This is a genomic window from Haloimpatiens massiliensis (assembly GCF_900184255.1).
Classification (GTDB): Bacteria; Bacillota; Clostridia; order Clostridiales; family Clostridiaceae; genus Haloimpatiens; species Haloimpatiens massiliensis.
Genome location: NZ_LT854640.1, coordinates 633,849 through 749,191 on the forward strand (window position 1 = coordinate 633,849; position 115,343 = coordinate 749,191).

Genomic DNA, 115,343 nt, shown 5'->3' on the forward strand with positions numbered 1-115,343 from the left:
AGATATATTAGAATTTAATGTAGATTATGGCTGTTTACTTCAAGCTATGACCTCTCCTTATATTAAAAAATATTATATAGAATAATAAAAAAAGATTTAAGAGAGAAAGAGAAAAGGTAAGAATTAATAGGTAAAAAGTAAGAGTTTCTTAAAAAAAATTCAGTCTTGCTGAATTTTCACCATAACTCTTACTTTTTACTTATTTACAAATTAATTATAAAAAACTCCTTGAGTTTTATCCTTAAATAATACTTATTACCTCTTACTTATTTATTGCCTATCTGCAAATTTAAAATATTAGTATATAGTTGTATATGACGAATGTATAATATTAATATGTTCAAATCAAGATTAATATCATATAATTAAATGTGTATTTTATTTAAAAAGGATGGTGCGCAGTGGCAAATTTAGGGGTCATAAATCAAGTATTAATTTTATTTTTAATCATTGGAGTAGGATATATTGCTAGAAAAATAGGAATATTAAATAAGGAACTAAATAAAGGATTTTCAGATTTACTACTTAAAATAACACTTCCTTTTATGATAATAGGTTCTTTCAATCATAAGTTTTCACCAGAAATGATGAAAAATATAAAGAGTATTTTTATATATTCTTCCCTTATACATATCTTATTGATTCCTTTAAGCAAAGCTTTTTATATTAAATTTCCAAAAGATAGGGATAAAAAAGATATTTTAAGGTTTGTAACTGTTTTTTCAAATTGTGGATTTATGGGATATCCAGTACTTCAAAGTATATACGGTAACATTGGAATACTATATGCATCGGTTTTTAATATTCCTTTTACCATATTTAGCTGGACTTTTGGAGTTATGTTGTTTACAAAAGATAAAGAGTCTAGAAGTTTAAAAAAAGTAATGACAAATCCAGGTATAATAGCAGTTATTATAGGTGTAGTAATATTTTTGTTTTCTATAAAGTTGCCTTATGCATTAATGAATACTCTGAATTTAGTTGGGTCTATTACAACTCCGGTATCTATGATACTTATAGGTAGTATGTTGGCAGAGGTAAAGTTTTCAGATATATTTAAGGAAACATCCATATACTATGCGTCTATAATAAGACTCTTAGTTATACCAATAATTATTTATTATTTTATGAATTTTTGTGGAATTGATAAATTTTTGATAAACATAGCTGTAATAGTTGAAGCTATGCCTGCAGCAGCTATATGTTCAATATTTGCTGAAAGTTATGGTAAAAATCCTAAATATGCATCACAAAGTGTATTTATTACTACTATGCTTTCTATAATTACCATACCACTTATACTTATGATTATTAAATAATTAAAATTTTATATTGGAATAATATACTAACTATGAATTCTAGGCTTTATATTAAATTTTAAAGGAAGCTTAGAATTTTGTTTTATTGATATTTTAATTTAAAATAAGAATTTCGTTTAGATGAGTATTTAGTGTGAATGGCAAATAATTTGAGAGGTTTTGTATATTTGAGAAGTGCATGTAAAATATGTTAGAATGTAATATAGATGATTAAACCACAAAAAGGTACAATGTGGTGGAATTATGAAATTTCTCTTTCATGACTTGCATAAGAGCTTGGAATAATAAATTTAAGAAATTTCATAATTCAAGCAATTTAATACTTTTTGGGAGTAATAGTATAGAGAACATAAAAATATTAATGTAGAGGTTAAAGATAAATTAAACGCTATATATTAAAGGAGGAGTATTATGGATATTAATTATACTTTAAATTTGGAAGAAGCTTTAAAAAATTTACAACACAGAGGAGCATTTCTAACTGTTACAGATAGGGAAGGAAATACAAATACCATGACCATAGGTTGGGGTAATATAGGATACGAATGGGGAAGACCCGTGTTTATAGCATTGGTAAGGGAGTCAAGATATACTCATAAATTATTAGAAAATGCTGAAGACTTTACTGTATCAATACCTATGGACGATAGTATGAAAGATGCTATAGGTTTTTGTGGAAGTAAATCAGGAAGAGAGTATGATAAATTTAAAGAATGTCATTTAGGTGTGCAAAAAAGTGAAAATGTTAAATCACCTTCCATAGAAAATTGTGGAATGATTTATGAATGTAAAATAGTTTATAAGCACAACATGGATATTAATTTATTAGATGAAGATATTAAGAAAAAATGGTATAAGGAAGAAGAGAGCAAGTGGTATGCACCTGGAGATGCCCACACTATATATTATGGAGAAATATTAGAGTGTTATAATAATAAATAATGTTTTAATGTTCTAAAAGCATATTTGCATCTATAAAATAATAGGGGAATAATGCTAAGGAGAGGTATGGTGGCTGATAAAATTGCAATACCATTTTACTTAAACGAAAATGCTATAAATGATATATATACTATGATAATTATAAAAAAAAATGTAAATATAAAAAGCATTACGAGAAAGAAACAGTGTATATTAAAGTTAAATACTCCTTTAAGCAATGTTATGGAAGGTAAATATGTAGAGGGGGATTTATCCATACAAATATTAAATGAATATTCACGGGAGCTAATAGATGAACAGGTATCTATACTATTAGAAGCCTTTATTAGTGTTCTGGATACATTAGAAGACAATGGAATGATTAAGCATATAAATAATAAGAAAGATTTAGAAAATGTACAAAATAATGATTATATATTGATTAATTCTAAAATTCATGAAGCATCTGTAGTTCATAATATAAAAGAAATGATAAATATTATGGAGGCGGAAAAAATAATAAGAATGGAAGAAGATCCCTATAAGGATAAGATTTTAAAATCCCTTAAAGAACAATTAAATAGTTTTAAAGATAATAAATCCATTAAGTATTTATCAGAAGACTTTCTTGGGGCTAATGTTAAATTTATATTACCATTAAAAACTGAGTACCTACGAGGCGATATGGAGCATTTGATGAATAGTGAATTATTTATATTTGCAAAGGTAATAAATTTTTGTAAAAGTTCAGGGGATAAAGAAAGAGCTTTAAAAATTGGTGGAAGTTTTGATTATTTAGAAGATATGCTTGCTAATACAAACTATAAAAGTTTTATGAAAGATACTAAAAAAAATCAGTTAAGAGATATGGAAGAATACAGTTTTATAGAAACAATACCAATAGCTATATATATATAACTGAAATTCGTAATTTGAAACTTATTCGAAAAATTTTTAACGAAACAATGTGTTTTTAAGGAGTTATTACAATCAATATTTATCCAAAAACCTATGTATATTTAGTGTCTAAATTGTATATTACAAATTGTAGATATATATATAATTAGTATTGAATAAGCTATTACCATATGGTATAATAAGTAAAAAAAATAGCGATTTAACCTTTTTAAGAAAATTTACTCCTAGATTTGGAGAAGCAGGTTCTTAAATCGTTAAATCCAAGTTTAGGAGGTTTTTTATGGCAGATAAGAATTTAGTTTGTAAAGATTGCGGCAAGGAATTTGTTTTTACAGAAGGGGAGCAAGAATTCTACAAGGAAAAAGGATTTGAAAATGAACCAAAGAGATGCCCAGAGTGTAGAAGACAAAGAAAACAGCAAAACAGAGCAAGAGATTAAATTGTAAATTATAAATTTTTATTAATGTTTATTTAAATATAGTATTATGGATATAGAGCAGATAGTTTAATATAACTATCCATTCTATATCTTTTTTTATTTTATTAAATATTCAACTTTCGCACATAAAGTTCAAGCTCTACATTAGATTAATAAGGGTTTTTAATTTAAAATTTAGAATGTAAAATAGGAATTTGTAGAGTAGGTAAGAGGTAAAAAGTAAGAGTGAAAAGGTAAGAACTAATAGGTAAAAGGTAAGAGTTTCTTTAAAAAATTCAGCAAAGCTGAATTTTCACCACAATTATTACTTATTACCTGTTACTTACAAATTAATTATAAAAAACTCTTTGAGTTTTATCCTTAACTCTTACTTCTTAGCTCTTACCTATTACTTACTTGCAAATTTTAAATTGTAGTTAGTTTCTAAAAGAACTTTATTCTTCATTTTAAATTTTATATTTTTATTTTTTAACTACGAAAGTTGAATTAAATATTATAAGATTAATGTTATAATATACTAGAAATAAAGTTAAAATATCAGTAAGATGTTATGTATTTTGAAACTCTCTTAAGCTAACTAATTCCATGTATATGAATTTTACATTTTACAGATTATGCAATCTAAACATGGATAGTAGGAGTTTTCATAATTTTTTTAGCTTTAGATAGTTGTACTAAAGTTAAGGATTAGTTAATTTTAATGTAGGAGATATCTTTAGTTATTTAAAATATAGATAAAAGTAATTAAATATAGTAAAATATACTTATGAAAAGGAAGTGAGTACATTTGAAAAATAATAACTATAAACCAAATGAATTTGCAGAATTAATTAATGTATCAGTTAGAACATTGCAAAGATGGGATAACGAAGGAATATTAAAAGCATTTAGAACACCAACAAATAGAAGATATTATACTTACGAACAATATAAAGAGTTTAAAGGAATAACATCTTCTGAAAAAAGAACAATTATATATACAAGGGTTTCAACTTCTAATCAAAAAGATGATCTAAAAAATCAAGTTGAGTTTCTTAAACAATATGCTAATGCAAAAGGAATTATTGTAGATGAAATTATAGAGGATTATGGAAGTGGATTGAACTATAATCGTAAGAAATGGAATAAACTAATAGACCAGTGTATGACTTCTGAAATAAGCACTATAATAGTAACTCATAAAGATAGATTTGTACGTTTTGGATTTGAATGGTTTGAAAGATTTTTAGAGAAATTTAATGTAAAAATAATAGTAGTAAATAATGAAAGTCTATCACCATCAGAAGAATTAGTTCAAGATATAATTTCCATACTTCATATTTTTAGTTGCAGAATTTATGGCTTAAGAAAATATAAGAAAAAGATAAAGGAAGATGAAGAAGTTGAAAAAAGCATACAAAATAGAGATTAAACCAACAGAAGAACAGACAACTAAAATTCATCAAACTATTGGTGTAAGTAGGTTCATATACAATTTTTATATTGCTCATAATAAAGAAGTTTACGAAAAAGAGAAAAAATTTATTAGTGGTATGGATTTTTCTAAATGGCTTAATAATGAGTATATTCCTAATAATACCGATAAAATTTGGATTAAAGAAGTATCCTCTAAAGCTACTAAACAAGCCATTATGAATGGAGAAAAAGCTTTTAAAAAGTTTTTTGATGGTAAAGCAAGTTTTCCTAAATTTAAGAAAAAGAAAAATCAAGATGTTAAAGCTTACTTTCCAAAGAACAATAAAACAGATTGGACTATTGAAAGACATAGAGTTAAAGTACCAACTTTAGGCTGGATTAGATTAAAAGAATTTGGATACATTCCAGTTAACTCTATGGTTAAAAGTGGTACAGTAAATCAAAAAGCAGATAGATATTTTGTTTCAATTTTAGTTGAAGAAGCTATTAAAGTAGATAATAAACCTTACTCAGAAGGAATAGGCGTAGACCTTGGACTAAAGAATTTTGCAATTTGTAATAATGGCTTAACTAAAAAGAATATTAACAAAACTAAAACAGTTAAAAAAGCAGAAAAGAAACTAAAACGTGAGCAAAGAAAGCTTTCAAGAAAATATGAAAGTTTAAAATTAAGAAATAAAAAAGAGAAAGGAGAAGCTACTCGTCAAAATATCCAAAAACAAATAGTCAAGGTACAAAAACTTCATCAAAGACTTACAAGTATAAGAAATGATTATATAAATAAAACAGTGAATGAGTTAATAAAACAAAAACCAAGTTTTATAACTATTGAAGATTTAAATGTAAGTGGAATGATGAAGAATAGACATTTAGCTAAAGCGGTTGCTGGGCAAAAGTTTTATGAATTTAGAACTAAGCTTATTTCAAAAGCTAAACAAAATGGCATTGAGATAAGAATAGTTAATAGATTCTATCCAAGTAGTAAAGTGTGTAGCTGTTGTGGAGCATATAAGAAAGATTTAAAACTATCTGATAGAGTTTACAAATGCAGTTGTGGGCTTTCTATTGATAGAGATTTAAATGCTTCAATAAATTTAGCTAATGTTAAAGAATATAAGATAGCTTAATTAAACAAGCACTTATATGTGTACCCAAGGCTATTTGGGGAATTAACGACTGCGGAGTACTATACAAACTGTAGTAGCTTAGGCAAGACAGAGTACGTTGAAGCAGTAAGAATCTCAATATGGATACATTTGACCATGTTTTGAGTAGCAGGATAATAGTTTGAAAAGATGCATTGTATGTGGAGAGGCAGGAGAAAGACATCATATTGTATTTAAAAATGCAGGTGGATTTGATTTTCCGTTAAACTTTATATATCTATGCTCAGAGCATCATAGAGGAAAAAATGGACCTCATAAAAACAGAATTGTAGATTTAAAATATAAGATTAATATGCAAAATGCATTGTTTAGTAAATTAAATGAAAAATACTATAGTATAAATGACATTATAAAGATTCTAAGTATAAATCCAAGGCAGGCTAAAGTGCTAATAAGTAATTTATCAAAATATAGTGAAGGATATAAAGCTGAGGATATTATAAAAAAGTTAATGGGTGGTAAATTTTATTATGAATTCATGATAGATGAGGATTATCATGATTGGTGGAATGTACCAGAGAAAGAGATATTCTTAAAGAAATGAGGATAAAGGAGTTTGAATATGAAGATTGTATGTATTGGTGATAGTTTAACTTATGGCTTTGGTGTTATGAAAAGACATACTTGGATTGAAATATTAAAAGAAAAATTAGAGATACGCTTTGTAAATAAGGGAATAAACGGAGATACTACAGCAGGAATGTTAAGTAGATCTTATGAGGATATTATTTTGAATTATCCAGATAAAGTTATAATCATGGGAGGTACTAACGATTTTATTTTAGGTTATGATTTGAAAAGAGTTCAAGAAAATGTAATTTTTTTGGCTAAGGAAGCAAATGAACATGGCATAGAGCCAATAATAGGGATACAAATACCTACGGAACCTAAATTGGCAAGGGAGAAATGGACTAAAGAAGTAGACTATGAAAATGTCAATAAAAAAATAGTAGATTATAGGAATAGAATAATAGAGGCTTGTAAATTTAATGGATATAAATATATAGATTTTTACAAGGAATTTGTTCATGAACTAAAGGACAATGGAGATTGTAGATATTATACCGATGGTATACATCCTAATTATGAAGGACATAAGATAATGGCTAGAAGTGCTGAGAAGCTTATAGTCTCCAAGACAGAAAAATAACACTTATAACGGACTAAATTTAAAGAGTACTTAAAAATCATAATTATTTAAAATAATATATAAATATGTATGACTTTGGAGGGATTTTTTTGAAACCTTTAGCGGATAGTATACGCCCAAGTTCTATAGAAGAGGTGGTGGGACAAGAACATCTTTTAGGAAAGGGTAAAATATTAAATAAAATGTTATCTTCAGGAAAAATAACTAATAGTATATTTTATGGGCCACCGGGAGTTGGAAAGACTACTGTAGCTAATTTAATGGCAAAAGTGTCTAATAAAAGTTTTTATAAATTAAATGCTACTAATGCTTCTTTAAGTGATATTAAGGATATTGTAGAAGAGTTGGATAGTTTAATGAATTTAAATGGAATCATACTTTATTTGGATGAGATACAGAACTTTAATAAAAAACAGCAGCAATCTTTATTAGAATTCATGGAAAATGGCAAGATAACTTTAATAGCCAGTACTACAGAAAATCCATTTCATTATGTGTATAAGGCTATTTTAAGTAGAGCAGCAGTTTTTGAATTTAAGCCTATAGAAGAAAGGCATATAGAAGCTGCATTAAATAGGGCTTTAAGTATAGCTCAAAAGGAATTTAAAAACATAGATATAAATGCAGAAGAAAAGGTGCTTTCTTACATAGCTAAATTAAGTGATGGAGATGTGAGAAGAGCTATTAATATTTTGGAAATATGTATAAATACAACAGATATAGACGAAAATGGTATTTTGAATATAAATGAAGGAATAGTTAAAAATTGTTGCCCTGCAAAAATACTAAATTATGACGTAAATGGTGAAAGTCATTATGATATTTTAAGTGCTTTTCAAAAGTCTATAAGAGGAAGTCATGTGGATGCATCTTTGCATTATTTAGCTAGATTAATAAAAGTAGGAGACTTAATATCTATATGCAGAAGATTATTAGTTATAGCATCAGAAGATATTGGACTTGCATATCCTAATGCTATAAATATAGTAAAAGCCTGTACAGATTCAGCTATGCAGTTAGGTTTTCCAGAGGCTAAGATACCTCTTTCCGAGGCTGTAATACTTTTAGCCACAGCACCAAAATCCAACTCGGCATTGTTGGCTATAGATAGAGCATTAGAGGATTTGGATAAAAAATATATTAGCGAAATACCAGCTAATATAAGGGATGGTCACTATAAAGGTGCTGAGAGTTTAGGCAGAATGCAAAACTATAAATATCCTCATGATTATCCCAATAATTATATAGAGCAGAATTATATGCCAAGTAGTATTGAAGGTAATATATATTATGAGGCAGGCAACAATAAGATGGAAATAAATGCTAAAAAATATTGGGATAAGATAAAAAAACTATAAGATTTAAATCTTATAGTTTTTTTTATTTTAATGTTGACAAGAATGGTCGGGTTTGATAATATTTATTTATAAAGTTGAGTGAAAAGCTCGGCATTAAGAGGTGATTAAATGAAATTATCTACTAAAGGTAGATATGGGGTAAAAGCTATGGTGGATTTAGCCATAAATTATGGGAAAAATCCTGTATCTATAAAGTCTATTTCAGAAAGGCAGGATATATCTGAATACTATTTAGAACAGTTATTTTCACCTTTAAGAAAGGCAAAACTTATAAAGAGTATTAGAGGTGCACAAGGTGGATATGTTTTAAATAGAGAACCAAAAGACATAACTATCTTTGATATAATGGAAATTCTAGAAGGACCAGTAGAAATATCTGGTTGTCTAGAAGGAAATAAATGTAACAATATTGAGTGTTGTGCTACTAGGCTTTTATGGAAAAAAATAAAGGAAAGCATAGATAGCGTAACCACGTCAGTAACTTTACAAGATATTGTAGATGATTATAAAAGAATGAATGAAAAGTAGGGAGTGATATAAATGGAAAACAATAAAAGAGTTTATATGGATTATGCGGCTACTACATATACAAAGCCAGAAGTTTTAGAGGCGATGATTCCTTATTTCACACAGGAATTTGGAAATCCATCATCCATATATTCATTATCAAGAGAAACAAAAAAGGCTATAGATTTAGCAAGAGAAAGAGTTTCTAAAGTTATAAATTGTGAGCCAGCAGAAGTGTTCTTTACAGGTGGAGGTTCTGAGGCAGATAACTGGGCTTTAAAGGGAATAGCTTTTGCAAATAAACATAGAGGAAATCACATAATAACTACTAAAATAGAGCATCATGCTATACTTCATACATGTGAATTTTTAGCCAGAAATGGTTTTGAAATAACCTACCTTCCAGTAGACGAAGAAGGTAAAATTAGAATAGAAGATTTAAAGAATGCTATAACAGATAAGACGATATTGGTTTCAATAATGTATGCAAATAATGAGATAGGAACTATACAACCGATAAAAGAAATAGGTGAAATTTGCAGAGAAAAGAGAATATTCTTCCATACAGATGCAGTTCAAGCTATAGGTCATGAAAAAATAGACGTTAAAGATATGAAAATAGACTTATTATCTATGGCAGCTCATAAATTTTATGGACCTAAGGGTGTGGGAGTTTTATATATAAGAAAGGGCGTAAGAATAGACAACTTAGTTCATGGTGGTGGACAGGAAAGAGGCAGAAGGGCAGGAACTGAAAATATAGCTGGTATAGTTGGACTTGGAAAAGCTATAGAATTGGCAGATGAAAACTTAGAAAAAGAGCAAGAAAGACTTTCTAAGTTAAGAGATAAATTAATAAACGGACTTTTAAAGGTTCCATATACTAGATTAAATGGACCAATAGGGAAAGACAGACTTGCAGGAAATGTGAATATTTGTTTTAGATTTATAGAAGGTGAATCAATACTTCTTCTTTTAGATGCTAAGGGCATATGTGCTTCTAGTGGAAGTGCTTGTACATCTGGATCTTTAGATCCATCACATGTACTACTTGCTATAGGGCTTCCTCATGAAATAGCTCATGGTTCTTTAAGATTGACTTTGGGAGAGAAAACCACAGAAGAAGATGTAGATTATGTACTAGAAGTGGTACCTAATATAGTTCAAAGATTAAGAGATATGTCACCATTATGGGATGACTTTTTAAAGAAAGGGGATAAATAATTATGATATATAGTGAAAAAGTAATGGAGCATTTTACAAATCCAAGAAATGTAGGAGAAATACAAGATGCCAATGGAGTGGGAGAAGTTGGCAATCCTAAATGTGGCGATATAATGAAAATTTATTTGAAAGTTGAAGATGATATTATTAAAGACGTTAAATTTAAAACCTTTGGATGTGGATCCGCTATAGCATCATCTAGTATGGCTACGGAACTTATAAAAGGGAAAAGGGTAGAAGAAGCTTGGGAACTAACTAACAAGGCTGTAGCTGAAGCTCTAGACGGGCTTCCACCTGTAAAAATGCACTGTTCAGTTTTAGCAGAGCAAGCTATACACAAAGCTATAAATGATTATAGAAAAGGTAAGGGATTAGAGCTTTGGGATTACGAAGAAAAAGATGCCCATGATCACGAGCATGGAGAAGAGTAAAATAAAGGTGATAAAATTATGAAAAAAAAAGTTGTCATAGGTATGAGTGGAGGAGTGGATAGCTCTGTAGCTGCATATTTGTTAAAAGAGCAAGGTTATGATGTAATAGGTATAATGATGAGGTTAGCTCCAGATATTAAGGAGTATGAGGAATGCGAAACCAGTTGCTGTAGTTTATCTGCAGTGGATGATGCGAGAAAAGTTGCAGATAAATTAGAAATTCCATTTTATGTTATGAATTTTAAGAGTGAATTTGAAGAACAGGTTATTAAGCCTTTTGTAAGTGAATATAAAGAAGGCAGAACTCCAAATCCCTGCATAGCATGTAATAAGCATGTTAAGTTTCAAGCATTTTTAAGAAAAGCTAGGGCTATAGGAGCTGAATATATTGCTACAGGTCATTATGCTAGAATAGAAAAAGAAGGAGAAAGACATCTTCTCAAAAAGGCATGTGACCCAAAAAAAGATCAAAGCTATGTATTATATAATTTAACACAGGAACAGTTAGCGCATACATTGATGCCTTGTTCTAAATATACAAAAGAGGAAATAAGGGCTATAGCGGAGAAAATAGGCCTTAAGGTTCATAACAAAAGGGATAGTCAAGAAATATGTTTTATACCAGATAATAATCACGGAAAGTTTATAGAAAACTATACTAATAGTAATAGTAAACAAGGTAATTTTGTAGATAAAGAAGGAAATATTTTAGGAAAGCATAAAGGAATAGTACACTATACCATAGGACAAAGAAAAGGATTAGGAATTGCTTTAGGTAGACCTGTATTTGTATCAGATATAAATCCTGTTACTAATGAAGTTACTTTAGGAGATGAACAGGATATATTTAAAACAGAACTTTTAGCTACAGATATGAATTTTATTCCTTTTGATTCTTTAGAAAAACCTATGGAAGTAGAAGCTAAGATAAGATATTCTTCAAAACCTGCAAGGGCCATAATAATTCCAGAAAAAGAAGGAAAAGTTAGAGTGGTCTTTGACCAAAAGCAAAGAGCAATTACTAAAGGACAATCAGTAGTGTTTTATCAAGATGATTTAGTAGTTGGCGGTGGGATAATCGAAAAAATAATATAGAATTTCATATTATGATTATTTCATAGATTATATAAATTCTCTCCTATGCTGGTTGTGGGGGAGAATTTATTAATACTTAGCTATAAATGAGAAAAAATCGTAGCATAAATTTACACTATTACCTAGAACTTAAAAATTCTTTAAAGTACCTAACGAAAATAAGTCATAATAATTAAGATATTTTGCGGGGTGGGCACTAGTGATTAGGGATTAATAAATAGAGTTTTTTTATAAAAGCAATGGTTAATATATGAAACGAATTTTTTCATGTATAATTATAGTATATAAGTGTATACATAAATAAAAGGCAATTTTTACGAAAAGTAACTTTTTATAGTTGAGGAGATGTGTAATATGATGTATAGTGACAAAGTCTTAGAACATTTTTATGCTCCTAGAAATGTTGGGGTACTGCCTAATGCAGATGCTGTAGGAGAATATGGAGACCCAAAGTGTGGGGATGTTATGAAATTTTATTTTATTATAGAGGATAATATAATAAAAGATGTTAAATTTAAAGCTTTTGGATGTGGTTCTGCTATAGCATCAGCTAGCATAGCTACAGAAATTATAAAGGGTAAAACACTAGAAGATGCTTGGAATATAACTAATAAATCTGTTATTGAAGCATTAGAGGGGTTACCACCTTCAAAGGTGCATTGCTCAGTGTTGGCAGAACAAACTATACACAAAGCAATAAATAATTATAGGCAATTTAAGGGATTAGAGCTTTGGCAGGATAAATATAATCATGAAGAAATTCAATAATAATGTTGACATATATTATATTTTTTTTTATAATTTAATTTAACATAATTGTGCGAAATTCTCCCATCCTGTATAGGTGAGAGATAGATAGCACTTGCCCATAGACAACATATGTGATAACATATAACAAATTATAGGTTTGCAAAAGTAACTTGTGAAGTTACAGTACCGTAGATACTACGGGAAGGTTTTTCCTCATAAAAAAGCCATAGCCTTGGAAACTGACAGCCTGTAAAAGAGATTTCCACTTGTGGTTAGGAAGGATTAAAGGAAGCTCACACCTCTTAGGTGGTGAGTAGTTCACGGCAACTAAAAGAATATATGGCAATGATAAGAATGAGTAAGCATTAATTAGGCATTTAGAGAGAAAGTGGTTGGTGAAAACTTTTTGCAAGTTATGTTGAAGCTGTCTTTGAGCTGTAACTTTATGAGAGACACAGTATAGTGTACTGTGTAATTAGGGTGGTAACGCGGAATGATTTTCGTCCCTTTAGGGTATGAAAGTCATTTTATTTTTTTGTATACATTTTTAATAGGTGTATTAAAGAGAGACTATAAGGAGGGAATAATATGAATAAAACAGGATTAAATGAAATAAGAGAAGCATATTTGAGCTTTTTTGAAAGTAAAAAGCATTTAAGATTAAAGAGCTTTCCATTGGTGCCTCAAAATGATAAAGGGTTATTATTAATAAATGCTGGTATGGCGCCATTGAAACCATATTTTACGGGACTTAAGACTCCTCCAAGTAAAAGGGTAACTACTTGTCAAAAATGCATAAGAACTGGTGATATTGAGAATGTAGGAAAAACATCAAGACACGCAACTTTCTTTGAGATGCTTGGAAACTTTTCTTTTGGTGATTATTTTAAAGAGGAGATCATCCCTTGGGCATGGGAATTTGTTACAGAGGTTTTAAAAATATCAAAAGACAAATTATATGTAACCATATATTTGGATGATGATGAGGCATATGAAATTTGGAGTACAAAAACGGACATAGATCCTAAAAGGATATTCAGACTAGGAAAAGAAGATAACTTTTGGGAAATAGGACAAGGACCTTGTGGACCATCATCAGAAATACATTTTGACAGAGGAACTGGAAAAATAGATAATGTTGATGAGTTTGTAAAGGCTTCAGAAGAAGATAGAGTTGTAGAGTTCTGGAATCTAGTATTTACACAATTTGACAAAGATGAAGAGGGAAATTATAATAGATTAGCCCACCCCAATATTGATACAGGTATGGGACTTGAAAGAATTGCAACTATAATGCAGGGGGTTGATAATATATTTGAAATAGATACTATGAAGAATATATTAGATAATGTATGTACAGTAGCTAAAGTTGAATATGGAAAAGAGCCTCAAAAGGATACTTCTTTAAGAATAATAACTGATCACGTGAGAAGTGTTACGTTTATGATAAGTGATGGTGTTCTTCCATCAAATGAAGGAAGAGGATATGTATTAAGAAGACTTTTGAGAAGAGCAGCAAGACATGGAAGACTTCTTGGCATAAAGGATATATTCTTATATAAACTTTGTGATATAGTAATAAAAAATTCATCAGGTGCATACGCTGAGTTAAAAGAAAAAGAAGAATATATAAAGAAAGTAATTAAATTAGAAGAAGAAAGATTTTCTGAAACAATAGATTCAGGAATGGATATATTAAAATCTTATATAGAAGAAACAAAAGGAAAAGGTGAAAAAATATTAAGTGGGGATAAAGGATTTAAATTATATGATACCTATGGATTCCCAGTAGAACTTACAGAGGAAATACTACAGGACGAAGGCATGAAACTGGATTTGGAAGGCTTTACAAAAGAGATGACAGAACAAAGAGAAAGAGCTAGAAATGCTAGGGAAAAGTCTAATTATATGGGAACAGATGATGGCATAATTAATAAAATTCCATCAGAAATAGAAACAATATTTAATGGTTATAATAATATAGAATTAAATTCAAAAGTTAAATTAATAATAAATGGAGAAGAATTTTCAAATAACTTAACTGGAGATGGAATAATAATTACAGAGGAAACTCCTTTCTATGCAGAAATGGGAGGACAAATAGGAGATAAGGGTGTAATATTTAATTCTAAATTCAATGGTGAAGTAGTGGATTGTAAGAAAAATATATCTGGCAAGGTAATGCATTTTGTAAAAACTATTTCAGGAGAATTAAATGTTGGCGATGAAGTTACCCTTAAAGTAAATGAGGAATTAAGAAAAAATGTATGCAGAAATCATACTGCGACTCATATGCTTCATGAAGCATTAAGAGAGGTATTAGGAGAACATGTTCACCAATCAGGTTCTTATGTAGATGAGGGAAGATTAAGATTTGACTTTACTCATTTCTCAGCATTGAATGAAGAAGAAATAAATAAAGTAGAAGTTTTAGTTAATAGAAAAATAATGGATGCAGTGACTGTAACTACAGATGTAATGACCATTGATGAAGCTAAAGCAAAAGGCGCTACAGCATTATTTGATGATAAATATACTGACGAAGTAAGAGTTGTATCTGTAGGAGATTTTAGCAAAGAACTTTGTGGTGGAACTCATGTATATAATACTGGAGAAATTGGATTATTTAAAATACTATCTGAGACTGGAGTAGCTTCAGGAATAAGAAGAATAGAAGCACTTACGTCATTTAAAGCTATAGAATTTGTAGAAGAAAAAAATAATTTGATTAAAGAAATTTCTTCAATATTTAAATGTGCAGAGAAAGACATTTTAAGTAGAATAGAAAATCAAATGACAGAACTTAAGGAAAAAGAAAAAGAATTAAATGCTTTAAAAAGTAAATTAGCAGGTAGTGCCAAAGATGATATAGTAAATGAAGCCGTAAATATAAATGGAGTAAAAGTAGCAGTAGGAGTTTTGAAGGATGTAGAGGCTAATGCTTTAAGAGACTTAGCAGAAGAGGTAAAAGCAGCTCTTGTAGATGGAGTAGTAGTTTTAGGTTCTATAGTAGGTGGAAAGGTACAATTTGTAGCTATGGCATCAAAAAGTGTATTGAATAAAGGTGTACATTGTGGTAACATAATTAAACAAGTAGCCAAAATAGCTGGAGGCGGTGGTGGAGGAAGACCAGATATGGCACAAGCTGGTGGAAGTCTTCCAAATAAAGCAAAAGAAGCTATAGATAAAGTAAAAGATATAATAGAAGAATCTGTTAAATAGTATACTTTTTGATGGATTTGTTTTATAATAATATTAAATATAAGAATATGAACTAGTCCTAATGAACCATGAAAATGAGGTGATTATATGGGAATTAATGAAAAAACTTTACAATTTGATTTCCCTAAAGATAATAAGGAACTGACTAAAAATATATTGACAGAAGTATATAAATCATTACTAGAAAAAGGATATAATCCGGTAAATCAATTGGTTGGTTATCTAATATCTGGTGACCCTACTTATATAACCAATTATAATGGGGCTAGAGCTCTTATTAGAAAGTTAGAAAGAGATGAGATACTAGAAGAAGTATTAAAAGTTTATCTGGATATAAAATAAAAATGCCTTTTAAGGCATTTTTATTTTAACATTACATATACTAGAGGGAGAATAAAATGCGAATACTAGGTTTAGATATAGGAGATAGAACAATAGGTGTAGCTGTAAGTGATCCTTTAGGATGGATAGCTGGGGGAGTGACTACCATAAGAAGAAAAAACGAAGAATATGATTTACAAGAATTGGATAAACTATGTAAAGAATATGAAGTTGAACTTATAGTAGCAGGATTACCTAAAAATATGAATGGAACACTAGGTCCCCAAAGTGAAAAAGTACTTGAATTTTGTGAAAAAATTAAAGAGAAAATTAATTTGCCTATAAAAATGTGGGATGAAAGACTAACTACTGTAGCAGCACACAAGGCTATGATAGAAGGAGATTTATCTCGTGCTAAAAGGAAAAAAATAGTCGATAAAATAGCTGCTATTTATATTTTACAAGGATATTTGGACAGTATAAGATAAATAAGTGAAGAAAGGATGATTAAATATGGATAATAACGTAGAAAACATAGTATTAAAAGATGAAGAAGGAAAAGATGTAGAATTTAATGTTATAACTAAATTAGATATTGAAAGTGATGAATATGTAATAGTTTCACCGGTAGATGACGAGGAAGATGAAGCTATAGCATTAAAAATACAAAAGGATGATCATGGAGAAGAAGTATTAGTTACTATAGATGATGAAGAAGAGTTTAATAGGGTTGCAGAAGCTTACGAATTGATATTTAGTGAAGATGAAATGTAGTATAAAGTCTTATATAAATGATAAATAATATTAATTAATAATATTATCAATTGACAATACCTATTTTACATATTAAACTTATTATAAATAACATTTAATTAAGAGAGGTATTAAGATGGGTGAAATATTTCCTAATTTTATGGAGAAATTAAAAAATGATTTGAAAGATAAAGGTTATAAGTTAACTCCTCAAAGAAGGGCTATAGTTTCCACCATTATTGAAAATGAAGGAAAGCATTTAACTGCAGAGGAAATTTATGATTTAGTAAAGGAAGGTTGTCCTGAAATTGGTCTTGCCACAGTATATAGAACATTACAATTATTGGAACAATTATCTGTTGTAAGTAAGTTAGAATTAGATGATGGTTGTAGTAGATATGAGCTTGTTCATGAAAATGAAAACCATAAACATCATCATTTAATATGTACCAAATGCGGTAAAGTAATAGAGGTTAAGGATGATTTACTGGAGGATTTAGAAAGTAAAATAGAGGAAACATATAAGTTTAAAATATATGACCATAGTTTAAAGTTTTATGGTCTGTGTAGGAACTGCATTAATGATGATAAATAAATATTAAAATATAAAATTATGAAAAGGAGGGTAGTACTTTGCGAAGAGAAAGTGATAAGATAAAAGTTATCCCCTTAGGGGGAATGAATGAAATTGGAAAAAATTTAACAGCAATTGAATACAAAAATGAAATAATTGTAATAGATTGCGGTTTGCAGTTTCCAGATGATGAGATGTTTGGTATTGATTTAGTTATACCAGATGTTACTTATTTAATAAAAAATAAAGACAAAGTAAAGGGTATATTTTTAACCCACGGTCATGAAGACCACATAGGAGCTCTTCCATATGTACTTAAACAATTAAATGTGCCGGTATACGGAACTAAGCTTACCATAGCTATAGTAGAAACTAAGTTAAAAGAACATGGATTACTAAGTTCGGTAGAACTTAGAAGGGTTCAACCTAAGGATGTAGTAAAGCTGGATTTATTATCTATAGAATTTATTAGAACAAGTCATAGTATTCCAGATGCTATAGCTATCGCTATTCACACGCCAATTGGAATAGTGCTTCATACGGGAGATTTTAAAATAGATTATACTCCTATTGATGGAAGTGTGGCAGATTTAAGTAGATTTGCAGAATTAGGTAGAAAAGGTGTAATTGCCATGCTAGCAGATAGCACTAATGTGGAAAGACCAGGATATACTATGTCAGAAAGTACTGTAGGTGAAACTTTTACAAATATTTTTTCCACAGCAAGGGGAAGAATAATTGTAGCCACATTTGCGTCTAATGTCCATAGAATTCAACAGATAATTTCAGCTTCCTATAAGTATGGAAGAAAGGTTGCAGTTTCAGGCAGAAGTATGGAGAATATAGTTAATGTAGCTAGCGAATTAGGATATCTAGATTATATAGATGAAACTTTAATAAATATAGATGATATAAGGCGATATCCTAATGAAAAGATAACCATAATAACCACTGGCAGTCAGGGAGAACCAATGTCTGCTCTTTCTAGGATGGCTTCTTCTGAGCATAGAAAAGTAGAGATTATGAAAGGTGACATGGTAATAATATCAGCAACTCCTATACCAGGAAATGAAAAGTTGGTTTCGAAGGTTATAAATCAATTGTTTAAAAAAGGTGCGGAAGTAATATATGAAAAATTAGCTGATGTTCATGTATCTGGACACGCATGTCAAGAGGAATTAAAATTGATGCATACTTTAGTAAAACCTAAGCATTTTATACCAGCTCATGGTGAATATAGACATTTAAAGCAGCACGCTGAGTTAGCTACTAAACTGGGATTATCAGAGGAAAATATAGTAATAGCACAAAATGGTGATGTAGTTGAAGTAACAAAATCAGGAATAAGAAAGAATGGAACAGTAGTGTCAGGACAGGTGTTTGTAGATGGATTAGGTGTAGGGGATGTTGGAAATATAGTTTTAAGAGATAGAAAACATCTTTCACAAGATGGTATTTTAACAGTTGTAGTTACTATAGAGAAGGAAACTGGAACTGTAATAGCTGGTCCAGATATAATATCTCGTGGATTTGTATATGTAAGGGAATCAGAGGATCTAATGGAAGAAGCTAAAAAGATTGTAAGAAATCAATTAAATGAATGCGAAAAAAATCGCATAACAGAATGGGCTACGATTAAATCTAAAATAAAGGATTCTTTAAGATTATTCTTATATGAAAAGACAAAGAGAAAGCCTATGATACTGCCTATAATTATGGAAATATAAAATAAAATTATTTGGGGTGAAATATGAACATATATGATAAAGCGCATGAATTTGCAAGTTATCTTAAAGATTGTGAAGAAGTAGTTAAATTTAGAGAAGTTTCAAAAAAAGTTAATGAAAACGAACAAAATAAAAAAATGTTAAACGATTTAAGAAGTATTCAATTCAAAGCATACTCAGAACAGATAGAAAAAGGAGAAATTTCAAGCGATACAAAGGAGAAATTAGAAGGCTTAGGGGCTGTTATATCTATGAATCCTGCTATAAGTGAATATGTTCAAGCTGAATACAAATTTGGACTTTTATGGGAAGATATAATGAAAATATTACATGATGCGGTAGGTATAGATATGGATTTTTCTCAAAATAAATAGAGATGTTAGTTGACTTTTTAAGTTGAAAATATTAGAATATAATTTGATGCGTTATACTATGTAAAATTGGATACTAAATTGTATCCAATTTTTTAATGTTAAAAATGGAAAAAAGTTGTAATATATTGGAGGAATTGCTAATGAACATATTTACTAGAAATGATATAAGGAATATAGCTATAATCGCCCATGTTGACCATGGTAAAACTACAATAGTAGATGCTCTATTAAAACAAAGTAATGTATTTAGAGTTAATGAAAAAGTAGAAGAAAGAGTAATGGATTCAAATGAACTTGAAAAAGAAAGAGGAATAACTATATTAGCTAAAAATACCGCGGTAATACACAACGGCATTAAGATTAATATAATTGACACTCCAGGTCATGCTGACTTTGGTGGAGAAGTTGAGCGTGTTTTAAAAATGGTGGATAGTGTGCTTCTAGTTGTTGATGCTTATGAAGGACCAATGCCACAAACTAAGTTTGTTTTAAAGAAAGCCTTAGAATTGAATTTAAAGCCAATTGTAGTAATAAACAAAATAGATAAAAAGGATGCTAGAGCTGAGGAAGTAATTGATGAGGTTTTCGATCTTTTTGTTGAGTTAGGTGCAGATGATGAACAATTGGATTTTCCTATAGTTTATTGTTCTGCAAAACAAGGTATAGCAAAAAGAGAAATTGATGATGAAAGTAATACTATGGAACCTTTATTTGATACTATAGTAAAGAATGTAAAATCACCAGAAGGTTACTTAGACAAGCCGCTTCAAATGTTGGTAACTACTATAGATTATAATGAATATGTAGGAAAAATAGCTATTGGAAAAATTGAAAGAGGAAAGATTAGAAAAAATCAACAAGTGGCTTTAGTAAGAAAAGAGGGCAAGATAGAAAATGTAAAAGTAGCTAATTTATATGTTTATAATGGATTAAACAGACAAGAAGTAGAAGAAGCTTTATTAGGAGATATAGTTGCGGTATCTGGAATACCTGATATAAATATAGGGGAAACTATAGCAGATAGCAGTGAGCCAGAGGCTATTCCATTTGTAGATATTGATGAACCTACTTTAACAATGAACTTTATGGTAAACAATTCTCCATTTGCAGGAAAAGAAGGAGATTATGTAACTTCTAGACATTTGAGAGATAGACTTATTAAAGAATTGGAAACTAACGTAAGTTTGAAAGTAGAGGAAACAGATTCACCAGATTGCTTTAAAGTTAGTGGAAGAGGAGAACTTCACTTATCCATATTAATTGAAACTATGAGAAGAGAAGGATATGAATTTCAAGTATCAAAGCCTAGTGTAATATTTAAAGAAAAAGAAGGAAAAAAACAAGAACCTATTGAATATTTAACTATTGATGTGCCAGAAGAATTTATGGGCGTTGTTATGGAAAAGCTAGGACCAAGAAAAGCTGAACTTGTTAATATGACCTCAGCTGTAAATGGATATACAAGATTAGAATTTAAAATACCAGCAAGAGGATTAATAGGATTCAGAAATGAATTTATGACAGATACAAAAGGTAATGGTATAATGAATCATGTTTTCTATGTATATGATGACTTTAAAGGAGAAATACCAGGAAGAAGTAGAGGATCTTTAGTAGCTTTTGAACAAGGCGAAGCAGTGACTTATGGATTATTTAATGCACAAGAAAGAGGAATTTTATTTGTACCTGCAGGAACAGGTGTTTATGAAGGTATGATAGTTGGTGAATGTTCAAGAGCAGAAGATATAGACGTAAATGTATGTAAAAAGAAACACCTTTCAAATACAAGATCTTCAGGTGCGGATGATGCACTAAAATTAACAACACCTAGACCAATGAGTCTTGAAGAATGTCTTGAATTTATAGCAGCTGATGAATTAGTTGAAATAACACCTAAAACTATTAGAATGAGGAAAAGGGTGTTATCTAGCTCAGAAAGAAAAAAAATAATATCTAGAAATAGAAATTAAAGTTTAAAATGGGGTGTGATTAAGTGAAAAAGAGGGTATTGATTTTATTATTTACTATAATTGTTTTACTTACGGCTTCAATTTCTATTATAAATAAAAAAGTTAAATCACCTTTTAAAATTAAAGGGGACTATTCGTTAAAAGTAGAAAACGGTGATACTTTCTATAAGGTTCTAAACAGGCTAAGTGATGAAAATGTTATTTTTAACTCTAAATTCATAAAAGTATATCTAAAAGGAAAAAAGTTAAATTTAACTACAAAACCAGGTATTTATGTAGTGAATAAAAATACATCATTAGAAGAGTTTATATCTATGTTGAACAAAGGAAATAAAGAGGTAGAAGTACAGGTTACTATTCCAGAAGGATATACTGTAGAGCAAATAGCGGAATTACTGGAAGATAAAAAATTGGTGAAAAAAGTAGAATTTATAAAAAAGTGTAATGAGTATCAATTGCCTGAATATATAAAGGGGAAAGGAAATACAAAATATCCTTTAGAGGGATATTTATTTCCTGACACCTATCAATTTAAGAAGGATGCTAGTGCAGAAAAAATTATAGATACTATGCTAAAAAGAACGGAAAAGGTTTTAAATGGTATAGAAGCTGAGACTGGATTAAAAGTAAAAGATGTAGAAAATCAAGTGATAATAGCATCTTTAATAGAGAAAGAGGCTAGAGTAGATGGTGATAGAGGAAAGATTGCTTCAGTTATCCATAATAGGCTTAAAAAGGATATGAAGCTTCAAATTGACGCTACAGTACTATATGCTCTTGGTAAACATAAAGAAACAGTAACTATAAAAGATACTAAGACTGAATCACCATATAATACATATTACACAAAGGGACTTCCATTAGGACCTATATGTAGTCCAGGAAAAGAATCTTTAGTGGCAGCGGTAAAACCTGAGAACACGGATTATTTATTTTATCTATATAAAAAAGATGCTTCAAAAGAACATTATTTTACAAATAACTATGAAGATTTTAAAAAAGCAATGAAAAAATATGGGTACTAGTGTAATAAAACAGTGTATTTTTGGAGGAATTTACATGAGTGGTATTACTTATGATTATATTGAGAATTATTTAAGGAAAATTATTCCAGATACAAAGGGAATACTTCAGGAACTAGAGTTATTTGCAAAAGAGCACTCTGTTCCTATTGTTCAAAAGGAAACTGCTCAATTTTTAGAACTTATGATTAAAATTAAAAAGCCTAAGCGAATTTTAGAATTAGGAAGTGCAATAGGTTATTCTTCAATTTTGATGTGTTTAAGTTCTAATAAGAATGTACATATAGATACAATTGAGCGAGATGAAAACATGATTAAGTTAGCTAAAAGTAATATTTTAAAAGCTGGACTTGAAGATAATATTAAATTAATACAAGGAGATTGTCTTCAAGTGCTAGAAAATTTAAATGATAGATATGATTTAATATTCATGGATGCAGGCAAAGGACATTATAATCATTTTTTACCTGAATGTTTAAGATTATTAGAAAAAGATGGTTTGATAATAGCAGATAATGTACTTTTTAGAGGTATGGTAGCTACAGATGAATTAGTGAAACGTAGAAAGATAACTATAGTTAAGAGAATGAGGGAATATTTACAAATGATAAATGGGGAAGAACTTTTGACTTCTGTAATACCTATGGGAGATGGAATAGCAGTTACAGTAAGGAGGGAGATAGATGAATAAACCTGAGCTTTTAGCTCCAGCAGGTAATCTAGAAAAACTTAAAGCTGCCATAGATTTTGGAGCAGATGCAGTGTATTTAGGAGGAAGTAAGTTAAATTTAAGGGCTTTTGCGGATAATTTTTCTAACGAGCAGTTGAGAGATGGTATAAAGTATGCGCATGATAGAGGAAAAAAAGTTTATGTTACCTTAAATGTATTTCCTCATAATGAAGATTTAAATGGATTAGAAGAGTATCTAAAAGAGCTTTATGATATAAATGTGGATGCAATAATTGTTTCTGATCCTGGAGTGATAATGACAGCAAGAGAAGTGGTGCCAGAATTAGAGTTACATTTAAGTACTCAAGCTAATAATGTAAATTGGAAATCTGCAATGTTTTGGTATAAGCAAGGAGTTAAAAGAATAGTTTTAGCTAGAGAACTTTCATTAGAAGAAATAAAAGAAATGAAAAGTAAACTTCCAGAAGAATGCGAAATAGAGATTTTTATTCATGGTTCAATGTGTATGGCATATTCAGGACGATGCTTACTTTCAAATTATTTAACTGGCAGGGATTCTAATAGAGGACAGTGTGCACAACCATGTAGGTATAAATACTATTTAATGGAGGAAATGAGGCCAGGAGAATACTATGAAATAAGAGAAGATAAAAAGGGCACATATATAATGAATTCCAAGGATATGTGTATGATAGAACATATACCTGAGCTAGTAAGTTTAGGAGCCAGTTCTTTAAAAATAGAAGGTAGAATGAAGAGTGCTTTTTATGTAGCATCTGTAGTAAAAGCTTATAGGCAAGCTTTAGACAAATACTTTCAAGAGCCAAATAAATATGAATTTGATACTAAGTGGATGGATATACTTACTAAACCTAGTCATAGAAAGTATTATACAGGATTTTATTTTAAAGATGAAAATAAACAAGAATATGAATCTTCTTCTTACATAAGAGATTATGACATAGTTGGAATAGTTAGAGAATATCATGAAGAAAGTGGAATAGTAGTGATAGAACAGAGAAACAAATGTTATAATGGAGATAAAGTTGAAATTTTAAAACCTCATGGTGATAATGAAGAATTGATTTTAGAAGATATGAGGGATATAAAAGGCAACAAAATAGAATCTGCTCCTTCTGCACAGATGCTTTTTACTGTTAGAGTGGACAGGAATATAGAGGAAAATTCTATGATTATAAAGGCTAAGGAGGAGAAATAATGAATCGTCCAGTTTTAATTGGAATTTCTGGAGGAACAGGTTCGGGCAAAAGCACTATAGCTCAAGAGATTTATAGAAAATTTGGAGAAGAGTGCATAGCTATGATAGAGCAAGATTCTTACTATAAAGATCAAACAGGTATATCTATAGAGGAAAGGGTTAAAACCAATTACGACCATCCAGATGCTTTCGATACTTGTTTATTAGTAAATCAATTAAAGAATTTAATTGAAGGGAAAAGTATAGATAAGCCTATATATGATTTTTCTATCCATACTAGAAAAAAGGAAATCATAAAAGTAGAGCCTAGAGATATAATTATTGTAGAAGGTATATTAGTTTTCCAAGATATAGAACTTAGAAATATGATGGATATAAAGATTTATGTAGATACTGATGCGGATGTTAGAATAATTAGAAGATTAGTAAGAGACATAAATGAAAGAGGTAGAACTGTACAATCAGTTATTGATCAATATTTAAATGTAGTAAGACCAATGCATATGCAGTTCACAGAGCCTACTAAAAGATATGCAGATATAATAATACCTGAAGGTGGTCATAATAAAGTTGCAATAGATATTATTACTGCAAAAGTAAAACAATTACTACATAAGGAAGGTTAGAAAAAATCAGTTTCGCATATATAATGTGGAACTGATTTTTTTTACTATAAATATATATGTACATGCACTTTTTTCTAACTTATTCATATTATAGTAATAAGCACTGTTAGGGGGATTTTTACTGTATATGAGTAATTTAATAGACATGTTAAGTAGTGTAACTTTTCTTATAGCTTATGTAACCAATAACACTTTTCCAAAACCGCTAAGCCAAAAGGAAGAAAAATATTATTTGGATAAACTAAAAGAAGGCGATGTATTGGCCAAAAATATACTAGTGGAGAGAAATTTAAGATTAGTAGCTCATATTGTAAAAAAATATTCTTATCCAAATAAAGAGGTAGATGATTTAATTTCCATAGGAACTATAGGGCTTATAAAGGCTATAGACTCATTTGATAGCAGTAAAGGAACTAGACTAGCTACCTATGCAGCTAGATGTATAGAAAATGAAATATTGATGCTTATACGGAACAATAAAAAAATTAAATCGGAGATATATCTTCAAGATCCTATAGGAGTTGACAAAGAAGGAAATGAAATATCACTTATGGATGTATTGAGTAGTGATGAAGACTCAATAATAGAAATAGTTCAAAGTAAGATACAAATAAAAAAACTATATAATAAAATTGAAGAAGTATTACAAGGAAGAGAAAAGTTTATAATAAAGATGAGGTATGGATTAGAGGATGGTAAACCAAGAACTCAAAGGGAGATAGCACGACAGTTAGGTATATCTCGTTCCTATGTGTCTAGATTAGAAAAAAGAGCATTGAAAAAACTATATAAAGAGTTAAAAAACTATAATGGTTAAAATAATAAATTAAAAATATATACAAAGTAAAAAAAACTGTAAAAAAGTATACTAAATACTCGAATATAAGATATAATGGAAGAATAAAGTGGTTAAATTTTCTTTTTATATTAAAAAATAGCTTAATACAAGAAAAAATAGCTTAATACAAGAAAAAAATAATGTATTAAAATACATTAGGATAAATAAATAATCAACGGAGGTATGTGATTTGAAAGCATTAAATGAATTACTAGAAATAACTGTGAAAAATAATTCGTCGGATTTACATTTAACTGTGGGAGTACCCCCTATTATAAGAGTTAATGGTAAATTAATTATGTTAGAATGTGAAAAGTTAAATGGAAACGATACGGAGGAGTTTGCAAAGAAAATTTTAAAGGATTTGTATGAAGAATATTTAAAAAAAGGAGAAATGGATACATCTTATTCAGTTTCAGGCATTGGAAGGTTTAGGGTAAATATATATAAACAAAGAGGAAGTACTGCTATTGCCATAAGAGTTGTGGGATTAAAAATTCCAAATCTTAATGAGCTTCAAATGCCCAATGTAATTCGTGAAATGACTTCTAAGCAAAGGGGATTGGTATTAGTAACAGGGCCAACAGGTAGTGGAAAGAGCACTACCTTAGCAGCTATGGTAAATGAAATAAATAATACTAGATCTGCTCATATAGTAACATTAGAGGATCCCATTGAGTTTTTACATAAACACAATAAATCCATTATAAATCAAAGAGAAATAGGAAAAGATACTTTAGACTATAAAAATGCATTGAGAGCGGTTTTGAGAGAAGATCCGGATGTTATATTAGTAGGTGAAATGAGGGATTTAGAAACTATTTCAATAGCACTAACTGCGGCAGAAACTGGACATTTAGTGTTGTCCACGTTGCATACTATAGGAGCTGCTAAAACCATTGATAGAATAATTGATGTTTTCCCACCACATCAGCAGCAGCAAATTAAAGTTCAATTATCTGCAGTGATACAGGGAATAATTTCCCAACAGCTAGTTCCTAAGATTGATGAAAGTGAAAGAATAGCTGCTTTGGAAATAATGGTGGCAACTCCTGCAATACAAAATTTAATAAGAGAAGGAAAGACATATCAAATACAGTCATCTATGCAAACTGGAGCAAAATATGGCATGAAAACCATGGATATGTCATTAGTACAGTTATATAAAAATAAAAAGATAAGCTATGAAACAGCTTTAACGTATTCTGTTGAAAAGGAAATATTGATAAGAATGCTTTCCATGTGATTAAGACCTGTAAAGGTCTTTTTTTATTAAAATGTATCGTAGTCTAATAATTTTAGAGAGAAACTTCCTAATTTGTTTCTAGAGGTGATATTTTTACCTTTTTTACTATTATGGGGGTGGCTTGCTGACTTGGGTTGTTTAGACTTTTTAGTATTTTTATGGGGATCCATATATACCCTCCTTTATAATTATTGTATATATATTTATAATATATAGTATACTACTATTAAGGAATAAGTTCAATGTAATTGTTTCATTATATGGAAAATTCAAAATATTTTCTTGCTTTGTTAAAAAAAACTACATAATTTAATATATTTTAATTCAATTGTTAAAAATACTATAGTAATTAACGCAAATTTGTGCTAAAATATCTTGTGAATTAGGGGGGATTTCTTGTGATTATTTTTAAATGGATCATAAGCGCATTATCAAAAACTTTTACAGAAGTTGTATTTATAATCTCCATGTATTATTTATGTATATCATTTTTTGGAATTTGGAGAAAAAAGGACAGTAAAGAGGTACAACCTGAAAAGAGATTTGCACTAATAGTAGCAGCGCATAATGAAGAAGTGGTTATTCAAGATATTGTTTCAAGTTTAAAGATGTTGGATTATCCAAATAAATTATACGATATTTTTGTTATAGCAGACAATTGTGATGATAAAACAGCTAAAAGAGCTAGAAAAGCTGGAGCCTTAGTATTTGAAAGATTCGATGATGAAAGAAGAGGAAAAGGCTATGCATTAGAATGGATGTTCAACATAATATTTAAAAAAATGGATAAAAAATACGATGCAGTAGCAGTATTTGATGCAGATAATCTTGCTTCTAAGAATTTCTTAAAGGAGATGAACAAAAAGTTACTGGAAGGTTATAAGGTAGTACAAGGATATCTGGATAGTAAAAATCCAAAAGATACATGGATAACAGGCAGTTATTCCATATCATTTTGGGCATCAAATAGAATGTTCCAACTTTCAAGAAGTAATTTGGGATTATCTAATCAATTAGGTGGAACTGGATTTTGTATAGATACTGAAGTGTTAAAGCAGTTAGGATGGGGTGCAACTTGTTTAACAGAGGACCTAGAATTTTCATGTAAACTAGTATTAAATGGCTACAAAGTTGGCTGGGCTCATGATGCTATTATATATGACGAAAAGCCTTTAACATTAAAGCAATCTTGGAATCAAAGAAGAAGGTGGATGCAGGGATTTGCAGATGTATCTAGTAGATATTTCTTTAAGCTTATAAAAAGATTTATTACAAAGTTTGACGTTAAGGCCTTGGATTGTGCTTTATATAGTATACAGCCAATAGTCATAATACTTGTTGGAATATCAATGTTAATCTCTGGCGCAAAATATTTTATGAAGGCCTATAATGTAATAACTAACATTAATACAGTGGTATATTCAGTTAATTTAAACATGATTACTATAGCAGCAGTACTCTTAGGTATATTACAGTTTATATATACACCTTTTATACTTGTTTTAGATAAAAAGTTAGAACCTAAAATATTTTGGTATTATATAATATATCCAATATATACCATCACTTGGCTTCCTATATCTATTGAAGGAATAGTTAAGAAAAACGATAAAGAATGGTCACATACATTACATACTAGGAGTATCAAAATAACAGATTTAGAAAAGGTTAATTAGAAGGAGAAAACTGTGTTTTCTCTTTTTTTATTTTGAAGTATTGGCTAAATCAATAAATTTAATTGAATTTTTTGTTAAAAATAATTAATATTTATATTATTTATGATATAATTTAAAATGTGTAAGGATAATAAGAAAAATTGTGTTATTTTAAAAGGAAAAATGCTTTTTACGTTGAATATATTAGTTTAAGATGGTCTCATAAGGAGGGAAAAGACATAGATGAATGGTTACTTAGTTGGAATTGATATAGGATTCTCTAAAGTATGTGCTGCAGTAGGTAAACTAGATAAATATGGCCAAATTAAAATAATAGGAGTAACTTCAGCAAAAAATAGTGGATTAAAACGTTCTATAGTAGTTGATATAGATGAAACGGCTAATTCCATAAAGGAATGTATAGATCAATTGCAAAGGATGATAGATATCCGAATAAAAGATGTATATGTGTCTTTACCAGGGGAAGTCTGCCAGCTTGTTTATAATAAAGGAGTTGTAGCTATTTCTTCTGATGATAGAGAAATTAAAAAAAATGATGTAGATAGAGCATTAAAAACAGCTAAACTTATAACCGTACCATCCGATAAAGAAATAGTAGGTGCAATACCGTTACAGTACATAGTGGATGGATATGAAAATATAAAAGATCCTATAGGTATGAATGGATTTAGACTGGAAGTAGAAAGTCAAGTTATTACAACAAATACAACTATAATAAATAATTTAATGAAAAGCGTTAGTAGAGCAGGAATAAATGTAGCTGGATTAGTTTTACAACCGTTAGCTCTATGGCAATCAGTTTATGACGAGGAGCCAGGGGAACTTAAAAATGTTATAGTAGATGTAGGGGCAGAAAATACTCGTATTTCTATATTTAAACATGGAGTTTTAATGGAAACGCACCTAGTTCCTTTAGGAGGTAACAATATAACTAATGATATTTCTATATGTCTAAAAGTACCTTATTTAGAAGGGGAAGAACTAAAAGTCAAATACGGGAATTTAAATTTAAATGAAAGTGAAGGAAATAAAAGATTGAAAATTAATTCTCAATATGGAAATGATATTGAGGTTGATTATGTAATATTAAATCAAATAATAAAGGCAAGAGTTGAAGAAATTTTATTATTTATTAAGAGAAAGCTTATGGATATAGATAGTTATAATGAAATAAGCGATATTGTTTTAGTAGGTGGTGGTATTTCATTATTTTACGGAATTGAAAAAATAGGGAGAGAAATACTTGGTAAAACCATAAGAATAGGGGTTATTAATTTTACAGGTGCTGATAATCCTATGTATACTGCAGCTATAGGCATAGTAAAAGATGTGGGATGCAGTTTAAAAAGCTCTACGAATATGCAAGAAGAAACCGGTGTTTTTGAAGAAAATGATTCTGAAAGAGTAAAAGGTAGAAAAGAAGATGTATATGATAATAGCAATAAAAAGTTTTTAACTAAAATACGTGATTTTTTTACGGATTTCTTTTAATGAGGAGGTATTATTGTGCTAGATTTTGATGTAGATGTTCAGCAATTTGCTCAGATAAAGGTAATAGGCTGTGGCGGCGGAGGAAACAATGCAGTTAACAGAATGATAGTAGAAGGATTAAGGAATGTTGAGTTTATAGCAATAAATACGGACAAGCAGGCGTTGATGTTGTCTCAAGCTTCACAAAAAATTCAAATAGGAGACAAATTAACAAAGGGGCTTGGAGCTGGTGCTAATCCTGAAATTGGACAAAAAGCAGCAGAGGAAAGTAAAGATGAAATTTCTCAAGCTATTAAGGGAGCAGACATGGTATTTATAACCGCTGGTATGGGTGGCGGAACAGGTACCGGTGCAGCACCAGTAGTAGCTGAAATAGCTAAATCAATGGGTATATTAACAGTTGGAGTAGTAACAAAGCCATTTCCATTTGAGGGAAGAAAAAGAATGATTCATGCTGAAATGGGGATTAAAAATTTGAAAGATAGAGTAGATACTCTTGTTACTATACCAAATGAAAGATTGTTAACAATGGTAGATAAAAAGACTTCTTTAATTGATTCTTTTAGATTAGCAGATGATGTACTAAAACAAGGTGTACAAGGTATATCTGATTTAATAACTATACCAGGACTTGTTAATTTGGACTTTGCAGATGTGAGAACTATTATGTTAGATAGAGGTCTTGCTCATATGGGTGTAGGAAGAGGAACTGGAGATAATAGAGCTCAAGAAGCTGCTAAACAAGCTATATCAAGTCCATTACTAGAAACCTCTATAGTAGGAGCTACTGGCGTTCTATTAAACATAACTGGTGGCGGCGATTTAGGATTATTAGAAATAAATGAGGCTGCTGGAATAGTTCAAGAAGCAGCAGATCCAGAAGCTAATATAATTTTTGGTGCTGTTATTGATGAAAATTTAAAGGATGAACTAAGAATTACTGTAATTGCAACAGGATTTGAACAAGAAAAAATTGATGCTCAGAAAAGTTTTTCAGCTGAAAAGGACTTTGGGCTTTTCTCTCGGGAAGAAAGAAAAGGAGTTAAGTCAAGCAAAGATGAAGTGGCTGCGGGTAGAGATTATACAGAAGAGAATTTGGAAATACCTACCTTTTTAAGAAGAAATAGATAAAACTTAATATACTAAATTTTCAAACCGGAAAGGTGCCTATGGGCACCTTTTTTATTATATTTATTTGGTAGTTACTCTATTACATAAGGATTCGTAAGCTTTATTTGAAATAAAAAATCCATACTAAATCAAGAACTTTGTTTATATTTATAGAAAAATAATTTTAAATAGCGAAAAGAAGGTAATAAAAAAAATATTTAATGTTAAAAAATGACAAATTTTTAATTCATAAACATATATAATATGTTTAGGGGTGTTGCATGTGATTGTGTATGTGGATGTGGTGTTTATAGAGAATTTCATAATAAATATGTTTTTCTTATATATAACAGCATCAACAGTTAAGACAAAAATTAATTTTAAAAATATAATTATTTCATCTTTTTTAGGTGCTTTCTATGTAATTGTTCTTTTGTATTTTAAATTTAAATTTTTAAGTTTTTTGCCAATGAAATTATTTGTAGCTTTTATTATGATAGTAATAGCTTATAAAAATAAATCTTTAAAATTCTATTTAAAAGCATTAGTGGTTTTCATTGCCTATTCCATGTTTTTGGCAGGATTATGTTTATTTTCTCAATTGAATAGTACAGAAATATTTAATATGGGAGATGTGTTTTTAGGTGATTTTTCTTATAAAAAGTTAATTTTATGTTCTATGCTAATATATATTTTTATAAATAGGATAGTTATATATATTAGAGAGAGAAAGTTTTTAAAGAATTTAGTGTACAATGTAGAGATTGTTACTGACAAATATAATAAATTAATAAAGGCTTTTTTGGATACAGGAAATGAACTTAGAGAGCCAGTTACAAATTTGCCGGTAATAATAGTGGAGAAAAATCAACTTCCTAATATTAATGAATACAAAGATAAACTTTACGTGGCTTATAAAGCAGTGAATGGTCAATGTGGTAGGATGGAGGCTTTTAAGCCTGAATATATCAATATTTATAGGAAAGATTTTAAAGAGGAGAAAAAACAAGTTATTATTGCTTTATGTGATACTAAATTAAGTAAGGATAATGATTATAATGCTTTATTATCAAGAGGAATATTTGAGTAATGGGGGGTTATTATGTTTAAAGTAAAAATATTATTAAATCATTTACTAAGTAAGTTTAAGATATTTATAAAGAAAGTGTATTACATAGGCGGAAGCGACGCTCTTCCACCGCCTCTTACAAAAGAAGAAGAAGATGGACTTGTGAATAAGTTAATACTAGGGGATGAAAGTGTTAGAAGTATACTAATTGAAAGAAATTTAAGGCTAGTTGTTTATATTGCAAGAAAATTTGAAAATACAGGAATAAGTATTGAGGATTTAATATCTGTAGGGACTATAGGTCTTATAAAAGCAGTAAATACTTTTGATCCAGGAAAAAATATAAAATTAGCTACTTATGCATCTAGATGCATAGAAAATGAAATATTAATGTATCTAAGACGCAATAGCAAAGTAAAAGCAGAAATATCATTTTATGAACCTTTAAATATTGATTGGGATGGAAATGAATTGCTTTTATCAGATATATTAGGTTCTGATAGTGATGAGGTATATGAACTTATTGAAGAAGAAATAGATAAGCAATTACTAGTTTTAGCAATGAAAAAACTAAATAACAGAGAAAAAGAAATAGTAAAGATGAGATTTGGATTAAATGGGAAGAAAGAAAGAACTCAAAAGGAGGTAGCAGATTTTCTTGGAATATCTCAATCCTATATATCAAGATTGGAGAAAAGAATAATCAAAAAATTAAAAAAAGAAATTAGTAGAATGTTATAGTTTGTCTATTAGTATAAAAATCGTTCCTTGAGGAAATAATTAAAATGCAAGTACAATAAAGGGGCGAGAAGATTATGATGGTAAACAAAGTAGAAATATGTGGAGTAAACACAGCAAAATTACCCGTACTTAAAGAAAAAGAAATGAAAAAAATGCTTATTAAAATGAAAGATGGTGATAATGAGTATAGAGAAAAATTCATTAAGGGAAATTTGCGTCTAGTTTTAAGTGTTATCCAAAGATTTAACAATAGAGGGGAAAATGCAGATGATTTATTTCAAGTTGGATGTATAGGACTTATAAAAGCTATAGATAACTTTGATTTAAGTCAAAATGTTAAGTTTTCAACTTATGCAGTCCCTATGATAATTGGAGAGATAAGAAGATATTTAAGAGATAATAATTCTATAAGAGTAAGTAGATCCTTAAGAGATATTGCATATAAAGCACTACAAGTAAGAGATAGATTAATTGCTAAAAATAATAAGGAACCTACCATATCTGAAATAGCTAAGGAACTAGAAATGCCAAGAGAAGAAGTGGTATTTGCTTTAGATGCTATTCAAGATCCAGTGTCACTATTCGAACCAATATATCATGATGGTGGAGATGCTATATATGTAATGGATCAAATAAGCGATAGTAAGAATTATGATGAAAATTGGCTTGAGAATATATCCATAAAGGAAGCAATGAAAAAATTAAATGGTAGAGAAAAACTTATATTATCTCTTAGATTTTTTCAGGGAAGAACTCAAATGGAAGTAGCAGAAGAAATAGGAATTTCTCAAGCACAAGTTTCTAGGTTAGAAAAAACAGCTCTTAAGCATATGAGAAAATACATATAATCTTTATAGGGTAGATAAAATTCTACCCTATTTTTTATAGCATATGTATGGAAAAGGTTTCATACATATTTATTAGATTGAACTTTGGGGGGAGAGAATATATGTTTTCAATTAATAATTTAAAGATGATGGAAGTGATAGATATAGATTCAGGAGCTAAATTGGGATTTATAAAAGATTTTAAAATAGATACTTCTGAGTATAAAATTATATCTATAATACTACCAGGAGAAAAAGGAGTATGGTTTAGTAAGAATGAGGATTTAGAGATATCTTGGGAATGTATAATAAAAATAGGAGTAGATGTAATATTAGTACAAAGTCCTAGAGGCCCATTAGTAGATGAACAGTAGAATTTTTAATAAAATAGTGTATAATAGTTAATATAATGTTGGAAGGAGGGCGTAGTATAGTGAAGTGTCCATATTGTGCATATGAAGAAAGTAAGGTAGTGGATTCAAGATCTACTGATGATAATACAGCCATAAGAAGAAGAAGAGAATGTTTAAATTGTAGCAAAAGATATACTACTTATGAAAAAATAGAAGATATCCCAATTTTAGTTATAAAAAAGGACGCCAGCAGAGAGTATTTTGATAAATCTAAAATAATAGCAGGGCTCATTAAAGCTTGCCAAAAAAGACCGGTTTCAAGAGCGCAGATAGAGGAAATAGCAGACGAAGTAGAAAAGGTTTTAAGCAATGAAATGATTACAGAAGTTAAGTCGGATTTGATTGGTGAAATTATTATGAAAAAGTTAAAAGATGTAGATGAGGTGTCCTATGTACGATTCGCATCCGTATATAGGCAGTTTAAAGATATTAATACTTTTATGGAGGAAATAAAAACTTTAATGTATAATAAATAAATTTTATTTTTAAAGTGGAGTAAAATTTTATATGAGGTGAAACATGATAGTTAAGAACATAGGAGAATATAGATTTATAGGAGAAGAATTTCAGGACTTGATTTTGTATTTTTCAACAGCTAAAGGTGGATTGAATTTTAATAAAAATACCAGTAAAGGATTAGAAAATATTAATAAATTAAAAGAATGGTTTGGTGCAGAAGAGGTAGGTTATTTAAATCAAATTCATAGTAATATAATAGTGGATTACCATGGAGAAGTACAGGATGGAGATGGAATTATTACCAATAAAAAATCAGTAGCTATAGGTGTTTTTACAGCAGATTGTGTGCCAATAATTATTTTTGATAAAAAAAGACAAGTAATTGCTGCGGTGCACAGTGGATGGAAGGGTACATATAATTTTATATTAAGTGATATAATAAAAAATATGATGGACAAGTATTTTGTACAAAGTAAAGATATAGTAGTTTATATTGGACCTCATATAAATAAATGCTGTTATAAAGTAGGAGAAGAATTAATTAGAGACTTTAAAAATGTGAAAATTTATGGCGAAAATGTAGTATGTGGTGATAAGTTAGATTTAACTCTATGTATTAAAAAACAATGCTTAAACTATAATATACCTGAAGAAAATATAAAAATATTGAATTCATGTACCTTCTGTGACGAAGAAAATGAATGGTTTTCCTATAGAAAACATAGAACTTCTAATAGAATGTTTTCATTTATAATGTTGAAGAAATAGGGGGAATCAGTATGGAAGAAAAGATATTAGTGGTGGACGATGAGGAACATATAAGGGAGCTTATAAAATTCAATTTAGAGAAAAATGGATATAAAGTTGGGTGTGCAGTAGATGGCAATGAAGCTCTAGAATATGTAAGAAAGCACATACCTAAATTAATATTATTAGACTTAATGCTTCCTGGCATTGATGGATATGATGTATGTAAAAGAATAAGAGGAGATAAAAATACAGCTAATATACCTATAATAATGATTACAGCTAAGGGTGAAGAGATAGACAAGATACTAGGATTAGAATTAGGAGCAGATGATTATATAACCAAACCTTTTTCTGTTAGAGAATTAATTGCTAGGGTAAAGGCTATGCTTAGAAGAGTAAATTTAAAGGAAAGTGAAAAGGTATATTATTTTGGCAACATTTCTGTAGATTTTCAAAAACATTTAGTTTTAAAAAATGGCTATGAGATAGATTTAACATTAAAAGAGTTTGAGTTATTGCAAATACTTATAGAAAATGCAGGCAAGGTAATGACTAGAGAAATACTTTTAGATAAAATTTGGGGATATGAATATATAGGAGAAACTAGGACTGTAGATGTTCATATTAGGCATTTGAGAAAAAAAATAGAAGAGGATGATAAAAATCCTAAATATATTCAAACTATAAGAGGTATAGGATATAGATTTAATTTAGGAGAATAAATATGAAGAAAAAAATGATGCTTTATTTGTGTGCTTCTATTGTTACAACTTTAGTTGTTGTAACAATGTTATTTATGTCTATTGCAAATCTTCAATATGAGGCTAATATAAGAAAACAATTGAAAAATAATAATAACATAATAAAAAATTTAATAGAAACTAATAATTTAAAGGATCAAAAGAAATTTTTTATAGAAAATTTTAAGGATACATACACTAGAATTACTTATATAGATAGATATGGAAATGTAATATATGATTCTAAGATCACCACAGAATTAGAAAATCATAAAGATAGAACAGAAGTAAAAATGGCAAGGGAGAAAGGTCAGGGAAGTGACCTGAGAATAAGTAGTACAACAAATGAAAAAACGCTATATGTTGCAACTAGGCTTCAAAATGGAAATATAATAAGAAGTTCTATGTCTTTTCATGTTATACAAAAATTTAATGAAGATTATATAAAATATTATTTTTTGGTAATGTTATTTGTATTTTTTGTTATAATTGTTTTTGCAAATAGAATTTCATACATAATAATTAAACCAATAAAAGATTTAGAATTTACCACTTCCAGAATAGCAAAAGGGGAATTAGATAGAAGGGTTAATGTAAATTCAACAGATGAAATAGGACAATTAGCCAAAAGTTTTAATAAAATGGCATCTAAACTTCAAGAGACAATTAATGATTCCGTAGACAAGCAAACTAGATTAGAGGCTATACTAAAAAGTATGGATAGCGGAGTAATAGCTATAGATAGAACTTTTAAAATAATAATGATTAATCCTTATGCGGAAGAAATTTTTGGAGTATTTGGAAATGTAGTAGGTAAGAATTTAATAGAAGGTATAAAAAGTTATGATATGGAAAATATATTTAAAGAAAACAATGATCAATATTGTGAGATAAGAACAGTACGGCCTTGTGAAAGAATCTTAAGAATAAAAACTGCAGATGTAGTAAATAGAAGTGAGTATATTGGCAAAGTTGCAGTACTTCAAGATATAACAGACATAAAAAAATTAGAGAATGTTAGAAGTGAATTTGTAGCTAATGTGTCTCATGAACTTAAAACTCCTCTTACTTCTATAAAAGGATTTGCAGAAACATTAAAAGAAGTAGAAGATCCTGAAACTAGAGAAAAATTTTTAAATATAATAAATGATGAAGCAGAAAGATTAACAAGGCTTATAAGTGATATAATGACTCTTTCTCATATAGAGAAGGCAAAAGAAGCTAAAAAGGAAACTATGGATGTAAATAAAATAATATTAGATATATATAACTTAATGAAAAACACCGCTGAAGATAAAGGGATAGACATGCATATTCTTGGGGATTCGGTTCCAACTATATATGGCAATGTAGACCGATTTAAACAAATGATAATAAACTTAGTAGATAATGCCATAAAATACTCTGAAATAGGAGATACAGTTTATATAATAACTGAAAAGTGTAAATATAATATAAAGATATGTATTAAGGATACTGGAGTAGGTATATCACAAGAACATATACCAAGACTTTTTGAAAGATTTTATAGAGTTGATAAAGCTAGATCAAGAAGTGCAGGTGGAACTGGATTAGGATTGGCTATTGTAAAGCATATAGTATTAAGTATGAATGGAAATATTGAGGTGGAAAGTGTAGTTGGTAAGGGAAGCAAGTTTACAGTTATATTACCATATAATGAAAATTAAAAATAGAAATTAAAAAAAGCTGCTGATGCAAAAACATCAACAGTTTTTTTAATTTGATAATTAATTTTACTCTTATGTTAATTTTATTTAACTTTTAATAAACCTTACTTAACATAACTATAATAATTTCTTAACTTAAAAGGAATATTATAAATAATGTAAAGTAACTCTATGAGGAGGTATGGAAATGAAAAATAAAAAATCAAAAAAGATACTATTATTTTTAATCATTGCTATGATTGGAACTGTTTTTGTGGGTTGTGGCAACAAAGCTAAAGAAAAAGCAAATGTAGGTAAGGAAGAATTATCAGGTACAATAACAGCACTAGGATCTTCAGCACTTCAACCTCTAGTGGAGGAGGTGGCTGTAGAGTTTTTGTCTAAAAATCCAAAAGCTAGAATAAATGTTCAAGGTGGAGGAAGTGGAGCAGGCATAAACCAAGTAGCCTCTGGAAATGTAGAAATAGGAAATTCAGATGTGGTAGCAGAAAAAAAACTTGATGATAAAAATTTAGCAAAAGAATTAGTTGATCACAAAGTATGCGCTATAGGATTTGCTATGGTAGTAAGTAAAGATGTAAATATAAAAACTCTTACTAAAGAACAAATTTCAGATATATTTTCAGGAAAGATTAGTAATTGGAAACAACTAGGTGGAGAAGATAAGCAAATTAATATAATTAATAGAGGAAAATCTTCTGGAACTAGAGCTACTTTTGTGGATACTATAATGGAAGGTAATTCAGAGAAGGAAGGTTTGGGTACAACACAAGATTCAAGTGGAAATGTAAGAGCAGCTATAAATAAAACGGAGGGAGCTATAAGTTATCTTGCATTATCTTATATAAGTGAAGATGTTAAAAAAGATTTAAATATAATAAGCATAAATGGTATAGAACCTACAGAAGAAAATATAATAAATAGAAAATATCCTTTTTGGTCCTATGAGCATATGTATACAAAAGGTGAACCTAAAGGATTAACTAAGGTATTTTTGGACTATATGGTAAGTGAAGAAAATAAAGATTTAATAAAGAAAATGGGGTATATACCTGTAGATGAAATAAAAAAATAATGGAATAGTGATTTAATAAAATTTACTTAAAACTCCATTTGTTTATGGAGTTTTAAATTTAAATGATTTATTAGTTATTAGAAATACTATATTTATTAGATATTCTAAATTATAAAGTCAGTTGAGGTATGTAAATATGAGAAATAAAATAAATTTTAATAATTTTAAAAATGAGTATATAGGAAGAGCATTCGTGACCTTTTGTGGTATTTTAATAGTAGCATTGACTTTATCTATAATATTCTTTATTGGAAGTAAAGGGATTAGAATTTTTACGGTACATCATTATTCTTTAAAAGATTTCTTATTTTCAACTAAATGGATGCCAGATGCTACCACTCCCTATTTTGGAACAGCTATATTTATAGTTGGTTCAATAATAATATCAATAGGAGCTGTAATTTTAAGTACCCCAACAGGTTTGGCAGTAGCAATATTTATGAAGCATATTTCTCCATCTTTTGGCAAAAAAGTGCTGCAACCAGTGATGGAATTATTTGTAGGAATACCTTCTGTAGTATATGGATGGGTTGGTATTAGTCTACTTATTCCATTTATAAAAAATACCTTTGGAGGCATAGGATTTAGCCTTTTAGCAGGAATAATTGTGCTCAGTATAATGATTTTGCCAACTATAACTAGCATAGCCTATGATTCACTAAATACTGTTCCCATAGAATACTTAGAAGCATCCTATGGCTTAGGAGCAACTAGATGGCAAACAATAACGAAAACTATAGTTCCCGCTTGCAAAAGTGGAATAATTACTGGAGTAGTATTAGGGCTTGCTAGGGCTTTTGGTGAAGCATTAGCTGTACAAATGGTAATAGGTAATGCAGTTAAAATGCCTAAGGGACTTTTGAATCCTACTAGTACCCTTACAAGTATTTTGACTATGGATATGGCAAATACCTTAACAGGTACTGCATGGAACGACGCTCTTTGGACTGTAGCACTATTATTACTTCTTATTTCATTTTTATTTATATTACTTACTAAGTTCATAAGTAGAAGGGGTGAGATGAGTGGACGCTAAGATTAAAGACAGAGCATGGACTGGAATACTATATTTTGTATCAGCTGTAGTAGTGCTTATATTAGCAGGATTAATAGGTTATATATTATATAAAGGAAATGGTTTTTTAAAATTTAGTTTTTTATTTGGCAAGGAGAAAAGAGTAGGTTCAGGAGGTGGTATAGGAGTTCAGCTTTTTAATTCTTTTTATATGCTTATTATAGCACTTTTAATAAGTGTGCCACTAGGTGTTGGAGCAGGAATATATTTAGCTGAATACGGAAAAGAAGGTAGATTTTTAAACATAATAAGGATAAGTATAGAAACCATGGCATCATTACCATCTATAGTGGTAGGATTATTTGGACTTTTGGTGTTTGTAAATTTAACTAATTGGGGATTTACATTATTTTCAGGAGCATTAGCAGTATCTATATTAAATTTACCTGCCCTTACTAGAGTCAGCGAGAATGCTATAAAGTCAGTATCTAAAGGTGTTAAGGAAGGAAGTTTAGGATTAGGAGCAACTAAGTTTCAAACTATTTGGAAGATAATCTTACCAGCTGCATTACCTCAAATACTTACAGGGATTATTCTTGCATCTGGAAGAATATTTGGAGAAGCTGCAGCACTTTTATATACAGCTGGTATGAGTGCACCACCTTTGGATTTTTCATTAGGTAATATATTTACTTCAAATTCTCCATTTAATGTTTTTAGACCAGCAGAAACTCTATCTGTGCATATCTGGAAACTTAACTCAGAAGGAATGGTTCCAGATGCGGCACAGATAGCTAGCAGAGCATCAGCAGTGCTTATAACTATGGTTTTATTATTTAATATTTTAGCAAGAATAGTAGGCAAGGTTATAGAAAGAACTTATATGGGAAGTAAATAGGAGGGCATTATGTATATTATAGAAACTAAGAATTTAGAACTTTTTTATGGAAATCACCAAGCTTTAAAGAATATAAACTTAAAATTTGAAAAAAATTCTGTTACGTCCTTAATTGGACCTTCCGGTTGCGGAAAATCAACATTTCTTAGAACAATTAATAGAATGAATGACTTAATTGATGGAGTTAAAATAAATGGTGAAGTAATATATGAAGATAACAATATATATTCGGAACATTGGGATACTATAGAATTAAGAAAAAAAATTGGGATGGTATTTCAAAAACCTAATCCTTTTCCAATGAGTATTTATGACAATGTGGCATATGGTCCTAGGATACATGGAATAAAAGACAAAAATAAGCTAGATGGCATAGTAGAAAAGAGTTTAAAGGGAGCTGCACTTTGGGATGAAGCTAAAGATAGATTAAAGAAGAATGCATTAGGATTATCTGGAGGGCAACAACAGAGATTATGTATAGCTAGAACACTAGCAGTGGAGCCACAGGTTATATTAATGGATGAACCTACATCAGCACTAGATCCTATATCTACATTAAAAGTTGAAGAATTAATGTCTGATTTAAAAGAAAAATATACAGTTATAATAGTTACTCATAATATGCAGCAAGCTGGAAGAATATCCGACAATACAGTGTTTTTCTTAAATGGGGAAATAGTTGAGTTTGGAAAAACTGAGGATATATTCTATAGACCTAGAGATAAAAGGACAGAAGATTATATAACTGGTAGATTTGGATAGAATATAATTATATGTGTTTTAAAAGGAGAGGTGTATTTCATGGTAAGAGAGGTTTTTAAAGCTAAATTAGAAGAACTCCATAGAGATCTTTTAAGAATGGGGAGTGTGGCAGAAAAACAAATTTCTTTGAGTATAGAAGGTCTCATAAAACAAGAAGATACTTTAGCAAAGAAAATAATTAAGGATGATGATATAGTAGATAATATGCAGAAAGAAATAGAAGATAAATGTATAAAATTAATTGCAATGCAACAACCTTTGGCCTCGGACTTAAGATATATATTTACTACTAGTAAAATAGTTACAGATTTAGAGAGAATAGCAGACCATGCAGTGGATATAGCGAAAATAACAATTATATTAAAAAATGAGGTTTATATAAAGGAACTTATAGACATTCCGAGGATGGCAGAAATAGTGCAAGATATGCTTATAGATGCATTGAATGCCTATATTGATAAAGATGTAGACAAAGCATATTTCGTTTGTAGATTAGATGATAAAGTAGATGCTATATATAAACAGGTTTTTAGTGAACTTTTAATCATAATGATGAAAGATATAAACACTATAAACCAAGCCACGCAATTTTTATTTATATGCAAATATTTGGAGAGAATAGCGGATCATATAACTAATATATGTGAATGGACTATATATTTAGTTACAGGAGAACAAGTAGACTTGAATGAATAATTAAATATAAATTGCAAAAACTATTATAAAAAATATAGAGGGTAGTGTATATGAAAAAATATTTATGTGCTATAATGAGTTTTTGCATTTTAGTATTTATAGGTTGTAATTCACCAAAGAAGGCTACGGAAAGTAATAAAAAGCCTCTAATTATTTGTGAAAAATCCACTTATCCTATGGTGATGGATCTAGTGGAAAATTATAATGCAAATAGCGGAAAAACAGCAGATATTAAATTAGTAGAAAATGTTTCAGAATTAAAGGGAGAAAAGAATAAAGATTATGCAATAATAAGTTATAAAAATAAAAAACTACAGAATCAAAATAAGGAATCACTGGGTATTGATGGTGTAGCTATAGTAGTAGATAAAGAGAAAAAGATATACAACGTAACAAGTGAGGAGTTGAATAAAATATGTGATGGAGCCATAAATAACTGGAAAGATATTAATAAAAATCAAGGAGAAATAAATATTTTAATTTTTAAAGGCATAGAAAGTTTTTTGAATTTAAAAAATAAAGTACAATATGTAAGCAGTAGCAAAGAACTAAAAAAGATAATGGATAAAGATAAAAATATTATGGCTTTAGTTCCTAAAATGCAGTTAAATGATGAAAATTTAACGTATATAAAATTAGACAATGTAGAATTGAATTCAAATAATATAAAAAATGGTTTATACAAGATAACACTTCCAATAAATATATATTATAATTCTAAGTCTAAAGAAGTATTAAGTGAATTTATAAGATATGTAAAAAGTGATAATGGTAAGAAAATTATAAAAAAGTATTGTACTGATGTAGATAAAAACTCCTAATACAGGGGTTTTTATTACTATTTGTGTTCTTGTACTTTAAATTATATATTAAATTTTCGTATATAATTTTTAAGTTTTACATTAGATTAAAAGGAAAATATAAATATAATTTCTAATTTAAAATGTATTAATGTAAAATTTAAATGTATAGTGTGTAAATAAAGGTAGGTTAAACTAAAACATTGACGAAGAATGCTAATTAATGTATTATAACATAATAGATATTATTAACCTTTTGAGGAGGAAACTAAATATAAATGGAAAAAAATCAAATATTAAAGGTTCAACCTGGAGGAATAGCAGAAGAAGTAGGAATTGAGCCAAATGATAAATTGTTAAGCATAAATGGAAATATAGTTAAAGATATAATCGACTATAAATTTTTAATAACAGATGAATTTGTAACAATAGAAGTAGAAAAACAAAATGGCGAAATTTGGGAAATTGAAATAGAAAAGGGATATGATGAGGAGTTAGGCATAGAATTTAAAGATTTTATTTTAGATAAACCTAGGAGTTGTCATAATAAATGTATGTTTTGTTTTATAGACCAACTTCCAAGTGGTATGAGAAAAACTCTTTATTTTAAAGATGACGATTCAAGATTGTCTTTTTTTCAAGGGAATTTTGTTACTTTAACTAATATGAGTGATGAAGAAATAGATAGAATCATAAAATATAAAATAAGTCCCATAAATGTATCTGTTCATACTACAAATCCTAAATTAAGGGAAAAGATGCTTAATAATAGATTCGCAGGAAGATTGTATGATATTATGAAGAAAATGGCTGCAGCCCAGATAGAAATGAATTGTCAAGTTGTTTCTTGTCCTGGTATAAATAATGGAAAAGAGCTTATAAAAACAGTGGAAGATTTATATAAATTATATCCATGGGTTAAGAGTGTTGCAGTAGTACCAGTAGGTATTACAAAATTTAGAGAAAATTTATATCCTCTAGATATATATTCTAAAGATACCGCTAGAGAAGAAATATTTAATATGAAAATAATACAAGAAAAATATGTAAATGAAATAAATAATCCATTTGTAAGATTATCTGATGAATTTTATGTAATGGCGGGATTGGATGTTCCTAAGAATCAGTTTTATGGTGAATATTCTCAGCTAGAAGATGGGGTGGGAATGATAAGAATCTTTAGAGAAAATATAGAAAAAAATCTTGAAAAATTAAGTAAAAAAAGTAAGGGAAGTTTTACTATAATTACAGGAAAGTCTGCATACAAAGAAATTCTAGATGCTTCTTTAAAAGTAATGGAATATAATGGTAATATAAAAATCAATGTGAAAAAAATAATTAATCATTTCTTTGGTGAAACTATAACTGTAGCAGGATTGTTAACAGGTAAAGACATAATGCAACAAACTAAGGAAGAAGAGTTAGGTGAGTATATAATATTATCTGATAATATCCTTAGAAAAGGGTATGAATTAGAGCAGAATTCTGATAAAGTATTATTGGATGATGTGACTATAGCGGAATTAGAAAGAAATTTTAATAGAAAAATAGTAGTTTGTGATTATACAGGAGAAGATTTAATAGACATAATTAATAGTTACAGTGAGGAGGAATAGATATGTCAAAGCCAATAGTTGCCATAGTAGGAAGACCAAATGTAGGTAAATCTACATTATTTAATAAGTTAGCCGGTGAAAGAATATCAATAGTAGATGATAAACCAGGTGTTACTAGAGATAGAATATACGCACAATCTGAATGGTTAAACAACAAATTTACTATAATAGATACAGGGGGGATAGAGCCTGAAAGAGACGATATAATAGTTAAGCAAATGAGAAGACAGGCGCAAATAGCTATAGAAACATGTGATGTTATAATGTTCATTGTAGATGGGAAAGAAGGACTTACTGCAGCAGACTATGAGGTAGGTCAAATGCTTAGAAAAAGTAAAAAACCTGTAGTATTAGTAGTTAATAAGATAGATAAAATTAGAGATGAAGACAATAAATATGAATTTTATAATTTAGGATTAGGTGAACCTAATGCTGTGTCAGCTTCACAAGCATTAGGCTTAGGAGATATGCTAGATGAAGTAATTGCTCACTTTCCAAAACTAGAAAATGAGGAAGAGGAAGATGAATTTGTAAGAATGGCTTTTGTTGGAAAGCCTAATGTAGGAAAGTCCTCACTTATAAATAGAATATTAGGTGAAGATAGAAATATTGTAAGTGACATACCAGGAACAACTAGAGATTCAGTTGATAGTTACATAGAAACAGAAGAAGGAAAGTTTATACTAGTAGATACAGCTGGTATAAGAAGAAAGAGTAAAGTTAAAGAAGAAATAGAAAGATATAGTGTTATAAGGTCTTTGACAGCAGTAGAAAAAGCAGATGTCTGTATACTTATGATAGATGCACAAGAGGGAGTCAGTGAACAAGACGAAAAAATCATAGGATATGCTCATGAAATGAATAAAGCTATAATGGTGATTGTAAATAAATGGGATTTGATTGAGAAGGACCATAAGACATTAAATAAATTTAAAATGGACTTTCAAACCAATCTATCATTTATACCTTATGCACCATACTTGTTTATATCTGCTAAAACAGGACAAAGAACACAGAAAGTTTTAAATATGGCAAAAGAATGTTACAATAGTTATTGTAAGAGAATATCCACAGGTGTTTTAAATGAAGTAGTAAGTAGAGCTGTATTGATGCAAGAACCTCCTGTAGTTGGAGGAAGGCGATTAAAAATATACTACGCTACTCAAGTGAGTATTAAACCACCTACTTTTGTATTTTTTGTAAATGATACTAGTACGTTACATTTTTCATATCAAAGATATTTAGAAAATCAATTAAGAGGAAGTTTTGAGTTTAATGGTACAGGTATAAAGCTTATATTTAGAGAGAGGAAGGAGTAAAATGAAAAAAGTTACTTTCTTAGGAGGGGGAAGTTTTGGAACAGCATTGTCTGTAATGTTAGCTAAGAAAGGTCTTAATGCTACTTTATGGGATAGAAAAGCAAGTGTAGTTCAAGATATTAATATAAAGAGAGAAAATATAAAATATTTACCTAATATTATAATACCTTCAAATGTATTTGCTACTAATGATTTAAAAGAAGCTATAGAAAAAAATAAATATATAGTATTAGCTGTTCCTTCTCATGCAGTTAGACAGTTATGCAGAGATATAAAGACTTTTGTCACTAAAGATAAAGTAATAATAAGTATAGCAAAGGGTATAGACGAAGAAAAGGGAGAAAGATTATCTCAAGTTATAAAAAGTGAATTGGATATAAAATCTGTAGTTATATTATCTGGTCCAAGTCATGCTGAAGAGGTAGCTTTAGATATACCTACTACTGTAGTAGTTAGTTCAGAACAAATGAATGTTGCTAAAGAAGTGCAAGATTTATTTACTACTAACAAATTTAGAGTGTACACAAATGATGATTTAATAGGTGTTGAAATCGGAGGTGCTGTAAAAAATATAATAGCTTTGGCTGCGGGAATTTCTGATGGAGTTGGCTATGGTGATAATACTAAAGCAGCACTTATGACTAGGGGTATGAGTGAAATAGTTAAAATAGGTACTAAATTAGGCGGAAAAAAAGAGACTTTTTATGGACTTGCAGGTATGGGAGATTTAATAGTTACCTGTACAAGTATGCATAGTAGAAATAGAAGAGCTGGAATACTTATAGGCAAAGGAAACACCATGGAAGAAGCTTGTCATGAAGTTGGAATGGTAGTAGAGGGAGTAAAGGCGTGTAGAGCTTTTTATAATCTGAGCTGTAAGTTAAGAGTTTCTATGCCCATTACAAAAATACTATATCAAGTTCTATTTCAAGGAAAAGATGTTAAATATGGTGTATATGAACTTATGACTAGAGATAAAAAAGACGAGATATAGATTATAGGGTTTATAAAAAAGCTTACATTAGATAAAAAATATCTAATGTAAGCTTTTTTGTAATATTTTAAATATTAAGTAATATATATATATTGTTAATATGTAAATAATGGGAGGGTATAACTTGGAAAACTTCGATATATATAAGGATATTGCTGAAAGAACCCAAGGGGATATATATGTAGGTGTAGTAGGGCCTGTAAGAACAGGTAAATCAACTTTTATTAAGAGGTTTATGGAACTGATGGTTTTACCTAATATAACTAATCCTCATAAAAAGGGTAGAGCTAAAGATGAACTCCCTCAAAGTGGTTCAGGAAAGTCTATTCATACAATGGAGCCAAAATTTGTGCCTAATGAAGCAGTGGATATAAACATAAATGATAATACTAAATTTAAAGTAAGAATGGTGGATTGTGTAGGGTATATAGTAGATGGTGCATTAGGCTATATGGAAAACGAAACACCTAAGATGGTGACTACTCCATGGTATGATTATGAAATTCCTTTTGAGGAAGCAGCAGAAATTGGAACAAAAAAAGTTATAAATGAGCACTCTACCATAGGATTGGTGGTAACTACTGATGGATCTATTACGGATATAACTAGAGAAGAATACGTAAAAGCAGAAGAAAGAGTAATAAATGAACTTAAATCTATAAACAAGCCTTTTATAGTGGTTTTAAATACTAAAAATCCTTATGATCCTGGGACTATAGAATTGCGAAAAACATTAGAGGAAAAGTATGATGTCCCAATTCAAATAGTGGACGTATTGAATATGAAGGATGAAGACATAAAGAATATATTAGAAAGAGTATTAAAGGAATTCCCTGTAAAAGAAATAAATGTGGATATGCCAGAATGGATAGAAAAATTGCAACCTAGTCATTGGTTAAAGATAAACTTTATAAATTTAGTAAAGGATATGTGTAAGAACATATATAAGATTAGAGATATTAGAAAATCTATATCGGATTTTAGTAAAATTGAGTTTTTAGATAGTTCTAATTTAATGGAAATAAATATGGGTGAAGGAACAGCTAGGCTAGAATTGAATCCTAAAAGAGAGCTTTTTTATAAGATATTAGGAGAGAAGTGTAATAGAGATATAAAAGGTGAAAATGAATTATTGGATATAATAGGAGATTTATATAAAGCAAAAGTGGAATATGATAAAGTATCTGAAGCTCTTAATGATGTAAAAGAAACAGGTTACGGATTGGTTGCTCCTCAATTAGATGAAATGAAATTGGAGGAACCAGAAATTGTTCAACAAGGTGGCAGATATGGAGTTAAGTTAAAAGCTAGTGCACCATCCTTACATTTCATAAAAGCGGATATAAATACCGAAATTTCGCCAATAATGGGTACGGAAAAACAAAGTGAGGAGTTAGTTAAGTCTATTCTAGAACAATTTGAAAGTGATCCTTCAAAAATATGGCAAAGTAATATGTTTGGAAAATCCATAGAGGTACTTGTAAAAGATGGCCTTCAAAAAAAATTATATAAAATGCCGGAGGATGTACAGATGAAATTGCAGAAAACTTTAGAAAAGATAATAAATGAAGGAAATGGAAATTTAATATGTATAATATTATAAAAATATTAAACAGGCTGATTCAAATCAGCCTGTAATTTTAAATTTTACTTAAAAACAACAACAGCATATTATTAAAATAAATATTATGAACCATATGCAACAACCATATCCATACCAGAACATATGCAGCTCTCCTTTCTTTAATTTTTATAAAATAAGGAGAGAAAGATTTCCTCAATACATTCTATTATAAATATAGTTGTTTTGTTACTAAGAGTCTTTTTTATTAATTTTTTGAGTGTTTTCTCTTTCTTCAAGAAGAGATTTTATTTTTAAATTATACTTATCTATAATAGAATTGATTTTTGAGTTGTGAATCTTTTCTAATTGCAAAATTTCTTTTTCTTTTTCTATAATGAGTCTATCTTTTAAGGATTCTAGAGTCTTTCTATTTTCATTGTTAACTATTTCTATATTTTTTTCTAAAGTAGATATTTGATAATCTTTTTTTAGTAGTATTTCTTTATTTTCAGAAGAAAGTTTTTCTAGGGAAGATTTTAAAGAAATATTATCATTTTTTAAATTATCTATATATTCCTTATCTTTTATAGATTCTTCTGAAACTTTTTTTAAATGGTTTAATTGTTGGGAAAAATCATATAGCTTTTGATTATATTCTTTTATAAGAAGTTTATTACTATTATTAATATCTTCTAGAGAAGAAATTTTATTTAATAGCTCTTCTTTAGAAGATTTAATTAGTTCTAAATCATTACTTAGTTTATTGTTTTTATCTTGTGAACATTTCAAATCTTCTCCTAACGAGAGTATTTTTTCTTCTTGGACTTTTAATTGATTCTCATATACTTCATTATTAGAATTTTTTATGTTATCTATCCTATGAGCTAAATTAATATATATACTATTTATCCTAGATGTTAAATATTGTAGTTCAACAATGTCTTGAGCTACTTCAGGAGTAGATTTTTTTGTATTTTCCATTTCGTAAATATTCACAAGATTTTGCATGAAGTCTTTACCTTGCATGCCAGAATCTTTAATTATTTTAGTTAATTTTTGTTTTAATTCTTCATTTACCTTTACTCCAAATGTTACATCGGCCATTTAAATCACCTCTTTAGTTTATTACTGAACTTTCGCACATAATTTTGAAGATTTACATTATGTAAAGAGAAAAAATACAAGTATAAATTTTAATGATTACACCTTTCTATTTATAACTAACTCAACTTTCGCACATAAAGTTCAAGCTCTACATTAGATTAATAAGGGTTTTAAATTTAAAAAATTCTTTGAGTTTTGTCCTTAACTCTTACTTCTTAGCTATTCCCTATTACTTACCTGCAAATTTTAAATTATAGTTAGTTTATAAAAGAGCTTTATTCTTCATTTTAAATGTTATATCTTTTAACTGCGAAAGTTGAATAACTAAATAAAAAAAGGTAATTGTGATTTTATAACTACGAAGGTTGCATACTTAATAATTATAGCATAGTCATTGATGAATAATAACTAAATTACTTCAAATAATACTAATAGATACTAATATATTATTGGGAGGGATATATATGGATTTAAGCACAAAGGACGTATTGAAGAAGAAAATACTAGATGCGCAAGAAAATGTAAGAGATTATCAAATGCATTCTTATAATGTGCAGGATAAAGACGTAGCTTCTCTTTTTAAAGAATTTGCGGAAGAATCTGCAATGCAAGCTAAAAGAATGCAAGAAGTATTAACTAAATTCTAGATAGATATTGTAGGAATTTGTAACCGTTTTATAAAATTTTAAGTAAAATATAGTAAAGGAAAAATTTTAAGGAGATGGAAATTTGAGTAGATTTAGAAATTATGGATTATGGCTTTCTATCTTTGCTTTTATTCCTTTACTTTTAGAGGGTTTCGGGTTAGATGTGGTTCCTAAAAATTATAGTGAAATAGTTAATTCATTTTTGGGGATTTTAGTACTAGCAGGAATACTAAATAATCCTAGTACCCAAAACAAAGGATATCTTGATGATGAAATAGATGATGATGATCAAACTGGAAAAGAAGATTTAGATAAATAATAAATAAATTTTTATAAGCTAAGTTAAATTTAACTTAGCTTTTTTTCATTTTATGATGTATTTATGATAAAAATATTGTAAAATAAATTTGTATAGAAGGAATTCTTTCAAAATACAATTTACAATTATATTTGGGGGGGAAAATATTATGAAAAAAGTAGCAGTAGTATTTAATGGAGGAACTATATCAATGAAAGTGGATCCTAGAATCCAAGCAGCAGTTCCAACTTTAAGTGGAGATGAAATTCTTCACATGGTAACAGGTATTGAAGAACATGCAGAAATAGAGTCTTCAACATTTTCAAGCTTGCCAGGACCTCATATGACACCTGAAAAGATGATGGAATTATCTAAATACGTTAGAAAACTTTTAGAAAGAGAAGAAATATGTGGAGTTGTTGTTACTCATGGAACAGATACTTTAGAAGAAACAGCATATTTTTTAGATTTAACTATTAAAAGTGAAAAACCTGTGGTAGTTACAGGATCTATGAGAAATAGTTCAGAACTGGGATATGACGGACCATCAAATTTAGCTGCTTCTATATGCACTATAATAAGTGAAGAGGCTAAAAATAAAGGTGTTATGGTATGTTTAAATGACGAACTTCATTGTGCAAGTGAAGTTACAAAGTCACATACAATGCATTTAAATACTTTTCAAACACCAGAGTTTGGTCCAATAGGTATTATAGACAGCAATAGAGCTATATTTTATAGGGATGCACTAAAGAAGCAATACATAAATACAGATGAAATAGAATCTAACGTAGATTTGATTAAAGCTGTAGCTGGTATGGATGGTAAACTTATAGATTTTTGCGTGGAAAAGGGATGCAAAGGTTTAGTAGTAGAAGGCATGGGAAGAGGAAATATTCCTCCTAAGATGGCTGAAGCTGTAGAAAGAGCTATTAAAAAAGGTGTAGCTGTAGTATTAGTTTCTAGATGCTTTAAAGGAAGAGTTATGGATTCCTACGGATATCCAGGTGGAGGAAAAATGCTTAGAAATATGGGAGTTATATTTGGAGATGATTTGCCAGGGCAAAAGGCTAGAATAAAATTAATATTAGCTCTAGGAAAAACGAATAATACCGATGAAATTAGAAATATTTTTGAGAAAGATTTATATTAATAGCGAATTATAAATAAATTTAAATAAAAAATATTCGTATTTTTATTGACTAAATTAGTGTAAGATGATATTATGTTCTTGTAAAGATATTGTAAATAAAATCTTTATTTTTATATGTATTTTTTATTCTAGATGAAATTTATATTATCTATAGACTTAGCTACTATATGTTTTATCTTCATATAGATTCTTATATTACTGTAGATAGTCATGGAATAAATTATTATTAACTCATATAATTCTGATAATATGGATCAGAAGTTTCTACCAGATACCGTAAATATCTGACTATGAGCCAATCGATTAAAGTTACTTTATTTGTATATAAAAGTAGCCACTTAAAGATTGCTCATATCTTTAAGTAGCTACTTTTTTTATTTGGAATTTATAAATTAAAATTATTTAGGGGGTACAAAAATGGAACAGTTTTTTAAACTAAAAGAGAATGGCACTGACGTGAAAAAAGAAGTCATAGCCGGAATAACTACATTTTTAACTATGGCATATATAATTGCTGTAAATCCTGGGATACTTAGTACTACAGGTATGCCAATGGGGGCATTGGTAACAGCAACATGCTTGACAGCTGGTGTTACTACTATCCTAATGGGGTTGTATGCAAATTTACCATTTGCTTTAGCTTCAGGTATGGGATTAAATGCTTTCTTTGCTTACACAGTATGTGGAAACATGGGAATTGATTGGAAAGTAGCCTTAACAGCGGTATTCTTAGAAGGTATTATTTTTATTATTCTTTCATTGACAAAAGTTAGAGAAGCAGTGGTTAATGCTATTCCAAATACTTTAAAGATAGCAGTTACTGGTGGTATAGGATTGTTTATAGCATTTATAGGATTTGCTAATGCAGGAATGGTTGTTAAAAATCCTAATACTTTTGTTTCCATAGGTAATTTTACAACTCCTACCGTACTAATAGCAGTAATAGGAATCATAGTAATAGTAACTCTTTCAAATAAGAATGTTAAAGGAGCTATACTATGGGGTATATTAATAAGTTCTGCTTGTGCTTGGATATATGCAGCGCTTCAACCTAAAGCAGCAGCTTACTATGGAATATCATCTTTCCCAAACAAAATATTTGCATTTCAATCTTTAAATGATATAGCATTTAAGTTGGATTTTAATGGTATAAATACGTTATCTTTTGCTACAGTAATGTTGACTTTCTTATTTGTTGATTTCTTTGATACTGTTGGAACTTTGGTAGGGGTTGCATCAAAAGTTGGTATGGTAGATAAGGAAGGAAAAGTACCAAGAGCAGGAAAAGCTTTACTTGTAGATTCTATAGGAACAACTTTTGGCGCATTATTAGGTACATCAACTGTAACTACTTATGTAGAGAGTTCAGCAGGAGTTGCAGAAGGAGGAAGAACAGGTCTTACATCTGTGGTAACAGGGATATTATTCTTACTAGCTATGTTTTTATCACCTTTATTTATAGCAATACCATCTTGTGCTACAGCACCTGCTTTGATAGTAGTAGGATTTTTCATGGTAGAAAATATAGTTAAAATAAACTTTACAGATTTTACAGAAGGAATTCCAGCATTTTTAACTATAGCATTAATGCCACTAACCTACAGCATAGGAGATGGATTAACTATAGGCGTATTAGCTTATGTGATATTAAATGTTATAAATAATATATTTAATAAAGAAAATAAGAAAAAAATATCTGTTGTTATGTATATTCTTGCTATATTATTTATAGCTAAACTAATAGTTACTGGTATACATGTATAGATTACACTATAATTAATAAAAAAATTGTAGTCACTACTAAAATTAAATTTTAGTAGTGACTTATTTATTTATAAAGATATAGACTCCACAGTATGTAACAGTTATTTGTGTATATGAATAAAATAATAAAAAGTTATATATGGAGGAGTAGAAATGAAAATAAATAATAGATTGTATAGAATAGGAAATTATCAATTTAAATCTATAGGTGAAATAAAAAAAGAACTTATTGAAAAAGGAGAAGAAATAATAGATTTATCTATTGGAGATCCTGATTTGCCAGTACATGAAAACATAGTAAATTCTTTAATGGAAAATATTAAAATTAAAGATTATAATAAGTACCCACCTTACGAAGGAGTAGAGAAGTTAAAAAAAACGGTTATAAAGTACTATAAAGAAGTGTATAATGTAGATTTGAATACTGGAGAGGTTGCTATATTAATTGGCTCAAAAGAAGGAATAAGTAAAGTAATTCCCGCAGTTTGTGATGTGGGTGATAGTATGATAATAACTGATCCAGCTTATCCAGCATATTTAAATAACGCATATTTATGGGGAGTAATACCAGAGATAGTACCATTAAAAAGAAATATGGAGTATTTGCCAGATATAAGTTCCATTTCTAAAAATATAATTAATAAAAGCAAGTTGTTTATTATAAATTACCCTAATAATCCTACAGGAGCTTTGGCAAATGAGAATTTTTATAGAGAGTTAGTAAATATGTGTTATAATAATAATATAGTATTGTGCAATGACAATGCCTATGGTGAGATAATTAAACAGGGAGAAAAAAATATAAGTTTATTACAATTTGATAAAGAAAAGCAGTGTATTGAATTTGGCACTATGTCTAAAACCTATAATATGACTGGTTTTAGAATAGCTTATGTTGTTGGAAATTCCAAAGTTATAAAAGAACTTCTAAAGGTTAAAGCTGTTATGGACTCGGGGCAGTATGTTCCAATACAGTTAGCGGCAATAGAGGGATTTAAATTAAAGAGAGAATATATAGATAATATGCGAAGAATTTACGATATAAGAAGAAAAACTGCTAAACAACTACTTGAAGCATATGATATAGAATACTATGATGGTAAAGGAACTTTTTATATATGGTGCCAAACTCCTAAAAATTACTCTACTTATGAATTTTGTAAGGAACTCATATATAAATGTAATTTAATAGTAACTCCAGGCTATGCTTTTGGAAATTTAGGTTATGATTATTTTAGAATAGCTCTAACGGAGAAAAAAGAAATTATAGAAAAAGGGTTCAAAAACTTAAAAAAATTGAAATAAATTTAGGTATTTAATTTTTTACTTGAAATTTAAGGTTATATATATGTATAATAATTAGTATGAATTGATTACCAGCGGAAGGATGAATAATATGATAAAGAGTATGACTGGTTTTGGAAGAGCTAGTTCTCAAGGGATGAATAGAAGTTTTGATGTGGAAATAAAAACAGTTAATCACAGATATCTTGACATGAACATTAGACTTCCTAAAAGCTTATTATCACTAGAAGAAAATATAAGAAAGCTTGTAAGTGAAAGATTAAAAAGAGGAAAAGTAGATTTATTTATAACACAAAGTATACTTCAAAAAGAAGATTTAGAAGCAAAGTTTAATAAAAAATTAGCTGATAGCTATGTGAAATGTTTGGAAGATATAAAAGAAACATACAGTGTTAGAGATGATATTTCTGTATCTTTAATTGCTAAATTTTCTGATGTTATAACTTTAGAATATAAAGAAGAAGATTTGGAAGAAATTTGGAGAGATTTAAAAGAACCTTTAGAAAAAGCTTTAAATCTTCTTGTGGAAATGAGAATTAGAGAAGGTGAAAAATTAAAGGAAGATGTAATATCTAGATGTTCCAATATAAAGATTATGTTGGAATCTATAACAAAAAGAGCACCTCAAATACCTATAGAATATAAAGAAAAACTCCAAAATCGATTAAAAGAGTTAATGGATGAACATTCTATAGATGAAGGAAGAATTGCTATGGAAGTAGCTCTTTTTGCTGATAAGGCGTGTATAGATGAAGAAATAGTTAGATTGAATAGTCATATAGAACAGATGAAGTCTACTTTACAATTAGAAGAATCTGTGGGAAGAAAATTGGATTTTATCGTACAGGAAATGAATAGAGAAACAAATACTATAGGGTCTAAAGCTAATGATCTTGAAATATGTAATTTAGTATTAAATATGAAAAGTGAAATAGAAAAAATAAGAGAACAAATTCAAAATGTAGAATAAATTTTAGGAGGATTTATATGAATATTAAACTTATAAACATAGGATTTGGAAATATAGTTTCAGCAAATAGGTTGGTTGCTATTGTAAGCCCAGAGTCAGCACCAATTAAAAGAATAATACAAGAAGCTAGAGATAGAGGTATGCTTATAGATGCCACATATGGTAGAAGAACAAGAGCTGTAATAATAACGGATAGTGATCATGTAATACTATCGGCAGTTCAGCCAGAAACAGTTGCACATAGATTATCAGCTAAGGAAGAGGACTCTATAGAAGAGGCTGAAGAATAATGGATTCAAAAGGTCTTTTAATAGTAATATCCGGACCTTCAGGTACTGGAAAAGGTACTATTTGTAAAGAGTTTTTAAAGAGAAATGATTTTTGGTTATCAGTTTCCGCGACTACAAGATCTCCAAGAGAGGGAGAAATGCATGGAAAAGATTATTATTTTCTGAGTAAAGAAGAATTTGAAGGAAAGATTAAAGAAGAGGATTTCTTGGAATATGCCCATGTATACAATAATTATTATGGTACACCTAAATCTAATGTTATAGAAAAATTAGAAAAAGGGAAAGATGTAATATTAGAGATAGATATTCAAGGAGCTATAAATGTAAAAAAAGCTTATAAAGAAGCAATACTTATATTTATATTACCTCCTTCTTATGAGGAACTTAAAAATAGAATAGTTAATAGAGGAACAGAAACCGAAGAATCTTTAAAGACTAGATTACAATCAGCAAATAGAGAGATAGAGTGCTCAAAGGACTATGATTATGTAGTGCTAAATGATACTGTTGAGGCAGCTGTAAAAAGGGTTGAAAGTGTAGTTTTAGCTGAGAAATGTAAATTAAAAAATATGCAATCATTAATTTGCGATAAATTTTTAAACAAAAATCAATAAGGAGTGATTCACATGAGTAAAAAAGGAATATCAATGATAAATCCACCTATTATAGATTTATTACAAAAGGTTAATAATAGATATTCATTAATTGTAGCAACTTCAAGAAGAGCAAGACAAATAATAGATGGTGATAAACCATTGATAGATACAGATTCTAACAAACCTGTAACTATTGCTATTAACGAAATAGATAGTGATATGATAACAATAGAAGAGGGGAAAGAAGGAATAAAGTAAATGAGCGGTAAAAAAACTATAGTACTAGGGGTAACAGGAGGAATAGCTGTATATAAAGCACTAGATGTGATTAGTAGACTTAGAAAGAAAGATATTGAAGTACATGTAGTAATGACTAAATCCGCCTGTGAATTTGTTAATCCATTAAGCTTTCAAGCTTTAAGTGGAAATATGGTAATAAATGATATGTTTGAAGAACCCAAACAATGGGAAATACAACATATATCCCTAGCAAAAAAAGCCGATTTAGTTGCTATAGTACCAGCTACTGCTAATATTATAGGAAAAGTTGCAAATGGTATAGCAGATGATATGCTTTCAACTACCATAATGGCAACAACAGCACCAGTGGTTTTCGCTCCTGCTATGAACACTAATATGTATAAGAATCCAATTGTACAGCAAAACATTAAAAAGCTAAAGGAGTTTGGCTATGAATTTATTCAGCCTGCAAGTGGGAGACTTGCATGTGGTGATGTAGGAGAAGGAAAATTGGCAGACACAGAATTAATAGCAGAAATATTAAATTCCATGATAAACTCTCCAAAAGACATGTTGGGTAAAAAAGTATTGGTTACAGCAGGTCCTACTATAGCACCAATAGATCCAGTGAGATTTATTACCAATAGATCCAGTGGTAAAATGGGTTATGCTATAGCTAAGGAGGCTAGAGATCGTGGTGCTGAAGTTACTCTTATTTCAGGACCTACTGATTTGAAAATTCCTCATGGATTAAATTTTATTTCTGTGAAAACTAATGAAGAAATGTTAAAAAAAGTTTTAGAAAACTTTAATGAAAATCATATAGTGGTTAAAGCTGCTGCGGTAGCTGATTATAAGCCTGAAGTTTATCAAAGTCAAAAAATAAAGAAAAAAGGGGATAAACTTTCCTTAAGCTTGATAAAAGATACAGATATATTAAAAAAACTAGGTGAAATAAAAAAAGAACAAATATTAATAGGCTTTGCTGCTGAAAGTCAAGATTTAATTGGTAATGCTCAAGGCAAGCTACGAAACAAGAACTTAGATTATATAGTAGCAAATGACATAAGTTCTAATGACACAGGATTTAGCGCTGATGATAATAGAGTTACGATTTTATGTAAAAGCGGAGCTGTGTTTCAGTTAGAGAAAATGTCAAAAAGATCTGTGGCAAAGGAATTATTTAATTTAATAAATAAAAAGCGCTAATGCGCTTTTTTCATTATATTCACAAAAGGGTGATAAGGTGTATAAGTATGCTGGCGTTATTGTAGATAATGAATCAGAACAGGTGGATAGATTATTTACATATGCTATTCCAGAAAAAATTATTAATAAAATACAAAAGGGATTACGTGTAAAGGTCCCTTTTGGAAGAGGTAATAAAATATTAGATGCTTATATAATTCAGTTATATGAAACTTTAGATAAAAATATAAAAGGAATAAAATATATAAAAAGCCTATGTGACAATTATCCATTGTTAAGTTTAAAAGATTTAGAACTTATAGAGAAGATGAAAAATAAATATATTTGTACTTATTTAGAATGTATAAAAACAATTATTCCAAGTGGAATAATTAAAGGCATGGGGAATAAAACTAATAATGTAATATGTTTAGGAAGTTCTTTGAATGAAAAATTTAATAAAAAACCATACAGCTACATATATGGGGTAGTTAAAGAGAATAATGGAAAGTTTAACAAGACTGTATTAAGTAATAAATTTTCATTATCTTTATCATCTATAAATACTATGATAAGACATGGATTTTTATTGCAAAAAGAGATTATAATTAATAGGTATAACCATAGAGAGTATAAAAATTATGAAGAGAAGCAATTAAATAAATATCAAAGGGAAGCTGTACAGACTATATTAAATTCTTCTAAAAACGTATCATTAATTCATGGAGTTACTGGTAGTGGAAAGACTGAAATATATATGCATTTAGTTAGGGAAATGATAAAGGAATGTAAAGATTCTATAATATTGGTTCCAGAAATATCTTTAACACCTCAAATGGTGGAAAGATTTAAAGGAAGATTTGGAAAAGACATAGCAGTATTTCATAGTAAACTATCCCCTGGAGAAAGAATAGACGAATGGATACGGGTTAAAAATAAAGAAGTTAAAGTGGCGGTGGGAGCTAGATCTGCTTTGTTTTTACCTTTTTCTAACTTAGGGCTTATAGTAATTGATGAAGAACATGAATCTAGCTATAAGTCAGAAAGTTCCCCAAAATACAATGCATTAGAAATAGCTCAGTTAATTGGCGAAATAAATAATTGCAAAGTTGTATTAGGTTCTGCCACTCCTAGTATAAATACTTATTACAAAGCTGTTAGTGGCGAATATAATCTTATTACTATAAATAACAGGATAGATGGGGCTAATTTTCCAGATATAAAAATTGTAGATATGAGAGAAGAACTTTTAAATAATAATAGGACTATATTTAGTAGAGAACTTTTTTATGATATAAAAGATAGAATTCATAAAAATGAACAGGTTATATTATTTTTAAATAGAAGGGGATTTTCAACTTTTATATCTTGTAGAGCTTGTGGATATGTATTTAAATGTCCAAACTGTGATATATCTCTTACTTATCACCAGCAAAGTTCTCATTTGAATTGCCATTATTGCGGAAGTAGTGTTGAAGCACCTAGTATATGTCCACAATGTGGAAGTAAATATGTTAAATATTTTGGTATAGGCACAGAGAGAGTAGAAAGGGATATTAAGAAATTCTTTCCAAAAGCTAGAACACTGCGAATGGACTTTGACACTACTAGAAAGAAAAATTCCTATGAATATATTTATGAAAACTTTAAGAATAGAAATGCCGATATTTTAATAGGAACTCAAATGATAGCAAAAGGATTGGATTTTGAGAATGTAACTTTAGTTGGAATAATAGCTGCTGACTTATCTCTAAATATGCCTGATTTTAGAGCTAATGAAAGAACTTTTCAAATAGTAACTCAGGTTTCAGGCAGAGCAGGTAGGGGATTGAAACCTGGAAAAGTAGTTATACAAACCTATAGTCCTGAAAATTATAGCATACAATATGCAGCTTCTCATGATTATATTGGATTTTATGAAAAGGAAATATCTCTAAGGAATGATATGAAATATCCTCCTTTTACAGATATATTATGTATAAATATGAGCAGTGAAAAGGAAGATATTTTAATAAAAAATATACAAAATGTTGGCATATATTTAAACAAAATGTTAGAGAATTATGATAAAATTAGTTTATTAGGTCCCTGTCCCTGTGCACTTGGAAAAATAAAAAATAATTTTAGGTGGCAAATAATACTTAAAGGGAAAGTCAGTGTGGAGTTAGGGAGAAAAATTAAGAATGTAATTTATGAATTAGTTAGAGAAGATTATAATAATATAAGAATTAATATAGATATTAATCCAAATAATATGCTTTAAAAAATAGAGAGGGGTTTTAAAAATGGCTTTAAGAAATATAAGAATAGAAGGCGACGAAATATTAAGGAAAAAATGTAGAAAGGTTGATAAAATAGATAGAAGACTTTTAACATTAATTGAAGATATGAAAGAAACTATGTATAAAGCCGATGGCGTGGGATTGGCAGCACCTCAAATAGGAATTTTAAAAAGAATGGCTGTAATAGATGTGGGTGAAGGACCTATTGTTATAATAAATCCTGAAATAATAGAAAAAGAAGGCAGTTATGTTGATATAGAAGGGTGCTTAAGTATACCTGGAAGACAGGGAACTGTAAAAAGACCTGAAAAGGTTAAAGTAAAAGCTTTAAATGAAAGAGGAGAAGAAGTAATAATAAAAGGAGAGGGACTTTTAGCTAGAGCATTTTGTCATGAAATAGATCATTTAGATGGAATTTTGTTTATAGATAAAACAATAGAAGAGGGTGTAATAGATTAATGAATATAGTATTTATGGGAACACCAGATTTTTCAGTGCCTTCACTTAAGGCTTTAATAGAGAATTATGATGTAAAAGCAGTATTTACTCAACCGGATAGGCCTAAAGGGAGGGGAAAGCAAATAACCATGTCATCAGTTAAGCAGGTGGCTTTAGAGAATAGTATACCTGTTTATCAGCCTCATAGCTTAAAAAAGGAAAAAGATATTATTGAAAAGTTAAAAGAAATAAAACCAGACTTTATAATAGTAGTAGCTTTTGGACAAATTTTATCTAAGGAAGTTTTAGAAATTCCTAAGTATGCATGTATAAATTTACATGCATCATTATTACCTAAATATAGAGGAGCAGCTCCTATAAACTTTGCCATAATAAATGGTGAAAAGAAAAGTGGAAATACTTCTATGATTATGGAGGAAGGTTTAGATACAGGAGATATGCTTCTTAAACAGGAAGTAGAAATAGGAAAAGACATGACAGCAGGGGAGTTACATGACATTTTAAGTGAAAAAGGGGCCACGCTTTTATTAGATACTATAAATAATTTTTCAAATATAAAAAGAGAAAAACAAGATGATTCACTTAGTTGTTATGCTTCAATGATGAGTAAGGATATGGCAAAGATAAATTGGAATGAAAGTGCTGAGAATATTAACAATTTAATAAGAGGATTAAACCCATGGCCTGTTGCTTTTACTAATTATGAAGATAGAGTTATGAAAATATATAAAGCTCATATTATAAATAAGAAAGCTTCGGAAGAACCAGGACGAATATTGAAAGTTTCCAAAGAAGGCATAGAAGTTGCTTGTGGTGAAAATATTTTACTTATAGAAAAAATCCAATTTCCAGGTAAAAAGCCCCTATTTGTAAAAGAATATATTAGAGGTAATGAAATAAAAGAGGGAGTATCCCTTAAGTAAGAAACTAATATTTATAGAGATGAGCATAATTGATAAAAAATCAAATGATTAAAGTAAAATAGTTCCAAATTTTCTTGAGCGGAGCTTGTTGAGAAGAATTTGAAGTAGAGATTAATAATAAAAAAAGCAAAAAGGGCAGACTACTCCCATAGTAAAAAACAATGTTAAAAAATGTATTTTGATTAAGCTGTTCTTTTAAATCCCGATAGGGATTTGGATTTATCTATACAATCAGATTTTATAGCAGCAAGTGCAACGGTTAAAAGGCAAATGTGTCCAATAGTATTTAGATTAGTAACAGAGTTAATATTTCTAACATGAGCTTGTTCAGTATTGAGATTTTTCCATCTTGAATTGTATCTTTCAGATTCAGTTCTTAAGCTATATATTTTCTTGAAAAATATAGAATCACGATTGATAGAAGCTCTATAATCAGTTCCAATGCTTATGTATTTTACACAACCTCTGTTTTTCTTACCATTAAAATATTTTTTATGCTTACATGGACATAATGAATCATCTTTTGATTTTCTATAAGGACAACAGAATTTTTGCTTAATATAGGAATCAAAGTATTGTTTGCCATCTTTATGCATGGCTAAACCGCCATTGCATATAACATTACCTGTAGATGTTAAACTATTTTTCTTAGTGCCACGCTTATTTAAGGCAATGAAAGCAAGCCCTTTAAGGGTGTTACGAATAAAATCATGATTTTGCTTTGAATCATATCCTTTATCAGCAATAATGTAACTGTCTTTTAGTGAAAACCATTCATTTGTAGCAGTAAGAATTTCTATAAAATTAGAAATTTCATTGATATCGGCAGTTGTAGTAAATTCAGCAATAGGAAGACCCGATATAGCATCACAAATAACATGATTTTTGTATCCCCAGTAAAATTCATAATTTTTCTTTGATTTATTGGGTTTATCCTCTGAAACTTGAACATTCAAGGAGTTATTAGCAGTATGAACTCCTAGTTTACAATCTTTATCAGAAGATGGAGGATTCTTTTTAGAAAACTTGTTACTTGAAAAAGATTTGGGATTATTAAATTTAGTATTAGCTTTAACAGGAGTGGCATCAACAGATACAAAATTGTTATCAATAAAACCTAACTCCTTAAGAACATTAACTTGATTTTTCATGATTTCTTTAAGATAAGAGTTAGATAAATTTTTAATAAATCTCTGAAAAACCCAGTATGAAGGTAAAGATTTAAGAATGTTAAAACCACAAAGTTGGGCTATAATTAAATTATTTTCTAAAAAATCTTTAAGATCAGTAATTTGGGCAAACTTCTCACATTTCATGACGATGAAAGCTCTAAAAAGAGCATGGCGTGAAAATCCAGTAGGGCCATATTTAGAAGGAACCCTATCGGGTAATGGAGATAAATCAAGATTATCAAAGATTTTTGTATAAAAATTGATAAGCTTTTGAGAAGTAAAAAGTTCAATTATGTTAAAGATTTCTTGACGTTGGTACATAGAGGTTTCCTCCTTATTGTTTTTATATTATGTGTGGTAATATAGTATAATTCGACAAAAATGTGAGGAAATCCTATGATATATATTTGAGTGATTAAAAAAAATAGCCCTACGTGGCTAGTGATATCAAGGCCTTAGAGTTATGCTCAAGGCTAATATTTAAATATATGAGAGGTGATTATATGTTTTGGTATGACAGTACTATAATAATACTTTTACCAGCTATAATAATAACATTTTGGGCTCAAACTAAGATAAACACTACTTTTGCTAAGTATTCACGAATATCTAGTAGAAATGGATATACAGGAGCTGAAGTAGCTAGAATGCTTTTGGATTCAGAGGGATTATTCCATATACCAGTAGAAATGGTCAATGGTAAATTAACAGATCACTATGATCCTAGAAATAAGGTTATGAGATTATCTCAAGAGGTTTATGGAGGAACTTCAGTGGCTGCTATAGGCGTAGCTGCCCATGAAACTGGTCATGCAATACAGCATAAAGAAAATTATTACCCACTTACTCTTAGAAACTCTATAGTTCCAATAGCTACTATAGGTTCTAATGCATCATGGATATTGTTTGTATTAGGTATATTTTTAAGAATTCAACCTTTAGTTAACTTTGGTGTAATTCTATTTAGTGGGGTTGTATTATTTCAAATAATTACTCTACCAGTGGAATTTAATGCTTCTAGCAGAGCTTTAAAAGTTTTAAATAATAGAGGAATATTATACGATGATGAATTAAATGGAGCAAAAAAGGTATTAAGTGCAGCAGCTATGACTTATGTAGCAGCAGCTTTAATGGCAGTTTCACAATTGCTAAGATTGTTTATATTAAGTAGAAGAAATGATTAAAAAGAGGTTAAATATGAATAGTAGAGAAATAATAGTTAATATATTAGGACAAATTTTTAATGAGAAGGCTTATTCAAATATAGTTTTAAATAAAACTTTAAATAAATTACAGATTGATGCTAAGGATAAGGCTTTTATAACAGAAATAGTTTATGGAACTGTTAAATATAAGTATACTATAGATGTTATATTAGAACATTATGTAAAAAGAGGATTGAAGAGTGTAGAGCCATATGTGCTGAATGTTCTAAGAAGTTCTATATATCAAATCAGGTATCTAAGTAAGGTACCTGATTTTGCAGTAGTAAATGAGGCAGTAGAAATTTGCAAAAAGCATTCCTCAGGTAAAGCATCTAAATTTGTAAATGGTGTTTTAAGAAGTTATTTAAGAAATAAGGATACAAAATACGTAAAGGAAAATATGGAAGAAAATTTAGCTTTTAAATATTCTTTTCCAAAGTGGATGGTAAAATTTTTTATGAATAATTTTGGCAAAGAAAAGTGTGAAAAAATTTTAGAAGGATTAAATCAGGTTCCAGGTGTAACTGTAAGGGTAAATAATATAAAAAGTTCCTATGACCAGGTTTATGATGAATTATTGAAACTAGGTTATACCGTAGAAGAGGGAGAAATTTGTCCTGAAGCATTGCGTATAATAAAGGGGAAAAGTATAGAAAACAATCCTCTTTTTAAGGAAGGATGTATAACTGTTCAAGATGAAAGTGCTATGTTAGTAGGTGCGGTGATGGATTTAGAAGAAAATATGACAGTTATAGACCTATGTAGTGCACCGGGGGGAAAAACTACACATATAGCTGAAATTATGAATAATACGGGCAGAATATTAGCTTTTGATATTCATGAAAATAAGTTAAAATTAATAAAAGATAATAGTCAAAGGCTGGGCATCAACAATATTCAAGTAGGGGTTTTGGATGCAGCGGAATTTCATGAAAAATTAGAAGGTGTAGCCCATAGGGTTTTGATGGATGTACCCTGTTCAGGACTTGGGATAATAAGAAAAAAACCTGAAATAAAATGGAATAAAAATAAAAATGAATTAAAAGAATTAGTAAAAATACAAAGAAATATATTAAAAAATGGAAGTAAATATTTAAAAAAAGGTGGAATACTCTTATACTCTACCTGTACTTTGAATAAAGAAGAAAATGAAAAAAATATTAAGTGGTTTTTAAAAGAAAATCCAGAATTTAAATTAGAAAACATATACTTTGGTGATTTAGATAATTTAATTTATCATGAGGAAGGCTACGTTTCTATACTTCCTAATAAATATATGGATGGTTTCTTTATAGCTAAATTAAAAAAAAGTTAGTAGGTGTATAAAATGAAAAATATTTTAGATCTAGATACGGAAAAATTAAAGTTATGGATGCAGCAGAATGGAGAAAAAGGATTTAGAGCAAAACAAGTGTTCCAATGGATTTACAAGGGGATTTTTGATTTTAGAAGTATGAAAAATATATCTACAAATACACTAGAGAAGCTAGAAAAGGATTTTTACATAGGTGTACCAAAGGTTGTTACAAAATTAGTTTCAAAGGAAGAGGATACAGTTAAATTTTTATTTGCCTATGCAGATGGAAACCTAATTGAAAGTGTTGTAATGAAGTATAAACATGGGAATTCTATATGTGTTTCTACTCAAGTAGGATGTAGAATGGGATGTAAATTTTGTGCATCTACTATTGAAGGTATGGTTAGAAATCTTTCCTCTGGGGAAATTCTAGCTCAAATTTTAAAAGCACAAGAAGAGATAGGTGAAAGAATTTCTAATGTAGTGCTTATGGGTAGTGGAGAACCTTTAGATAACTATGAAAATGTAATTAAATTTATAAGAGAAATTAGTAAAAGTGAAGGATTAAATATAGGTCAAAGACATATTACTCTTTCTACCTGTGGTATAGTTCCAAAAATAAAGGAATTAGCCCATGAGAATCTTCAAATAACATTAGCTATTTCATTACATGCACCTAATGATAACCTTAGAAAACAAGTTATGCCTATAGCTAATAAGTATTCTATAAATGAAATATTAGATGTATGTAAATACTATATTAAAAAAACTAATAGAAGAGTCAGTTTTGAGTATGCTTTAGTAGAAGGTTTTAATGATGGTAAAGAGCAAGGAGAAGAACTTAGCACTATATTAAGTGGAATACTATGTCATGTTAATTTGATACCTGTAAATGAAATAAAAGAAAATAGCTTAAAAAAATCTTCATCTGATAATATAATAAATTTTAAGAATATTTTATGTAAAAATGGCATAGAAACTACTATTAGAAGAGAAATGGGATCTGATATAGATGCTGCATGTGGTCAATTAAGAAGGCGTTATTTAAATAATTAATTGGGGTGATAGTATGGTGGGAATGTTATCCGATGTAGGAAATAAGAGACGGAATAATCAGGATTACATAGGAAGTTATGAAGATAGCCATAAGAAATTGTATGTAGTTGCAGACGGTATGGGGGGACATAATGCTGGAGAAGTAGCTAGTAAAACTGCAGTAGAAAAAATAATAGAATATATTGAAAAAAGTAATAAAGAAAAGTCCCCTTCTTTTATAATATCAGAGGCAATTAAATATGCAAATGAGGCTATATTTCATATAGCCTGTGAAAATGATGAGTATAAAGGTATGGGGACTACTGTTACAGCATGTTTCATTGTGAAAAATCAGATGTTTGTAGGACATGTAGGAGATAGCAGTTGCTATATAGTAAAGAATGATGGTTCCTTATATAAGGTAACAAAAGACCATTCACTTGTGCAACAGTTGGTAGATAATGGAGCTATAAGTGAAGATGAGGCATTTACTCATCCTAATAGGAATGTTATAACACGAGCTGTAGGTACTAAATTTTTGGTAAAAGTAGATATATATAATGTAGATTTAAATGAAGTAAGAAAAATCATATTATGTACAGATGGATTAACTAAGGAAATGAAAGATGAAGAAATACTAGAAGTGGTAAAAAAATACAATGATCAACAGGAAGCATGTGAGGCTTTATTAGAAATATGTAAAATTAGAGGAGCCAATGATAATATTTCTGTTATTGTATTTGAAGGAGAGTGTAAGTGATGATAGGGAAAAATATGCTAGGAAATCGATATGAATTATTGGAAAAAATAGGAGAAGGTGGCATGGCTGAGGTATATAAAGCTAAATGTCACATACTAAATAGATATGTAGCCATAAAAATATTAAAAAATGAATTTGCAAACAATGAAGATTTTGTTAAAAAATTTCAAACAGAAGCCAGGGCTGCAGGAAGTTTGTCAGATAGCCGCATAGTAAATATATATGATGTAGGCAATGAAGATAATATAAATTATATAGTTATGGAGTATATAAAAGGTAAAACTCTAAAAGAAGTAATAAACGAAAAGGGAAAAATAGAGTATATAAGGGCTATAGAAATTGCAATTGGAATAGCGAAAGCTTTAGAGTGCGCCCATAAAAACGATATAATTCATAGAGATATAAAACCACACAATATTATGATAACAGAAGAAGGAAATGTTAAAGTAACTGACTTTGGAATAGCTAGAGTTTCTAATTTTAGTACTATAACTAATACTAATAAAGTAGTAGGTTCAGCGCATTATTTTTCACCTGAACAGGCAAGAGGGACTATTGTTGATTGTAGAAGTGATATATATTCCTTAGGTATATTAATGTATGAAATGGTTACGGGAAAAGTTCCTTATGATGCAGATACTCCCGTGAGTGTAGCTTTAAAACACATACAAGAGTCGGTTATTCCTCCAGTACAGTTTAATCCAGATATCCCGAAGAGCCTAAATGATTTAATTATAAAATGTATTGAAAAGGAACCTATAAAAAGATATCAAAATGCAGCGGAGCTCATAGAGGATTTGTATTCCATTAAAAATAATAGAGATGCACAAATTAAATTAAATAATAACTATGATGATTTTACTAGAGTAATGGATCCTATAAATGTGGATGAACTTAGTAAAAGTAATATCTATACTGATGGTAATGAAGAAGAAAAAAATGATGAAGAAGATGATGAAGAAGATTATGAAGATGAAGATACCGAAGAAAATAATGCTTTAAGAAGAAAAAGCAGAAGTCCTCGAAAGAATAAGGGCAAAGGTAAAAAGATAGCAATAATAGCTTCTTCAATTGTAGTTGTATTAGCTGTTATTGGAATAGTAGCTAACCTATTTTTAGGCGGTAAATTAGGTGGGAAGAAAGTGGTAGTTCCTAATATAGTGGGTTTAAACAAAGAAGAAGCAAAAAAGCTAGTTGAAGAAAAAGGATTAGTTTTTTTAGTACAATCTTCAGAAGCTAGTGATAAACCAGAAGGTGAAGTAATATCTTGTTCTCCTAATGAGGGAGCAAAGGTTAAAGCTAAAACAGAAGTTAAAGCTATTATAAGTGCAGGAAATAAAAAAGTTAAAGTCCCAGATTTGAAAAATTTAAATATTGAGGAAGCTAAGAGAAAGATAATAGAAAATGATTTAAATGTGGGAAATATTAAATTTGAAACGAGTAGTCAGTTTAAAAATGGTAGGGTTATGGAACAATCCCCTTCTTCAGGAAGTGAAGTTAGTTCAGGAGAAAAAATAGATTTAATAGTAAGTAAGGGAGAAGAGGGAATGGTGTTAGTTCCTGATTTAAGCAATCAAGATATAAAAGAAGTTGAACAAATGCTAAAAAGTCTTAAATTAAAATTAGGGAATAAAGTAGAGATTAACACGAATGATAAAACTAAGGATGGAAAGGTATATAATCAATCCATAGCACCAAATACCAAAATAGAAGAAGGAACTGAAATTAATGTAAGTTATTTTAAATATTCAGGTTCTTTTGATTAAGTTGATACAGTTATATGAGCTGAAATTAACGTAAAACATTTTAAATATAGGGTAACGAGTTGCCTTAATGCATTAATTTTACAGGAGGACATATGGAAGGTATAATAATTAAAGGTGTAGGTGGACTGTACTATGTTAAAAGTGGCAATGAATTAATAAAGTGTAAAGCTAGGGGTAAGTTCAGATTTAATGAACTTACTCCTATGGTTGGAGATATAGTGGATATAAATGTAAATGAAGGCCAAGGGGTTATAGAACATATAAATAGCAGAAGCAATGAACTTATTCGTCCTTTTGTATCTAATGTAACTCAAGCTTTTGTAGTAGTTACATTAAAGAATCCTGATTTGAATTTAAATTTACTAAATAGCTTTTTAATACTTTGTCAGTCAAAGGGATTAAAAATATCTGTATGTTTTAATAAATTAGATTTGGTAGATTTAGAGGAGGAAAAAAACTCTACAATAATAGAAATGTTAAAAGAAGCAGGTTACCAAGTTTTTCTTTTAAAAGCTAAAACTGGCGAGGGAATAGAAGTTTTAAAAGGAAAACTTAAAGATGAGGTAACAGTATTTTGTGGTCCTTCAGGAGTTGGAAAATCTACTATTTTGAATAAAATAGCAGGAAGAGAAGTTATGAAAACTGGAGATATAAGCGATAAATCTAAAAGAGGTAAACATACCACAAGACATAGTGAACTTATAGATATAGCAGGCGGATTTGTGGTGGATACTCCAGGTTTTTCTTCTTTAGACATAAGTTTTATAAAAAAGGAAGAGTTAAAATATTGTTTTCCAGAATTCGAAAAATATAATCATCAATGTAAATTTTCAAATTGTATGCATTATAAAGAGCCAGCATGTGCAGTGAAAGAAGCTGTGGAAAAAGGTGAAATTTCTAGAGAAAGATACCAATTTTATATTAAAGTGATAGAAGACATAACACATCAGAGGAGGAATTAAAATGATTAAATTAGCACCATCTATATTATCAGCAGATTTTTCAAAACTAGGAGAGGAATTAAAAAATCTAGAGAATAATGGTATAGAAGTAGTACATATAGACGTAATGGATGGAAATTTTGTGCCTAATATATCATTGGGTTTACCTGTAATTAAAAGTATAAGAAAAGAAACTAAAATGATATTCGATGTACATTTAATGATAGAAAATCCATCTAGATATATTGAGGATTTTGTAAAAAGTGGAGCAGACATAATTACTATACATTATGAAGCAGATAAGCACGTGGATAGAACTATAAATTACATAAAGAGCTTTGGAATAAAGGCTGGTGTATCACTTAATCCAGGAACTCCTGTAAGTTCAATTAAGAATTTAATAAATGTAGTGGACATGGTATTGATAATGTCCGTAAATCCAGGATTCGGTGGACAAAAATACATAGAATATTCTTCAGATAAAATAAGAGAAGTAAAGGAAATAAGTAATAAATTAAATAAAGAATTGATAATTGAAGTAGATGGAGGAATAAATAAAGATACTATTAAAAAAGCAGTTGATGCAGGAGCAAATTTTATAGTAGCAGGGTCTGCTGTATTTAAAAATGGTAATATTGAAGGTAATATAAAAGCTTTAAAAGAAGGAATGTAAAATGAACATATTAATTATTTCTGGAGGAAAACCTCCTTCTACAGAATTATTGAAAAAAGAAGTAGAAAAATGTGATTATATAATTTGTGCAGATAGTGGAGCTAATTGTCTGTATGAAAATGGTATATTCCCTAATATGATTTTAGGGGATTTTGATTCCATAAAATATGAAGTATTAAATTCTTTTAAAAATGCTAAATGCAAAATAGTTACTTTCCCTAGAGAGAAAGATTTTACAGATAGCGAGATGGCAATAGAAGAAGGAATTAAAATAGGTGGAGACAATTTAATTCTTTTAGGTTTTACGGGAAGCAGGATGGATCATATGCTTGGAAATCTAGGACTTCTAAATAAATGTTTGAAAAAAGGTGTTAAAGCAGTAATAAAAGATGAGAATAACGAAATATGTATTTTTGATAAATCTTTTAAAATAGAAGGAGAAAAAAAATCTATTTTTTCACTACAAGCATATTGTGATGAAGTTGAAAATTTAACAATAGAAGGTGGAAAATATCCACTTAATAATTACAATTTAAAATTGGGTGATTCTAGAACTGTATCTAATGAATTTTTAGATGGACAAGTTAATGTAAGTTTCTCTAAAGGAAAAGTATTATTAATATTATCAAAAGACTAGGGTAAAACCTAGTTTTTTTTTATTACTTAATCAACAAAGTGTATGTAAAAACATATACTGATATTAGAATATTTTGGGGGGATAGTAATTGTGTTTTTAAAAAAGGTAAAGAAAAAGATAGGTCTTATATTAGCCTGTACTGGAGCGGGCATAGTTTTAGCAGTTATTGTCCCTATATGGGGATGGTTAATTCTAGTAGGGGGAGGTCTTATTTATTGCGGATGGTTTTTAACCAAGCACTGTGATTAAGGGGGGGATATTATGAAAATGATAGTTATAAAGTTACCTAAATTTTTATCTCGTATTCTAAGAATTTTTGTAAAAAAATAAAAAATGCAATTGTGCTACAACTGCATTTTTATTTTATTTAACATAAATATGTTATATTAAATAGCACGTTGAACTTTGCCTGAACGTAGGCATCTAGTACAAACATTTATAGTTTTTGGTGTGCCAGATACTATTGCTCTCACTCTTTTAACATTTGGCGCCCAACTTCTCTTTGTTTGACGATGTGAGTGACTATATTGAACTCCTGAAATAACGCCTTTACCACAGATTTCACACTTTCTTGCCATTGAATACACCTCCCTGTATGATAAAAAAGATTATATCCTTTATGCTAACTCAATTAACATAAATCATTTTACCATAGTTTATATCTATATTTCAAGGGGCAAAATATAAATTGATTTATGTTCTAGAATAAACTTGAATAAATTTAGTATTTAATATAAAATAGATTATATGGTATTAATAAGGAGGAATTTACATGAAAGGAAGCATTACCAATAAAAATGGAGCAATTTATTATTCTGATGAAGTCTTATCTAACATAATTGGACTTTCCACTATGGAGTGTTATGGTGTAGTAGGTATGGCTTCTAAAAATTCCACTGATGGATTTTGGGAACTATTGAAAAAAGAAAATTTAAGTAAAGGCGTAAGGATTAATGCAAAAGAAAGTGAATTGGCAATAGAGTTATATATAATTGTGGAGTATGGAACTAAAATATCAGTTATAGCTAATAATATTATACAAAAAATAAAATATAATATTGAGAAATTTACAGGACTAAAGGTTACTAGCATTACAGTAAATGTGCAAGGTGTAAGAGTCTAAGAGGAGGTACTTTAAGTTGGAACACTTATATATAGATGGACGTAATTTTTATAATATGATTATCAATGCATCTAATAAATTAGAAGAACAGAAAGAATTTGTAAATTCACTAAATGTTTTCCCAGTGCCAGATGGAGATACAGGCACTAATATGTCTATGACTTTAAAAACAGCAGTTTCTGAAATTGAAGAATTAAAGGATAGCTCTTTAGATAGTATAGCTAAAAAGTTATCTAAAGGGGCTTTAATGGGAGCGAGAGGAAATTCAGGTGTTATATTTTCTCAAATAGTTAGAGGTATTTCTAAGGGTATGGAAGGAAAAAAACAAATTAATGCTAAAGATTTCGGAAATAGCTTGGTAGAAGGTTCAAAATTCGCCTATAAAGCTGTTATGAGACCTACAGAAGGAACTATATTAACTATAATAAGAGCTGCAGGTGAAAGTGCTTCCAGATCTTCAAGTAATGATATAGTAAAATTATTGGAAGAGGTATGCAATTATAGTGAAGAAGTATTAAATAAAACTCCAGAAATGCTTCCTGCTTTAAAAGAAGCAAAAGTTGTAGATGCAGGTGGAATGGGACTTCTAATAATATTAAAAGCTATGAAAGAAGCGTTAGAATCTAAGGAAGATTACTCCATAACTAAGGGTACTGCTGATGCAAAAACTGCAAAATCCGCTATAAATACTATAAGTACGGAAAATATTAAATTTGGATATTGTACAGAGTTTTTTGTGGTATCAGATAACATAGATGTAGAAAGATTTAAACATGACTTAGAGAATCATGGTGATTCCATGGTAGTGGTTGGATTAGATGATGTTGTAAAAGTACATATTCATACTAATGATCCAGGGCTTATATTATCTAAAGCACTGAAATTAGGAGAATTATCAAAAATTAAAATAGAAAATATGAGAGAACAGCATAGACATATTTTAGTTAAAGATGATGAGATACCTAGCGAAACAACTTCAACTGATTTAGAATTTAAGAAATATGCTTTTGTACCTGTAGCTATGGGCGAAGGCATAACAAATATATTTAGGGATTTAGGAGCTGACTATGTAATAGAAGGTGGTCAGACTATGAATCCAAGTACTCAAGATATATTAGAAAGCATTAATAAGATCAATGCTGAGAGTATTTTCATATTGCCAAATAATAAGAATATAATTATGTCAGCTAACCAAGCAGCAGAACTTTCAGAGAAGAAAGTATATGTTATACCAACTAAAACTATACCTCAGGGAATTTCAGCTATAACAGTATTCAATAGTGAACTAGAAGCGGAAGAAAATATAGAAAGTATGAATGAAGCTATAAAAAATGTTAAAACGGGTAAAGTAACTTATGCAGTAAGAGACACAGAAAATGAAGGAAAAGTAATTAAACAAGGAGATATATTAGGGTTAGTTGAGGATAAAATAGAAGAAGTAGGTAGTGATGTATATAGAGTATGTGAGGAAGTTGTATCAAGAATAATGGATGAAGATAAAGAACTTCTTACAGTACTTTATGGAAGAGATGCTGATAATGAAACAGTAGAAAAGCTAGTAGAGCGAATAGAAGAAAAATATCCAGATGTTGATATTCAAAGTTATAGTGGAAAACAACCATTGTATTATTTTATAATTTCTGCTGAATAAAAAAAGCCTTCGGGCTTTTTTTTACATTATTAAAATATGGAGTGAAAAACATGAGCATATATGATGATGTAGGGAAAATTAAAGGTGTAGGAGAAAAGACAAAAGATATGTTTGCTCAATGTGGTATTAAGAGCATATTAGATTTATTGTTATATTTTCCTAGAGATTATGAGGAAGTTAATATAGTAGACAATAATAACTTACTTTTGGGAGAAATAAATATAATTTCATTAGTAGTTTCGGGTGTAGAGAGAGATTATAGAAAAAATAACAAGATTATAACTACTATAATCTTTTATCATAACAATATTAAAATAGTTGCAAAGTGGTTTAATCAGCCATATATGAAGAATAAATTCAAAATAGGACGAAAGTATATTCTAGAGGGTAAATTCGATAAATTTGGGAATAGTATATATACCATAAACCCTAAAATAGTAATAGAAAACAGTGCAAAAGATAAGAGTATAAAGTCTAAATATCATTTGAAGGGAAAAATAAGCGACAATATTTTTAGAAAGACTATTGCTGAAGTTATAAAAAATATAAGAATAAAGGAGAATTTACCTAATTATTTAGTAGAAAAATATTCCTTATGTTCTTTGGACGAAGCCATAAGGAATATACATACTCCATCTAGTAAGTTAATTTTAGAAAAAGCCATAGAGCGGCTTAAATTTCAAGAGATGTTCACTTACTGCTTAAAAGTAAGTGCTCTAAGGGAATATTTAAACAAAAATATAGATGGTATATCATTTCAAATATCACATAACCTTAAAGAATTAAATAAAAGTTTGCCTTTTGAACTAACTAATGCCCAAAGCACGGTGATAAAAGAAATATTAAAAGATCAAGAGAGCAGTTTGCCTATGAATAGGTTGATTCAAGGAGACGTAGGAAGTGGAAAAACAATTGTTGCTATTATTGCACTTTTTAATGTTATAGAAAATGGATATCAAGTAGCTTTTATGGCACCTACAGAAATATTGGCACAGCAGCACTATAATGAGGTGTGTAAAATTTTAGATAAGTTTAAAGTAAAAGTTGATATTTTAACAAGTAGTGTACCTAAAAAGAAAAAAGAAGAGATAAAAGAAAAATTAGCTAAGGGTGAAAGTCAAATAATAGTAGGTACTCATTCACTAATACAGGAGGATGTACAGTTTAAAAATATAGGTTTAGTTATAGTGGATGAACAACATAGATTTGGGGTACTTCAAAGGAATAAATTAAATAGTAAAGGTAAAAATATAGATGTGATGGTAATGAGTGCTACGCCCATTCCTAGAACATTAAGTTTAGCTTTATATGGGGATTTGAACATATCTACTATAGATAAGTTACCCCCAGGAAGACAAAAGATAGAAACCTATGCTGTAAATAAGAATTATAGAGAAAGAGTGTATAAATTTGCCCTAAAGCAAGTCAAACAGGGAAGGCAAGTTTATATAGTGTGTCCATTGGTTGAGAAAAACGAAACTATGAATTTAGCTTCTGTGGAGGGTATGCACGAGGAATTAAAGGAAAAATATTTTAATGGAATTTCACTAGGTATATTACATGGCAAAATGAACAATAAGGAAAAAGAAAAAATAATGGGCGATTTTAAAGAAGGACGTATAAGTATCCTTATATGCACCACGGTAGTTGAAGTAGGAGTTAATGTTCCAAATGCTACTTTAATGATAATAGAAAATGCTGAACGCTATGGACTGGCACAACTTCATCAACTTAGGGGAAGAGTAGGAAGAGGTGAACATCAATCCTATTGTGTACTAATTGCAGAAGGTAAAGGACAAAAAATTAAAAAACGTATGGATATTATGAAAAATAGTAATGATGGTTTTTATATTGCGGAAGAGGATTTGAAAATAAGAGGAAGTGGAGAAATATTTGGTTTAAGGCAGCATGGTGAAAATGGATTTATAATAAGTGATATATTTGAAGACATAGACATATTTAAAAAGGCAGTTTTGGAAGGTAAGAGATTTTCTGAAAGTAAAAAAGCTGAGGATATAGAGTTAAAAGGAAAAATAATTAAAAGTTTAGAGGAAACTTCAAAATATATCTGCTTTAATTAAAGGATTACCTTATGAAAAAATCTTTGTATATAATAGATATATATGCTAAAATATTAGGGAACAACTATAATATTTGACGTAAATAAATAGGAGGTACCTTATGAGAATAATAGCGGGAGAAGCAAAAGGTAGAAAAATTTTATCCCCAGAAGGTATGAATACAAGACCTACATTAGATAGAATTAAAGAATCTATATTTAACATAATACAAACTAGAGTCTATGGATCTATTGCTATAGATGTGTTTGCAGGCACGGGAAGTCTAGGATTAGAAGCAGCAAGTAGAGGTGCTAAAGAATGTTATTTAGTAGATAAACATCCAGTGTCTTTTTCTTTATTAAAGCAAAATGTGGAAAATCTTAAATTTCAAGATAGATGTACTTGTTTAAATATGGATTCCTATGAAGCACTAAAAATGTTAGGAAAAAGAGGAAAAAAATTTGATTTGATGTTTATAGATCCACCCTATAGAAAAGAAATGATTCCTCCAGCTATAGATATAATAGATCAATACCATATGTTGCTTAAAGAGGGGCTTATAGTGTGTAAAATAGATACAATAGAAGAAATTTATCCTGGAGATCATAGGATAGTATTAAAAGGCCATAGAAGGTATGGAAATACTACAGTTTGTTTTTATGCTTACAAGGAGGAAGAAAATGAATAGGGGAGTGTATCCAGGAAGTTTTGACCCTATTACTAATGGTCATTTAGATATTATTAAAAGATCTGCTAGAGTATTTGATGAAGTAATAGTGGCAGTTTTGATAAATCCAAATAAAAGTGGACTTTTTTCAGTACAAGAAAGAGTTGAATTTATAGAAAGATGCACTAAAGATTTACCAAATGTTAAAGTGAGGAGTTTTAGTGGACTTTTAATAGATTTTATGGAACAAAATAAATCTAAAGTAATAATTAAAGGTTTAAGAGCAGTATCTGATTTTGAATACGAATTTCAAATGGCACTTATGAATAATAAATTAAATCCTGAAATAGAAACGGTATTTATGATGACTAATGCAGAGTATTCATATTTAAGTTCATCTTCTGTTAAGCAAGTAGCTATGTTTGGAGGGTGTATAAAAGAATTAGTGCCAGAAATAATCATTGAAGATATAATGAAGAAAATTAAAAAGTATAATAGGGGTTTTAATATTAATAAATAGGGGATGTTTGGTATGGAAGTTATTGAATTGTTAGAATACCTTCAAGATGTAATTGAAAACTCTCCAAAGTTTATAGTACCTAATAAAGTTGTAATAAATAAAAGTGAAGTTATGGAATTAATCGATAGAGTAATAAATTTTCTTCCAGATGAATTTAAAAAAGCAAAATGGCTTTGTGAAGAAAAGGATAGAATATTAGGACAAGCTTTGCAGGAAGCAGAAATATTAAAAAAAGAAAAAATGAGTTTATTAAAAAGAGAAATAGAAAATCATAGTGTTACTAAGCAAGCGGAGAAAAAAGCTGAAAATATAGTAATTTCAGCTCAAAAGCAGGCAAAGGAATTAAGATTAGGTGCTATTGATTATGCGGATTTTCTTTTAAGTGATCTACAAAATGAAGTAGATAATCAAAGTAAACAAATGCTGCAAAATCTTCAAAAAGAAATGGAAGAGTTTTTAACATCATTATCTAAAGAGATTAATGAAAAAAATAAAACTATACGAGAAAATATAAAAGAATTAAGGGATACTAAATAAATTTTTTCCTTTTTAAAATGTATGGGAGTATAGTTAAAGCAATCAAAATAATGATTAATTTAATGAAGTATACATTATTAAATGAAGCATTATAGAAAAAGGTACTAGTAAAAACTACAGGGTTATAAAAAAGTTTATACATAAGAACTGTTGTTATACTGCTTATAAAACCCTGTATAAACTTTCTTTTCATATATTTTTTCATAGATATATTATATTTATACGTAAAAGAATATACTTGAGATGTAATTGAAATTCCACCAAAAGATATAATAAAGCTCAAAAAAGCTAATTTATATATCATATCTATTTTTATAGAAGATAAAGATGCACATCCATTGGTCATTTCCATAAGGCCAATTATAAATCCATTAGTCAAGTTAATCGGAATATGTAGTATATTTGATATGAAAATGGTAGTTTTGCTAAAAAATATGCTGTTTTTTAATAGAATGGTCAATACAGAAAATAATATTATAAAACCACCTATAGATAATGTTGTGAAAATAGAATTTTCAATACTTCTCTTTAATACTAAGCCAATATTATCTGCTTTTGGTGATTTTCTATTAAAATGTTTATTAATAGAAGGAGCATTAAAGTCTTTTCTTTTTAGTAATAAGGCCATGATGAAACAAGAAATATAATTTGATATAAGAAGCAAATAACCTAAATAGTGATTATTAAGCATGGAAGCACCTACCCCGCCTATTACAAATAGAGGCCCGGCATTGGAAGCTATGTTTAATAATCTTTCACAGGTGCTTAGGCTTATAGATTTATTTTCGTAAAGCTCACAAGAATACTTTGCACCTAATGGATAGCCACAAATAAAACTTACCAGTATAGGGAAACTACAATGGTTTGGTAAATTAAGAGGCTTACATAGGATTGTACCAAATATTTTAGAATAAATTTCTATACCACCAAATTCCATCATTACATTTATAATAACTAAAAAAGGAAATAATGATGGAAATACAGAATTTATAAATAATTTTGCCCCATTTAAAGCTGCTTCAATGCAGATTTTAGGGTTTAAGACTATTTTTATTATTAAAAAAGAACAAATTAATGTAATAAAAATGTTGAGTTTAGAGTTTTTAGATAATAGTATTAAGAGAACAAATATAGACAATATTAAAGCATAAAATAATATCTTCATAAAATAAAACCTCTTATTTCAATAACTATAATATAAATATATATTTATATTATAGTTATTATTACAAAATATAAGAGGTTTAAAAATGCCTACTAGTGAACAAATTTACTTAGGACGTTATAATTGAGTTTTAGGCTGTATATTGACATTATAATAAAATATTAGGTTCTATATTATAGTATTTGATTTGAGAAATATGAATTGAAGCAATAATCACTATATTTTCATAAAATTTCTGTAAAACTAAAAGTTTTTTATTAGAAGTTCATCATAGCATCATATACTGATTTAGTTACCCTAGTTGCACTATTAACTGAGCTTGATCTAAGGGTATAAATACCAACTATACGATGTCCACTACTATCCTTCCAGTAGAATGGGCATACTTTGTCCTCCAGTAGTCTCTTGTTGCGTAGTAAGATCCTTAATTTGCATATTCTCTAACATTTCTGTGCTACTTGTTAATGTATACTGAGTAAGTGTTGTAGCATTAGCTGAAGACATAGGTAAGAATGAGAAAACAAGTAGCCAGACAATATTGCAGAAAGAATCTTGATTTTTTTATTTTTATCATGTTAATACCCCCTATTGTATTTTAATGGTATAATTCGTATGTAGTTACTAAAAAAGGTGGTTTTTATTATGAAAAAATGGAGTTTAATATCTTGGTTTTTAATTGTTTTTAGTATTCTAGCGTTAGGATGTACAAAAGATAATAAGGCAGCTTAGACACTAAAGATATAAAATATCAGGTACTAACATTAAACGTTAGTTCAGCTTCTGATGATAGCATTATCGCCACTGAAGGAAATGGCAACAAGTATCAAATCTCAAATTCTCAATTAGATATAACAGATGACAAAGGTAATCATTTATCATGGAAAGAACTAAAAGATGCAAAAGTTATTGAGGTACATTATTCAGGTAAAATAAAGGAAGTATCACCTGCTGTATTCAAAAAAATAATCAAAGTAGTAATTATATCCTAACATTATGTTAAACTAAATAATTGCAAAAATAGCCATAATTTCAAAAATACAGGGAACGCCAAGACTAATTAAGATGTACAATACCGACAAAACATATAATATGTGTTATACATATTATATGTTTTGTGAAAATAATGCACGAAGAGTAATCTCTTGAGACTACATTTCATAGGCACTAATGGGTTGTATTAAAATATATTTATAGATGGAACTAAAATTGAAGCGAATACAAATAGGTATACTTTTGTATGGAAAAAGGCGTATAAAAAATGAATGATCACCATATGTTTAAAATATAAATAAAGTGGTATAATATGCGTAAGAATTAGATAAAAATTAAGATTATTGATACATGAAAGTAACTTAATGTTTAAAATATTACATTCAGTAAAACATCATAAAACCTGATATATAATAGCTCATAGCAGTTTTGACTAGGGCTATTATTTTATTTTTGGTTTTAAATGTAATATTTTATATGATATATATAAAATATTACATTAGTGGAAGGGTGATATTTATGGTAGTTGAACTGATAAAGGACAAAAAGAAAATAGATGCTTTATTAACTTACTTAAAAGGTAAAAATGAAAGAGGGATTAATAAAGTAATGTTTATAAAAATGTATGTAAATATATATATAATTATATTGCTATTTATATATAATAGGACTTGTTAGATAGTCGCTATTGGGATTTATATTTTTATTTATAAGACTGTAAGCTCTAGTACACTGAATGTCTAATTGTAAACTAAGGCACTTATGTTTAGGAAGCTTTGTATAAACAGGTATAGAACAGGTGTCTTTTAGTAGTTTTAATATTTTTTGTCCCTCTGAGTTAAAACCTAATACTCTTGCATAGTCACAAGGGGATTTTCGCATATTTTCTGTAGGAAAAAGCTCAAAACCTATGAAAAGTTGAGTTAGTATTCTACTTATTCTAGTATAAGTATATCTTTTACTTTTTATTTTTAATATAAGTTCCTTTAAAGTATTGGAAAATTGTATTTCTTTCATAATTTTATTATTTAAACCCTCTAAAGCATCAGGTATATTTTCTATAGAATTTTTATTTGTAAGAATTTTGTATTTTATATACTGAAACATATGCTCATCCATAGGAAAACAATAATTTTCGTCTTTTAATTTTAAAATTAAATTAAAAACATTCTCTGGCATGAAGTTTTTTAATTCATTTATAGATTTATTGGAGTTAAAGTGGTTTCTTATGGCTGAAGCACTGGAAAATTTATTGCTTAAATTTAAATCATTATATAGATTCCCTTTTCTCTTTAGGGTTACAGGTTTAATAGAACTATTTAATTTTAATAAACTTTTACAATATTCTATTCCTAATATATTGTTGGATTGTAAAAGAATATTATCTAAAATATCTTCTTTCATAGAGTTAGTTTGAATCAAATAATATTTTAAGGCTTTATTTCTAGAAGAAGGATAATTTAATCCAGTATTTAGATACTTTTTTAATTCATTTTTATAATCTATCGGTTCATTTATTAGAATAGCAGCGATTTGTTTTAATATTTCTACATCACCTACTTCACTACCAAAAAATATACCATCTACTACGCCTAAGCTATTTAAAAGACTTATGGCTCCTAAGGAAAAAAATTCTGCAGAGGATAAACTGTATACGGCAGGAAGTTCTAATACTAAATCCACTCCCTGTTGCAGTGCCATTTTTGCCCTTATCCATTTGTCTACTATTGCGGGGGTGCCTCTTTGAGTGAAATTACCACTCATCACGGCTATTGTATTTTTGCATTTAGTTATTTCTTTACACTTTTCTATATGATACAAATGCCCATTATGAAAAGGATTATATTCTACTATTAAACCACATATATTCATTTTATACACCTTCTTAATAAAATATACTATTTTAAATACTTACAAGCTTATTATTGATATTAACATAAACTATTATGATTAGTGTATACTTTATTTATAGAAAATTTAATTATTATGGCAAATAACAGTACTTTTTTCATAAAAATGATGTTATTATTAAGAAATTATACATTGACTATTGAAAAATATAAGTAAAAAGCGTTATATTATAAATGTGTGTATTTTTTTAATTTGAAAGGAGAAATGAACATGGAACTTATGGAGAAGTTTTGGAAGGCAGCTAAGAATGATTTAAAAACAATAGCTCTTCCAGAAGGAGAAGAAGAGAGAACTTTAACAGCAACAGAAAAAATAGTTAAAGAAGGCTTAGCTAAGGTTATATTAGTGGGCAATGAAAAAAATATTAAAGAAAAGGCAAATAAACTAAAAGTAGATATTTCAGGTGCTGAAATAGTAGACCCTGAAACATCAGATAAATTAGAGAAGTATGTAAATGGTTTTTATGAATTAAGAAAGAAAAAGGGTATTACTTTAGAAAAAGCAGATAAAATAGTAAGAGACCCACTATATTTTGCTACTATGATGGTTAAAATGGATGACGCAGATGGAATGGTTTCAGGTGCAATACATACCACTGGAGACCTTTTAAGACCAGGGCTTCAAATAATAAAGACAGCTCCTGGTATATCAGTAGTTTCTAGTGTATTTATTATGGTAGTACCAAACTGCCAGTATGGTAAAGATGGAATGTTATTATTCTCAGACTGTGCTGTAAATCCTAATCCAACAGCAGAGCAATTGGCATCTATTGCAATAAGTACAGCAGAAACAGCTAAAGGATTATGTGATATGGATCCAAAAGTTGCTATGCTTTCTTTCTCAACTATGGGAAGTGCTGAACATGAATTAGTTGAAAAGGTTAGAGAAGCTACTAAGATGGCAAAAACATCAAGACCTGATTTGTTAATAGATGGAGAATTGCAATTAGATGCATCAATAGTTGAAAAAGTTGCAGCTCAAAAGGCTCCAGAAAGTAATGTAGCAGGTAAAGCTAATGTACTTATCTTCCCTGATTTACAAGCAGGAAATATTGGATACAAATTAGTTCAAAGATTTGCAAAAGCAGATGCTATAGGACCTATATGCCAAGGGTTTGCAAAACCAATTAATGATTTATCAAGAGGATGTAGTGCAGAGGATATAGTAAATGTTGTGGCAGTAACAGCAGTTCAAGCGCAAAATCAAAAATAGTAAAGTATATCATATTTAACATATAGATATATTATAAAAGATTAGGAGGATTTTTTTAATGAAAATATTAGTTATTAACTGTGGAAGCTCTTCTTTAAAGTATCAATTAATAGATATGGAAACAGAAAAAGCTTTAGCAAAAGGATTAGTGGAAAGAATAGGAATAGAAGGATCTATATTAACTCATAAAGCTGGAGAAAAGAAATTTGTAGTAGAAACTCCAATGAAAGATCATCAAGTTGCAGTAGAATTAGTTCTAAAAGCATTAGTAAATGAAGACCATGGAGTGATTAATGATGTTTCAGAAATATCAGCAGTAGGACATAGAATAGTTCATGGTGGAGATAAGTATGCTAAATCTGTACTAGTTACTGATGAAGTAGTAGAGAATATAGAAGAGTGTATTAAATTAGCACCACTTCATAATCCAGCTCATATCATAGGAATTAATGCATGCAGAACTTTAATGCCAAATACTCCAATGGTAGTAGTATTTGATACTGCTTTCCATCAAACTATGCCAGAAAAGGCGTATATGTATGCTCTACCATATGAAATGTATACAAAACATAGTGTAAGAAGATATGGAGCACATGGAACTTCTCATAAATTTGTTTCACTTACAGCTGCAGAAATGATGGGCAAGGATATGAAAGAACTTAAGATAGTAACTTGTCACTTAGGAAATGGAGCTAGTTGTTCAGCTGTAGCTAATGGAGAATGCGTTGATACATCAATGGGATTAACTCCACTTGAAGGATTAGTTATGGGAACAAGATGTGGAGATATGGATCCTGCTATAGTAACATATTTAATGAAGGCTGAAGGTTTATCAATTGAAGAAATGGATACATTAATGAATAAAAAATCTGGAGTACTAGGTGTTTCAGGTGTAAGTAGTGACTTTAGAGATATAGAGGATGCTGCTAAGAAAGGAAATCATAGAGCTCAGTTAGCTTTAGATGTATTCCATTATAGAGTTAAAAAATACATAGGATCATATATAGCTGCTATGGGTGGTATTGATTGTCTTGTGTTTACTGCTGGATTAGGCGAAAATTCTATATCATCTAGAGAAGAAATTTGTAAGGGATTAGAATGCTTCGGCATAGAATTAGATGCTGAAAAGAATAACGTTAGAGGTAAAGCAGTAGAAGTAAGTACTGAAGGTTCTAAAGTTAAAATATTTGTTATACCAACAAATGAAGAATTAATGATAGCAAGAGATACAATGGAAATAGTTGCAAAATAGTAGCATAACTATTTAAATTAGAGTTCAGGTGGGCTAAAGGCCCATCTGAGCTAGTTTTCAGTTCTTATGAGTTTAATAGTTTTAAAAATAAATCTTGACTTTTATTATTGCTACTTATATAATAATGGTGTTTGTTGTAATTTGTCACATGAGGTGGATTTTATATGATAATCAATGTATCGGAACTAATAAAAAACAAAGTAAGTAGTAAAAAATTAAATTTTGTATTAGATTTATGTAATTTCCATGATGGCAATGAAACTATTGAAGTTACAAAGGCTATTAATTTTAATGGAGTAATAAAAAGCTTCGAAGAAGATCTAATCGTAGAGGGACATGTTGGAGGAGAAATTATTTTAACATGCTCTAGATGTTTAGAAAAATTTAACTATAAGTTAGATTTGGATTTTAAAGAGACAATATCAACAAATTCTGATGATAAAGATGATGATCTCATCTTTATTGATAATAGTAAGTTGAATATAGATGATATAATCATAAGTAATATCATCATGTCATTACCTTTAAAGAGACTTTGCAGAGAAGACTGTAAAGGCTTATGTCAACTTTGTGGAACTAATTTAAATTATTCAAATTGTAATTGCAAAGATGAGGATGTTGATCCTAGATTGGCTAAGCTAAAAGAATTTTTTTCTGCTAATTAAGGAGGTGTTATAAATGGGTAATCCAAAATCAAAAATTTCAAAATCTAAAAGAGATTCAAGAAGAGCACAAACTTTCAAACTAAGTGCACCTGGAATAGTTGAATGTCCTCAATGTCACGAAATGAAACTTGCTCATAGAGTATGCCCAAACTGTGGATACTACAAAAATAAAGAAGTTGTTTCAACAGAAAAATAATAAAAGGAAAGTCATATGACTTTCTTTTATTTTTACCCAAATCAGTATATAATAAATTATATAATTTATATTATATAATATTTATAAGAGAGGTTTTATTATGATAATAGCAGTGGATGGTATGGGTGGAGATAATGCACCAGATTGTATAATTAAAGGGTCTATAGAGGCTATTAATGAATTTAAAGATTTAACTATAATAATAACAGGTCCCGAGAAAGTTATTAATGAAAAACTTTCAGTATATAATTATCCAAAGGAAAGAATAATAGTCTTAAATGCAGAAGAGATAATTACTAACAATGAACATCCCGTAATGGCCATAAGAAAGAAAAAAAATTCAAGTTTAGCAAAGGCCTTAACTTTAGTAAAAAACAAAGAAGCAGATGCCGTAATCTCTGCAGGAAGTACAGGTGCTTTCATGGCGGGCTCTTTATTTATTGTAGGAAGAATTAAAGGAATAGATAGGCCGGCTATAGCACCAGTTTTACCAGGTAAAAATGGCCCTAGTATGCTTATAGATTGTGGTGCTAATGCAGAATGCAAGCCTGTAAACTTATTGCAATTTGCTTATATGGGAGATATATATTTTAAAAATATATTAGGAATACCTAATCCAACAGTAGGACTTATTAATATAGGTGCAGAAGAAGAAAAGGGAAATACCCTTACAAAAGAAACCTATAAACTTCTTAAAGAAACTTCTTTAAATTTTATAGGTAATGTGGAACCAAGGGATATACCTAGTGGAGATGTAAATGTACTAGTATGTGATGGCTTTGTAGGAAATACTGTTTTAAAGATGTATGAAGGCGTGGCATCTACTATATTTGGGACTATAAAAGAAGAAATATTAAGCTCTACTAGAACTAAAATTGGAGGAATACTTTTAAAGCCAGTTTTTAAGAATTTTAAGAAAAAATTTGACTACAAAGAATATGGTGGAGCTGCTTTTTTAGGAGTAAAGGGAGTATGCATTAAAGCTCACGGAAGCTCTGATGGTAAAGCTATCAAAAATGCTATATCTCAGGCTATTAAATTTGCCAATAATGAAATAATAGATAAAATTAAAATGCAGATAGAAAATGAAAAAGTGCAAGAAGAAAACGAAAAAATTGAAAAACACGTATAAATTTAATAATATTGATGATATTATTATATTGACTACTTAGATTTTATATAATATTATCTATTTGTAGATTTTATTAGGAGGTGAATGTTATGGTATTCGAAAGAGTAAAAAAAATAATAGCTGATCAATTAAGCTTAGATGAGGAAGAAGTGAGAATAGACTCCTCTTTTATAGATGATTTAGGAGCTGATTCGCTAGATATAGTAGAACTTATAATGGCGCTAGAAGAAGAATTTGATATTGAAATTCCAGATGAATCTGCCGAAAAAGTTTCTACTGTAGGAGATGTTGTTGAATATATAAAACAACATGTAGAAGAGTAATAAAAGGTCCCGTTTTAAAACGGGACTTTATATTTTCAGAAATATAGTTTATTCTTGAGCTTGTAAATAAAATGCAAATTGAGGAATAAACTCTATTAAAGGAGATGGAGATTATATAATGAATGCTTTACGTGAAGACATGTTAGTGGAATTGGAAGAGAAAATAGGGCTTAATTTTCAAAATAAAAACTTACTAGATGTAGCATTAACCCATAGTTCTTATGCCAATCATAAAAAAAATGCAAAATACAATGAGAGACTTGAATTTTTAGGAGATGCGGTATTAGAACTTGTGATATCTGATTTCTTATTTAAAAAATATAAAGAAAAAAGTGAAGGCGAATTAACTAAAACAAGAGCCATGATAGTATGTGAAAACTCTCTTCACAGTATAGCCAAAAATTGGGATATAGGTAAATATATAAACATGAGCAAAGGTGAAGAAATGACTGGTGGAAGAACTAGAGTATCTATATTGGCAGATTGCATAGAAGCTATAATAGCTGCTGTTTATTTAGAAAAAGGATTTGAAGAAGTCAAAAGTTTTATACTGATAAATTTTAAAGAAAACATACATAAAGCATTAAACAATCAAATAATAATGGATCATAAAACAAAGCTACAAGAAATTATGCAGCAACATGGAGAAGTAAATATAGAATATAATTTATTAAAATATGAAGGACCACCTCATAGAAGAAAATTTTACATAGAAGTTTATATAAATGGAAAATATCTTGGTAAAGGTGATGGATATAGTAAAAAAGAAGCTGAGCAAAATGCGGCAAAAGAAGCTTTGAATAATTTGGAGGTTATAAATGGGTAAATCACACTATATAATCCCTATATTTGTACCACATGAAGGATGTACTCATAATTGTGTATTTTGTAACCAAAGAAGCATAACAGGAGTAAAAAGTAATGTGAATGGAGAGTATGCGGATAAAATAATAAGAGAATATCTTTCTACTATAGATTATAAAAATTCAACGGTAGAGGTATCATTTTTTGGAGGGTCTTTTACAGCTATAAATATAGAAAGGCAAAATGAACTTTTAGAAGTAGCATATAAATACAAAAAAGAAGGAAAAATTAAATACATTCATATGTCTACGAGACCAGATTGTATAAATGAATGTATATTAGATAATTTAAAAAAGTATCATGCAGATATCATTGAATTAGGAGTACAATCATTAGATGAAGAAGTATTATTAAAGTCAGCGAGAGGACACGGTGTAGAAGATGTTATAAAAGCTTCTAAGCTTATAAAAGAATACGGATTTACCTTGGGGCACCAAGTGATGTTAGGATTACCAGGAGATAATTTTAAGAAGGATATAGATACAGCTATAAAGTCTGTGGAAATGAAACCGGATATATGCCGCATATATCCTGCTTTAGTAATAAAGGGTACTCCTATGGAGAAAATGTATAAAGAGGGAATTTATAAGCCATATACTGTGGAGCAAGCAGTGGAAATATGCAAAGATGTGTATGGTATTTTTATTAGTAATGGAATAAGGGTAATAAGAGTTGGACTTCAACCTACTGAGGAAATAACTACAGGCAGAGAATTGGTAGCGGGTCCTTTTCACCCAGCTTTTAGAGAATTGGTAGAAGGTAGTATGTATAACGATATGATAAGAGATGAACTTATAGAAAAAGATGGTTCTAGTGTAACTATAGGTGTTAATCCTAAGGATATATCTAAAATATACGCAAATAAAAAACAATTTTTTTATGACATGAAGAAACAATTTTCGTCAAAGAACTTAAGTGTATTTCAGGATAACACTTTAGAAGTAGGGCAAATTTCTATAAATATAAATGAAAAATGTAGTAAAATATCTTTCCAAAATTATGTTCAAAGTAAGTATAAAAAAGGATATAAGAGTTTTTTATAGAATATAATTCCTATATAAGTATTAAAAAGTTAAACTTAAATAATAATTTTTATAGGGAGGAATATAATTATGGAAGTATTAAAAGTATCAGCTCAATCTTCTCCAAAATCAGTAGCAGGGGCTTTAGCAGCTATTGTAAGAGATAGTAAAGTTGCAGAGATTCAAGCAATAGGTGCCGGTTCTGTAAATCAAGCTATAAAAGCTATTGCCATAGCTAGGGGATTTGTTGCCCCTAATGGAATAGACCTTGTAACCATACCAGCTTTTTCACAGATAGAAATTGATGGCGAAGAAAGAACTGCAATTAAATTAATAGTTGAATCCAGATAACTTGCTAAAAAATTAGTTTAAGAAATGTAGGCTCTCAAGGTTTAGACCATGAGAGCTTATTTAAATTTAATACAAGTTGATATTTTTTTTAAATTACTATAAACTATTAAAGTAAAACCAGTATGTGAGGTGGTAAAATGAAAAAGGAAAATAGAGAAAAGGCTACAAAAATTATGGTATTTGCAATGATCATAATTTTTATATTTACTTTAATGCCTATATTATTTAGATAAACATATAATAATTAAGCTTTATATAGGAGAGAGTGTTTATGTTTTTAAAATCACTGGAGATAAGAGGATTCAAATCTTTTGCAGATAAAACTGAGGTGTCCTTTAATAAAGGAATAACTACAGTTGTGGGCCCTAATGGTAGTGGAAAAAGCAATATTTCAGATGCAGTTAGATGGGTACTGGGAGAGCAAAGTATAAAAACTCTAAGAGGAGGTAAAATGGAGGATGTTATATTTGCTGGAACTCAGTACAGAAGACCAGTGGGATTGGCTCAAGTAGCTATTACTCTAGATAATAGCGATAGCGAACTCCCTATAGATTATTCCGATGTAACCATTTCTAGAAGATTATATAGGTCAGGAGAGAGTGAATATTATATAAATAACTCCAAATGTAGACTTAAAGATATACAAGAATTATTTATGGACACTGGAATAGGAAAAGAAGGATATTCTATAATAGGTCAAGGTAAGATAGATGCTATTTTAAGTGGTAAACCAGAGGACAGAAGAAAACTTTTGGAAGAGGCCGCTGGTATTGTTAAATTTAAAACTAGAAAAGAAGAAGCTGAAAGAAAACTTATTAATACTGAACAAAATTTAACTAGAATAGAAGATATATTAAGTACCTATGAAGAAAGACTTGGACCTTTAGAAATAGAAAGAAATAAAGCAAAAGAGTTTTTAAAGTTATCTGAGGAATTAAAAATAAAAGAGATAAATTTAATATTGTATAATATTAAATCCTTAGAGGAAAGAATATTATTTATCAAAAAAAATATAGATAAATTTAATGATGAAATGAATAAATATGAAAAAGAAAAAGAAGAACTAAAAAGTCAATTTGATGAATTAGAAGAAGAGATGGAAAAGTTTAATAAAGATATAGAAAGAGAAAAATCAGATTATTATAACAAGCAATGGGAACACAAGGATATAATATCTAAGATGGAAATTTTAAATGAGAGAATATCCAATTTAAAATCTGTTATAGACAAAAATTCCATAGATATAAAGAATTTAGAACATAAAAAAGAAAGTTTTTATAAAGAAAAAAATTTAAAAGAAAAAGAACTGGAAAAATTTCAAATGGATCAAACCAGTTTAAATATAAATATTGTTAAGTTAGAAAATTATATATTAAGTCTTAATAAAGAAATATCTACTGATAAGCAAATACTTGATAATTTAAAGAAAGAGCAAATAGATGTAGCAGGGAAGATATCTGAACTTAAAAATAGTAATATAATTTATAAGAATGAAGTAGAGGAATTAAAAAAGAAAATCTCCCATATAAAAGAAAGTTGTGTGGGATATGCTAATTCTATAAAGATTAATTCAAATACCAAAAATATTTTAAAAGAAGAAAGAGAAAAGCTATCCATCTGTATAGTTGAACATGAGGATGAAATAAAATCCTCTAGAAGAGAAATTTCTAAGCTTAATATTCAATTAAAGGAGCAAGAAATTAAATTTAAAAGTAATAATAAAAAATTAAATACTTTGGAAGCTAATAGAAACATACTTGCAAATTTAGATAAGGAGTATGAAGGGTATACAAAAACTGTAAAAAATTTAATGCATGATTTATCTAAGGGATTATTGGAGATACAAAAACAGCATTGCCATGTATTGGGGGAAATAGTAGATGTACCTAAAGAACTAGAAGTAGCCATAGAAATAGCTCTAGGAGCATCTATTTCTAATATAATAACAAAAGATGAAACTACAGCAAAAAAATTAATTAGTTACTTAAAAGAAAATAGGTTAGGCAGGGCTACCTTCTTGCCTTTAGATATAGTTAGAGGGAAAAAGTTGGATTTATATCCTGAAATAAAAAATATAAAAGGATATTTAGGAATTGCTAGTGAACTCATAAATTATAATAATATATTTAATCCTATAATACAGTATGTGCTTGGAAGGACAATAATTGCTAAAGATTTAGATTGTGCTATTCATATAGCTAAGGCTAGTAAGTTTAAATTTAAAATAGTAACGCTAGATGGAGAGATAGTAAATGCTGGAGGAGCTTTAACTGGTGGTAGCTTATATGGGAAAAATACTGGAATAATAAGTAGAAAGAGACATATAGAAGAAATAGAATTGGAAGTGGAAAAATCAAAAGAAGAAATTTCTAAGGTAGCTTATGATATAAAAAATTTAAATAAAATTATAAAGGAATTAGATGATAAGTGTTTAAATCTAAAAGATGAAATTCACTATAAAAATATAGAAATAACAAAGATTGATGGAAAAACAAGTGCTATCGAAATGGAAACAGAAAAATTAAATAAAAATTTGTCTGTTTCTACTGAAGAGATAAATGTTATTAGTAAAACTTTGAAATATAAAGAGAGTCAGACAGAGGAATTTTATAAAAATATAGATTTATATATAGAAAAAGAAAAAGAAAATAATGAAAAGATTAGAAACTTGGAGTTTAAACTAAAAGATAGGGATAAACTTATAGAGGATAATAAGGAAAACTTAACTGAATTAAGAATAAAAAAGGCTGGACTAGATGAGATAGTCAACAATAAGATAAGTGAATTAAGTAGGATAAGCAAAGAAGGAGAAGCTATAGATATAAAAATTGAAACTCTAAAAAAAGAAATAGAAAAGTCAGAGGAAACTTATCAAAGTAGTCTTAAAAATATAGAAGAAAACAAGATGAAGATAGAACATGTACTGAGGTCTTTAGAGGTTTTGAAAAATGCATATGAAAGTAAGGAAGTAGAAAAAATAAAGGTAAAAGAAAGTATTGATAAATATAAAAATAAATTAGAAGAAATGAATTTACTAATAGCTAACAAGGAAAAAGAAATACACAAGGAACAAATATCACATACTAAGTATGTAACAGAGAAAGAAAATGTATATTTAAAATTAAATGATGAATTTCAAATTACTTATGCTGAAGCTTTAGAATATGCAATTGAAAATTTTAATTTAAAAGAGTTTAAATTAGATATTCAAAACTTAAAAGAGGGAATTTCAAAATTAGGTGTTGTAAACTTAGGTGCCATAGAAGAATTTGAAGATATAAGAGATAAATTTAAGTTTATGAATAATCAAAAAGAAGATTTAATAAGTGCTAGAGAAGAGCTTATGCAAGTAATAAATGATATGACTGGAAAAATGAAAGTCATGTTTAATGAAAATTTCAACAAACTTAGAAAGTATTTCAATGAAACTTTTCAAGAACTATTTAAAGGAGGAAGGGCAGATTTACTACTAGGAGAAGGAGATGAATTATCCTGTAACATTGAAATAAATGTAGAACCTCCAGGAAAAAAGCTTCAAAACATAAATTTAATGTCCGGTGGAGAAAAGGGACTTTCTGCCATAGCTCTATTATTTGCAATACTTAAAATGAAGCCAACCCCTTTTTGTATATTAGATGAAATCGAAGCAGCCTTAGATGATGCTAACGTAGTAAGATACGCAGATTTCTTGAGGGCTTTTTCTAACAATGTTCAATTTATTGTAATTACTCATAGAAAGGGAACTATGGAAGCAAGCGATGTTATGTATGGTGTAACTATGCAAGAAAAAGGAATATCAAAAGTAGTTTCAATACAGTTAAATAATTAATATTATAGGAGGTATTGTATATGTTTGGAGGATTTTTTAATAAACTTAAAGAGGGACTTACTAAGACGAGAGATGGTTTAAGCAATAAACTAGGTGACATGTTAAACCTAGCTATAACTATAGATGATGATTTATATGAGGAGTTAGAAGAAATTCTTATAACTGCAGATATAGGAGTAGAAACTTCTTTAAAAATAATTGATAAATTGAAAGAAAAAATAAAGGAAGAAAAGATAAAAGACCCACAACAGATAAAACCTTGCTTAAAAGAGATATTAATAGAAATGCTAGGACAAGTAAAAGTAGAACAAAATTTTCCTAAAGTTATGCTAGTGATAGGAGTAAATGGAGTAGGTAAAACTACTTCTATAGGTAAATTAGCAAATAATTTTAAAAGAGAAGGCAATAAGGTTCTAATTGCAGCAGCAGATACTTTTAGAGCAGCTGCTATAGATCAATTAGAGGTATGGAGTGGTAGAGCAGGAGTTGATATTGTAAAACATCAAGAGGGGTCAGATCCAGCGGCAGTAGTTTTTGATGCAATTCAAGCAGCGAAAGCAAGACATATGGATATACTCATATGCGACACTGCAGGAAGACTTCACAATAAGAAAAATTTAATGAATGAACTTCAAAAGATAAATAGGATTGTAGAAAAGGAATTTTCAAATGGAAATAAAGAGACTCTATTGGTGGTAGATGCCACTACGGGACAAAATGGCGTACAACAGGCAAAACAATTTAAAGAAATATGCAATGTTGATGGAATAATATTGACTAAATTAGATGGAACGGCTAAAGGTGGAGTTGTTATTTCTATAAAAGACGTATTAGGAATTCCAGTAAAGTATATAGGAGTAGGAGAAGGCGCTGATGATTTACAGGAATTTAATGCAAAAGAGTTCGTAGAAGCGTTATTTTAAAAAAAAATCTCCTGTTAAGTAAAAGTACTTGACATGCATAAAACATTTTGGTAATATACTTTTGTGAGTTGGTGATGGTTATGGAGGAAAGAGTTCGAATTTCTTTGTTGTTAGATTTTTATGGGAGTTTATTAACAGAAAAACAAAGAGATATAATGGATTTATATTACAATGACGATTTATCTTTAGCTGAAATATCCAATATAACAAATACTAGCAGGCAGGCTATACATGATATTACTAAAAGATGCCATAAGCTTTTATTTCAGTATGAAGAAAAGCTATTTTTGCTAGAAAAGTATTTAAATAAAAAAAGAATATTAGATAGATTAAACAAAAATATTGATAGTTTAATAAATAGCATAGATGATGAAGATAAAAAAGAAATTCTTCACAATGTTAAAAGAGATATAGAAAATATATAGGAGGTCCGGCTATGGCTTTTGAAGGTTTAGCTTCTAAATTACAAGAAACTCTTAAAAAGTTAAAAGGAAAAGGCAAGTTATCAGAAAAAGATATTAAAGAAGCCATGAGAGAAGTTAAACTTGCTTTGTTGGAAGCAGATGTAAACTACAAAATTGTCAAGGACTTTGTAAAAAAAGTAAGCGAAAAGAGCCTAGGAAATGAAGTTTTAGAGAGCTTAACTCCTGGTCAACAGGTTATAAAAGTAGTAAATGAAGAATTGACGGAGTTAATGGGAAAAACTGAAAGCGAAATAAAATATTCTTCTAGCGGCTTGACAGTTATTATGTTAGTTGGCTTGCAAGGAGCAGGTAAAACCACTATGGCAGGTAAATTAGCGCTTCAAATGCGTAAGAGGAATAAAAAACCTTTACTAGTTGCCTGTGATGTATATAGACCAGCAGCTATAAAACAGTTGCAAGTAGTTGGAAAGAGCATAGAAGTGCCAGTGTTTACTATGGGAGATAAAGTTAGTCCTGTGGATATAGCTAAGGCATCTTTAGAACATGCTAAAGGCAATGGTAATAACGTAGTAATCATAGATACAGCTGGTAGGCTACACATAGATGAAAATTTAATGGGAGAACTTTCAGGGATAAAAGAAAACATTAATCCTGAAGAAATATTATTAGTAGTAGATTCTATGACAGGACAAGATGCTGTAAATGTGGCTGAAAGTTTTAATAATCAGTTAGATATATCTGGTGTTATACTAACTAAATTAGATGGCGATACCAGAGGAGGAGCAGCACTTTCAATTAAAGCTATCACTGGAAAACCAATTAAGTTTGTTGGTATAGGTGAAAAAATGAATGAGGTAGAAGTTTTTCATCCAGATAGAATGGCTTCAAGAATACTTGGTATGGGTGATGTATTATCACTTATAGAAAAAGCTCAACAGTCTATAGACGAGAAAAAAGCTCAAGAAATAGGTTCAAGAATGTTAAATAATGAATTTAATTTTGAAGATTTTCTTGAAGCTATGAGTCAAATGAAGAAGATGGGACCTTTAACTAAAGTTCTCGAAATGATGCCAGGATTTAATTCTAGTCAATTAAAAGGTGTTGATTTGGACAAAAGTGAAAAGGAAATGTCTAAAGTTGAGGCTATAATAAACTCTATGACTAAAAAGGAAAGAGTAAATCCAAACCTAGTTATATCTTCATCCTCTAGAAAGAAGAGAATAGCCAAGGGATCTGGTACAGATGTACAACAGGTAAATAGACTATTAAAGCAATTTGAAGCTAGTAGGAAAATGATGAAACAAATGAAAGGCATGCAAAAAGGTTTTAAAAAAGGTCTATTTGGAAAATTACCTTTTTAAATATAAATACTAATTAGAATCCTTTAAAGGAGGTGAATATAAATGGCAGTTAAAATAAGATTAAGAAGAATGGGTGCAAAGAAAGCTCCTTTCTATAGAGTAGTTGTTGCTGATTCAAGAGCTCCAAGAGATGGAAGATTCATTGATGAAATAGGATACTACAATCCTACAACTGAACCAACTACTGTAAAAATAGATGAAGAAAAAGCTTTGAAATGGGTAAAAAATGGTGCTCAACCATCTGAAACAGTTAAAAAGTTATTCAATATGACTGGTATAACTGAAAAAACTTCAAAGTAATACTGGGGGTGCTTTTTTATGAAAGAATTGCTTGAAGTAATAGCAAAGTCACTAGTAGACAACCCAGAAATGGTATGTGTAAATGAGATAGCTGGTGAGCAATCAGTAATTTTAGAATTAAAAGTTGCTCCAGAGGACATGGGAAAAGTTATTGGTAAGCAAGGTAGAATAGCAAAAGCTATAAGAACAGTAATGAAAGCAGCGGCTATTAAAGAAAATAAAAGAGTTGTTGTAGAAATTATATAATTGCATACTAAAAGCATAAAGTAAGAGTTAGGTATTTCCTAGCTCTTACTTTGTATTACTTCAATTTATATAAATTTAATATATTAGTTAATGAAAAATTTAATTCTAAAAACTTGATAAATTTTACTAGTTGATATATATTTGTATCAACAATTTTAAATTCTAGATTTTAAATTTTACATTAAAGATAATTCTATATAAAATAATAATTGAAATTACATATAAAATAGATAAAAATATAAAAGAGAAAGGTAGGTGGATACCTGATTTGTACCTTTGAAAATCAGGGATGCATATTGGAAGAATACTTTAATATAGGTCAAATAATAAATACTCATGGGGTTCATGGAGAAATTAAAGTGTTACCTCTTACAGATGACATTAATAGATTTAAAAGTTTAAAATATGTAATAATAGATGGTGTGGAAAGAAGCGTACTTGGGGTAAAGTTTCAAAAGAACAAGGTTATATTAAAGATTGATGGAATAAATTCTATGGATGAAGCAATGAAGTATAGGGGGAAATATCTAAAAATTAGTAGAAAAGATGCTGTACCTTTGGAAGAAAATACTTATTTCATAGCAGATTTAGTAAACTGTGATGTTTTTGATACAGAAGGAAAAGAATTAGGAAAAGTATATGAGGTTATTAAAACAGGAAGTAATGATGTGTACTGGGTTAAAGGAGAAAAAGAAGTATTAATTCCTGCTTTAAAGGATATAGTAAAAGAAGTGGATATAGATAATTTCAAAATAATTATAAGGCCTGTAGAGGAGTGGCAAGAATAAATATGAAAATAGACATATTGACCCTATTTCCAGAGATGTTTAATATATTCAATTATAGTATAATAGGCAGAGCAAAAGAAAATGGTATATTGAATATTAATGCTGTTAATATAAGAGATTATTCAGAGGATAAGCATAAAAAAGTAGATGATTATCCTTATGGAGGTGGAGCTGGCATGCTTATGGCACCACAGCCTTTAGTTGATGCTATAAGTGCTGTAAAAAATTATAACAAAGGTAAAGTTATTTTTTTAGGTCCAAGAGGCACTAGCTTTAATCATGAGATGGCATTAACTTTAAGCAAAGAACAGGATTTAATTTTTATTTGTGGACATTACGAAGGTATAGATGAAAGAGTTTATAATTATATAGATATGGAAATTTCCCTTGGAGATTTTATATTAACTGGTGGAGAAATGGCCTGCGTTCCCATTGTAGATTCCATATGTAGATTAATACCTGGAGTGCTTTCCACTAGTGAAAGTTATAAGGATGAATCTTTTTATGATGGTCTGCTAGAATATCCACAGTATACAAGACCGGTATCTTTTAGAGGAGAAGAAGTGCCTGAAATTCTTTTGTCCGGACACCATGAGAATATAAGAAAATGGAGAAGACTTCAGTCTTTAAGGTTAACCCAGAAAAGAAGATCAGATTTATTTAAGAAAGTAAAATTAACAAAAGAAGATAGAAAATTATTAAATACCTTCAAATAATATATATTTATATTGTAAAAACATAAATTTTGTGGTAAAATCAATTTTGTGCTAGTACGGGCGGTCCTCTGTCTGCATGAAGCTGGGCATGAACGTCAAATAATTTTAGGGAGGGAATGCACATGTTAGAAATCATAAAAGCAATAGAAGCAGAACAAATAAGAAATGATTTAGTAAAATTCAATGTTGGAGATACTGTTAAAGTTCACGTTAACATTAAAGAAGGAACTAGAGAAAGAATTCAAGTTTTTGAAGGAACAGTTATCAAAAAACAAAATGGTGGAATAAGAGAAACTTTTACAGTAAGAAGAGTAACTTCTGGTGTAGGAGTTGAAAGAACATTCCCAATTAATTCTCCAAGCGTAGCTAAGATAGAAGTAGTAAGAGCTGGTAAAGTAAGAAGAGCTAAATTATTCTACTTAAGAGATAGAGTAGGAAAAGCTGCTAAAGTTAAAGAAGCAATAAGATAAGAAAACGGGGCTATTAAGTCCCTTTTTTTATTATATTTCTTTTATATATAGAAAGAGAATTAAAATTAAAAAAAGAATTAAACTATTTATATATGTTAGGATTTATTATGTGAGGTGCACTATAGTGATTATTGAGTATCCACTATAGATTGATTAAATAAAATCAAATGAAGAAAGGGTAGAATATTTATGGAGATAAATTGGTTTCCTGGCCATATGGCTAAAACTAGAAGAGAAATAAAAGAGAATTTAAAGCTTGTAGATGCTGTAATAGAGATAAGAGATGCTAGAATAGTAAGGTCCAGTGCTAATCCCGAAATTGAAGAGATATGTAAGGGAAAACCTAGAATAATACTTTTAAATAAAGCTGACTTAGCAGAAGAAAAAGCCACTAGTGAATGGATAAAAGAACTTTCTAATGAAAATATAAAGGTTATTAAAGGAAATAGTATGACCGGTGAGGGATTAAAGAATATAAAGCCTATTTTAGATTTGCTTCTAAAAGAAAAATTAGATAGATTAAGAAGTAAGGGACTAGTTAATATAACAACTAGAGTAATGGTGGTTGGAATTCCTAATGTAGGAAAATCATCTTTTATTAATAAAATAGCAAAAGGAAATAGAGCTAAGACTGGTGATAGACCCGGTGTTACAAAAAGTAGGCAATGGATAAAAACTAAGTTAGGAATAGAATTAATGGATACACCTGGGGTTTTGTGGCCTAAATTTGAGGATCAAAAAGTAGGATTAAATTTAGCATTTACAGGGGCCATAAAGGATGAGATAATGAATGTAGAGGACTTAGCTTTAGAGCTTATAAAATCACTTCAGGATCAGTATGGAGATAGAATTATTAAAAGGTATAAACTAGAAGGATTATCAGAAGATGCTCTAGAAAATATGGACAATATAGCCATAAAACGAGGCGCTGTTATGGCTGGAAGAAATATAGATTATAATAGAATAGCTATCACAATTTTAGATGAATTTAGAGGGGGAAAACTAGGAAGAATTTCATTAGAAACTCCCTAAAGGAGAGAAGAATATGAGCTTAAATATTTCCCCTACAGATTTGGGGCATAAAAATGTTAAGGAGATAAAAGTTTTAGTTAAATATATAGAAGAGAATTTTATTAATATAAAGGAAGAAGACTTTTTAAACCTAACAAAGTGTTTATTAGATGATGGCAGAAAGTCAGTTAATAAGCTGGCTATAAGTTTGTTGAAATACAGAGAAAATATGGAAAAAGAAATAAAAAGAGTTACTAGTATGTATAATTTTGATAAGGTATATTCTAAGGACGGATATGTTATAGGAACAGATGAAGTAGGTAGAGGACCATTAGCAGGGCCAATAGTAGCTGCAGCAGTAGTTTTAGATTTGAATGGCATGGATACAAAAGAAATGATTCTAGGATTGAATGATTCCAAAAAACTTACTGCAAAAAAAAGAGAAGAATTGAGTAAAATTATAAAGAAGAAAGCTTTAGCATATAAAATATGTTTAATAAACAATAACGAAATAGATACTAAGGGAATAGGATGGTGTAATAATCAAGTGCTTTTAGAAGCAGCTGAAGGTATAGATTTGAAACCTAGTATAGTGTTATCAGATGGATATAAAATAAAAGGTGTTAGTTTACCTAATAAAGCTGTTGTTAAAGGAGACTCTAAAAGTGCCTCTATAGCCTGTGCTTCAATTTTAGCTAAGGTATATAGAGATAATATTATGATAGAATACGCTAATTCCTATGAAGGCTATGGTTTTCATAAAAATATGGGTTATGGTACCGAAGAACATATAAAAGCTATAAAGAGTAAAGGAATAACCAGTATACATAGAATGAGTTTTTTAAAAAACATATAAAAGGATAAAGAGAATTGTTTCAAGGTTTAATTTTGAAATAGTTCTCTTTATTTATTTACATTCCAAAGGCATTTTTTATTAATTTTATAGAAGGTTTGTTTTCATCACTATTTAATATTATTTCTACCACATCAAATCTAAAATTATTATTGAAAAATTTTTTCTTTAATATATACAATTGAGCTACCTTGCAAATTTTTAATTGTTTATTTTTAGTAACAGCCTCACAGGGATGACCATACAAGGTGCTATATCTGCTTTTAACTTCTATAAAAACTATATAGTTTTTATCTTTTCCTATTAAATCTATTTCTCCAAATTTGCAAGAAAAATTTCTATCTAATATTGTATACCCTAAACTCTCCAAGTGCTTTTCAGCTATACTTTCTCCATATTTTCCTATGTCTTTATTAAGATGGTGCATAAAGTGTCTCCTTTCTTTTAGATAGATGCATGAAGACATATTACAACAATAAACTGAAAATTGCAACTATTTTTTTAGGTTAAATAAATTTATAAAAATATGATTATATTAATTATATTTGTCTAGAATTAAAATATGTGTTTATTAAATTTGGAGGGGAAAATATGGCTATTACAAATATTAATACTGCAAGTCTTAGTGGTATAAAAGGCAATATAGTAAGAGTTGAGATACATATATCCAGTGGACTACCCTGCTTTAATATAGTAGGGCTTCCTGATGTGTCTGTAAGAGAATCTAAAGAAAGGGTTAGAGCAGCTATAGTGAATTGCGGATATGAGTTTCCCATAGGTAGAATTACTATAAATTTAGCTCCAGCTGATTTAAAAAAAGAAGGAGCTTTATTAGACTTACCTATAGCAGTGGGCATTCTCATTGCAACTAAGCAAATATACTGTGAGGATTTGGCTGAATATTTATTTATAGGAGAGTTATCATTAAATGGTGAATTAAAAGGGGTTAAAGGTGCACTACCTGTAGTTATGGAGGGAATGGATAAAGGAATTAAAAAATTTTTGGTACCCTATGATAATGTAGAAGAATGCAGTCTAATAAAAGGTGCAGATATATTTCCATTTAAGCATTTAAAAGAGGTGGCAAGTTATATTCAATATAGAGATTTACTTCCATATGAGTCTTCTAATAATATTTTTGAACAATATGATGATCAGTTAGATTTTTGTGATGTGAAGGGACAGGAAAGTGCTAAAAGAGCTATTGAGGTAGCTTCTGCAGGTGGACATAATATAGCTTTATTTGGTCCCCCTGGTTCAGGTAAAACCATGTTAGCTAAAAGAATATCCTCTATATTGCCTCCAATGAAATATGAAGAAGCAATTGAAGTTACAAAAATATACAGTGTTTCAGGGAATTTGGACAAAGAAGAAAATATAATTACTAAAAGACCTTTTAGAAGTCCTCACCATACTACGTCAAAAATTGCACTAGTTGGTGGAGGAAGAGAACTTATGCCAGGAGAAATATCTTTAGCACATAATGGTGTGTTGTTTTTGGATGAAATACTGGAATTTGATAAAAGAGTATTGAATGTACTTAGACAACCGCTAGAAGATAGGGAAATACTAATTTCAAGATATAATGGCAGTGTAAAATACCCAGCTAACTTTATGCTTGTTGCTGCTTTAAATCCCTGTCCTTGTGGTTTTTATTGTTCTGGGGTAAGAGAGTGTACTTGTACAGAATATGATAGAGAAAGGTATTTAAATAAGTTTTCTGGACCTTTACTTGATAGAATAGATGTTTTTTCATATGTTAATTCGCTTTCTTATGTAGAAATAAAAAGTTCTAAAAAATCTGAGGGATCTAAGAATATTAGAGATAGAATTAGAAAAGCTAGGGAAATTCAGAATATTAGGTTTAAGGACAATAAAATTTTTACTAATTCACAGATGAATGTAAATGAAATAAATAAATACTGTATTTTAGATAAAAAAGGCAGTGATTTATTAGAGAAGATATATTCAAAATTTTCTTTAAGCACTAGAGCTTACAGCAGAATATTAAAGGTTGCTAGGACTATAGCAGACTTAAGGGAGAATGAAAATGTAGGAGAGATAGATATAGCAGAAGCTGTTCAATATAGAAGATTTATAAACAATAAGGTAGTTTAAAAATTAAAAAAATTCAAGAAAATTTAATAAACTTTAAAAAAAATTAATAGATTGAGAGGTATATAGTAAATTAGATATTAGTCTTAGGAGGAAGCGCTTTGGATATATACGATATTTGGTTATGTTATGCTAAAATACCTAATAGAATAAAGGTAAAATTATTTAAAAAATTTAAAACTTCTCAAAAAGTATGGTATCATTGTATAGAAAATAATATAAATTTAAATAATAATATAAAAGGATGTTTAAAAAAGGCATGGAATAAAGATAAGTTAGAGCAAATTATAGAACAAATTAATGTACATAATATAAAAACTGTTACATTTAGTGATGAGAAATATCCTAGTAGTTTAAAAAAATATGATGATGCTCCCTTTATTTTATTCTATAAAGGAAATATAGACGTATTAAATGAAATTAACACTGTTTCAGTGGTAGGAGCTAGAAACTGTACCTTTTATGGGGTACAATGTACTAAGTATATAGTAAAAATATTAGCTAAGAATCATATAGGTATAATAAGTGGAATGGCAAAGGGAATTGATAAAAATGCACATGCTACTTGTGTTGAAGTAGGAGGATATACTTGTGCAGTCTTAGGCTGTGGGATAGATATAATTTATCCTAAGCAAAATAGAGAACTATATTATTCTATAATGGATAAGGGGTGTATAATATCTGAATTTCTACCAGGGACTCCACCTTATAGTTATAATTTTCCTATTAGAAATAGAATAATAAGTGGACTTGGAAAAATATTAATTGTAGTTGAAGCAGGAGAAAAAAGCGGAACACTTATAACTGCTAATTGTGCTTTAGAACAAGGAAAAGATATTGTGGTAGTTCCTGGATCTATATTTTCACCTCAAAGCAAAGGTACAAATAAATTAATAAGTGAAGGTGCATATCCTTTTATAGATATTGAAGGAGTTTTTAATCTATTAAGAGAAAATTATAATTACAATCTTATTAAAGACCAAAATGAAGATAAAGGACAGAAATGCAAGGAAATACATGGTAAACTATCTAAATTGATAGGAGATAGCCCTGTTCATATTGACGACATAATAAAAATATGTCATATTGACATAAGTCAATTGTATGATGTATTATTTGAAATGCAGTTTGATAATGAAATAATGTGTTTATCTGGGAATTATTACGTTAAAATTCATAATATATAGATAAATGAACATAATATTTAGTAAAATTACGTATTGGAGGGGATAAGATGGGACAGAAGTTAGTAATAGTGGAGTCACCAGCTAAAGCCAAGACTATAGCAAAATATTTGGGTAAAACTTATAAGGTAACAGCATCTATGGGTCATGTTAGAGATCTTCCAAAAAGTAAACTGGGAGTAGATATAGATAATAATTATGAACCTAAATACATAACGATAAGAGGAAAAGGCGAATTACTACATCAGTTAAAAAAAGAAGCAAAGAAAAGTGAAAAGATATATCTAGCTACCGACCCTGATAGAGAAGGAGAAGCTATTTCATGGCATTTAGCTAATGCTTTAAAGATAGATGATGAAAAGAAGTGTAGAATAGAATTTAATGAAATAACAAAAAATGCTGTTAAAAATGCAATAAAATCTCCTAGAAAAATTAATATGGATTTAGTAAACGCTCAACAAGCTAGGAGAGTTTTAGATAGATTAGTTGGGTATGAAATAAGTCCTATATTATGGAGAAAAGTTAAATGGGGGCTTAGCGCAGGAAGAGTTCAATCTGTAGCGCTAAAAATTATATGTGATAGAGAAAATGAAATCAAAGCTTTTGTGCCAGAAGAATATTGGACAGTGGAGTGTGAATTATCAAAAGATAATAAAAAGATAAATGTACAGCTAAACTCATATAAAAATGAAAAGCTTCAAATAAAGGATGAAGAGCAGTGTAATAATATAATTAAAAATCTACAAAAAAATGACTTTATAGTAAATGAAATTAAAAAATCTACAAAAAAGAGAAGACAACCCTTACCATTTACTACAAGTACATTACAGCAAGAGGCTTATAAAAAATTAAATTTTTCAACTAAGAAAACCATGTCTTTAGCTCAACAGTTATATGAAGGTATAGATGTAAAGGGACATGGCACTGTTGGATTAATAACTTATATGAGAACAGACTCTGTAAGAATTTCTGAAGAAGCCCAAAGTTCAGCTAAAGAATATATAAAAGGTGCTTATGGTGAAGAATATATAGGAGAAAATACTAAAAGAGTTGATAAAAAAGGCAGCAAGAATATACAAGATGCTCATGAGGCTATAAGACCCACTTATGTGGAATTAAATCCAGAAGAAATAAAAGAAAGCTTAAAAAGAGACCAATATAAATTGTACAAATTAATATGGCAAAGATTTGTAGGTAGTCAAATGGCTGTATGTATAATGAACACAGTATCAATAGATATTAAAAATGGAGAATATGGACTAAAGGCATCAGGTTCTACAGTGAAGTTTGATGGATTCACCAAAGTATATAAGTCGTCTGATGAAACTTCTTTAAAGGAGCTTCCAGAGTTTAAATTAAATGATAAATTAAATGAGGAAGATATAGAAGGAAAACAACATTTTACTCAACCACCTGCAAGATTTACAGAAGCAACGCTTGTAAAAATATTGGAAGAAAATGGCATAGGCAGACCGAGTACTTATGCACCGATAATATCTACATTATTGGATAGAAAATATATAGAAAGAGAAAAAAAAGCTTTAATAACAACAGAATTGGGAATAATAATTAACGACATTATGTTTAATTATTTCAAACAAATAGTGGATGTAGAATTTACTGCAGCAATGGAAAAAAGATTGGACTCCATAGAAGATGGAAAAGAAACTTGGAAAAAAGTAGTAAACGAGTTTTTTACACCACTTAAGGGTGCCATTGATATAGCTGAAAAGGAATTAGCTAAAATCACTATAGAGGATAAGGTAACAGATATAAAATGTGATAAATGCGGTAAATTTATGGTTATAAAGCATGGAAGATTCGGTGATTTTCTGGCATGTCCAGGTTATCCTGAGTGTAAAAATACAAAACCTATAGTAAAAGAATTGGATGTAGAATGTCCTAAGTGTGGAGGAAAAATACTTGTAAGGAAAAGCAAGAAAGGCAGAACTTTTTATGGTTGCAGTAACTATCCTGATTGTGATTTTGTAAGTTGGTTTGAACCTGTAAATAAAAAATGTCCTAATTGTGGTAATTATATGACTAAAAGGTTTAATAAGACCCAGGGTGAATATTATAAGTGTTCAAGTGATACTTGTGGATACAAAGAATCTGTAAAAGAAGAAGAAAAAAATTAGCATAATTATATAAAAATGTCGAAATTAATAAAAATCATGTTGAAATGATGTTAAGTATGTGGTATCATTGATTAGTGAAAATGATAATTCTAAAATTTCAAAAGAAAAAAACAATTCTAAATATTCTGTGAAAAACGAGTTTAAGTTCCGGACAGGATTAGATAAATTATAAGGAGGTTTATTATGGCATCATTATTAGAAAAAACACGTAGAATAAATAAAATAATACAAAAGACAGGTACAGAACCTGTTGTGTTCGACGATATATGCAAAATATTGAGTGAAGTTTTAGATTGCAATGTATATGTAATAAGCAGAAAAGGTAAAATACTAGGACATAATTTTTCAAGTGGGTTTGAATGTGAAGTAGTTGAAGATAAGATACTAAAGGATAAGCATTTCCCAGAGGATTATAACAACAAACTACTTGAATTTAATGAAACAAAGGCTAATTTAGCAAATAAGGGTATATGTGCCTTTGAAGAAGAAAAAGGTTGTGATCTTGACAATAAAGTTACAACAATAGTTCCTATAGTTGGAAACAGAGAAAGATTAGGAACACTTCTTTTAGGTAGATTTGATAAGTCTTTTACAGATGATGATTTAGTACTTGCAGAGTATAGTGCTACTATAGTTGGTATGGAAATTTTAAGGTCTAAGCAGGATGAGATAGAAGCTGAAGCTAGAAAGAAAGCAGTAGTTCAATTAGCTATAGGCACTTTATCCTATTCAGAATTGGAAGCTGTAGAACATATATTTAATGAACTAGATGGAAATGAAGGATTGCTTGTAGCATCTAAAATAGCAGATAAGGTTGGTATAACAAGATCTGTAATAGTAAATGCATTGAGAAAATTTGAGAGTGCTGGGGTTATTGAATCTAGATCTTTAGGTATGAAGGGTACTCACATTAGAATATTAAATGAGAAACTTTTAGAAGAATTAAAGAAAATAAAATAAGCATAGCTAAATAAATTTGTATATCAATAAAAATGTGAGACTATGTCTCACATTTTTTTATGAAACCTATATTAATTATTATTGTTTTTTTATGTATATTGTTCGGAATTGATTGGAAACACCATATTTAATATATTTTTTAAAAATATTATTTTTTAATATTGAATAGGTTATTTACATATGATATACTACATAAGGAGAAAATACACACATTATCCAATTTGCACAGCGCGGTGCCGTATGGGTGCTTTGCATATAAAGGTAATGGAGGATTAACCAAATAGGAGGGAATTTTAATGTCAGTAATATCAATGAAACAATTATTAGAAGCTGGAGTTCACTTTGGACACCAAACAAGAAGATGGAACCCTAAAATGGCTCCATACATATTTACAGAAAGAAATGGAATATACATCATCGACCTACAAAAGACTGTAAAAAAAGTAGATGAAGCTTATGATGTAATAAGAAGTATTTCAGAAGAAGGAAAAGACGTATTATTTGTAGGTACAAAGAAACAAGCTCAAGAAGCTATAGCAGAAGAAGCAGTAAGATGCGGAATGCACTTTGTAAACAATAGATGGTTAGGTGGAATGCTTACTAACTTCCAAACTATTAAGACAAGAATTGGAAGATTAGAGGAATTAGGAAAAATGGAAGAAGAAGGAGTTTTTGATGTTCTTCCAAAGAAAGAAGTTACAAATCTTAAGCATGAGCAAGAAAAACTTGAGAAAAACCTTGGCGGAATAAAAAACATGGATATTTCTAATGTAGGTGCATTATTTGTTGTTGACCCAAGAAAAGAAAAAAATGCTGTATTAGAAGCAAAAATATTAGGAATACCTGTTATAGGCATAGTTGATACAAACTGTGACCCAGATGAAGTTGATTACGTAATACCTGGTAATGACGATGCAATAAGAGCCGTTAGATTAATAGTTGCTAAAATGGCTGATGCTGTTATTGAAGGAAGACAAGGCGAACAATTAGCTGAATAAAATAGAAGATACAACTTCAAAATAAAGGTAGATGAATGAAAAATTCATTTACCTTTTGAATTAAATATGAACGGGAGGAATAAAGATGATATCAGCAAAACAAGTTAAAGAACTTAGAGAAACTACTGGAGCTGGAATGATGGATTGTAAAAAAGCTCTAACTGAAACAAACGGTGATATGGAAAAAGCAATAGAATTATTAAGAGAAAAAGGATTGGCTGCTGCTGCTAAAAAAGCAGGAAGAGTAGCTGCAGAAGGATTAGTTAAAACTTATATATCAGAAGATGCTAAAGTTGCATCAATGGTTGAAGTTAACTGTGAAACAGATTTCGTTGCTGTTAATGAAGAATTTGTTAATTTCGTTGAAGGCGTAGCAAAACAAGTTGCAAACTCAAAAGTAAACACTGTAGAAGAATTACTAGAAGAAAAATTCGTAGATGATGAATCTATGACAGTTAAAGAAAGAATTACTGCATTGATAGCTAAAATAGGCGAAAATATGTCTATAAGAAGATTTGTTAAAATGAATGTTGAAAATGGTGCTATTGAAAGTTATATACATGGAGGCGGAAGAATAGGTGTTCTTGTTGAATTAGGTTGTGAAAATGCTTCTCCAGTTTTAGCTGAATTAGGAAAAGACATAGCTATGCAAGTAGCTGCTGTAAATCCACTATTCTTAGACAGAACTTCTGTAGATACTGAAACATTAGAAAAAGAAAGAGAAATTTACAAAGTTCAAGCTATGAACGAAGGAAAACCTGAAAATATAGCTGAAAAGATGGTAAATGGAAGAATAAATAAATACTATAAAGAGAACTGTTTAGTAGAGCAAGTATGGGTTAAAAACTCTGACTATACAATAGAAAAATTATTAGCTGAAAAATCTAAAGAAGTAGGCGCAAAGATAGTTATAAACAAATTTGCTAGATTTGAAAAAGGCGAAGGAATTGAAAAGAGAGAAGAAGACTTTGCAGAAGAAGTTAAAAAACAAATGCAGGGATAATGCTAGCTAAAGAACAGAAGAGAACACTGCGTGTTCTCTTTTTTTAAAATAAGTAATAGATAGTTATACAATTTTTACAAAATTGGAGGTATAATGTATATGAAGGCTGCAAAATATAAAAGAATAATGTTAAAACTTTCAGGTGAAGCTTTAGCAGGAGAAAAAGGTTACGGAATAGATTTTGACATAGCCAATAAAATTTCACAGGATATAAAGGAACTTGTGGACGCTGGTATACAGGTAGGAGCTGTAGTAGGTGGAGGAAACATATGGCGTGGAAGAAATGGTGAAGGAATGGATAGGACTACTGCAGATTATATGGGCATGTTAGCTACCTGCATAAATGCGTTGGCGCTTCAAGATTGTTTAGAAAACATGGGTGTAAATACTAGAGTTCAAACTGCTATAGAAATGAGAGAAGTTGCAGAACCTTTTATAAGAAGAAGAGCTATGAGACATCTAGAAAAAGGAAGAGTAGTAATTTTTGCAGCTGGTACGGGGAATCCATATTTTTCAACAGATACAACTGCAGCTTTAAGAGCAGCAGAAATTGAAGCAGAAGCTATATTATTAGCAAAAAAAGTAGATGGTGTTTATGATAAAGATCCTCATAAATATGAAGATGCTAAAAAATATGATGAGCTAAAATATATTGATGTATTAGATAAAGGTCTTCAAGTTATGGATTCAACTGCAACATCTTTATGTATGGACAATAATATACCTATAATAGTATTTGGATTAGATTGCCCAGAAAACATAAAGAAAGTTGTATTGGGTGAAAAAATTGGTACAATAATATCAAAATAATAAGGAGGATTTTTATGTCTAAGGAATTAATTAAAACGTTAGATGAAAAGATGAATAAGACTACTGAAGCACTTAAAAGGGACTTAGCTACTTTAAAAGCAGGTAGAGCTAATCCTTCTATGCTAGATAGAATAGGTGTAGAATATTATGGCTCTTTAACTCCATTAAATCAAATGGCAAACATATCTGCACCAGAATCAAGAGTTTTATTAATACAACCGTGGGATAGGAATACCATAAAGGACATTGAAAAGGCTATTCTTGTTTCAGATTTAGGAATAAATCCTTCAAATGATGGAACTGTTATAAGATTGGTGGTTCCTGAATTGACTGAAGAAACTAGAAAGAACTTGGTCAAAACAGTTAAAAAAATGGGTGAGGAAAGCAAGATAGTTATAAGAAATTTAAGAAGAGAAGCTAATGACAAAGTAAAGAAAATGAAAAAAGAGATGTCAGAGGATGAAGTTAAAGTTTTGGAAGAAAAGATTCAAAAGGAAACAGATAAATTTATAAAAGAAATAGATAACATAGTTGATAAAAAAGAAAAGGACTTAATGTCTTTATAGTAAATAAACCTGCATTAATGCAGGTTTAATTACATAGAAGGGGGTACTTCATGAAATTCCTTTTTTTTAAAAATAGAAAAAAATTAAGAAAAGAAAATGAAAAGAATATTGTAGATAAATTAGATTTGAATAATATTCCCAAACATATAGCTATAATAATGGATGGCAATGGAAGATGGGCAAAAGAAAAAAATTTACCAAGAGCTATGGGTCATAGGGCTGGAGTAGAAACAATAAGAGATATAGTAAAGGCATGTAATAACTTAGGAGTTAAATATTTAACTCTTTATGCTTTTTCAACAGAAAATTGGAAAAGACCTAAAGATGAGGTTAACTCTCTTATGAAACTATTGGTGGAATACCTTAAAAATGAGTTTGAAGAATTAAATTCTAATAATGTAGTTATAAATAGTATAGGAGACATTTCAAAATTACCTAAAATATGTGAAGAAGAATTAGTAAAAGCATATGAAAATACAAAAAATAATACAGGTCTTGTATTAAACTTGGCACTTAATTATGGTGGACGAGATGAATTAGTAAGAGCTTTTAAGAATATGCATAATGATTTAAATGAAGGTAAAATTAGAGAAGATGAAATTGTAGACGAAACAATTTCTAATTATTTATATACTGCAGGAATGCCAGATCCTGATATTGTTATAAGACCTAGTGGAGAACAGCGCATAAGTAACTTTTTATTGTGGCAGTGTGCATATGCTGAATTTTGGTATTCAGATATAAAGTGGCCTGATTTCAAAAGAGAAAATCTATACGAAGCTATATGCGATTATCAACATAGAAATAGAAGGTTTGGAGCAATAAAGTAGGAGGGGAATATGAAGAATAAACGTTATTTAGGAGCATTAATTTTAGCACCACTGCTTATCTTTCTTTTTATAGGTGGAAATGTACTTAAATTTTTACTGCTAGCACTATCTCTTATGGGTATGTATGAATTTTTTAATGCTGCTAAGAAAAAGAGTATAAATTCTTTAGGTATTATAGCATATGTATTTTGTATTTTGTATTATTTGTTTTTAAATAAATTTGCATCCAGTAATATGTTTTTAATAAGTATTGCAATCTTTACTTTTATGTGCTTATGTATACCTGTTTTAAGTGAAAAATATAATTTTATTGATGTGGGAGTAACAATGCTAGGATTTGTATATGTAGCTGTATTTTTTAGTTTTATAAGTTTAATAGAACAAAAACCACATGGAAATTATTTTATTTGGTTAGTATTTTTGTCTTCTTGGTTGTGTGATACTACTGCATATTATGTGGGAAAAAACTTCGGAAAGAAGAAATTAAACCCAAGAGTAAGTCCTAATAAAAGTATAGAAGGCTCTATAGGAGGACTATTAGGTAGTGCAGTCGCTTGTGGAGTATATGGCTTTTTTATAAATAGAGTAGGAATAAATGTAGATATATATCACTTTTTAATTATAGGATTATTATGTGGAGTATTTTGTCAATTCGGTGATTTAGTAGCATCGGCTATTAAAAGAATGGTAGGCATTAAAGACTATAGCAATTTAATACCTGGACATGGAGGTATTTTAGATAGATTTGATAGTATATTATTTGCCTCTGTAATAGTGTACTCTTATATAAGTATAGTAGTAGGTATTTAATATATGGCGCTGAGTAGTTTAACTCGGCGCTTTTTTTAAGTGTTATTAAGGTGTAAAAGTGTTTATTTCCTCCAATACCTAATACTAGTATATTTATAAAAATAACTATAAGTAGTCATAAAGTTATTTAATTTAGTTTACATAAATTAAATTATGTACTAACTTATAAAAGTAAACTAGAATAAAATACCTAAGTTTTATTTTGAAAATTTTAAAAAAACTAAATAAAAAATATAATACTATATAAAAACTAAACATTAATATATATTTAATTGACGAATATATTATTATATAACAATTAATTGGAGAGAATTTATTGGAAAAATATAATAAACTAATTAAATGTATCTTACTTTTAGCTATATTTATTTTAGTAACTATATTAATAAAAAAATATTTCAAACCTTTTTTTACAATAATAATAATTTTTTATTTTTCAAATCCTCTATATAAATTTTTTTGTAAACATAAAATATTTTCTAATAAAATAAATGCATTAATTAGTATATTGTTTATTAATATAGCATTTTTTTTAGTTATATTATTAGTTGGAAATTTTATATTTAATAATGTAGATGTATTTAAACTCCAGTATATTTTGTACGAGAAAAATTTAAAGATACCTTCTATGGCAAATATAATAAATATACAGGAATTCTTAAATAGTATAAAAAATGTAGTATCTAGTATGTATAGTAATCCTTTTATAAAGAAAGGTGCTTTTTATACATTTGAGGGTATTCTAGCTTATTTTATTGGAAATATTATAGTATATTTTGTATTAATAGATAGAAGTATTTTAGAAAAATATATAAAGGAATTAATTAGCGAAAAAAATTATAAGATCTTAAAAAATAAGTTGTATACTATAAATAAGATTTTACAAATAGAATTAGGTTTAGTTATAATTACTACTATAGAAACTATATTAGGTTTTGTGGTTTTAAAAATTGAGCATCCTGTAGTATTAGGGTTGATATGTGGTATATTAGATATAATACCGTATATTGGTACCATAGTAATTTTTATTCCTTTAATACTATATAAAATTTATTGTAAACAGTATATAATAGGAATAGGTCTAATTCTTTTGTATGTATTATTAGCTGTAAATAGAGGCATATTAGAAGCTAAATTTATGAGTCATAAGTTTAAAATTCATCCAGTAGCTGCTATAATATCCTTTTATATAGGAATTAAATTTTTTGGAGTAGTAGGTATGTTTATGGGACCATTATATGTATTAACTGTAAAGGAAACAATTTTAGCTTAAAGAGGAGTGATGATTTTTGAAAAACATAACTATACTAGGGGCAACAGGGTCTATTGGTACTCAAACCTTAGATGTAATTAGAAAAGAAAGAGAAAATTTTTGTTTGAAAGCAATCTCTGCCAACAAAAGTTATGATAAAATAATAAAAATTATAGAAGAATTTAAGGTTCCATATGCAGTGTTGATGGATAAGGAAGCATATGAAAAAGTAAAAGACTATTGTAATTATATGAACTTAAATACAGAAGTTATCTATGGAATGGAAGGTTTAAAATTTATATCTACGTTAGAAGAAGTTCATATAGTAGTTACATCCGTTGTGGGAATTATAGGGTTAATCCCTACAATAGAAGCCATAAGAGCTAAAAAAGATATAGCACTAGCTAATAAAGAAACTTTAGTTGTAGCTGGAGAGATAGTAAAAAGAGAAGCATTAAAAAACAATATAAATATTCTTCCTGTAGATTCTGAACATGGAGCAATATTCCAATGCTTACAGGGAAATAAAAAAGAAGATATAAGTAAAATACTATTGACAGCTTCTGGTGGACCTTTCAGAGGAAAAAATAAAGAGCAATTAAAAAATATAACACCATCCGAGGCACTTAAGCATCCAAAATGGAATATGGGAAAGAAAATTTCTATAGATTCCTCTACACTTATGAATAAAGGTCTAGAAGTAATTGAAGCCCATTGGCTTTTTGATGTAGATTATGATAATATCCAAGTAGTTGTACATCCTCAAAGTATTATACATTCAATGGTGGAATACATAGATGGGAGTATAATTGCGCAAATAGCAGATCCTGATATGAGATTACCAATACAGTATGCGTTAAACTATCCAAAAAGGAAAGAGAAGGTTATAAAATCATTAGATTTCTATGCTTTAAATACTCTTACATTTGAAAAACCAGATATGCATACATTCCATTGCTTGTCATTAGCTTATGAAGCTGGAAAACTTGGAGGAATAATGCCTACTATTTTAAATAGTGCCAATGAAGTAGCAGTAGATCTATTTTTAAGAGAAAAAATAAAATATTTACAAATAGAAGAAATAATAGAGAGATGTCTAGGGAAGTTTAATAATATAAAAGAACCTAAAATAGAGGATATATTAAATACAGATAAAGAAATAAGAGAATATATATTTAGTACTTATTAATAGTAGGAAGGGGAATTTTTGTGAATATAGTTTATCTTTTATTAGCATTATTGGCTTTTAGCGTATTGATAATAGGACATGAGTTAGGACATTTTTGTGTAGCTAAACTAAATAACGTAAAAGTTGAAGAATTTTCAGTTGGAATGGGTCCTAAACTTTTTGGAAAAAAGGGAAAAGAAACTGAATACTCAGTAAGAGCAATACCTTTTGGTGGATATGTAAAAATGTTAGGTGAACAGGGAGAAGAATCCCATGATGAAAGAGCTTTAAATAATAAAACACCACTACAGAGATTATCTATTGTAGTGGCAGGGCCTATAATGAATTTCATTTTAGCTATAATCTTATTTGGAATAATAGGTTATGCCAGTGGTGTAAAAGTTCCAGTAGTAAGTAAAGTTGAATTAAATAGTCCAGCATATACAGCGGGCATACTTGCGGGAGATAAAATTATTGCAGTAGATGAAGCGAAAGTTTCTTCTTGGGATGATTTTGTTAAAGCTATAAATGAGAAAAAGGATAGTCAAATGCAAATTACCGTATTAAGAAAAAATAATACTTTAACTAAAAAATTAACACCTAAGGCATTGCCAGAAGAAAATAGATATATAGTAGGAGTATATCCTTCTATAGAAAAAACAACTTTTGGTGGGGCTGTAGCTCATGGATTTACTGAAACATTTTCTCTTACAAAAGAAACATTTAAATTTTTAGGAGGACTTTTCCAAAATAAAGTGCCATTAAGTGGCGTAGGAGGACCAGTTAGTGTTATGAGAATATCTGCTAAAGCAGCGGAAGCAGGAATTCTTACATTGTTATGGATTAGTGCTTATATAAGTGTGCAATTGGCAATATTTAATCTTCTACCTATTCCTGCTTTAGATGGAGGATGGATTTTAATATCTATTATAGAAATAATCATTGGAAGAAAACTAAATGAAGATAAGATAGGAAAAATCACTTATGTTGGCTTTGTAGTGCTTATGTCATTAGCTGTACTAGTTACTATAAAAGACATACTTTATCCTTTAAAATTATAGGAGATATCTTTAGTTATTTAAAATATAGATAAAAGTAATTAAATATAGTAAAATGCACTCATGAAAAGGAAGTGAGTACATTTGAAGAATAATAACTATAAACCAAATGAATTTGCAGAATTAATTAATGTATCAGTTAGAACATTACAAAGATGGGATAACGAAGGAATATTAAAAGCATTTAGAACACCAACAAATAG

Annotated in this window: 121 protein-coding genes, 1 pseudogene, 1 riboswitch and 1 other annotated feature (2 of these 124 cut by a window edge); of the genes and pseudogenes, 114 read left to right on the forward strand and 8 right to left on the reverse strand. The window is 29.2% G+C overall.

What is annotated here, in order from left to right; all coding sequences use genetic code 11:
* The 29 genes from orr to C1715_RS11270 form a co-directional block, all read left to right on the forward strand.
* Positions 1 to 85 carry the final stretch of an ornithine racemase Orr gene (gene orr / locus C1715_RS11130; protein ID WP_102400559.1) on the forward strand. Its footprint begins 986 nt before the window's first position, so only the last 85 of its 1,071 coding nucleotides appear in the window; the start codon falls outside the window, past its left edge; it ends in the stop codon at positions 83 to 85.
* Between the two features lie 316 nt (positions 86 to 401).
* The gene (locus C1715_RS11135) at positions 402 to 1,319 is read left to right on the forward strand and encodes an AEC family transporter (protein WP_102400560.1); all 918 of its coding nucleotides are present in this window, start codon (positions 402 to 404) and stop codon (positions 1,317 to 1,319) included.
* A 411-nt stretch (positions 1,320 to 1,730) separates the two neighbouring features.
* Positions 1,731 to 2,261 (forward strand): flavin reductase family protein, encoded by a 531-nt coding sequence (locus tag C1715_RS11140; RefSeq protein WP_102400561.1) that lies wholly within the window; start codon positions 1,731 to 1,733, stop codon positions 2,259 to 2,261.
* A gap of 69 nt (positions 2,262 to 2,330) precedes the next feature.
* Positions 2,331 to 3,158 carry a hypothetical protein gene (locus tag C1715_RS11145; RefSeq protein WP_102400562.1) on the forward strand — a complete coding sequence of 276 codons (828 nt, stop codon included), beginning with the start codon at positions 2,331 to 2,333 and terminating at the stop codon, positions 3,156 to 3,158.
* A 280-nt stretch (positions 3,159 to 3,438) separates the two neighbouring features.
* Positions 3,439 to 3,597: a zinc-ribbon domain-containing protein gene (locus tag C1715_RS11150; RefSeq protein ID WP_102400563.1), complete on the forward strand. Its 159-nt coding sequence runs from the start codon at positions 3,439 to 3,441 to the stop codon at positions 3,595 to 3,597.
* A 787-nt stretch (positions 3,598 to 4,384) separates the two neighbouring features.
* Complete coding sequence (locus tag C1715_RS11155) at positions 4,385 to 5,008, forward strand: IS607 family transposase (RefSeq protein WP_102400564.1); 624 nt, start codon at positions 4,385 to 4,387, stop codon at positions 5,006 to 5,008.
* The gene (locus C1715_RS11160; protein ID WP_180964063.1) at positions 4,971 to 6,140 is read left to right on the forward strand and encodes an RNA-guided endonuclease InsQ/TnpB family protein; all 1,170 of its coding nucleotides are present in this window, start codon (positions 4,971 to 4,973) and stop codon (positions 6,138 to 6,140) included. Before C1715_RS11155 ends, C1715_RS11160 begins: the two co-directional genes overlap by 38 nt.
* Before the next feature lie 160 nt (positions 6,141 to 6,300).
* Positions 6,301 to 6,723: an HNH endonuclease gene (locus C1715_RS11165; RefSeq protein WP_102400566.1), complete on the forward strand. Its 423-nt coding sequence runs from the start codon at positions 6,301 to 6,303 to the stop codon at positions 6,721 to 6,723.
* A gap of 18 nt (positions 6,724 to 6,741) precedes the next feature.
* A complete protein-coding gene (locus C1715_RS11170; protein WP_102400567.1) occupies positions 6,742 to 7,329 on the forward strand; it encodes an SGNH/GDSL hydrolase family protein in 588 nt (195 codons plus the stop codon).
* 89 nt (positions 7,330 to 7,418) lie between these two features.
* Positions 7,419 to 8,687 (forward strand): replication-associated recombination protein A, encoded by a 1,269-nt coding sequence (locus C1715_RS11175; RefSeq protein WP_242971944.1) that lies wholly within the window; start codon positions 7,419 to 7,421, stop codon positions 8,685 to 8,687.
* A gap of 108 nt (positions 8,688 to 8,795) precedes the next feature.
* Positions 8,796 to 9,215: an RrF2 family transcriptional regulator gene (locus C1715_RS11180; RefSeq protein ID WP_102400569.1), complete on the forward strand. Its 420-nt coding sequence runs from the start codon at positions 8,796 to 8,798 to the stop codon at positions 9,213 to 9,215.
* Positions 9,216 to 9,227: 12 nt separating this feature from the next.
* Complete coding sequence (gene nifS / locus C1715_RS11185) at positions 9,228 to 10,418, forward strand: cysteine desulfurase NifS (RefSeq protein ID WP_102400570.1); 1,191 nt, start codon at positions 9,228 to 9,230, stop codon at positions 10,416 to 10,418.
* A 2-nt stretch (positions 10,419 to 10,420) separates the two neighbouring features.
* Entirely contained in the window at positions 10,421 to 10,849 is a 429-nt protein-coding gene (gene nifU, locus C1715_RS11190) for a Fe-S cluster assembly scaffold protein NifU (RefSeq protein ID WP_102400571.1), read from the forward strand.
* Positions 10,850 to 10,867: 18 nt separating this feature from the next.
* Complete coding sequence (mnmA, locus tag C1715_RS11195; RefSeq protein WP_102400572.1) at positions 10,868 to 11,944, forward strand: tRNA 2-thiouridine(34) synthase MnmA; 1,077 nt, start codon at positions 10,868 to 10,870, stop codon at positions 11,942 to 11,944.
* 354 nt (positions 11,945 to 12,298) lie between these two features.
* Positions 12,299 to 12,712: a Fe-S cluster assembly scaffold protein NifU gene (nifU, locus tag C1715_RS11200; protein ID WP_102400573.1), complete on the forward strand. Its 414-nt coding sequence runs from the start codon at positions 12,299 to 12,301 to the stop codon at positions 12,710 to 12,712.
* A gap of 318 nt (positions 12,713 to 13,030) precedes the next feature.
* Positions 13,031 to 13,205: a binding site (T-box leader), on the forward strand.
* 77 nt (positions 13,206 to 13,282) lie between these two features.
* Positions 13,283 to 15,916 (forward strand): alanine--tRNA ligase, encoded by a 2,634-nt coding sequence (gene alaS / locus C1715_RS11205; RefSeq protein WP_102400574.1) that lies wholly within the window; start codon positions 13,283 to 13,285, stop codon positions 15,914 to 15,916.
* Between the two features lie 87 nt (positions 15,917 to 16,003).
* Positions 16,004 to 16,258: an IreB family regulatory phosphoprotein gene (locus tag C1715_RS11210; RefSeq protein WP_102400575.1), complete on the forward strand. Its 255-nt coding sequence runs from the start codon at positions 16,004 to 16,006 to the stop codon at positions 16,256 to 16,258.
* Between the two features lie 56 nt (positions 16,259 to 16,314).
* Positions 16,315 to 16,725, forward strand: a complete 411-nt coding sequence (gene ruvX, locus C1715_RS11215; RefSeq protein ID WP_102400576.1) for a Holliday junction resolvase RuvX — start codon at positions 16,315 to 16,317, stop codon at positions 16,723 to 16,725.
* A gap of 25 nt (positions 16,726 to 16,750) precedes the next feature.
* Positions 16,751 to 17,011, forward strand: coding sequence for a DUF1292 domain-containing protein (locus tag C1715_RS11220; RefSeq protein ID WP_102400577.1), 261 nt, complete (start codon positions 16,751 to 16,753; stop codon positions 17,009 to 17,011).
* Between the two features lie 115 nt (positions 17,012 to 17,126).
* A complete protein-coding gene (locus tag C1715_RS11225; RefSeq protein WP_102400578.1) occupies positions 17,127 to 17,585 on the forward strand; it encodes a Fur family transcriptional regulator in 459 nt (152 codons plus the stop codon).
* Positions 17,586 to 17,623: 38 nt separating this feature from the next.
* The gene (locus C1715_RS11230; protein WP_102400579.1) at positions 17,624 to 19,291 is read left to right on the forward strand and encodes a ribonuclease J; all 1,668 of its coding nucleotides are present in this window, start codon (positions 17,624 to 17,626) and stop codon (positions 19,289 to 19,291) included.
* Between the two features lie 23 nt (positions 19,292 to 19,314).
* Complete coding sequence (locus C1715_RS11235) at positions 19,315 to 19,665, forward strand: YlbF family regulator (protein WP_102400580.1); 351 nt, start codon at positions 19,315 to 19,317, stop codon at positions 19,663 to 19,665.
* Between the two features lie 140 nt (positions 19,666 to 19,805).
* Positions 19,806 to 21,635 carry a translational GTPase TypA gene (typA, locus tag C1715_RS11240; protein WP_102400581.1) on the forward strand — a complete coding sequence of 610 codons (1,830 nt, stop codon included), beginning with the start codon at positions 19,806 to 19,808 and terminating at the stop codon, positions 21,633 to 21,635.
* Positions 21,636 to 21,658: 23 nt separating this feature from the next.
* Positions 21,659 to 22,660: an endolytic transglycosylase MltG gene (mltG, locus tag C1715_RS11245; protein ID WP_102400582.1), complete on the forward strand. Its 1,002-nt coding sequence runs from the start codon at positions 21,659 to 21,661 to the stop codon at positions 22,658 to 22,660.
* A gap of 34 nt (positions 22,661 to 22,694) precedes the next feature.
* The gene (locus tag C1715_RS11250) at positions 22,695 to 23,348 is read left to right on the forward strand and encodes an O-methyltransferase (RefSeq protein ID WP_102400583.1); all 654 of its coding nucleotides are present in this window, start codon (positions 22,695 to 22,697) and stop codon (positions 23,346 to 23,348) included.
* Positions 23,341 to 24,567, forward strand: a complete 1,227-nt coding sequence (locus C1715_RS11255) for a peptidase U32 family protein (RefSeq protein ID WP_102400584.1) — start codon at positions 23,341 to 23,343, stop codon at positions 24,565 to 24,567. The genes C1715_RS11250 and C1715_RS11255 overlap by 8 nt, the downstream gene beginning before the upstream one ends.
* Complete coding sequence (gene udk / locus C1715_RS11260; RefSeq protein WP_102400585.1) at positions 24,567 to 25,193, forward strand: uridine kinase; 627 nt, start codon at positions 24,567 to 24,569, stop codon at positions 25,191 to 25,193. Before C1715_RS11255 ends, udk begins: the two co-directional genes overlap by 1 nt.
* A 127-nt stretch (positions 25,194 to 25,320) precedes the next feature.
* A complete protein-coding gene (gene sigK / locus C1715_RS11265) occupies positions 25,321 to 26,010 on the forward strand; it encodes an RNA polymerase sporulation sigma factor SigK (protein WP_102400586.1) in 690 nt (229 codons plus the stop codon).
* Between the two features lie 211 nt (positions 26,011 to 26,221).
* Positions 26,222 to 27,277 (forward strand): type IV pilus twitching motility protein PilT, encoded by a 1,056-nt coding sequence (locus C1715_RS11270; RefSeq protein WP_102400587.1) that lies wholly within the window; start codon positions 26,222 to 26,224, stop codon positions 27,275 to 27,277.
* Positions 27,278 to 27,303: 26 nt separating this feature from the next.
* Here the strand turns inward: C1715_RS11270 and C1715_RS19450 are convergent, their stop codons facing one another.
* Complete coding sequence (locus C1715_RS19450) at positions 27,304 to 27,447, reverse strand: hypothetical protein (RefSeq protein WP_180964064.1); 144 nt, start codon at positions 27,445 to 27,447, stop codon at positions 27,304 to 27,306.
* 228 nt (positions 27,448 to 27,675) lie between these two features.
* Between C1715_RS19450 and C1715_RS11275 the strand changes: the two genes are divergently transcribed.
* The 21 genes from C1715_RS11275 to spoIVA all read left to right on the forward strand — a co-directional run bounded on the left by C1715_RS11275 (position 27,676) and on the right by spoIVA (position 49,019).
* Positions 27,676 to 28,953 carry a glycosyltransferase family 2 protein gene (locus C1715_RS11275; RefSeq protein ID WP_242971945.1) on the forward strand — a complete coding sequence of 426 codons (1,278 nt, stop codon included), beginning with the start codon at positions 27,676 to 27,678 and terminating at the stop codon, positions 28,951 to 28,953.
* Positions 28,954 to 29,175: 222 nt separating this feature from the next.
* On the forward strand, positions 29,176 to 30,444 hold the full coding sequence (ftsA, locus tag C1715_RS11280) for a cell division protein FtsA (RefSeq protein WP_102400588.1): 1,269 nt from the start codon (positions 29,176 to 29,178) through the stop codon (positions 30,442 to 30,444).
* A 15-nt stretch (positions 30,445 to 30,459) separates the two neighbouring features.
* Positions 30,460 to 31,575, forward strand: a complete 1,116-nt coding sequence (gene ftsZ, locus C1715_RS11285) for a cell division protein FtsZ (RefSeq protein WP_102400589.1) — start codon at positions 30,460 to 30,462, stop codon at positions 31,573 to 31,575.
* 262 nt (positions 31,576 to 31,837) lie between these two features.
* A complete protein-coding gene (gene spoIIGA, locus C1715_RS11290; RefSeq protein ID WP_102400590.1) occupies positions 31,838 to 32,644 on the forward strand; it encodes a sigma-E processing peptidase SpoIIGA in 807 nt (268 codons plus the stop codon).
* A gap of 12 nt (positions 32,645 to 32,656) precedes the next feature.
* On the forward strand, positions 32,657 to 33,364 hold the full coding sequence (gene sigE, locus C1715_RS11295) for an RNA polymerase sporulation sigma factor SigE (RefSeq protein WP_102400591.1): 708 nt from the start codon (positions 32,657 to 32,659) through the stop codon (positions 33,362 to 33,364).
* 74 nt (positions 33,365 to 33,438) lie between these two features.
* On the forward strand, positions 33,439 to 34,212 hold the full coding sequence (sigG, locus tag C1715_RS11300; protein WP_102400592.1) for an RNA polymerase sporulation sigma factor SigG: 774 nt from the start codon (positions 33,439 to 33,441) through the stop codon (positions 34,210 to 34,212).
* A gap of 101 nt (positions 34,213 to 34,313) precedes the next feature.
* On the forward strand, positions 34,314 to 34,565 hold the full coding sequence (locus C1715_RS11305) for a YlmC/YmxH family sporulation protein (protein WP_102400593.1): 252 nt from the start codon (positions 34,314 to 34,316) through the stop codon (positions 34,563 to 34,565).
* 59 nt (positions 34,566 to 34,624) lie between these two features.
* The gene (gene nrdR, locus C1715_RS11310; RefSeq protein WP_102400594.1) at positions 34,625 to 35,080 is read left to right on the forward strand and encodes a transcriptional regulator NrdR; all 456 of its coding nucleotides are present in this window, start codon (positions 34,625 to 34,627) and stop codon (positions 35,078 to 35,080) included.
* Between the two features lie 43 nt (positions 35,081 to 35,123).
* Positions 35,124 to 35,831, forward strand: a complete 708-nt coding sequence (gene pgeF / locus C1715_RS11315; RefSeq protein ID WP_102400595.1) for a peptidoglycan editing factor PgeF — start codon at positions 35,124 to 35,126, stop codon at positions 35,829 to 35,831.
* 11 nt (positions 35,832 to 35,842) lie between these two features.
* Positions 35,843 to 36,535 carry a response regulator gene (locus tag C1715_RS11320; protein ID WP_102400596.1) on the forward strand — a complete coding sequence of 231 codons (693 nt, stop codon included), beginning with the start codon at positions 35,843 to 35,845 and terminating at the stop codon, positions 36,533 to 36,535.
* 2 nt (positions 36,536 to 36,537) lie between these two features.
* Positions 36,538 to 38,241 carry a two-component system histidine kinase PnpS gene (gene pnpS, locus C1715_RS11325; protein ID WP_102400597.1) on the forward strand — a complete coding sequence of 568 codons (1,704 nt, stop codon included), beginning with the start codon at positions 36,538 to 36,540 and terminating at the stop codon, positions 38,239 to 38,241.
* 187 nt (positions 38,242 to 38,428) lie between these two features.
* The gene (locus tag C1715_RS11330; RefSeq protein ID WP_102400598.1) at positions 38,429 to 39,316 is read left to right on the forward strand and encodes a phosphate ABC transporter substrate-binding protein; all 888 of its coding nucleotides are present in this window, start codon (positions 38,429 to 38,431) and stop codon (positions 39,314 to 39,316) included.
* Positions 39,317 to 39,452: 136 nt separating this feature from the next.
* The gene (gene pstC / locus C1715_RS11335; RefSeq protein WP_102400599.1) at positions 39,453 to 40,352 is read left to right on the forward strand and encodes a phosphate ABC transporter permease subunit PstC; all 900 of its coding nucleotides are present in this window, start codon (positions 39,453 to 39,455) and stop codon (positions 40,350 to 40,352) included.
* Positions 40,342 to 41,229, forward strand: coding sequence for a phosphate ABC transporter permease PstA (pstA, locus tag C1715_RS11340; RefSeq protein WP_102400600.1), 888 nt, complete (start codon positions 40,342 to 40,344; stop codon positions 41,227 to 41,229). The genes pstC and pstA overlap by 11 nt, the downstream gene beginning before the upstream one ends.
* Before the next feature lie 9 nt (positions 41,230 to 41,238).
* Entirely contained in the window at positions 41,239 to 41,991 is a 753-nt protein-coding gene (gene pstB, locus C1715_RS11345; RefSeq protein WP_102400601.1) for a phosphate ABC transporter ATP-binding protein PstB, read from the forward strand.
* Positions 41,992 to 42,030: 39 nt separating this feature from the next.
* Positions 42,031 to 42,687 carry a phosphate signaling complex protein PhoU gene (gene phoU / locus C1715_RS11350; protein WP_102400602.1) on the forward strand — a complete coding sequence of 219 codons (657 nt, stop codon included), beginning with the start codon at positions 42,031 to 42,033 and terminating at the stop codon, positions 42,685 to 42,687.
* Positions 42,688 to 42,737: 50 nt separating this feature from the next.
* Positions 42,738 to 43,508, forward strand: coding sequence for a type 2 periplasmic-binding domain-containing protein (locus C1715_RS11355; RefSeq protein ID WP_102400603.1), 771 nt, complete (start codon positions 42,738 to 42,740; stop codon positions 43,506 to 43,508).
* 257 nt (positions 43,509 to 43,765) lie between these two features.
* Positions 43,766 to 45,103 (forward strand): DUF512 domain-containing protein, encoded by a 1,338-nt coding sequence (locus C1715_RS11360; RefSeq protein WP_102400604.1) that lies wholly within the window; start codon positions 43,766 to 43,768, stop codon positions 45,101 to 45,103.
* A 2-nt stretch (positions 45,104 to 45,105) separates the two neighbouring features.
* The gene (der, locus tag C1715_RS11365; RefSeq protein ID WP_102400605.1) at positions 45,106 to 46,422 is read left to right on the forward strand and encodes a ribosome biogenesis GTPase Der; all 1,317 of its coding nucleotides are present in this window, start codon (positions 45,106 to 45,108) and stop codon (positions 46,420 to 46,422) included.
* Position 46,423: 1 nt separating this feature from the next.
* Positions 46,424 to 47,416 carry an NAD(P)H-dependent glycerol-3-phosphate dehydrogenase gene (locus C1715_RS11370; RefSeq protein WP_102400606.1) on the forward strand — a complete coding sequence of 331 codons (993 nt, stop codon included), beginning with the start codon at positions 46,424 to 46,426 and terminating at the stop codon, positions 47,414 to 47,416.
* Positions 47,417 to 47,540: 124 nt separating this feature from the next.
* A complete protein-coding gene (spoIVA, locus tag C1715_RS11375) occupies positions 47,541 to 49,019 on the forward strand; it encodes a stage IV sporulation protein A (protein ID WP_102400607.1) in 1,479 nt (492 codons plus the stop codon).
* Positions 49,020 to 49,229: 210 nt separating this feature from the next.
* Here spoIVA and C1715_RS11380 read toward each other — a convergent pair whose 3' ends face one another.
* Positions 49,230 to 50,084 carry a transcriptional regulator gene (locus C1715_RS11380; RefSeq protein ID WP_102400608.1) on the reverse strand — a complete coding sequence of 285 codons (855 nt, stop codon included), beginning with the start codon at positions 50,082 to 50,084 and terminating at the stop codon, positions 49,230 to 49,232.
* A gap of 464 nt (positions 50,085 to 50,548) precedes the next feature.
* Between C1715_RS11380 and C1715_RS11385 the strand changes: the two genes are divergently transcribed.
* The 13 genes from C1715_RS11385 to fmt all read left to right on the forward strand — a co-directional run bounded on the left by C1715_RS11385 (position 50,549) and on the right by fmt (position 62,199).
* On the forward strand, positions 50,549 to 50,731 hold the full coding sequence (locus C1715_RS11385) for a hypothetical protein (protein WP_102400609.1): 183 nt from the start codon (positions 50,549 to 50,551) through the stop codon (positions 50,729 to 50,731).
* Positions 50,732 to 50,813: 82 nt separating this feature from the next.
* Positions 50,814 to 51,050, forward strand: coding sequence for a holin (locus C1715_RS11390; RefSeq protein ID WP_102400610.1), 237 nt, complete (start codon positions 50,814 to 50,816; stop codon positions 51,048 to 51,050).
* A 148-nt stretch (positions 51,051 to 51,198) separates the two neighbouring features.
* Positions 51,199 to 52,182 (forward strand): asparaginase, encoded by a 984-nt coding sequence (locus C1715_RS11395; protein WP_102400611.1) that lies wholly within the window; start codon positions 51,199 to 51,201, stop codon positions 52,180 to 52,182.
* Between the two features lie 211 nt (positions 52,183 to 52,393).
* A riboswitch (purine riboswitch) is annotated at positions 52,394 to 52,493 on the forward strand.
* Between the two features lie 106 nt (positions 52,494 to 52,599).
* Positions 52,600 to 53,946, forward strand: coding sequence for an NCS2 family permease (locus C1715_RS11400; protein WP_102400612.1), 1,347 nt, complete (start codon positions 52,600 to 52,602; stop codon positions 53,944 to 53,946).
* Between the two features lie 153 nt (positions 53,947 to 54,099).
* Positions 54,100 to 55,251, forward strand: coding sequence for an aminotransferase class I/II-fold pyridoxal phosphate-dependent enzyme (locus C1715_RS11405; RefSeq protein ID WP_102400613.1), 1,152 nt, complete (start codon positions 54,100 to 54,102; stop codon positions 55,249 to 55,251).
* 91 nt (positions 55,252 to 55,342) lie between these two features.
* Positions 55,343 to 56,221 (forward strand): YicC/YloC family endoribonuclease, encoded by an 879-nt coding sequence (locus tag C1715_RS11410; RefSeq protein ID WP_102400614.1) that lies wholly within the window; start codon positions 55,343 to 55,345, stop codon positions 56,219 to 56,221.
* 17 nt (positions 56,222 to 56,238) lie between these two features.
* Positions 56,239 to 56,511 (forward strand): extracellular matrix/biofilm regulator RemA, encoded by a 273-nt coding sequence (gene remA, locus C1715_RS11415; RefSeq protein ID WP_102400615.1) that lies wholly within the window; start codon positions 56,239 to 56,241, stop codon positions 56,509 to 56,511.
* On the forward strand, positions 56,511 to 57,125 hold the full coding sequence (gene gmk / locus C1715_RS11420; protein WP_102400616.1) for a guanylate kinase: 615 nt from the start codon (positions 56,511 to 56,513) through the stop codon (positions 57,123 to 57,125). Before remA ends, gmk begins: the two co-directional genes overlap by 1 nt.
* A gap of 12 nt (positions 57,126 to 57,137) precedes the next feature.
* On the forward strand, positions 57,138 to 57,365 hold the full coding sequence (gene rpoZ / locus C1715_RS11425) for a DNA-directed RNA polymerase subunit omega (protein WP_242971946.1): 228 nt from the start codon (positions 57,138 to 57,140) through the stop codon (positions 57,363 to 57,365).
* The gene (gene coaBC, locus C1715_RS11430; RefSeq protein WP_102400617.1) at positions 57,366 to 58,556 is read left to right on the forward strand and encodes a bifunctional phosphopantothenoylcysteine decarboxylase/phosphopantothenate--cysteine ligase CoaBC; all 1,191 of its coding nucleotides are present in this window, start codon (positions 57,366 to 57,368) and stop codon (positions 58,554 to 58,556) included.
* A gap of 37 nt (positions 58,557 to 58,593) precedes the next feature.
* A complete protein-coding gene (gene priA / locus C1715_RS11435; protein WP_102400618.1) occupies positions 58,594 to 60,798 on the forward strand; it encodes a primosomal protein N' in 2,205 nt (734 codons plus the stop codon).
* Between the two features lie 22 nt (positions 60,799 to 60,820).
* Positions 60,821 to 61,276: a peptide deformylase gene (gene def, locus C1715_RS11440; RefSeq protein ID WP_102400619.1), complete on the forward strand. Its 456-nt coding sequence runs from the start codon at positions 60,821 to 60,823 to the stop codon at positions 61,274 to 61,276.
* Complete coding sequence (gene fmt / locus C1715_RS11445) at positions 61,276 to 62,199, forward strand: methionyl-tRNA formyltransferase (protein WP_102400620.1); 924 nt, start codon at positions 61,276 to 61,278, stop codon at positions 62,197 to 62,199. The genes def and fmt overlap by 1 nt, the downstream gene beginning before the upstream one ends.
* 182 nt (positions 62,200 to 62,381) lie before the next feature.
* Here fmt and C1715_RS11450 read toward each other — a convergent pair whose 3' ends face one another.
* Positions 62,382 to 63,692 (reverse strand): transposase, encoded by a 1,311-nt coding sequence (locus C1715_RS11450; RefSeq protein ID WP_102400621.1) that lies wholly within the window; start codon positions 63,690 to 63,692, stop codon positions 62,382 to 62,384.
* A gap of 182 nt (positions 63,693 to 63,874) precedes the next feature.
* Here C1715_RS11450 and C1715_RS11455 point away from each other — a divergent pair, with 182 nt between their 5' ends.
* From C1715_RS11455 to C1715_RS19455, 9 genes are all read left to right on the forward strand, one after another.
* A complete protein-coding gene (locus C1715_RS11455; RefSeq protein WP_102400622.1) occupies positions 63,875 to 64,555 on the forward strand; it encodes a zinc metallopeptidase in 681 nt (226 codons plus the stop codon).
* A 13-nt stretch (positions 64,556 to 64,568) separates the two neighbouring features.
* Positions 64,569 to 65,891 carry a 16S rRNA (cytosine(967)-C(5))-methyltransferase RsmB gene (gene rsmB / locus C1715_RS11460; RefSeq protein ID WP_102400623.1) on the forward strand — a complete coding sequence of 441 codons (1,323 nt, stop codon included), beginning with the start codon at positions 64,569 to 64,571 and terminating at the stop codon, positions 65,889 to 65,891.
* Positions 65,892 to 65,903: 12 nt separating this feature from the next.
* Positions 65,904 to 66,929, forward strand: coding sequence for a dual-specificity RNA methyltransferase RlmN (rlmN, locus tag C1715_RS11465; RefSeq protein ID WP_102400624.1), 1,026 nt, complete (start codon positions 65,904 to 65,906; stop codon positions 66,927 to 66,929).
* A 13-nt stretch (positions 66,930 to 66,942) separates the two neighbouring features.
* Positions 66,943 to 67,668, forward strand: a complete 726-nt coding sequence (locus C1715_RS11470) for a Stp1/IreP family PP2C-type Ser/Thr phosphatase (protein WP_102400625.1) — start codon at positions 66,943 to 66,945, stop codon at positions 67,666 to 67,668.
* A complete protein-coding gene (pknB, locus tag C1715_RS11475; protein WP_102400626.1) occupies positions 67,668 to 69,434 on the forward strand; it encodes a Stk1 family PASTA domain-containing Ser/Thr kinase in 1,767 nt (588 codons plus the stop codon). Before C1715_RS11470 ends, pknB begins: the two co-directional genes overlap by 1 nt.
* 92 nt (positions 69,435 to 69,526) lie before the next feature.
* Positions 69,527 to 70,396: a ribosome small subunit-dependent GTPase A gene (rsgA, locus tag C1715_RS11480; RefSeq protein ID WP_102400627.1), complete on the forward strand. Its 870-nt coding sequence runs from the start codon at positions 69,527 to 69,529 to the stop codon at positions 70,394 to 70,396.
* 1 nt (position 70,397) lies between these two features.
* Positions 70,398 to 71,048: a ribulose-phosphate 3-epimerase gene (gene rpe / locus C1715_RS11485; RefSeq protein WP_102400628.1), complete on the forward strand. Its 651-nt coding sequence runs from the start codon at positions 70,398 to 70,400 to the stop codon at positions 71,046 to 71,048.
* 1 nt (position 71,049) lies between these two features.
* Positions 71,050 to 71,685 (forward strand): thiamine diphosphokinase, encoded by a 636-nt coding sequence (locus C1715_RS11490; protein ID WP_102400629.1) that lies wholly within the window; start codon positions 71,050 to 71,052, stop codon positions 71,683 to 71,685.
* Between the two features lie 90 nt (positions 71,686 to 71,775).
* A complete protein-coding gene (locus tag C1715_RS19455; protein ID WP_180964065.1) occupies positions 71,776 to 71,934 on the forward strand; it encodes a hypothetical protein in 159 nt (52 codons plus the stop codon).
* A gap of 137 nt (positions 71,935 to 72,071) precedes the next feature.
* Here the strand turns inward: C1715_RS19455 and rpmB are convergent, their stop codons facing one another.
* Positions 72,072 to 72,263, reverse strand: a complete 192-nt coding sequence (rpmB, locus tag C1715_RS11495) for a 50S ribosomal protein L28 (protein WP_102400630.1) — start codon at positions 72,261 to 72,263, stop codon at positions 72,072 to 72,074.
* Positions 72,264 to 72,457: 194 nt separating this feature from the next.
* Between rpmB and C1715_RS11500 the strand changes: the two genes are divergently transcribed.
* The 6 genes from C1715_RS11500 to C1715_RS11525 all read left to right on the forward strand — a co-directional run bounded on the left by C1715_RS11500 (position 72,458) and on the right by C1715_RS11525 (position 78,243).
* Positions 72,458 to 72,808 (forward strand): Asp23/Gls24 family envelope stress response protein, encoded by a 351-nt coding sequence (locus C1715_RS11500; RefSeq protein ID WP_102400631.1) that lies wholly within the window; start codon positions 72,458 to 72,460, stop codon positions 72,806 to 72,808.
* A 16-nt stretch (positions 72,809 to 72,824) separates the two neighbouring features.
* Positions 72,825 to 74,459, forward strand: coding sequence for a DAK2 domain-containing protein (locus C1715_RS11505; protein ID WP_102400632.1), 1,635 nt, complete (start codon positions 72,825 to 72,827; stop codon positions 74,457 to 74,459).
* A 50-nt stretch (positions 74,460 to 74,509) separates the two neighbouring features.
* Complete coding sequence (gene recG / locus C1715_RS11510) at positions 74,510 to 76,540, forward strand: ATP-dependent DNA helicase RecG (protein ID WP_102400633.1); 2,031 nt, start codon at positions 74,510 to 74,512, stop codon at positions 76,538 to 76,540.
* Between the two features lie 100 nt (positions 76,541 to 76,640).
* Complete coding sequence (gene rsmD / locus C1715_RS11515; protein WP_102400634.1) at positions 76,641 to 77,207, forward strand: 16S rRNA (guanine(966)-N(2))-methyltransferase RsmD; 567 nt, start codon at positions 76,641 to 76,643, stop codon at positions 77,205 to 77,207.
* Complete coding sequence (gene coaD, locus C1715_RS11520; RefSeq protein WP_102400635.1) at positions 77,200 to 77,706, forward strand: pantetheine-phosphate adenylyltransferase; 507 nt, start codon at positions 77,200 to 77,202, stop codon at positions 77,704 to 77,706. The genes rsmD and coaD overlap by 8 nt, the downstream gene beginning before the upstream one ends.
* 12 nt (positions 77,707 to 77,718) lie before the next feature.
* Positions 77,719 to 78,243 (forward strand): ATPase, encoded by a 525-nt coding sequence (locus tag C1715_RS11525; protein ID WP_102400636.1) that lies wholly within the window; start codon positions 77,719 to 77,721, stop codon positions 78,241 to 78,243.
* On the opposite strand, the gene ylbJ is transcribed toward C1715_RS11525, so the two are convergent.
* Complete coding sequence (gene ylbJ, locus C1715_RS11530; protein WP_102400637.1) at positions 78,236 to 79,408, reverse strand: sporulation integral membrane protein YlbJ; 1,173 nt, start codon at positions 79,406 to 79,408, stop codon at positions 78,236 to 78,238. The genes C1715_RS11525 and ylbJ overlap by 8 nt on opposite strands.
* Before the next feature lie 360 nt (positions 79,409 to 79,768).
* A complete protein-coding gene (locus tag C1715_RS19460) occupies positions 79,769 to 79,912 on the reverse strand; it encodes a hypothetical protein (RefSeq protein ID WP_180964066.1) in 144 nt (47 codons plus the stop codon).
* Between the two features lie 1,005 nt (positions 79,913 to 80,917).
* Between C1715_RS19460 and C1715_RS19465 the strand changes: the two genes are divergently transcribed.
* A complete protein-coding gene (locus tag C1715_RS19465) occupies positions 80,918 to 81,076 on the forward strand; it encodes a hypothetical protein (RefSeq protein ID WP_180964067.1) in 159 nt (52 codons plus the stop codon).
* Here the strand turns inward: C1715_RS19465 and C1715_RS11540 are convergent.
* The gene (locus tag C1715_RS11540) at positions 81,050 to 82,270 is read right to left on the reverse strand and encodes a nucleotidyltransferase (RefSeq protein WP_102400638.1); all 1,221 of its coding nucleotides are present in this window, start codon (positions 82,268 to 82,270) and stop codon (positions 81,050 to 81,052) included. The two genes, C1715_RS19465 and C1715_RS11540, sit on opposite strands and share 27 nt — an antisense overlap.
* Positions 82,271 to 82,519: 249 nt before the next feature.
* On the opposite strand from C1715_RS11540, the gene pta reads away from it, so the two are divergent.
* From pta to C1715_RS11640, 21 genes are all read left to right on the forward strand, one after another.
* The gene (gene pta / locus C1715_RS11545) at positions 82,520 to 83,521 is read left to right on the forward strand and encodes a phosphate acetyltransferase (protein WP_102400639.1); all 1,002 of its coding nucleotides are present in this window, start codon (positions 82,520 to 82,522) and stop codon (positions 83,519 to 83,521) included.
* A gap of 58 nt (positions 83,522 to 83,579) precedes the next feature.
* Entirely contained in the window at positions 83,580 to 84,773 is a 1,194-nt protein-coding gene (locus C1715_RS11550; protein ID WP_102400640.1) for an acetate/propionate family kinase, read from the forward strand.
* A 164-nt stretch (positions 84,774 to 84,937) separates the two neighbouring features.
* A complete protein-coding gene (locus C1715_RS11555) occupies positions 84,938 to 85,438 on the forward strand; it encodes a YceD family protein (RefSeq protein ID WP_102400641.1) in 501 nt (166 codons plus the stop codon).
* A 13-nt stretch (positions 85,439 to 85,451) separates the two neighbouring features.
* On the forward strand, positions 85,452 to 85,634 hold the full coding sequence (rpmF, locus tag C1715_RS11560; RefSeq protein WP_102400642.1) for a 50S ribosomal protein L32: 183 nt from the start codon (positions 85,452 to 85,454) through the stop codon (positions 85,632 to 85,634).
* A 100-nt stretch (positions 85,635 to 85,734) separates the two neighbouring features.
* A complete protein-coding gene (gene plsX / locus C1715_RS11565) occupies positions 85,735 to 86,766 on the forward strand; it encodes a phosphate acyltransferase PlsX (protein ID WP_102400643.1) in 1,032 nt (343 codons plus the stop codon).
* Positions 86,767 to 86,855: 89 nt separating this feature from the next.
* Entirely contained in the window at positions 86,856 to 87,089 is a 234-nt protein-coding gene (gene acpP / locus C1715_RS11570; protein WP_102400644.1) for an acyl carrier protein, read from the forward strand.
* Positions 87,090 to 87,207: 118 nt separating this feature from the next.
* Positions 87,208 to 87,915 (forward strand): ribonuclease III, encoded by a 708-nt coding sequence (rnc, locus tag C1715_RS11575; RefSeq protein ID WP_102400645.1) that lies wholly within the window; start codon positions 87,208 to 87,210, stop codon positions 87,913 to 87,915.
* On the forward strand, positions 87,908 to 88,996 hold the full coding sequence (locus tag C1715_RS11580; protein ID WP_102400646.1) for an elongator complex protein 3: 1,089 nt from the start codon (positions 87,908 to 87,910) through the stop codon (positions 88,994 to 88,996). The genes rnc and C1715_RS11580 overlap by 8 nt, the downstream gene beginning before the upstream one ends.
* Before the next feature lie 69 nt (positions 88,997 to 89,065).
* Entirely contained in the window at positions 89,066 to 89,326 is a 261-nt protein-coding gene (locus C1715_RS11585) for a stage V sporulation protein S (protein ID WP_102400647.1), read from the forward strand.
* A gap of 137 nt (positions 89,327 to 89,463) precedes the next feature.
* The gene (locus C1715_RS20310) at positions 89,464 to 89,559 is read left to right on the forward strand and encodes a DUF4044 domain-containing protein (protein WP_423240830.1); all 96 of its coding nucleotides are present in this window, start codon (positions 89,464 to 89,466) and stop codon (positions 89,557 to 89,559) included.
* Between the two features lie 38 nt (positions 89,560 to 89,597).
* Complete coding sequence (gene smc / locus C1715_RS11590) at positions 89,598 to 93,155, forward strand: chromosome segregation protein SMC (RefSeq protein ID WP_102400648.1); 3,558 nt, start codon at positions 89,598 to 89,600, stop codon at positions 93,153 to 93,155.
* A 20-nt stretch (positions 93,156 to 93,175) separates the two neighbouring features.
* Positions 93,176 to 94,078 (forward strand): signal recognition particle-docking protein FtsY, encoded by a 903-nt coding sequence (gene ftsY, locus C1715_RS11595; protein ID WP_102400649.1) that lies wholly within the window; start codon positions 93,176 to 93,178, stop codon positions 94,076 to 94,078.
* A gap of 80 nt (positions 94,079 to 94,158) precedes the next feature.
* A complete protein-coding gene (locus C1715_RS11600; RefSeq protein WP_102400650.1) occupies positions 94,159 to 94,503 on the forward strand; it encodes a putative DNA-binding protein in 345 nt (114 codons plus the stop codon).
* A gap of 11 nt (positions 94,504 to 94,514) precedes the next feature.
* Positions 94,515 to 95,864 carry a signal recognition particle protein gene (gene ffh, locus C1715_RS11605; RefSeq protein WP_102400651.1) on the forward strand — a complete coding sequence of 450 codons (1,350 nt, stop codon included), beginning with the start codon at positions 94,515 to 94,517 and terminating at the stop codon, positions 95,862 to 95,864.
* A gap of 42 nt (positions 95,865 to 95,906) precedes the next feature.
* Entirely contained in the window at positions 95,907 to 96,164 is a 258-nt protein-coding gene (rpsP, locus tag C1715_RS11610; RefSeq protein ID WP_102400652.1) for a 30S ribosomal protein S16, read from the forward strand.
* A gap of 18 nt (positions 96,165 to 96,182) precedes the next feature.
* Entirely contained in the window at positions 96,183 to 96,410 is a 228-nt protein-coding gene (locus tag C1715_RS11615) for a KH domain-containing protein (protein WP_102400653.1), read from the forward strand.
* Between the two features lie 296 nt (positions 96,411 to 96,706).
* A complete protein-coding gene (gene rimM / locus C1715_RS11620) occupies positions 96,707 to 97,198 on the forward strand; it encodes a ribosome maturation factor RimM (protein ID WP_102400654.1) in 492 nt (163 codons plus the stop codon).
* Between the two features lie 2 nt (positions 97,199 to 97,200).
* Positions 97,201 to 97,914: a tRNA (guanosine(37)-N1)-methyltransferase TrmD gene (gene trmD, locus C1715_RS11625; RefSeq protein WP_180964068.1), complete on the forward strand. Its 714-nt coding sequence runs from the start codon at positions 97,201 to 97,203 to the stop codon at positions 97,912 to 97,914.
* Between the two features lie 122 nt (positions 97,915 to 98,036).
* On the forward strand, positions 98,037 to 98,384 hold the full coding sequence (rplS, locus tag C1715_RS11630; protein ID WP_102400655.1) for a 50S ribosomal protein L19: 348 nt from the start codon (positions 98,037 to 98,039) through the stop codon (positions 98,382 to 98,384).
* 189 nt (positions 98,385 to 98,573) lie between these two features.
* The gene (ylqF, locus tag C1715_RS11635) at positions 98,574 to 99,416 is read left to right on the forward strand and encodes a ribosome biogenesis GTPase YlqF (protein WP_102400656.1); all 843 of its coding nucleotides are present in this window, start codon (positions 98,574 to 98,576) and stop codon (positions 99,414 to 99,416) included.
* Between the two features lie 13 nt (positions 99,417 to 99,429).
* Positions 99,430 to 100,251: a ribonuclease HII gene (locus C1715_RS11640; protein WP_102400657.1), complete on the forward strand. Its 822-nt coding sequence runs from the start codon at positions 99,430 to 99,432 to the stop codon at positions 100,249 to 100,251.
* A gap of 55 nt (positions 100,252 to 100,306) precedes the next feature.
* On the opposite strand, the gene C1715_RS11645 is transcribed toward C1715_RS11640, so the two are convergent.
* Positions 100,307 to 100,675, reverse strand: coding sequence for a YraN family protein (locus C1715_RS11645; RefSeq protein ID WP_102400658.1), 369 nt, complete (start codon positions 100,673 to 100,675; stop codon positions 100,307 to 100,309).
* A gap of 164 nt (positions 100,676 to 100,839) precedes the next feature.
* Between C1715_RS11645 and C1715_RS11650 the strand changes: the two genes are divergently transcribed.
* From C1715_RS11650 to C1715_RS11715, 14 genes and pseudogenes are all read left to right on the forward strand, one after another.
* Positions 100,840 to 102,366 (forward strand): YifB family Mg chelatase-like AAA ATPase, encoded by a 1,527-nt coding sequence (locus C1715_RS11650; protein WP_102400659.1) that lies wholly within the window; start codon positions 100,840 to 100,842, stop codon positions 102,364 to 102,366.
* Between the two features lie 98 nt (positions 102,367 to 102,464).
* On the forward strand, positions 102,465 to 103,550 hold the full coding sequence (gene dprA / locus C1715_RS11655) for a DNA-processing protein DprA (protein WP_102400660.1): 1,086 nt from the start codon (positions 102,465 to 102,467) through the stop codon (positions 103,548 to 103,550).
* 47 nt (positions 103,551 to 103,597) lie between these two features.
* Positions 103,598 to 105,685 carry a type I DNA topoisomerase gene (gene topA, locus C1715_RS11660; RefSeq protein WP_102400661.1) on the forward strand — a complete coding sequence of 696 codons (2,088 nt, stop codon included), beginning with the start codon at positions 103,598 to 103,600 and terminating at the stop codon, positions 105,683 to 105,685.
* 183 nt (positions 105,686 to 105,868) lie between these two features.
* On the forward strand, positions 105,869 to 106,645 hold the full coding sequence (gene codY / locus C1715_RS11665) for a GTP-sensing pleiotropic transcriptional regulator CodY (RefSeq protein ID WP_102400662.1): 777 nt from the start codon (positions 105,869 to 105,871) through the stop codon (positions 106,643 to 106,645).
* A 296-nt stretch (positions 106,646 to 106,941) separates the two neighbouring features.
* Positions 106,942 to 107,643, forward strand: coding sequence for a 30S ribosomal protein S2 (gene rpsB, locus C1715_RS11670; protein ID WP_102400663.1), 702 nt, complete (start codon positions 106,942 to 106,944; stop codon positions 107,641 to 107,643).
* 85 nt (positions 107,644 to 107,728) lie between these two features.
* Positions 107,729 to 108,646, forward strand: coding sequence for a translation elongation factor Ts (gene tsf, locus C1715_RS11675; protein ID WP_102400664.1), 918 nt, complete (start codon positions 107,729 to 107,731; stop codon positions 108,644 to 108,646).
* Positions 108,647 to 108,745: 99 nt separating this feature from the next.
* Entirely contained in the window at positions 108,746 to 109,456 is a 711-nt protein-coding gene (pyrH, locus tag C1715_RS11680) for a UMP kinase (protein ID WP_102400665.1), read from the forward strand.
* A 14-nt stretch (positions 109,457 to 109,470) separates the two neighbouring features.
* Positions 109,471 to 110,022 carry a ribosome recycling factor gene (gene frr, locus C1715_RS11685; protein ID WP_102400666.1) on the forward strand — a complete coding sequence of 184 codons (552 nt, stop codon included), beginning with the start codon at positions 109,471 to 109,473 and terminating at the stop codon, positions 110,020 to 110,022.
* Positions 110,023 to 110,072: 50 nt separating this feature from the next.
* The gene (locus C1715_RS11690; RefSeq protein ID WP_102400667.1) at positions 110,073 to 110,852 is read left to right on the forward strand and encodes an isoprenyl transferase; all 780 of its coding nucleotides are present in this window, start codon (positions 110,073 to 110,075) and stop codon (positions 110,850 to 110,852) included.
* A 9-nt stretch (positions 110,853 to 110,861) separates the two neighbouring features.
* Positions 110,862 to 111,662, forward strand: coding sequence for a phosphatidate cytidylyltransferase (locus C1715_RS11695; protein ID WP_102400668.1), 801 nt, complete (start codon positions 110,862 to 110,864; stop codon positions 111,660 to 111,662).
* Positions 111,663 to 111,978: 316 nt separating this feature from the next.
* Positions 111,979 to 112,935 carry an AI-2E family transporter gene (locus C1715_RS11700; protein WP_180964069.1) on the forward strand — a complete coding sequence of 319 codons (957 nt, stop codon included), beginning with the start codon at positions 111,979 to 111,981 and terminating at the stop codon, positions 112,933 to 112,935.
* A gap of 16 nt (positions 112,936 to 112,951) precedes the next feature.
* The gene (locus tag C1715_RS11705) at positions 112,952 to 114,103 is read left to right on the forward strand and encodes a 1-deoxy-D-xylulose-5-phosphate reductoisomerase (RefSeq protein WP_102400670.1); all 1,152 of its coding nucleotides are present in this window, start codon (positions 112,952 to 112,954) and stop codon (positions 114,101 to 114,103) included.
* 20 nt (positions 114,104 to 114,123) lie between these two features.
* Positions 114,124 to 115,143: an RIP metalloprotease RseP gene (gene rseP, locus C1715_RS11710; RefSeq protein ID WP_102400671.1), complete on the forward strand. Its 1,020-nt coding sequence runs from the start codon at positions 114,124 to 114,126 to the stop codon at positions 115,141 to 115,143.
* Positions 115,144 to 115,224: 81 nt separating this feature from the next.
* Positions 115,225 to 115,343: pseudogene (locus tag C1715_RS11715) on the forward strand (IS607 family transposase); it runs 329 nt beyond the window's last position.

Bases quoted from the DNA above. Each gene is read 5' to 3' on its own strand.
- C1715_RS11140 (WP_102400561.1), top strand. From the start codon at position 1,731: ATGGATATTAATTATACTTTAAATTTGGAAGAAGCTTTAAAAAATTTA.
- C1715_RS11150 (WP_102400563.1), top strand. From the start codon at position 3,439: ATGGCAGATAAGAATTTAGTTTGTAAAGATTGCGGCAAGGAATTTGTT.
- C1715_RS11160 (WP_180964063.1), top strand. From the start codon at position 4,971: ATGAAGAAGTTGAAAAAAGCATACAAAATAGAGATTAAACCAACAGAA.
- C1715_RS11170 (WP_102400567.1), top strand. From the start codon at position 6,742: ATGAAGATTGTATGTATTGGTGATAGTTTAACTTATGGCTTTGGTGTT.
- C1715_RS11180 (WP_102400569.1), top strand. From the start codon at position 8,796: ATGAAATTATCTACTAAAGGTAGATATGGGGTAAAAGCTATGGTGGAT.
- nifS (WP_102400570.1), top strand. From the start codon at position 9,228: ATGGAAAACAATAAAAGAGTTTATATGGATTATGCGGCTACTACATAT.
- nifU (WP_102400571.1), top strand. From the start codon at position 10,421: ATGATATATAGTGAAAAAGTAATGGAGCATTTTACAAATCCAAGAAAT.
- mnmA (WP_102400572.1), top strand. From the start codon at position 10,868: ATGAAAAAAAAAGTTGTCATAGGTATGAGTGGAGGAGTGGATAGCTCT.
- nifU (WP_102400573.1), top strand. From the start codon at position 12,299: ATGATGTATAGTGACAAAGTCTTAGAACATTTTTATGCTCCTAGAAAT.
- alaS (WP_102400574.1), top strand. From the start codon at position 13,283: ATGAATAAAACAGGATTAAATGAAATAAGAGAAGCATATTTGAGCTTT.
- C1715_RS11210 (WP_102400575.1), top strand. From the start codon at position 16,004: ATGGGAATTAATGAAAAAACTTTACAATTTGATTTCCCTAAAGATAAT.
- ruvX (WP_102400576.1), top strand. From the start codon at position 16,315: ATGCGAATACTAGGTTTAGATATAGGAGATAGAACAATAGGTGTAGCT.
- C1715_RS11220 (WP_102400577.1), top strand. From the start codon at position 16,751: ATGGATAATAACGTAGAAAACATAGTATTAAAAGATGAAGAAGGAAAA.
- C1715_RS11225 (WP_102400578.1), top strand. From the start codon at position 17,127: ATGGGTGAAATATTTCCTAATTTTATGGAGAAATTAAAAAATGATTTG.
- C1715_RS11235 (WP_102400580.1), top strand. From the start codon at position 19,315: ATGAACATATATGATAAAGCGCATGAATTTGCAAGTTATCTTAAAGAT.
- typA (WP_102400581.1), top strand. From the start codon at position 19,806: ATGAACATATTTACTAGAAATGATATAAGGAATATAGCTATAATCGCC.
- C1715_RS11250 (WP_102400583.1), top strand. From the start codon at position 22,695: ATGAGTGGTATTACTTATGATTATATTGAGAATTATTTAAGGAAAATT.
- C1715_RS11255 (WP_102400584.1), top strand. From the start codon at position 23,341: ATGAATAAACCTGAGCTTTTAGCTCCAGCAGGTAATCTAGAAAAACTT.
- udk (WP_102400585.1), top strand. From the start codon at position 24,567: ATGAATCGTCCAGTTTTAATTGGAATTTCTGGAGGAACAGGTTCGGGC.
- sigK (WP_102400586.1), top strand. From the start codon at position 25,321: ATGAGTAATTTAATAGACATGTTAAGTAGTGTAACTTTTCTTATAGCT.
- C1715_RS19450 (WP_180964064.1), bottom strand. From the start codon at position 27,447: ATGGATCCCCATAAAAATACTAAAAAGTCTAAACAACCCAAGTCAGCA.
- ftsA (WP_102400588.1), top strand. From the start codon at position 29,176: ATGAATGGTTACTTAGTTGGAATTGATATAGGATTCTCTAAAGTATGT.
- sigE (WP_102400591.1), top strand. From the start codon at position 32,657: ATGTTTAAAGTAAAAATATTATTAAATCATTTACTAAGTAAGTTTAAG.
- sigG (WP_102400592.1), top strand. From the start codon at position 33,439: ATGATGGTAAACAAAGTAGAAATATGTGGAGTAAACACAGCAAAATTA.
- C1715_RS11305 (WP_102400593.1), top strand. From the start codon at position 34,314: ATGTTTTCAATTAATAATTTAAAGATGATGGAAGTGATAGATATAGAT.
- pgeF (WP_102400595.1), top strand. From the start codon at position 35,124: ATGATAGTTAAGAACATAGGAGAATATAGATTTATAGGAGAAGAATTT.
- C1715_RS11320 (WP_102400596.1), top strand. From the start codon at position 35,843: ATGGAAGAAAAGATATTAGTGGTGGACGATGAGGAACATATAAGGGAG.
- pnpS (WP_102400597.1), top strand. From the start codon at position 36,538: ATGAAGAAAAAAATGATGCTTTATTTGTGTGCTTCTATTGTTACAACT.
- C1715_RS11330 (WP_102400598.1), top strand. From the start codon at position 38,429: ATGAAAAATAAAAAATCAAAAAAGATACTATTATTTTTAATCATTGCT.
- pstC (WP_102400599.1), top strand. From the start codon at position 39,453: ATGAGAAATAAAATAAATTTTAATAATTTTAAAAATGAGTATATAGGA.
- pstB (WP_102400601.1), top strand. From the start codon at position 41,239: ATGTATATTATAGAAACTAAGAATTTAGAACTTTTTTATGGAAATCAC.
- phoU (WP_102400602.1), top strand. From the start codon at position 42,031: ATGGTAAGAGAGGTTTTTAAAGCTAAATTAGAAGAACTCCATAGAGAT.
- C1715_RS11355 (WP_102400603.1), top strand. From the start codon at position 42,738: ATGAAAAAATATTTATGTGCTATAATGAGTTTTTGCATTTTAGTATTT.
- C1715_RS11360 (WP_102400604.1), top strand. From the start codon at position 43,766: ATGGAAAAAAATCAAATATTAAAGGTTCAACCTGGAGGAATAGCAGAA.
- der (WP_102400605.1), top strand. From the start codon at position 45,106: ATGTCAAAGCCAATAGTTGCCATAGTAGGAAGACCAAATGTAGGTAAA.
- C1715_RS11370 (WP_102400606.1), top strand. From the start codon at position 46,424: ATGAAAAAAGTTACTTTCTTAGGAGGGGGAAGTTTTGGAACAGCATTG.
- C1715_RS11380 (WP_102400608.1), bottom strand. From the start codon at position 50,084: ATGGCCGATGTAACATTTGGAGTAAAGGTAAATGAAGAATTAAAACAA.
- C1715_RS11385 (WP_102400609.1), top strand. From the start codon at position 50,549: ATGGATTTAAGCACAAAGGACGTATTGAAGAAGAAAATACTAGATGCG.
- C1715_RS11395 (WP_102400611.1), top strand. From the start codon at position 51,199: ATGAAAAAAGTAGCAGTAGTATTTAATGGAGGAACTATATCAATGAAA.
- C1715_RS11400 (WP_102400612.1), top strand. From the start codon at position 52,600: ATGGAACAGTTTTTTAAACTAAAAGAGAATGGCACTGACGTGAAAAAA.
- C1715_RS11405 (WP_102400613.1), top strand. From the start codon at position 54,100: ATGAAAATAAATAATAGATTGTATAGAATAGGAAATTATCAATTTAAA.
- C1715_RS11410 (WP_102400614.1), top strand. From the start codon at position 55,343: ATGATAAAGAGTATGACTGGTTTTGGAAGAGCTAGTTCTCAAGGGATG.
- remA (WP_102400615.1), top strand. From the start codon at position 56,239: ATGAATATTAAACTTATAAACATAGGATTTGGAAATATAGTTTCAGCA.
- gmk (WP_102400616.1), top strand. From the start codon at position 56,511: ATGGATTCAAAAGGTCTTTTAATAGTAATATCCGGACCTTCAGGTACT.
- rpoZ (WP_242971946.1), top strand. From the start codon at position 57,138: ATGAGTAAAAAAGGAATATCAATGATAAATCCACCTATTATAGATTTA.
- coaBC (WP_102400617.1), top strand. From the start codon at position 57,366: ATGAGCGGTAAAAAAACTATAGTACTAGGGGTAACAGGAGGAATAGCT.
- def (WP_102400619.1), top strand. From the start codon at position 60,821: ATGGCTTTAAGAAATATAAGAATAGAAGGCGACGAAATATTAAGGAAA.
- fmt (WP_102400620.1), top strand. From the start codon at position 61,276: ATGAATATAGTATTTATGGGAACACCAGATTTTTCAGTGCCTTCACTT.
- C1715_RS11450 (WP_102400621.1), bottom strand. From the start codon at position 63,692: ATGTACCAACGTCAAGAAATCTTTAACATAATTGAACTTTTTACTTCT.
- C1715_RS11455 (WP_102400622.1), top strand. From the start codon at position 63,875: ATGTTTTGGTATGACAGTACTATAATAATACTTTTACCAGCTATAATA.
- rsmB (WP_102400623.1), top strand. From the start codon at position 64,569: ATGAATAGTAGAGAAATAATAGTTAATATATTAGGACAAATTTTTAAT.
- rlmN (WP_102400624.1), top strand. From the start codon at position 65,904: ATGAAAAATATTTTAGATCTAGATACGGAAAAATTAAAGTTATGGATG.
- C1715_RS11470 (WP_102400625.1), top strand. From the start codon at position 66,943: ATGGTGGGAATGTTATCCGATGTAGGAAATAAGAGACGGAATAATCAG.
- pknB (WP_102400626.1), top strand. From the start codon at position 67,668: ATGATAGGGAAAAATATGCTAGGAAATCGATATGAATTATTGGAAAAA.
- rsgA (WP_102400627.1), top strand. From the start codon at position 69,527: ATGGAAGGTATAATAATTAAAGGTGTAGGTGGACTGTACTATGTTAAA.
- rpe (WP_102400628.1), top strand. From the start codon at position 70,398: ATGATTAAATTAGCACCATCTATATTATCAGCAGATTTTTCAAAACTA.
- C1715_RS11490 (WP_102400629.1), top strand. From the start codon at position 71,050: ATGAACATATTAATTATTTCTGGAGGAAAACCTCCTTCTACAGAATTA.
- rpmB (WP_102400630.1), bottom strand. From the start codon at position 72,263: ATGGCAAGAAAGTGTGAAATCTGTGGTAAAGGCGTTATTTCAGGAGTT.
- C1715_RS11500 (WP_102400631.1), top strand. From the start codon at position 72,458: ATGAAAGGAAGCATTACCAATAAAAATGGAGCAATTTATTATTCTGAT.
- recG (WP_102400633.1), top strand. From the start codon at position 74,510: ATGAGCATATATGATGATGTAGGGAAAATTAAAGGTGTAGGAGAAAAG.
- rsmD (WP_102400634.1), top strand. From the start codon at position 76,641: ATGAGAATAATAGCGGGAGAAGCAAAAGGTAGAAAAATTTTATCCCCA.
- coaD (WP_102400635.1), top strand. From the start codon at position 77,200: ATGAATAGGGGAGTGTATCCAGGAAGTTTTGACCCTATTACTAATGGT.
- C1715_RS11525 (WP_102400636.1), top strand. From the start codon at position 77,719: ATGGAAGTTATTGAATTGTTAGAATACCTTCAAGATGTAATTGAAAAC.
- ylbJ (WP_102400637.1), bottom strand. From the start codon at position 79,408: ATGAAGATATTATTTTATGCTTTAATATTGTCTATATTTGTTCTCTTA.
- C1715_RS19460 (WP_180964066.1), bottom strand. From the start codon at position 79,912: ATGTCTTCAGCTAATGCTACAACACTTACTCAGTATACATTAACAAGT.
- C1715_RS19465 (WP_180964067.1), top strand. From the start codon at position 80,918: ATGGTAGTTGAACTGATAAAGGACAAAAAGAAAATAGATGCTTTATTA.
- C1715_RS11540 (WP_102400638.1), bottom strand. From the start codon at position 82,270: ATGAATATATGTGGTTTAATAGTAGAATATAATCCTTTTCATAATGGG.
- pta (WP_102400639.1), top strand. From the start codon at position 82,520: ATGGAACTTATGGAGAAGTTTTGGAAGGCAGCTAAGAATGATTTAAAA.
- C1715_RS11550 (WP_102400640.1), top strand. From the start codon at position 83,580: ATGAAAATATTAGTTATTAACTGTGGAAGCTCTTCTTTAAAGTATCAA.
- C1715_RS11555 (WP_102400641.1), top strand. From the start codon at position 84,938: ATGATAATCAATGTATCGGAACTAATAAAAAACAAAGTAAGTAGTAAA.
- rpmF (WP_102400642.1), top strand. From the start codon at position 85,452: ATGGGTAATCCAAAATCAAAAATTTCAAAATCTAAAAGAGATTCAAGA.
- plsX (WP_102400643.1), top strand. From the start codon at position 85,735: ATGATAATAGCAGTGGATGGTATGGGTGGAGATAATGCACCAGATTGT.
- acpP (WP_102400644.1), top strand. From the start codon at position 86,856: ATGGTATTCGAAAGAGTAAAAAAAATAATAGCTGATCAATTAAGCTTA.
- rnc (WP_102400645.1), top strand. From the start codon at position 87,208: ATGAATGCTTTACGTGAAGACATGTTAGTGGAATTGGAAGAGAAAATA.
- C1715_RS11580 (WP_102400646.1), top strand. From the start codon at position 87,908: ATGGGTAAATCACACTATATAATCCCTATATTTGTACCACATGAAGGA.
- C1715_RS11585 (WP_102400647.1), top strand. From the start codon at position 89,066: ATGGAAGTATTAAAAGTATCAGCTCAATCTTCTCCAAAATCAGTAGCA.
- C1715_RS20310 (WP_423240830.1), top strand. From the start codon at position 89,464: ATGAAAAAGGAAAATAGAGAAAAGGCTACAAAAATTATGGTATTTGCA.
- smc (WP_102400648.1), top strand. From the start codon at position 89,598: ATGTTTTTAAAATCACTGGAGATAAGAGGATTCAAATCTTTTGCAGAT.
- ftsY (WP_102400649.1), top strand. From the start codon at position 93,176: ATGTTTGGAGGATTTTTTAATAAACTTAAAGAGGGACTTACTAAGACG.
- C1715_RS11600 (WP_102400650.1), top strand. From the start codon at position 94,159: ATGGAGGAAAGAGTTCGAATTTCTTTGTTGTTAGATTTTTATGGGAGT.
- ffh (WP_102400651.1), top strand. From the start codon at position 94,515: ATGGCTTTTGAAGGTTTAGCTTCTAAATTACAAGAAACTCTTAAAAAG.
- rpsP (WP_102400652.1), top strand. From the start codon at position 95,907: ATGGCAGTTAAAATAAGATTAAGAAGAATGGGTGCAAAGAAAGCTCCT.
- C1715_RS11615 (WP_102400653.1), top strand. From the start codon at position 96,183: ATGAAAGAATTGCTTGAAGTAATAGCAAAGTCACTAGTAGACAACCCA.
- trmD (WP_180964068.1), top strand. From the start codon at position 97,201: ATGAAAATAGACATATTGACCCTATTTCCAGAGATGTTTAATATATTC.
- rplS (WP_102400655.1), top strand. From the start codon at position 98,037: ATGTTAGAAATCATAAAAGCAATAGAAGCAGAACAAATAAGAAATGAT.
- ylqF (WP_102400656.1), top strand. From the start codon at position 98,574: ATGGAGATAAATTGGTTTCCTGGCCATATGGCTAAAACTAGAAGAGAA.
- C1715_RS11640 (WP_102400657.1), top strand. From the start codon at position 99,430: ATGAGCTTAAATATTTCCCCTACAGATTTGGGGCATAAAAATGTTAAG.
- C1715_RS11645 (WP_102400658.1), bottom strand. From the start codon at position 100,675: ATGCACCATCTTAATAAAGACATAGGAAAATATGGAGAAAGTATAGCT.
- C1715_RS11650 (WP_102400659.1), top strand. From the start codon at position 100,840: ATGGCTATTACAAATATTAATACTGCAAGTCTTAGTGGTATAAAAGGC.
- topA (WP_102400661.1), top strand. From the start codon at position 103,598: ATGGGACAGAAGTTAGTAATAGTGGAGTCACCAGCTAAAGCCAAGACT.
- codY (WP_102400662.1), top strand. From the start codon at position 105,869: ATGGCATCATTATTAGAAAAAACACGTAGAATAAATAAAATAATACAA.
- rpsB (WP_102400663.1), top strand. From the start codon at position 106,942: ATGTCAGTAATATCAATGAAACAATTATTAGAAGCTGGAGTTCACTTT.
- tsf (WP_102400664.1), top strand. From the start codon at position 107,729: ATGATATCAGCAAAACAAGTTAAAGAACTTAGAGAAACTACTGGAGCT.
- pyrH (WP_102400665.1), top strand. From the start codon at position 108,746: ATGAAGGCTGCAAAATATAAAAGAATAATGTTAAAACTTTCAGGTGAA.
- frr (WP_102400666.1), top strand. From the start codon at position 109,471: ATGTCTAAGGAATTAATTAAAACGTTAGATGAAAAGATGAATAAGACT.
- C1715_RS11690 (WP_102400667.1), top strand. From the start codon at position 110,073: ATGAAATTCCTTTTTTTTAAAAATAGAAAAAAATTAAGAAAAGAAAAT.
- C1715_RS11695 (WP_102400668.1), top strand. From the start codon at position 110,862: ATGAAGAATAAACGTTATTTAGGAGCATTAATTTTAGCACCACTGCTT.